This window comes from Pseudomonas sp. XK-1, from assembly GCF_038069885.1.
Taxonomy (GTDB): Bacteria; Pseudomonadota; Gammaproteobacteria; order Pseudomonadales; family Pseudomonadaceae; genus Aquipseudomonas.
On sequence record NZ_JBBPES010000008.1, the window covers coordinates 57,182 to 142,072 of the forward strand.

The following is an 84,891-nucleotide window of genomic DNA, read 5'->3' on the forward strand; positions in this document are numbered from 1 at the left end:
GTTGTCCGAGCATGGTGGCGTGGTGCATGTCGATATCAGCGATGGCGAGCTGACCTTCGACTTTGAAACCACGGCGGAAATGGCCTGATCCACAACGCCAAGCAACAAAAACGCCCGGCAATGCCGGGCGTTTTCATTTGCAGCCTGGGTTAACTTGCCGTCAACTGCCGTTTTGCCCCGATCGGGCTCCTGGCGGTTGACCTGCGTGATTAACGGGCGCGGTAGGTGATACGACCCTTGCTCAGGTCGTAAGGTGTCAGCTCAACGCGAACCTTGTCACCAGTCAGAATGCGGATGTAGTTCTTGCGCATCTTTCCGGAGATGTGCGCGGTAACGACGTGCCCATTTTCCAACTCCACACGGAACATGGTGTTGGGCAGGGTGTCGACGACAGTGCCTTCCATTTCGAAGCTGTCTTCTTTCGACATGCAGTAAAGCCCTCGGTATCCAATGAATGGCCCGGTGCAACTGGCGCCAGGCAAAAGCGGCGTGCATTGTGCCCGAAAATTGGGGTTTGCGCCAAGGGCTTCAGATAAGGCTGACCCAGCGTTGATTGACGAAGAGCTCAATCGGCCGATATTGGGTCTTGTAGTTCATCTTGCGGCAGTTCTTGATCCAGTAGCCGAGGTAGACGGCGTGCAGGCCCAGGCGGGTGGTTTCGGCGATTTGCCAGAGGATGGCGAAGCGGCCCAGGCTGCGTCGCTCCTCGTTGGGGTCGTAGAAGGTGTAAACCGCGGAAAGCCCATTGGGCAGCACGTCGGTGACGGCGATGGCGAGCAGGCGGCCTTGCTGGCGGAACTCGTAGAAGCGGGAAAATGCCAGATCACGGACGAGAAAGGTGGAGAATTGTTCGCGGCTGGGCGGGTACATGTCGCCATCGGCATGGCGCTGCTCGATATAGCGGACGTAGAGGCTGTAATACTCTTCGGTGAAGGTCGGACGCACCGGGCGTACCTGAAGGTCCTGGTTTCGCTTGAGAATGCGCCGTTGCTGGCGATTGGGGCTGAACTGCGCGGCAGGGATACGTGCCGGCATGCAGGCGGTACAGCGCTGGCAGTGCGGTCGATAGAGGTGCTCGCCGCTGCGCCGAAAGCCCATTTCCGAAAGCTCGGCGTAAACCTCCGCGTCCATGGGCTGGCTGGGGTCGAGGAACAGGGTGGTGGCTTGTTCATCGGGCAGGTAGCTGCATGGGTGCGGCTGAGTGGCATAAAACTTCAGGCGGGCCAGCTCGGTCATGATCGACTCTCGGGATCAGTCTTATTCAAGTGTATGCCAGGCAGGCAAACTCGCCTAGGCAACCCAGTCGGCTTGATTGACCTGGTCGAGATGGCGACTCAGATAAGCGGCAAACTGCTGGCGGGAGATGGCTCTGGCGCCGAAGTTGTGCAGGTGTTGTGTCGGCATCTGGCAGTCAATCAGTACGAAGCCCCAGGCTTTGAGGTGCTGCACCAGGGTGGCAAAGCCCACTTTGGAGGCATTGTCGGCGCGACTGAACATCGATTCGCCGAAAAACAGCTGGCCCATGGCCAGGCCGTAGAGGCCGCCGACCATTTCCTCGCCCTGCCAGACTTCGACCGAATGGGCGATGCCGCGCTTATGCAGCTCCAGGTAGGCGGCCTGCATAGGTGTGGTGATCCAAGTGTCCGCGGCGTAACTGCGCGGCGCGGCGCAGGCCTGGATGACCTCGGCGAAGGCCTGGTCGAAGGTGACCCGGTAGCGGCCCTGGCGCAATAGCTTGGCGAGGCTGCGGGAGACGTGCAGTTCCTCGGGGAATAATACGGTTCGCGGGTCGGGCGACCACCAGAGAATCGGCTGGCCGTCCTGAAACCAGGGAAAGCAGCCGTGGCGGTAAGCCTGGATCAGGCGTTCGGGGCTCAGGTCGCCGCCGGCAGCGAGCAATCCGTTGGGATCGCGCAGCGCCTTGTCGAGGGGCGGAAAATCCAGTGAATCGCGTTGTAGCCAGGTCAGCATGAGGCGCGGCCGGAGGAGGGCAGGGCGGTCGCTAAGGAACCGCCCTGAGGGCTATCAGTTGTCGTCGAGGAACTTCTCGACGTCGAGTGCGGCCATGCAGCCTGCGCCGGCCGAGGTGATGGCCTGGCGATAGACGTGGTCGGCCACATCGCCGGCGGCGAAGACGCCTTCGATGCTGGTGGCAGTGGCATTGCCTTCGCTGCCGCCCTTGATCAGCAGGTAGCCGTCACGCATTTCCAGCTGGCCCTGGAACAGCTCGGTATTGGGCTTGTGGCCGATGGCGATAAACACGCCGGCCAGTGGTAGATCCTTGGTCACACCGGTCTGGGTGTCTTTCAGGCGTGCACCGGTCACCCCTGTGTTGTCGCCCAGTACTTCTTCCAGTGCATGGTTCCAGTGCAGTACCACGTTGCCGTTGGCCGCCTTGTCGAACAGCTTGTCCTGAAGGATCTTCTCAGAACGCAGTTTGTCGCGACGGTGTACCAGATGCACTTCCTTGGCGATATTGGCCAGATACAGTGCCTCTTCAACAGCGGTGTTGCCGCCGCCGATCACGGCGACCACCTGGTTGCGATAGAAGAAGCCATCGCAGGTGGCACAAGCCGACACGCCCTTGCCGGAAAATGCTTCTTCCGACGGCAGGCCCAGGTACTGGGCGGATGCGCCAGTGGCAATAATCAGGGCATCGCAGGTATAGGTGCCGCTGTCGCCCTTGAGGGTAAAGGGGCGCGACTGCAACTCGGCGGTATGGATGTGGTCGTAGACGATCTCGGTTTCAAAGCGCTCGGCATGCTTCTGCATGCGCTCCATCAGGGCCGGACCGGTCAGACCTTCGACGTCGCCCGGCCAGTTGTCCACTTCGGTGGTGGTGGTGAGCTGACCGCCAGGCTGAATGCCGGTGATCACCACGGGCTTGAGATTGGCTCGGGCGGCATAGACGGCGGCGCTATAACCGGCGGGGCCAGAGCCCAGGATGATCAGGCGTGAATGCTTGACTTCGCTCATAAAAACACCTCATAAGCCTTTGTCACAAAAGAGAATGCATGCTCCAATTGAGCCGCACGGAAGATGTTGGCGGATATGCTACACCGAAGCAGGTGGCGAGCGGGAGTCGAGCGCCGTTGCCCGATGGCCGCGGGCGATTGCGTGGCACGGCGCGGCTAAACCCGTACAATCGGCGCTTGATCCGCCTTTAACCAATTATTCGGCGCCCCGGCGCAGGAACAGATGCGTTTTGAAGAACTCTAGCCCTACCGCACAAGCCCCCGTCTGGCGTCAGCAATTGCCTTACCGACTCAAGGAGGGGGCGCTGATCGGCCTGGGTGCACTCTGTCTTTATCTGTGGATGGCGCTGCTGACCTACGATGCGGCCGACCCGGGCTGGACCCATACCAGCAATGTCGAGCAGGTGCAAAATGCCGCCGGGCGTGCCGGTGCCTGGTTCGCCGATATCCTGTTTATGGCCCTGGGTTACTTCGCTTACCTGTTCCCGCTGCTGCTGGGGGTCAAGACCCTGCAGGTGTTCCGCGCCCGCCATCAACCCTGGCAGTGGAGTGGCTGGCTGTTTTCCTGGCGCCTGATCGGCCTGGTGTTTCTGGTGCTATCGGGCGCTGCGCTGGCCTATATCCATTTTGATGCAAACACCTCTATGCCGGCCTCTGCCGGTGGTGCCCTGGGGGAAAGCCTCGGTCAGCTGGCCGTCAATGCGCTGAACGTGCAGGGCAGTACCCTGCTGTTTATCGCCATGTTTCTCTTCGGTCTGACCGTGTTTACCGACCTGTCCTGGTTCAAGGTGATGGACCTGACCGGCAAGATCACCCTGGACTTGTTCGAGTTGATTCAGGGCCTGAGCAACCGCTGGTGGAATGCCCGGGTCGAGCGCAAGCAGCTGGTTGCCCAGCTGCGCGAGGTCGACGAGCGCGTCACCGAGGTGTCCGCCCCCATCGTTCTCGATCGCCGCGAGCAGGCCAGGGTCAAGGAACGCCTGATCGAGCGCGAAGAGTCGCTGAACAAGCATATGAGCGAGCGGGTCAATCGTCCGGCTCCGCAGATCACCCCGCCGGCCGCGCCCAAGGCGGCCGAGCCGAGCAAGCGGGTGCTGAAAGAGAAGCAGGTCAATCTGTTCGAGGACAGTGCCCTGGCCGGCAGTCTGCCGCCTATCTCGATCCTCGATGTGGCGGAAAAGATCCAGAAGAAGTATTCCCCCGAGTCCCTTGAGGCCATGTCGCGGCTGGTGGAGATCAAACTCAAGGAGTTTGGTGTCGAGGTCATAGTCGAATCAGTGCATCCGGGGCCGGTGATCACCCGCTTCGAGATTCAGCCGGCCGCCGGGGTCAAGGTCAGCCGTATTTCCAACCTGGCCAAGGATCTGGCACGCTCGCTGGCGGTGATCAGCGTGCGGGTGGTGGAAGTGATTCCGGGCAAGACCACCGTGGGTATCGAAATCCCCAACGAAGACCGCCAGATCGTGCGCTTCTCCGAGGTGCTGTCGTCGCCCGAGTATGATGATGCCAAGTCGCCGGTGACCCTGGCCCTCGGCCATGATATTGGCGGCAAGCCGGTGATTACCGACCTGGCGCGCATGCCGCACCTGCTGGTGGCTGGTACCACCGGTTCCGGTAAGTCGGTGGGGGTCAACGCGATGATCCTGTCGATCCTGTTCAAATCCACGCCGGAAGAGGCGCGCTTGATCATGATCGACCCGAAGATGCTCGAACTGTCGATCTACGAAGGCATTCCGCACCTGCTGTGCCCGGTGGTGACCGATATGAAGGAGGCCGCCAACGCCCTGCGCTGGTCGGTGGCCGAGATGGAGCGGCGCTACAAGCTGATGTCGAAGATGGGCGTGCGTAACCTGGCTGGCTTCAACCGCAAGGTCAAGGACGCCGAGGAAGCCGGCGAGCCGCTGTCCGACCCGCTGTACAAGCGCGAAAGCATGCACGACGAAGCGCCGCTGCTGAAAACCCTGCCGACCATCGTGGTGGTGGTCGACGAGTTCGCCGACATGATGATGATCGTCGGCAAGAAGGTCGAAGAGCTGATCGCGCGTATCGCGCAGAAGGCCCGCGCGGCGGGCATCCACCTGATCCTCGCCACACAGCGTCCTTCGGTGGATGTGATTACCGGCTTGATCAAGGCCAATATCCCGACCCGTATGGCGTTCCAGGTGTCGAGCAAGATCGACTCGCGCACCATTCTCGACCAGGGCGGTGCCGAACAACTGCTGGGCCACGGTGACATGCTCTATATGCCGCCTGGCACCGGCTTGCCGATTCGCGTACACGGTGCCTTCGTCTCCGACGAGGAAGTGCATCGCGTGGTCGAGGCCTGGAAACAGCGCGGCACGCCGGATTACATCGAAGATATCCTGGCCGGTGTCGAAGAAGCCGGCAGCGGCTTCGATGGCAGCAGCGGTGAGGGTGGCGGTGAAGGCAGCGAGGCTGATCCGCTCTACGACGAGGCGGTCAATTTCGTGCTGGAAAGCCGCCGCGCCTCGATTTCCTCGGTGCAGCGCAAGCTGAAAATCGGCTACAACCGCGCCGCGCGGATGATCGAGGCCATGGAGATGGCCGGTGTGGTGACCTCGATGAACACTAATGGCTCCCGTGAGGTCATAGCACCAGGCCCCAATCGCGATTAATGCTTCAGTCCCTGTTCATAAGGAGTCCCATGCGCCTGATTCGCATGTTGTTGCTGACCGTTTTGAGTTTTTCCAGTGTGGCCGCCGTGGCCGACGATTCGCTTGCCGTGCAGCGCCTGACCGAGCTGCTCAACCAGGCCCAGACCATCAGTGCGCGCTTTTCCCAACTGACCCTGGACGGCAGCGGTACCCAGCTGCAGGAAACTGCCGGCCAGCTGGCGCTCAAGCGCCCCGGGCTGTTCCGCTGGCACACCGATGCGCCGATGGAGCAGCTGCTGGTCTCCAATGGCGAGAAAGTCTGGCTGTATGACCCGGACCTTGAGCAGGTCACCATCCAGACCCTGGATCAGCGCCTGACCCACACCCCGGCTCTGCTGTTGTCCGGCGATGTGTCGAAGATCAGCGAGAACTTTGAGATCAGCCACAGCGAAAGCGGCAATGTGGTCGACTTTATTCTCAAGCCAAAATCCAAGGACAGCCTGTTCGACAGCCTGCGCCTGTCGTTTCGCAACAAGGTGCTCAATGATATGCAGCTGATCGACAGCATTGGTCAGCGCACCAATATCCTGTTCCTTGGGGTGAAGATGAATGAGGCGCTGGATGACGGCCTGTTCACCTTCGATATCCCCGAAGGTGCGGACGTGATTCAAGAGTAGAGCGCCCCACAGCAAGAGGCTTTAACCCCGTCATGGATCTGTTTCGCAAGGCTCCCGTTGCCCAGCCGCTGGCCGCCCGCCTGCGCGCTGCCAGCCTGGACGAGTATGTCGGTCAGGAGCACTTGCTGGCGCGCGGCAAGCCGTTGCGCGAAGCTCTGGAGCAGGGCGCGCTGCACTCGATGATCTTCTGGGGCCCGCCGGGGGTGGGCAAGACCACCCTGGCACGTTTGCTGGCGCAGGTCTCCGATGCCCACTTCGAGACCATTTCCGCGGTGCTCTCCGGGGTCAAGGAAATCCGCCAGGCGGTGGAAATCGCCCAGCAGCATGCCGCGCAGTATGGTCGCCAGACCATCCTGTTCGTCGACGAAGTGCACCGTTTCAACAAGTCGCAGCAGGACGCCTTCCTGCCCTATGTGGAAGACGGCACCCTGATCTTTATCGGGGCCACCACGGAAAATCCCTCCTTCGAGCTGAACAACGCGCTGTTGTCGCGGGCCCGGGTCTATGTGCTGAAAAGCCTGGACGAGGCCGCCCTGCGCAAGCTGGTCAAGCGCGCCCTCAGCGACCCCAAGGGCTTGGGTGAGCGCAAGCTGAGCCTGCCAGAGGAGAGTTTCAAGATCCTTCTGGGCGCGGCCGATGGCGATGGTCGACGCCTGCTCAATTTTCTCGAGAACGCCGCCGACCTGGCCGAGGATGGCGGTGCGATCAGCACCGAACTGCTGCTGGATCTGCTCGGCGACAGTCGCCGGCGCTTCGACAAGGGCGGCGAGGCCTTCTACGATCAGATTTCCGCGCTGCACAAGTCGGTACGCGGCTCCAGCCCGAATGGCGCGCTCTACTGGTTCGCCCGCATGCTCGATGGTGGCTGTGACCCTCTGTATATCGCGCGCCGTGTGGTGCGCATGGCCAGCGAGGATATCGGCAATGCCGACCCGCGGGCGCTGACCCTGTGCCTGAATGCCTGGGATGTGCAGGAGCGCCTGGGCAGTCCGGAGGGTGAGCTGGCGGTGGCGCAGGCCATCGTTTACCTGGCCTGCGCGCCCAAGAGCAATGCGGTCTATATGGCCTTCAAGGCGGCCATGCGCGATGCCGCCGAGCACGGTTCCCTGGAGGTGCCGCTGCACCTGCGCAACGCGCCGACCAAACTTATGAAAGAGTTGGGCTACGGCGACGAATACCGTTACGCCCACGATGAGCCCGAGGCCTATGCCGCCGGCGAGGATTACTTCCCGGAGGCGTTCGAGCCGCGCGAGTATTACCAGCCGGTACCTCGTGGCCTGGAATTGAAGATCGGCGACAAGCTGCAGCACCTGAAGAGTCAGGACCTGGCCAGCCCCAGGCAGCGGAGGAGGCCATGACCCGCGTGCTTCTGGCGGTGGCTGCCGGCGGGGCGATGGGCTGCGTATTGCGTTTTCTCGCGACCAGCTGGGTGGTGGCGAGCTGGCCGCGGCACTACTACCTGGCCACCTTGACGGTGAATATGCTCGGCTGTCTGTTGATCGGGCTGCTATCGGGGCTGTTTCTGCTGCGCAGCGACCTGCCGCTGGAGTTGCGCACCGGCCTGACGGTTGGGCTGCTCGGCGGCCTGACCACCTTTTCCTCCTTCAGCCTGGAGATGCTCAGTCTGCTTGAAGGCGGTCGTACAGCCGAGGCCATGGGGTACCTGTTGTGCAGCATGGTCGGCGGCTTGCTGGCCGCCTGGCTGGGCCTGACCCTGGCGCGATTGTGCCAGTGAGTGCGCGTCCGTTTGCGGCCGGCCGGCTTGCGGATTGGCGCTGTAGCGACCTAAAGCCTTAAACTGCGCGCCATCGCGCGACATGGCCCTGCCATGCAATCTTTTGTACCTGTATTGAGACCTGAACATGCTCGACTCCAAACTGGTTCGCAGCCAACTTCACGATGTGGCCCAGCGCCTTGCTAGCCGCGGTTTTCAGCTGGATGTAGTGCGCTTCGAGGCGCTCGAAACGCAACGCAAGGCGGTCCAGACCCGTACCGAACAACTGCAGGCCGAGCGCAACAGCCGCTCCAAGGCCATTGGTCAGGCCAAGGCGCGGGGTGAAGACATTGCCCCGCTGCTGGCAGAAGTGGACAAGATGGGCAGCGATCTGGAGGAGGGCAAGCGCGAGCTGGACGCCATTCAGAGCGAACTCGACAACCTGCTGCTGAATATCCCCAACCTGCCGCACGAGTCGGTGCCGGTTGGTAACGACGAAGAGGGCAACGTCGAGGTCTCGCGCTGGGGCACGCCCCGCAGCTTTGATTTCCCCATTCAGGATCATGTCGCCTTGGGCGAGCAGCACGGCTGGCTGGATTTCGAAACCGCCGCCAAGCTCTCCGGTGCGCGTTTCGCCCTGCTGCGTGGCCCCATTGCCCGCATGCATCGTGCCCTGGCGCAGTTCATGATCAATCTGCACACCAGCGAGCACGGTTACGAAGAGGCCTATACGCCCTATCTGGTGCAGGCTCCGGCGCTGCAAGGCACCGGTCAGCTGCCGAAATTCGAGGAAGACCTGTTCAAGATCAGCCGTGAAGGTGAAGCGGATCTGTACCTGATCCCGACCGCCGAGGTGTCGCTGACCAATATCGTCGCGGGCGAAATTCTCGATCCCAAGCAATTGCCGCTGAAACTCGTGGCCCACACCCCGTGTTTCCGCAGCGAAGCCGGCGCTTCCGGGCGCGACACCCGCGGCATGATCCGTCAGCACCAGTTCGACAAGGTCGAAATGGTCCAGATCGTCGAGCCGAGCAAGTCCTTCGAAGCTCTGGAAAGCCTGACCGCCAACGCCGAGCGCGTATTGCAGCTGCTCGAGCTGCCGTACCGCAAACTGGCACTGTGTACCGGCGATATGGGCTTCAGTGCAGTGAAAACCTATGACCTGGAAGTCTGGGTGCCGAGCCAGGACAAGTACCGCGAGATTTCTTCCTGCTCCAACTGCGGCGACTTCCAGGCACGCCGCATGCAGGCGCGCTATCGCAACCCGGAAACCGGCAAGCCCGAGCTGCTGCACACCCTCAACGGTTCCGGCCTGGCGGTGGGTCGCACCCTTGTGGCGGTGCTGGAGAACTACCAGCAGGCCGATGGCAGTATCCGCGTGCCGGACGTTCTGAAACCCTACATGGGCGGCATCGAAGTAATCGGTTAACAGGCAATTCGGCTGCACAATACGGGGTGGCGATGGCCGCCCCGTTTTTTTACCTCTGGCGAGATTGATCCATGGACTTCCTTCCCCTGTTCCACAAATTGCAGGATCGCCTGGTGCTGGTGGTCGGCGGTGGCGAAGTGGCGTTGCGCAAGGCGCGTCTGCTCGCCGATGCCGGCGCACGCCTGCGCGTGGTCGCTCCCGAGGTTCGCGCCGAGCTGCAAAGCCTGGCCGGCGACGGCGGGTTTTTCCTGCGTGGTTACCAGCCGGAGGACTTGCAGGGGGTGGCGCTGATCATCGCCGCCACCGACGACGAGCCGCTGAATGCCGAGATTTCTCGTCAGGCCCAGGCTCTGGGGCTGCCGGTCAATGTGGTGGATGCGCCGAAGCTGTGCAGTGTGATCTTCCCCGCCATCGTCGATCGCTCGCCGCTGATCATCGCCGTCACCAGTGGCGGGGATGCGCCGGTGCTGGCGCGGCTGATCCGGGCGAAGATCGAGACCTGGATTCCCGCCACCTACGGCCAGCTGGCCGGCCTGGCCAAGCGCTTTCGCGCTCAGGTCAAGGGCCTGTTTCCCGATGTGCAGCAGCGCCGGGTGTTCTGGGAGGACGTGTTCCAGGGGCAGATCGCCGAAAGCGTGTTCGCCGGCAAGCAGCAGGAGGGCGAGCGCCTGCTCGAGGAAAAGATCGCCGGCATTGCACCGCGCGCCCTGGGCGAGGTGTATCTGGTGGGGGCTGGCCCGGGCGATCCCGATCTACTGACCTTCCGCGCCCTGCGCCTGATGCAGCAGGCCGACGTGGTGCTCTATGACCGCCTAGTGGCTCCGGCCATTATCGAGCTGTGCCGTCGCGATGCCGAACGCATCTATGTCGGCAAGCAGCGCTCGGCGCATGCGCTGCCCCAGGAACAGATCAATCAGCGCCTGGTCAGCCTGGCCAAGGAAGGCAAGCGGGTGCTGCGCCTGAAGGGCGGCGACCCCTTTATCTTCGGCCGCGGCGGCGAGGAAATCGAAGAGCTGGCGGCTCACGGCATTCCCTTCCAGGTGGTGCCGGGCATCACCGCGGCCAGCGGCTGCGCGGCTTATGCAGGGATTCCGCTGACGCACCGTGACCATGCCCAGTCGGTGCGCTTCGTCACCGGTCACCTCAAGGACGGCAGCTGCGATTTACCCTGGGCGGAACTCACCGCCGCCAGCCAGACCCTGGTGTTCTACATGGGCCTGGTCGGCTTGCCGATGATTTGCCAGCAGCTGATTGCCCATGGTCGCGCCGCCGAGACCCCGGCCGCGCTGATCCAGCAGGGCACCACGCAGAACCAGCGGGTGTTTACCGGCACCCTGGCGAATCTGCCGCAACTGGTGGCCGAGCATGAGGTGCATGCGCCAACCCTGGTGATAGTCGGCGAGGTGGTGCAGTTGCGGGAAAAACTGGCCTGGTTCGAAGGTGCTCAAGCCGGCCTCTGATTCTGTCTATCTACCTAGTGCCGTTTAGCGTCGTGCAACGCCTTTGCCCGGCAGGCGGGCGCGATCATGCGGGCGGCCGAAGTCCAGGGCCGGGCCGCTTGGCACTATGCCGCTCGGGTTGAGGTTGCGGTGGCTGCCGTAGTAATGCTGCTTGATCTGTTGCAGGTTTACCGTCTGCGCCACGCCAGGCCATTGATACAGCTCGCGTAGCCAGTTGGAGAGCTGCGGGTAATCCTCAATGCGCCGCAGGTTGCACTTGAAGTGGCCGTAATACACGGCATCGAAGCGGATCAGGCTGGTAAACAGCCGCCAGTCAGCTTCGGTCAGGTATTCGCCGGTCAGATAGCGTTGTTCGCTGAGCCGTGTTTCCAGTGCATCCAATTCGGCGAACAGCTCGCTAAAGGCTTCCTCGTAGGCCGCCTGGGTGGTGGCGAAACCGGCGCGGTACACCCCGTTATTGATAGCGGGATAGATGCGCTGGTTGAGCGCTTCGATCTCGCCGCGCAGGGCGGGCGGGTAGAAGTCCAGGTTATTGCCGGTCAGGTCGTCGAAGGCCGAGTTGAACATGCGGATGATTTCCGCGGACTCATTATTGACGATGCGCTTATGCTGCTTGTCCCACAGCAGGGGTACGGTTACCCGCCCGCTGTACTGGGCGTCATCGGCGGTGTAGCGCTGATGCAGGTACTCGAAACCATCCAGGGCGTCGCCGGTGGAGCCGTGGTCTGGGTCGAATGTCCAGCCGTGCTCGCCCATTAGCCAGCTGACGGCCGATACATCGATCAATCTTTCCAGGCCTTTGAGTTGACGCAGAATCAGGGTGCGGTGGGCCCAGGGGCAGGCGAGGGAGACATACAGGTGGTAGCGCCCAGCCTCGGCCTTGAAGTTGCCTTCGCCGCTGGGGCCGGGGCTGCCATCGGTCGTGACCCAGTGACGGCGTTGGGCATTTTCGCGCTTGAAGCGGCCGTCTGCGGCGGTGTCGTACCACTGGTCATGCCAGCGTCCTTCGATCAACAAGCCCATAGTCGATTCCTCTGGCGTGTACTGAGGTAATCAGTCTAACCGGCTTGAATCGATAGAAAGGCGGAAAAAACTGCCCTTCTATATCCGCTAATTCGATATAAGGCGCGCATCCCAGCGCTGCTGCGCCTGTTGCAGGGCGTCCTCGCGAGTGAGCCCAAGGCCACGCAGGGCCAGGGCCATGGTGCTTAGCACGGCCAACTGACCGTAGTCATCGGCGACTTCGCCGCGCCAGAAGGCCGCCAGATGGGCGGGGTCCAGCGACTGCGGCTTGACGTGGCGCTGGGCAGCCAGTGCCGGCCAGTCTTCATCCCAGTTCTGGCCATTGGCCGTGCCATAGAGGTGGCTGATGGCATCCGGGTTGATTTCGATCTCACCGCCTTCGCCCTTGATCACTATGGCGCTATCGCCGAGCAACTGGCTGGCTTCGCGATGCACCGCCTGATAGCCGGGGTGGAAGATGCTCTGCAGGCCGCAGCGCGCGCTCAGCGGGTTGAGGATGCGGGTCAGCGAGTGAATCGGCGAACGCAGGCCGAGGATATTGCGCAGGTCGATCATCTTCTGCAGCTGTGGCATCCAGTCGCCCAGGGGGATAAAGGCCAGGCGCTGGGTGTTTATCGCCTGCTCCACGTCGTGCCAGTTGCGGCATAGCGGGATCTGCAGTGGTTCGAGCAGCTGTTCGCTGTACATGCGCCCAGCGGTATGGGCACCGCCGCCATGCAGAAGGATCTTGATCCCGCTATTGGCCAGGGCCTTGGCGGCGAGCAGAAACCAGGGCAGATGGCGCTTCTTGCCGGCATAGCTGGGCCAGTCCAGGTCGATCTGCAGGCGCGGTACCTGCAGGCGCTCGCGCACTGCTTCGGCAAAACCGGCCATTTCCTCGGCGCTTTCTTCCTTGTGCCGCAGCAGCATCAGAAAGGCTCCCAGCTGGCTGTCTTCGGCTTTGTCATCGAGCAGCATGCCCATGGCTTCGCGGGCTTCTTCGCGGGTCAGGTTGCGCGCGCCGCGCTTGCCCTTGCCGAGGATGCGCACGAACTGGGCGAAGGGGTGTTCTGCTGGAGTGCTGAGGTTCATAGGCAATTGGTCGGCTTGGGCAGGCCCGCCAGCTTGGCGGCAAGTTTGGCGGGAGTGCCTTTGAATAACTGATTGAGGTGCAGGCTGTTGCCCTTGCTCAGGCCGAGTTTGAGGGCGGCGTATTTGATCAGTGGGCGATTGGCCGGGGCCAGCTGGAACTCGGCGTAGAAGTCGCGCAGCAGGTGCAGTATTTCCCAGTGTTCGGCGCTCAGGCTGAGCTGTTCCTGGCGGGCCAGGGCTTCGGCCACCGCCGGCGACCAGTCGGCCAGGTCGAGCAGGTAGCCGTCCTTGTCCAGGGCGATGCTTCGGTTGTCGATCTCCAGGGTGCTCATAGCCAGCTATTGACCTTGTCGAAGCGACAGCTGAGTTCGACCATGCCTGGGTAGTCGACGGCCTGCAGGCGCTGCGGGCCTGCGATGGCGCGCGCGCTAAGGTCCTCGTCCAGGGCAAACAGACCGATGCTCTCGGGCATCAGTTCCAGGGCCTGGCACTGGGCGCTGCCGGGTTGCAGGGCGTACACGGCATCGCCACACAGCAGCAGGCCGTCGCCAGGGCCAAGCAGGCGCAGGCAGCTGCTCAGGCGGCTGTCGCTGAACGGCGAATGGGAAAGCATGTGCAGGGTCGTCATCAGAGGGTTATCACCTGGTCGTAGCGGGCGACAAGTGCAGTCAGGCCGGCGTCATCCAGCAGCTCGACGGCCAGATTCAGCTTCTGTCGCTCAAGGCCGCGTTCCTGGAGGCTGCGGGTCGAGGCGTAGAGCGCTTCCACGCCGAACATCGGCAGCGCCTGCAGATTGGCACCGAGATCCTTCTGTTGCAGGGTCGCGGGCTGCTGGGCCGTGCTCAGTTGAAACACCCCATCATCGAGAAACAGCATGCCGATGGGCAGGTCAAAGGCTCCGCCGGCCAGGGCGATATCCAAGGCTTCGCGGGCTGTCGGCCCGGACCAGGGCGGCTGGCGGCTGATGATCAGCAGGGATTTGCTCATTTCAAGAGCCTCCGAAGCACACCAGGCGGTCGGCCTGCTGCGTCGCCTCATGCAGTTGGCCAAGCCCCGACAGCTCCCAGGGGGCCTGCAGGTTGGCGCTGCCGGCTGCATAACGCTGGGCTTCCTGGGTGTCGAGAACGCCGCGGCGCAGGGCGGCGGCAATGCACACCACGCCGTCGAGTCGCTGGGTGCGGACGAAGTCGCGCCATTCGCCGGTCAAATCCAGCTCATCCTGGGGGCTGATCACGTTGCTCGAGGCGCTGTGCACGCCGTCCTGATAGAAGAACAGCCTGACGATCTCGTGCCCGCCAGCCAGTACCGCCTGGGCGAAGCGCAGGGCGCGGCGCGAGGAGGGCGCGTGGGGCGGGGCAAACAGGGCGATGGCAAATTTCATGGATAACCCGGCAAGGACGTCTGGCGAAATAATAAGGCCTGAGTAGGCAAGATGGGCAGCGACAGCTTAAAAAACGCCTGATATATGCCCGCAGGACAAAAACCAAACGCCCCGAGCGGGTCGGGGCGTTGGCGGATTGTTCTGCATGGCGCGTGTTTCGCCCCTGGCAAGGGTTACTTGTGCAGGTGTTCTGCCGCGTGTAGGGTGTTCTCCAGCAGGCCGGCGCGCGTCATCGGGCCAACACCGCCGGGTACCGGGGTGATCCAGCCCGCGCGGGGCAGGGCGGTTTCATACACCACGTCGCCGATCAGCTTGCCATCGGCCTGACGATTGATGCCCACGTCGATGACGATGGCCCCTTCCTTGATCCATTCGCCCTTGACCAGGCCAGGCTTGCCGGCGGCTACCACGACGATATCGGCCTGGCCGACGTGGGTTGGCAGGTCCTTGGTGAAGCGGTGCGTAACCGTGACGGTGCAGCCGGCCAGCAGCAGTTCCATGGCCATGGGGCGTCCAACGATATTGGATGCGCCTACCACCACGGCATGCATGCCATAAAGGTCGGCACCGGTGCTTTCGAGCAGGGTCATGATGCCCTTGGGGGTGCAGGGGCGCAGGAGTGGCATGCGCTGGGCCAGGCGGCCGATATTGTATGGGTGGAAACCGTCCACATCCTTGTCCGGGCGAATGCGCTCCAGTAATAAAGAGGAGTCGAGGTGCTCGGGCAGCGGCAGCTGAACCAGGATGCCGTCGATGCTCGGCTCATCGTTGAGGCGGTCGATCAGCGCCATCAGTTCGTCTTGGCTGGTGGTGGCCGGCAGGTCATAGGCCTGGGAAACAAAGCCGACTTCCTCGCAGTCCTTGCGCTTGTGCGAGACATAGACCTGGGAGGCCGGGTCGCTACCAACCAGAATCACAGCCAGACCCGGTGCGCGCAGGCCCTGCTGGCGTCGTTCGGCGACGCGTTGCGCGATCTGCTGGCGGAGGCTGGTGGCAATCGCTTTGCCGTCGATCAGTTTTGCGGTCATTGCGCTTGGTTAACCATAAAGAAAGGATGGAAAAAGGACGCGCATTCTCGCATGACCGTGCGGTGGGGCAAAGGCGCATGCCGTGGTTTTCGCGTAACTCCTTTATATAGCTGAATTTTTTTGATCTTCCCTGTTGACGACCGTTAATCACCTCTATAACATTCGCCCCGCTTGTCGAGCACAGCCAGTCGCTGGGTAAGACGGCAAAGGTAAGAATCGCAAGGTTTTTGCCGAAGCCGAAAGCTTTAAGTCTGCGCTGCAGATGGATAGGCGCCCGTAGCTCAGCTGGATAGAGCATCCGCCTTCTAAGCGGATGGTCGCAGGTTCGAGTCCTGCCGGGCGTGCCACTTGGCAGTCTTGGCGCAAGCAACATGCAATATGGTGGGCGTAGCTCAGTTGGTAGAGCGCAGGATTGTGACTCCTGTTGTCGTGGGTTCGATCCCCATCGTCCACCCCATATTCCAAAACGCCAGGTGAAAGCCTGGCGTTTTTGTATACAAGGTTTTACCTCTGCGGACGTGGTGGAATTGGTAGACACACTGGATTTAGGTTCCAGCGCCGCAAGGCGTGAGAGTTCGAGTCTCTCCGTCCGCACCATCTTTCTTTAGCTCCCTCCCGTTTGCCGCTTGCATCTAGGGTGACTTCTGCAAATTCAGCCTCTAGAATGCATGCCCTTGATTCGGGGCCGGTAAACGGCCGGCTTATGTCTGTGCAACGAGGAATATCCATGCAAGTTTCTGTTGAAAGCACTTCTGCTCTTGAGCGCCGTATGACCGTTGGCGTTCCCGTTGAGCGCATCGAGACTGAAGTCAACAAGCGTCTGCAGCAGACTGCCCGTCGCGCCAAGGTTCCCGGTTTCCGCCCCGGCAAAGTGCCGATGAGCGTGATCCGTCAGCGTTACGAAGATGCTGCGCGCCAGGAAGCCCTGGGCGACCTGATCCAGTCCACCTTCTATGAGGCCGTGGTCGAGCAGAAGCTCAACCCCGCCGGCGCTCCGGCCGTTGAGCCGAAGTCCTTCGAGAAGGGCAAGGATCTGGAGTACGTTGCCACCTTCGAAGTATTCCCGGAATTCACCGTTGCCGGTTTCGAGTCCATCGCCATCGAGCGCCTGCAGGCCGACGTGGCTGACAGCGATGTCGACAACATGCTGGAAATCCTGCGCAAGCAGAACACCCGTTTCGAAACCGTTGAGCGCGCCGCCGAAAATGGCGACCAGCTGAATATCGATTTCGTCGGCAAGGTCGACGGTGAGGCCTTTGCCGGCGGTTCGGCCAAGGGCACTCAGCTGGTTCTCGGCTCCGGCCGCATGATCCCGGGCTTCGAAGATGCTCTGGTCGGTGTCAAGGCTGGTGAAGAGCGGGTCATCACCCCGACTTTCCCCGAGGACTACCAGAATCTCGATCTGGCCGGCAAAACTGCCGAGTTCACCGTGACCGTCAACAGCATCAGCGCTCCGCAGCTGCCTGAGCTGAATGACGACTTCTTCGCCCTGTTTGGCGTGAAAGAAGGCGGTCTGGAAGGCTTCCGTGCCGAAGTACGCAAGAACATGGAGCGTGAGCTGCGCCAGGCCATCAAGTCCAAGGTCAAGAACCAGGTTATGGACGGCCTGCTGGCTGCCAACCCGATCGAAGTGCCGAAGGCCCTGATCGGCAACGAAGTAAACCGTCTGCGCGTGCAGGCCGTTCAGCAGTTCGGTGGCAACCTCAAGCCTGATCAACTGCCGGCCGAGCTGTTCGAAGAGCAAGCCAAGCGCCGTGTCGTGCTGGGCCTGGTCGTCGCTGAAGTGGTCAAGCAGACCGAGCTGAAGCCGGACGAAGCGCGCATCCGTGAAATGATCGAAGAAATGGCTTCGGCTTATCAGGAGCCTGAGCAGGTTGTGGCCTGGTACTACAAAAACGACCAGCAAATGAACGAAGTACGTTCTGTTGTGCTGGAAGAGCAAGTTGTAGATACTGTTTTGCAGAAGGCCAATGTGACCGATAAAGCGGTCTCTTACGAAGAAGCTGTCAAGCCGGTGGAAGCTCCGCAAGCCGCCTGATTTCTTTACCTCGTTCGAACACGCCATAAGCCAGCCTCCGTGCTGGCTTATGCGTATTTGTGACATGACTATTTAGGGAGCGAGTGCACGCATGTCCCGCAATCCTTTTATGCAGCAAATGCCTGATATCCAAGCCGCTGGTGGCCTGGTACCCATGGTTGTCGAGCAGACGGCTCGCGGTGAGCGCGCCTACGATATCTATTCGCGCCTGCTCAAGGAGCGAGTGATCTTTCTTGTCGGCCCTGTAGAGGACTACATGGCCAACCTGATCTGTGCGCAACTGTTATTCCTTGAAGCGGAAAATCCGGACAAGGACATTCATCTTTACATCAACTCTCCAGGTGGTTCGGTGACGGCGGGTATGTCGATCTACGACACCATGCAGTTCATCAAGCCTAACGTGTCCACCACCTGTATTGGTCAGGCGTGCAGCATGGGCGCTTTCCTGCTGACCGCTGGTGCCGAGGGCAAGCGTTACTGCCTGCCGAACTCGCGTGTGATGATTCACCAGCCACTGGGCGGTTTCCAAGGCCAGGCGTCGGACATCGAAATTCACGCCAAGGAAATCCTCTTCATCCGTGAGCGTCTCAACATACTGATGGCCAAGCACAGTGGACGCACCTTGGAAGAAATCGAGCGCGATACCAATCGTGATAATTTCATGAGCGCCGAAGCGGCTCGTGAATACGGGTTGATCGACGCAGTGATTGAGAAGCGCCCCGCTTAATATAAGCAGCTCAAAATAGGGCAGGTCGGCGTGTCCGGCCGCCGGCGGGCTTGAAAATGCCCGCATTTGCCCTCATCTTGTGTTTCAAGCCTACCGGATTGGATTGAACGAATGACTGACACCCGCAACGGCGAGGACAACGGCAAGCTGCTTTATTGCTCCTTCTGCGGCAAAAGCCAGCATGAAGTGCGCAAATTGATTGCCGGCCCCTCGGTCTTTATCTGCGACGAGTGCGTCGACCTGTGCAACGACATCATCCGCGAGGAGGTGCAGGAAGCCCAGGCCGAGAGCAGCGCGCATAAATTGCCTGCTCCCAAAGAAATCAGCACCATCCTCGATCAGTATGTGATCGGTCAGGAGCGTGCGAAGAAGGTTTTGGCGGTAGCGGTGTACAACCACTACAAGCGCCTCAATCAGCGCGACAAGAAAGATGATGTCGAGCTGGGCAAAAGCAACATCCTGCTGATTGGTCCGACTGGCTCGGGTAAAACCCTGCTGGCCGAAACCCTGGCACGTTTGCTTAATGTACCCTTCACCATCGCCGACGCCACCACCCTGACCGAAGCCGGTTATGTCGGTGAGGACGTCGAGAACATTATTCAGAAGCTGCTGCAGAAGTGCGATTACGATGTGGAAAAAGCCCAGATGGGCATCGTCTACATCGACGAAATCGACAAGATTTCGCGCAAATCGGATAACCCGTCGATCACCCGCGACGTATCGGGCGAGGGCGTGCAGCAGGCACTGCTCAAGTTGATCGAGGGCACGGTTGCCTCTGTACCACCGCAGGGTGGTCGCAAGCATCCGCAGCAGGAATTTCTGCAGGTTGATACGCGCAACATTCTGTTTATCTGCGGTGGTGCGTTCTCTGGCCTGGAAAAAGTCATCCAGGGCCGCTCGACCAAGGGTGGTATCGGCTTCAACGCAGAAGTGCGCAGCAAGGAAGAGGGCAAGAAAATTGGCGAGTCACTGCGCGCCGTTGAGCCTGATGATCTGGTCAAGTTTGGTCTGATTCCCGAGTTCGTGGGCCGCTTGCCGGTTATCGCCACGTTGGATGAGCTGGACGAAGCGGCTCTGGTGCAGATTCTGACTGAGCCGAAGAATGCTTTGACCAAGCAATACGGCAAGCTGTTTGAGATGGAAGGGGTAGAGCTGGAGTTCCGTCCGGATGCGCTGAAGTCAGTTGCCCAAAAGGCGCTTGAGCGTAAGACCGGTGCCCGCGGCCTGCGTTCGATTCTCGAAGGTGTCCTGCTCGATACCATGTACGAGATCCCGTCGCAGTCCGACGTCAGTAAGGTGGTTATCGATGAGAGCGTGATCGATGGCACCTCCAAGCCGCTGCTGATTTATGAAAACAGCGAGCTTCCAGCTAAGGCTGCGCCTGACGCGTAACAGGCTTGCAACATGTTGAAAGCAAGGGGCCTGCGGGCCCCTTTGCTTTTCCTATGGCAACGCTTGTTTTTTGTTGGGGCTGCCCCCATCTTAAGGCTAAGGGTCATCCCATCTGTTTACAGCCGTAAGGCCGACGTAGAGCCGAATATCATGAAGACAACCATCGAATTGCCTCTCCTGCCGCTGCGCGATGTTGTGGTCTATCCGCACATGGTCATCCCATTGTTCGTCGGGCGCGAAAAATCCATCGAAGCCCTCGAAGCGGCCATGACGGGCGAGAAGCAGATTCTGCTCCTCGCGCAGAAGAATCCCGCCGACGATGATCCGGATGAAGCCGGTCTCTATCGCGTTGGTACCGTAGCCACTGTGTTGCAGCTGCTGAAACTGCCGGATGGCACCGTCAAGGTGCTGGTCGAAGGTGAGCAGCGCGGCCAGGTCGAGCGCTTTATCGAGGTCGAAGGTCATTGCCGCGCCGAAGTGCAGCTGATCGATGAGGTTGAGGTTGCCGAGCGCGAGTCCGAGGTCTTTACCCGCAGCTTGCTCAGCCAGTTCGAACAGTACGTCCAGCTGGGCAAGAAAGTCCCGGCCGAGGTACTGGCCTCGCTCAACGGCATTGATGAGCCGGGGCGTCTTGTCGACACCATGGCTGCGCATATGGTGCTGAAGATCGAGCAGAAGCAGGAAATTCTGGAGATCACCGACCTGCAGGCGCGGGTCGAGCATGTGCTGGCGTTGCTGGATGCCGAAATCGACCTGCTGCAGGTGGAGAAACGCATCCGCGGCCGGGTCAAGAAGCAGATGGAGCGCAGCCAGCGCGAGTACTACCTGAATGAGCAGATGAAGGCCATTCAGAAGGAGCTCGGCGACAGCGAAGAAGGCCATAACGAACTCGATGAGCTGAAAAAGCGCATCGAGAATGCCGGGCTGACTGCCGAGGCCCACACCAAGGCCAATGCCGAGCTGAACAAGCTCAAGCAGATGTCGCCGATGTCGGCCGAAGCCACCGTGGTGCGCTCCTATATCGATTGGCTGGTCAATGTACCGTGGAAGGCCCAGAGCAAGGTGCGCCTGGATCTGGCGCGCGCCGAAGCGATTCTCGATGCCGACCATTACGGTCTTGACGAGGTCAAGGAGCGCATCCTTGAATACCTCGCCGTGCAAAAACGAGTGAAGAAAATCAAGGGCCCGGTGCTCTGTCTGGTTGGCCCGCCCGGCGTGGGCAAGACCTCGCTGGCCGAGTCGATTGCCAGCGCCACCAACCGCAAGTTCGTGCGCATGGCACTGGGCGGTGTGCGCGACGAAGCGGAAATTCGCGGCCACCGGCGTACCTATATCGGCTCCATGCCAGGTCGTCTGATTCAGAAGATGACCAAGGTTGGCGTGCGCAACCCGCTATTCCTGCTCGACGAAATCGACAAGATGGGCCAGGACATGCGTGGCGATCCTGCGTCGGCGCTGCTCGAGGTGCTCGATCCGGAGCAAAATCACAACTTCAACGATCACTATCTGGAGGTCGATTACGACCTGTCGGACGTGATGTTCCTCTGCACGGCCAACTCCATGAACATTCCGGCGGCGTTGCTGGACCGCATGGAGGTTATTCGCCTGCCGGGCTACACCGAAGCCGAAAAAATCAATATCGCCATCAAATACCTGGCACCCAAGCAGGTTCAGGCCAACGGCCTGAAGAAAACCGAGCTGGTTTTTGAAGAGGCAGCGATCCGCGACATCATTCGCTATTACACCCGCGAAGCCGGGGTGCGTGGCCTTGAGCGGCAGATTGCCAAGGTATGTCGCAAGGTGGTCAAGGAACACTCCACCGAGAAACGCTTCCAGGTCTGCGTGACGGCCGATTCGCTGGAGCATTTCCTCGGGGTGCGCAAGCATCGCTATGGTCTGGCCGAGCAGCAGGATCAGATCGGTCAGGTGACCGGCCTGGCCTGGACTCAGGTCGGTGGCGAGCTGCTGACCATCGAGGCGGCGGTAGTGCCAGGCAAGGGCCAGCTGATCAAGACCGGTTCGCTGGGTGATGTGATGCTCGAATCGATCACCGCTGCGCAAACCGTAGTCCGCAGTCGTGCCAAGAGTCTGGGCGTGCCTGTGGACTTCTATGAGAAGCAGGACATCCATATCCATATGCCGGAGGGGGCTACCCCCAAAGATGGCCCCAGCGCCGGCGTTGGCATGTGTACGGCGCTGGTTTCAGCCTTGACCCAGATTCCCGTGCGCGCCGATGTGGCAATGACTGGTGAAATCACCTTGCGCGGACAGGTTCTGGCAATTGGAGGGCTTAAGGAAAAGCTGCTGGCGGCGCACCGCGGCGGAATCAAAACCGTGATCATTCCCGAAGAGAATGTGCGCGATTTGAAGGAAATTCCCGAGAATATTAAGCAGGACTTGCAGATTAAACCGGTTAAATGGATTGACGAAGTCCTGCAAATTGCGCTGCAATACGCCCCGGAGCCCTTGCCTGATGCGGCTCCCGAGATAGTTGCAAAGGATGACAAGCGCGAGTCTGATTCCAAGGAGCGAATTAGCACGCATTAGCCGGAGGGCTTCCTTGACATAATTTTGAAGCCCTTGTTATAAAGCGGCTCTTATCGTGTCGGCAGGCCATCCAGCACCCGCTTTGCTTACACTTAAAAGCAAGAAACAAACTCAAATAGAAATTAAGGGGACTTAAGAGTGAACAAGTCGGAACTGATCGATGCCATCGCTGCATCTGCTGATATCCCAAAAGCTGTTGCTGGCCGTGCGCTGGACGCAGTAATTGAATCCGTTACTGGTGCTCTGAAAGCGGGTGACTCCGTAGTACTGGTTGGTTTCGGTACCTTCGCTGTCAAAGAGCGCGCTGCTCGTACCGGCCGCAATCCGCAAACTGGTAACCCGATCAGCATCGCTGCTGCCAAGATTCCAGGCTTCAAAGCCGGCAAAGCTCTGAAAGACGCTGTTAACTAAGCCGCTTTCGATTTTGCCCACCAGGTCAGTACGCCTGATCTGGCAGCGGAGCGGTAGCCCGGACGGACAGCATATTCGGGCCATCACGAATCGATACTGTCATTTCGTTCCGCTTCGTTAGTACGAGAAGGCGCATCCTCTGATGCGCCTTTCTTCTATCCGGATTTTACCCACACTGCGCGACTGCTAATTTTGTACAGTCGTTCTGGGGGACGCATGCTGCAGAACATCAGGGACAATTCACAGGGTTGGATTGCCAAAACCATTATCGGCATCATTGTCGCGCTGCTGGCGCTGACGGGTGTGGATGCCATTTTTACCAGCACCAGCAATAGCCAGAATGCCGCGGTGGTCAACGGCGAGAAAATCACTACGGTGGAGCTGAATCAAGCTGTCGAGATGCAGCGTCGTCAATTGCTGCAGCAGCTGGGCCGTGATTTCGATGCATCCTTGCTGGATGAGAAGCTGTTGCGCGAGTCGGCCCTGAATGGCCTGATTGAGCGCGCCGTGTTGCTGCAGGGAGCCAAGGACGCCAAGTTCGCATTTTCTCAGCAAGCCCTCGACCAGCTGATTCTGCAAACCCCCGAGTTTCTTGTGGATGGCCAGTTCAGTGCCGAGCGCTTCGATCAGGTGATTCGTCAGCTGGGCTACAACCGTTTGCAGTTCCGCCAGATGCTTGAGCAGGAAATGCTGATCGGTCAGCTGCGTGCGGGCCTAGCCAATAGCGGTTTTGTCACCGATAAGCAGGTGCAGGCGTTTGCCAGCCTGGAGAAGCAGACCCGCGATTTCGCCACCCTGACGCTGCAGGCGGATCTCGATGCCGTGGTGCTCAGCGACGATGACATCAAGGCCTATTACGAGGCCAAGGCCAGCGAGTTCATGACCCCGGAGCAGGTTGTCCTGGAGTATGTCGAGCTGAACAAGGCGGCCTTTTTCGACCAGGTAGAGGTCAGCGCCGAGGCGTTGCAAACTGCCTACGAAAATGAAATCGCCAACCTGGCCGAGCAGCGCCGCGCCGCGCATATCTTGCTGGAAGTGAATGACGCGCTGAATGACGAGCAAGCCCAGGCCAAACTGGTCGAAGTGCAGAAACGTCTGGAGCAGGGCGAGGATTTTGCGGCGCTGGCCAAAGAGCTCTCCGATGACTCCGGCTCGGCAGGCGACGGTGGTGATCTGGGCTTTGCCGGCCCGGGCGTGTATGACCCGGCGTTCGAAGAGGCGCTCTATGCGCTGGACAAGAATGCCGTGTCTGCACCGGTGCGCAGCGAGTTCGGCTGGCACCTGATCAAGCTGCTTGACGTGCAGGCACCCGAAGTGCCGAGCTTTGCCAGCCTCGAAGAAAAACTGAAGCGCGACCTCAAGGCGCGTCAGGTCGAGCAGCGCTTTGTCGAAGTTGCCAAGGAGCTTGAGGATTCGGCTTTCGAGGCTTCCGATCTGGCTCAGCCAGCCCAGGAGCTTGGCCTTGAGGTCAAGCTGACTGAAGCCTTCGGGCGGCAGGGCGGCAGCGAAGGCCTGAGCGCCAATCGGCAGGTGATCCAGGCCGCGTTCAGTGACGAGGTGTTGGAGGACGGTAGCAACAGCAGTGTGATCGAGCTCGATCCCGATACGGTGGTGGTTGTGCGGGTCAAGGAACACAGCAAGCCTGAGCAGTTGCCGCTTGAGCAGGTGCAGGACAGCATCCGTGAACAGCTGACCAAGGTGCGCGCCAGCGAAGCGGTCAAGGCCAAGGGCGAGGCGCTGCTGGCCGCGCTGCGCAGTGGCCAGACGCCAATAGAGCAGGCAGATGCTGCGCAGTCCTGGCAAGTGGTCGAAGCGGCTACCCGGAGCCATGAGGGTGTAGAGCCTGCAGTGTTGCAGACGCTGTTCCGCATGCCCAAGCCGGCCAACGCGGACACGCCGAGCTTTGCCACTGTCAGCCTGAACAATGGCGATCTGGTGGTGCTGCGTCTGAACGGCGTCAGTCAGCCCGAGCAGGTCCTGTCCGACGAGGACAAGGCGATGTACAGCCGCTTCCTGGCCTCGCGCGTTGGTCAGCAGGATTTCGCTGCCTTCCGCAAGCAGCTGGAAGCCAAGGCCGATATCGAACGCTTCTGATCGATAGCGTTAGTAAAGGAATGGCAGGTAGCCATTTTTAACGTCGCGCAGCGACGGCCCTAAGGGTAATTGCCACGGATGGCAAAGCATAAAAAATGGCCGGGAGCCATTTTTAACGTCGCGTAGCGACGGCCCGAAGGTTGAGTGCCATGGATGGCAACGCATAAAAAAGGCCGCTTAGTTAAGCGGCCTTTTTTATTGTTGCTGTCTAACGGCTTACTCGTCCATGGCACCCATGGCGGTGGTGTTGAAGCCGCCATCGACGTACATGATCTCGCCGCTGACGCCCGAGGCCAGGTCGGAGCAGAGGAAGGCACCGGCATTGCCGACTTCGTCGATGGTGACGTTACGGCGCAGCGGGGTCTGCTTCTCGTTGGCGGCGAGCATCTTGCGGAAGCTCTTGATCCCGGATGCCGCGAGGGTGCGGATAGGGCCGGCGGAGATGGCGTTGACGCGAGTACCTTCCGGGCCGAGGCTGCCGGCCAGGTAGCGTACGCCGGCTTCCAGGCTGGCCTTGGCCATGCCCATGACGTTGTAGTTGGGCATGGTGCGCTCGGCACCCAGGTAGGACAGGGTCAGCAGGCTGCCATTACGGCCCTTCATCATCTCGCGGCCGGCCTTGGCCAGGGCGACGAAGCTGTAGGCGCTGATGTCGTGAGCGATGCGGAAGCCTTCGCGGGTGGTGACGTCGGTGAAGTCGCCATCCAGCTGGTCGCCCGGGGCGAAACCAACAGAGTGAACGATGCAGTCCAGGCCGTCCCACTTCTTGCTCAGGGCTTCGAATACCGAAGCGATTTCCTCGTCGTTGGCCACGTCGCAAGGGAAGCACAGCTCAGGACCTGAGCCCCAGTCAGCGGCAAAGCCTTCGACGCGGCCTTTGAGCTTTTCGTTCTGGTAGGTGAAGGCCAGTTCGGCACCTTCACGGTGCATGGCTGCCGCGATGCCGGAGGCGATGGACAGTTTGCTGGCGACGCCAACGATCAGTACGCGCTTGCCGCTTAGAAAACCCATGGGTGTTGTTCCTCTTCCTGTCTACAAGGATTGGCAGGCAGTTGAAAAGCTACCTGCGTTGCCATCACTGCTTTTGCCTTGCGCTGGCTGCCTCGCCAACGCTTTTCAATAGCCTGTTAGTCAGCTGGGACCATAAAGGCCGCTTCCAGCAACTGCTGTGTATAGATGTCCTGTGGCGCGGCAAAGACACGTGCCGCCGGGCCTTGCTCCACCACTTTGCCCTGTTTGACCACCATCACCTGGTGACTCAAGGCTCTGACTACCGCCAGGTCGTGACTGATAAACAGGTAGGTCAGGTTGTATTTGGCCTGCAGCGAGCGCAGCAGTTCGACCACCTGGCGCTGCACTGTGCGGTCGAGGGCCGAGGTTGGCTCATCCAGCAGGATCAGTGCCGGTTTCAGCACCAGGGCGCGGGCGATGGCGATGCGTTGGCGCTGGCCGCCGGAGAACTCGTGGGGGTAGCGGTGGCGGGTGTCCGGGTCCAGGCCCACTTCCACCAGTGCGGCGACAATTGCCTGTTCCTGCTCTGCCGCATTACCCATATGGTGAATCTGCAGGCCCTCGCCGACGATCTGGCCCACCGACATGCGCGGGCTCAGGCTGCCGAAGGGGTCCTGAAACACCACCTGCATCTGCCTGCGTAGCGGGCGCACGTCATGCTGCGACAGGCCGTCCAGGGCTTGGCCCTGAAAACGTATGCCGCCCTGGCTGCCCAGTAGGCGCAGGATCGCCAGGCCGAGGGTGGATTTCCCCGAGCCGCTTTCGCCGACTATGCCCAGGGTCTGGCCCTGGGGCAGGCTGAAGTTGATCCCGTCCACGGCCTTGACGTGGTCGACCGTGCGGCGCAGCAGGCCTTTCTTTATCGGAAACCAGACGCGCAGGTTCTCGACTTCGAGCATGGTCTTGCCTGGGGGCAGATCAACGGGGCCGCCACTGGGTTCCGCACCCAGCAGTTCGCGGGTGTAGGGGTGTTGCGGGGAGTGGAACAGGGTCTGGCAGCTGGCCTGTTCGACGATATGCCCGCGCTGCATCACGCAAACGCTATGGGCAATGCGCCTGACCAGGTTGAGGTCATGGCTGATCAGCAGGATGGCCATTCCCAGTTTGCTCTGCAGGTCCTTGAGCAGTTCGAGGATCTTCAGCTGTACGGTCACGTCCAGAGCGGTGGTGGGCTCGTCGGCGATCAGCAGTTCCGGCTCGTTGGCCAGGGCCATGGCGATCACCACGCGTTGCCGTTGACCGCCGGAGAGCTCGTGGGGGTAGGCTTTCAGGCGCTTGTGCGGCTCGGGGATGCCGACCAGGTCGAGCAGCTCCAGGGTGCGGGCGGTGGCGGCCTTACCGCTCAGGCCCTTGTGCAGGGTCAGCACCTCGTTGATCTGCTTCTCGATGCTGTGCAGCGGGTTGAGCGAGGTCATGGGTTCCTGGAACACCATGGCGATGCGGTTACCCCGGATGCCGCGCAGTTTATTCTCGTTCAGCTTGAGCAGGTCTTGCCCTGCGTAATGAATACTGCCACTCGGGTGCTGGGCCAGCGGGTAGGGCAGCAGGCGCAGGATCGAGTGGGCGGTGACCGATTTTCCCGAGCCGCTTTCGCCCACCAGGGCCAGGGTCTCGCCGCGCTTGATGTCAAAGCTGACCGCCTCCACCACGCGCTGCTTGCTGTTGCCGGTGACGAACTCGACGGCCAGGTCGCGCACTTCGATGAGGTTGTTCGATTCGGTCATCTCATTTCCTCGGGTCGAAGGCGTCGCGCGCCGCTTCGCCGATAAACACCAGCAAACTCAGCATCAGAGCCAGCACCGCAAAGGCGCTGATCCCCAGCCAAGGGGCCTGCAGGTTGGATTTACCCTGGGCTACCAGCTCGCCCAGGGACGGTGCGCCCGGCGGCAGGCCAAAGCCGAGGAAGTCCAGGGCGGTCAGGGTGCCGATCGCGCCAGTGAGGATAAAGGGCATAAAGGTCATGGTTGAGACCATGGCGTTGGGCAGGATATGGCGGAACATGATCGCGCCGTTCTCCATGCCCAGGGCGCGGGCGGCGCGTACGTATTCCAGGTTGCGTCCACGCAGGAACTCGGCGCGCACCACATCCACCAGGCTCATCCAGGAGAACAGCAGCATGATGCCCAGCAGCCACCAGAAATTCGGCTGCACGAAGCTGGCCAGGATGATCAGCAGGTAGAGCACCGGCAGGCCGGACCAGATTTCCAGAAAGCGTTGTCCGGCCAGATCGACCCAGCCGCCATAGAAACCCTGCAGGGCACCGGCGAACACGCCGATCACCGAGCTCGCCAGGGTCAGGATCAGGGCAAACAGCACCGAGATGCGAAAGCCGTAGATTACCCGGGCCAATACGTCGCGGCCCTGGTCGTCGGTGCCCAGCCAGTTCTCCGCCGAGGGCGGCGCGGGGGCCGGCACCTGCAGGTCGTAATTGATGCTGGAGTAGCTGTAGGGAATCGGCGGCCAGAGCATCCAGCCGTCCTTGGCCGCGATCAGTTCGCGGATATAGGGGCTCTTGTAGTTGGCCTGCAGCGGGAACTCGCCGCCAAAGGTGGTTTCCGGGTAGCGCTTGAGCACCGGGAAATACAATTCGCCGTCGTACTGCACGACCAGCGGCTTGTCGTTGGCGATCAGTTCGGCACCCAGGGTGACGAAAAACAGCGCAAGAAAGATCCACAGCGACCACCAGCCGCGCTTGTGGGCCTTGAACAGCTGGAAGCGTCGCTGGTTGATAGGGGACAGTTTCATCTCAACTCTCCCGACTTTCGAAGTCGATACGCGGATCGACCAGGGTGTAGGTAATGTCGCCGATCAATTTCACTACCAGCCCGAGCAAGGTGAAGATAAACAGGGTGCCGAACACCACCGGATAATCGCGGTTGATCGCCGCCTCGAAGCTCATCAGGCCGAGGCCGTCGAGGGAGAAAATCACCTCGATCAGCAGGGAGCCGGTGAAGAAAATCCCGATAAAGGCCGAGGGGAAGCCGGCGATGATGATCAGCATGGCGTTGCGGAACACATGGCCGTAGAGCACGCCGTTGTTGGTCAGACCCTTGGCCCTGGCGGTGGTCACGTATTGTTTGTTGATCTCGTCGAGGAAGCTGTTCTTGGTCAGCAGGGTCAGGGTGGCGAAGTTGCCGATGACCAGGGCGGTGACGGGCAGCGCCAGGTGCCAGAAGTAGTCGAGCAGCTTGCCGCCAAAACTCAGCTCGTCGAAGTTGTTCGAGGTCAGCCCGCGCAGCGGGAACCAGTCGAAATAGCTGCCGCCGGCGAACAGCACGATCAGCAGGATGGCGAAGAGGAACGCCGGAATCGCATAGCCGACGATGATCGCCGAACTGGTCCAGACGTCGAAGGCGCTGCCATGCCGGGTGGCCTTGGCGATCCCCAGGGGGATCGACACCAGGTACATGATCAGGGTGCTCCATAGCCCCAGGGAGATCGACACTGGCATCTTCTCGATGATCAGGTCGATGACCTCTGCGTCGCGGAAGAAGCTCGAGCCGAAATCGAGCTGGGCATAGCTTTTCAGCATCAGCCAGAAGCGTTCCGGGGCCGGCTTGTCGAAGCCGTACATGCGCTCGATTTCCGCCACCAGTTCGGGGTCCAGGCCCTGGGCACCGCGGTAGTTGGAGCCGGCCACCGAGACCTCGGCACCGCCGCCGGCGATGCGACTGGTGGCACCCTCGAAGCCTTCCAGCTTGGCGATCATCTGCTCGACCGGGCCGCCGGGAGCGGCCTGGATGATGATGAAGTTGATCAGCAGAATGCCGAACAGGGTGGGGATGATCAGCAGCAGGCGACGGAAGATATACGCCAGCATCTTATTGCTCCGCCGTCGGCGAGGCGGCCGGTTCTGGCTGCGCCTCGGTGGCCTGCGGGCGGACCCACCAGGTGTTCAGACCGATATCGTATTGCGGGGTGACTTTCGGATGCTCGAAGCGGTTCCAGTAGGCCACGCGCCAGGTCTTGATATGCCAGTTGGGGATCACGTAATGGCCCCAGAGCAGGACGCGATCCAGGGCCCGGGTATGCTCGATCAGGCTTTGCCGTGAGCCGGCGTTGATCAGGCCTTCGACCAGCTGGTCCACGGCCGGGTCCTTCAGGCCGATAAAGTTGCGACTGCCGGGGTTGTCGGCGCTGCTGGAGTGCCAGTATTCGCGCTGCTCGTTACCGGGGGAGTTGGATTGGCCGAAGCCGCTGACAATCAGGTCGAAATCGCGCGAGCGCAGGCGGTTGATGTACTGGGAGACATCGACCCGGCGGATCACCAGGTCGATGCCGAGGTCTGACAGGTTGCGTTTGAACGGCAGCAACACACGCTCGAATTCGGTCTGGGCGAGGAGGAACTCGAAGCTGACGGCTTTGCCTTCCGCGTCGAGCATCTGGTCGCCTTCGATGCGCCAGCCGGCTTCCTGCAGCAGCTGATAGGCACGGCGCTGCTGTTCGCGAATGATGCCGCTGCCATCGGTAACCGGCGGCTGGTATTCGTCGCTGAATACCTGCGGCGGGATCTGTTCACGCAGTGGCTCCAGCAGTTTCAGCTCGCCTGGGCTGGGCAGGCCGACGGAGGCCAGTTCGGAATTGTCGAAATAGCTGCGGGTGCGGGTGTAGGCACCGTTGAACAGCTGGCGGTTGGCCCATTCGAAATCGAACAGCAGGCCTAGGGCCTCGCGTACGCGGCGATCCTGGAACAACGGGCGGCGGGTATTGTAGATAAAGCCCTGCATGCCCGCCGGGTTGTGGTTGGCGATTTCTTCCTTGATCAGCTGGCCGTTGGCGACCGCGTCGATGTTGTAGGCGGTGGCCCAGTTCTTTGCGCTGGTTTCCAGCCAATAGTCGAACTGGCCGGCCTTCAGGGCTTCCAGGGCCACGGTGTTATCGCGGTAGTAATCGATCCGGCGGGTGTCGAAGTTGTAGAAGCCGCGGTTGACCGGCAGGTCCTTGGCCCACCAATCCTTGACCCGCTCGTAGCGGATCGAACGGCCGGCCTGCACCTCGGCGACCCGGTAGGGGCCGCTGCCCAGAGGGATTTCCAGATTGCTCTTGCTGAAGTCGCGCTCGGCCCACCAGTGTTTGGGCAGCACCGGTAACTGACCGACAATCAGTGGCAGCTCGCGGTTGCCGGCGTGCTTGAACACAAAGCGCACCTTGAGTGGCCCCTCGATTTCGACCCGATCGACATCGGCATAGTAGCCGCGGTAGGTGGGGGCCCCTTTGCTCATCAGGGTTTCGAAGGTGAATTTGACGTCTTCGGCGGTGACTGGCTGGCCATCGTGGAAGTGTGCCTCAGGGCGCAGATAAAAACGCACCCAGGCGTTGTCCGGGGCCTTCTCGATCTTTTCCGCCACCAGGCCGTACTCGGTAAAGGGTTCATCCAGGCTGTGGTGGGTCAGGGTGTCGTAGATCAGGCCGAGATCGTCGGCGGCCACCCCCTTGTTGATAAAGGGGTTGAGGCTGTCGAAGCCGCCGAAGCCGGCCTGGCGCAAGCTGCCACCCTTGGGCGCGTCGGGGTTTACGTAATCGAAGTGCTGGAAATTGGCCGGGTATTTGGGGGGCTCGTCGTACAGGGTCTGGGCGTGTTTGGGGCCGGCCAGGGCCAGGCCGGCGAGGCTGAGCAGGGCAATGCCGCTGCCGTGGACGAGTAGGGCGCGCAACGCATGAGTCATTCAGCGTTCTCCATGGACTTCAGCCACCAGGTCCGTAGCCCCAGGGTGTAGGGCGGTGTGGCGACAAAGGCAAATCGGTTGCGATATGCCAGGCGGTGATAATCGATATACCAGTTCGGGATGCTGTAGTGCTGCCAGAGCAACACGCGGTCGAGGGCGCGGGTTGCGGCGACCTGCTCGTCGCGGGTCTGCGCCGAGAGCAGGCGGTCGATCAGGCTGTCCACCACCGGGTGGCTGACGCCCGCATAATTCTTGCCGCCCTTGAGATTGGCCTGGCTGGAGTGGAAGTACAGTGACTGTTCCAGGCCAGGGCTGAGGGTCTGCGGCAGGGTCAGGAGGATCATGTCAAAGTCGAATTGATCGAGGCGCTGTTTGTACTGGGCGCGGTCGACGGTGCGCAGGCTGGCCTGGATGCCGATGCTGGCAAGGTTTTCGGTAAAGGGCTGGAGAATGCGCTCGAGGTTGGGATTGACCAGCAGTATCTCGAAGCGCAGAGGCTCGCCCTGGCTATTGAGCAGGCGTTGCCCTGCGGGTTTCCAGCCGGCGTCGGCCAATAGACCCAGGGCCCGGCGCAAGGTTTCCCGGGGGATACCGCGGCCATCGGTCTGCGGCATCGTGAAGGGTTCGCTAAACAGGCGCGGCGGTAATTGCTTGCGGTGCGGCGAAAGCAGCAGCCATTCGGCCCCTTCCGGCTTGCCGCGGGCGGAGAACTCACTGTTGGGGTAGTAGCTCTTGGCACGGGTATAGGAGCTGTTGAACAGCGCGCGGTTGGCCCATTCGAAATCGAACATCAGGCCCATGGCCTCGCGCGCCCTGACGTCGCTGAACACGCTGCGCCGGGTGTTCATAAACAGTGCCTGGGTCTGGGTGGGGATCTGGTGCGGAATTTCTGCCTTGATCACTTCGCCGCGGGCCAGGGCCGGGAAGCGGTAGCCGCTGGCCCAGTTCTTCGCCTGCTGCTCGATATAGATGTCGAACTCGCCGGCCTTGAAGGCTTCGAAGGCGACATGGCTGTCGCGATAGAACTCCACTTCAACCCGGTCGAAGTTGTATTTGCCGCGGTTGACCGGCAGTTGGGTGCCCCACCAGTCCTTGACCCGCTCGAAGGTCAGGCTGCGCCCGGGGCTGACCTTGGTGATGCGGTAGGGGCCGCTGCCCAGCGGCGGTTCGTAGGTGGTGGCCTTGAAGTCGCGATCCTGCCAGTAATGTTGCGGCAGCACCGGCAGCTCGCCCAGGCGCAGGATCAGCAGTGGATTGCCGGCACGCTTGAAGACGAAGCGCACGCTGTGCCGATTGAGAATATCGACGCGCTGCACTTCCTGCAGGCTGGTGCGGTACTGCGGGTGGCCGTCCTTGAGCAGCAGCTTGTAGGAAAAGGCCACGTCATAGGCGGTGATGGGCTTGCCATCGTGGAAGCGGGCCTCGGGGCGCAGGTTGAATACCACCCAGCTGCGGTCCTCGCTGTACTCGACCGAGCGGGCAATCAGGCCATAACTGGAGGTGGGTTCATCGCCCGAGGGATCGTACGCGCCGGTTCCGACCATCAGCGGGGCGTTGAACTCATTGACCCCGTACTGCAGGAAGTTGGCGGTGGCGACCGGGCTGCTGCCCTTGAAGGTATAGGGGTTCAGGGTGTCGAAGCTGCCTGACGCCATGATCCGCAGGGTGCCGCCCTTGGGGGCTTCGGGGTTTACCCAGTCGAAGTGGGTAAAGCTGGCGGGGTACTTTAGCACCCCGAATTGGGCGTAGCCGTGACTTTCGCGAAGAGTCGACCAGGCCGGAAAGCTGATGGCCAGGCAGAGGAACAGCGAGAGGAGGGGACGTATCAAGTGAAATATCCGATCCGTGGCGTCTTATGGGCTGCTGGTCAGGTACAGTAACAGCTTGTATCCGCTGGAAAAAGAGCAGGTCAGCCAGTGAGTAACAGTTTGACTACACTATCTCCAACTACTGCGAGGCGATGATCTTGGGTATACGTAGCCATGGCATGCATTCATGGATTGAAAGATTTAACCAAGCTGAATTGCCCGCCCTCGCGGCGGTGGTGCAGGACTTGCACCGATTGACCCAGAACGGCAAGTCATCGGTCCAGCAACTGGCCGATGTGCTGTTGCGCGATGCTTCCTTGACCTCCAAGGTGCTGCGCATCGGCAACAGCGTCTACTACAACCCCTCCCAGGAAACCATTCGCACCATTTCCCGCGCGATTGTTCTGATCGGCTTCGATAATGTGCGTCAGATCGGCCTGTCGGTGAGCCTGATCGACGGGCTGTTGGGCAGCGCCTCGCGCGATCAGTTGCAGGAATTGCTGGCGCGCTCCTTTCATGCCGCGGTGCAGGCCCGCAACATCGCCGGTTACGTGCTGGCCAAGCATGAGGAGGAGGTCTTCGTCGCGGCCCTGCTGCATAACATCGGCGAGCTGGCCTTCTGGGGTTGTGGCGGCGATCAGGCCGACGAGTTGGCCAGCGCCCTGGCCCAGCCCGGCGTGGATGCCGACGAGGCGGTAATGGCGGTGCTCGGCACCAGCTTTCGCCAGCTGACCCAGGGCCTGGTGAAAAGCTGGAATCTGGGCGGCATTGTCGGCCTGGCGCAAAACAGTGCCAGCCATAACGACCCCGCCGTGCGCGCGGTCAGCCTGGGTGCGCGGATCAGCGAGGCTGCCTTGCAGGGCTGGGACTCGACGGCCATGGAAAAACTCCTCGGCGAGATGGCGAGCCTGACCGGGGTCAGCCCCGAGGAGGCCATGCAACAGGTGCTGGCCAGTGCCGACGAGGCGGTCAAGGTGGCCGCAACCTTCGGGGCCAGCGAACTCGGCAAGCTGATTCCCAATACCGACCCGGAGCAGATTCGTCTGCAGCAGGAGCAGCGCAAGGCCAGCCTGTTGCAGCCCAATCTGCTGGTGTTGCAGCAGGCCTTGCAGGACTTGGGGCAGATGGCGGTGCAGCGCGGCGAGGTGGGCCATATTCTCGACACCCTGCTCAGGGGCCTGCATCAGGGGGCCGGGCTGGAGCGGGTGATGCTGGTGGTGCTGGCCGACGGGCAGAGTTGTTTCCGAGCCAAGCGGGTGGTAGGCGAGGGCACGGAAAACGGCCTGAGCGATTTTGTTCTACCGGTCGAACAACCCGAGCAGCAGCATATCTTCAGCTATGTGCTGCGCAACAAGGAGGCTCTGTGGATGGGCGTGCCGGCCAGCTATAACCTCGCCGAACTGGTGACCCAGCCGATTCGCCAGCGACTGGGCCAGGGCATGTTCTTCATCGCCCCGCTGTTGGCCGGCAAGCGCGAGATCGGGGTGATATATGCCGATGGCCGGGTTTCCGGGCGAGCCCTGAAGCACGAGCAGTTTGTTGCCTTCCAGCGCTTTACCCAGCTGACCGGGCGCTGTCTGGAAGCGCTGACAAAGAAGGGCTGACAGGCTGCCTCGTGACAGCCAGCGGGCTGTCACGAGCACGGGTTAGCGCGGTACGTAGAGGGTCAGGGTTTGCCCTGGCTTGAGGTCTTTGCCGGCCCGCGGATTCCAGGTTTGCAGGTTCTTCATCGGTACCTTGAAACGCTTGGCGATCAGGTACAGGGAGTCGCCATGGCGCACTCGGTAGTAGGTCACGTCGCTCGTTGAGCCGCTTGCCCCGTGCAGGTTGAGGGTCTGGCCCACGCGCAGGGTGTTGCCCGAGAGCTTGTTCCAGCGCTGCACGTCCTTGACCGCAAGCTGGTGGTTCCTGGCGATCTGCCAGAGATTGTCGCCGCTTTTCACTCGATAGGTGCGGGGCTTCTGTGCGCTGCTGGGGCTGTGCTGCAGGCCCAGGTCGGCGCGCTGCGCACCGGGCTGGGCGGGGATGCTCAGTACCTGGCCGATCCGCAGCGTGTTGCTGCTGAGCTTGTTGATGTCCTTGAGCGTATTGACCGTCAGCTGATGGCGGCTTGCAATGCTGTGCAGGCTGTCGCCCGAGCGCACTCGGTACTGCTGCCAGTCCACCAGCTCCTGGGGCTTCATCAAGAGCAGGTTGGCGGTCAGCAGTTCGGCCTTGTCGGTTGGTACCAGCAGGTGCTGCGGACCGTCGAGGGTCACCCCTTTCTTGAAGGCGGGGTTGAGCAGATAGAGTTCATCCTCATCCAGACCGGCCATGGCGGCCACCCGCGACAGGTCCATGCGCTGCTTGAACTCGACCTTCTCGAAGTAGGGCTCATTGGCAATCGGGTTGAGGCTGACGCCATAGGCCTGGGGAGTCAGCACCACCTGGGACAGGGCCAGCAGCTTGGGCACGTAGTTCTGGGTTTCTTTGGGCAGATTGAGGTTCCAGTAATCGGTCGGCAGACCGAGTTTCTGGTTACGCTCGATCGCCCGGCTGACCCGACCTTCGCCGGCGTTGTAGGCGGCGAGGGCGAGCAGCCAGTCACCGTTGAACATTTCCTTGAGGCGGGACAGGTAGCTGATGGCGGCATCGGTCGAGGCCATTACATCGCGCCGGCCGTCGTACCAATTAGTCTGGCGCAGGTTGAAGTTACGCCCGGTGGAGGGAATGAATTGCCACAGGCCGACCGCGTGGGCGTGCGAATAGGCCAGGGGGTTGTAGGCGCTTTCGATCATTGGCAGCAGGGCCAGCTCCATCGGCATATTGCGCTGTTCCAGGCGCTCGACGATAAAGTGGATATAGGGGCTGCTGCGCTCGCCGACCTTTTCCACAAAGGAAGGGTTGCTGACAAACCACAGGCGCTGCTGCTCGATACGCGGGTTGAGGGTGATGCTGTCTTGCAGCTGATAGCCGGCGCGTACCCGTTCCCAGATGTCCTTGGGCTCTTCCGGTACCAGCGGCTGAAGGCTGTCGGTCAGCCACTCCGGCTCCTGCTCCAGGCCGACGGCGCGATCGGTGTCGCGGCTGTGGTCGTCGGCGGGCCTGTCGCCCATGCTCTGACAGCCAGCGAGGGTTATGCAAAACACCACCGCAAGCGCCCGGGAGCCTTGGGTCAATGCCTTTAAATTCAAGGTCTTGCGTGGTGATTGGGGCATTGGCTGAGGGGGGCGTCCGGGCTGAAAGATCGGGGGATTCTAGGAACGAGGCCGCTGCTGGTCAAGTTTTAACCAGTCTTTTGTGGGCTTATCGTGCTTTTAGAACTTATCTTTCCAGGCACGCAGAGCGGCAAAAACCTGCTCGTTCGTACGCGTCATGGGGCCATTGCGGTTATCGATCTGGCGTTGCACCTCCGTCTCGGCGCTGCGCAGAAAGGGGTTGGTGGCACGCTCCAGAGCCAGGGTCGAGGGCAGGCTGATCCGCCCGGCTTCACGCCAGGCCGTGACCTGTTCGAGGCGCTGCTGGATCTGCCGGTTTTGTGGTTCCACCGCGATGGCAAAGCGCAGGTTGCTCAGGGTGTACTCATGGGTGCAGAACACCTGGGTCTGGTCTGCCAGGGCGGCCAGGCGACTGAGGGAGTGGTGCATCTGCTCGGGGCTGCCTTCGAACAGGCGGCCGCAGCCTGCGGCAAACAGGGTGTCGCCACAGAACAGCCAGTGCTGCTGTGCCTGGTGGTAGGCAATATGCCCCAGGGTATGACCAGGCACCTCGATAACGCTGAACACCTGGCCCAGCACCTCGACCTGGTCACCTTCGCCGAGTGCCTGGTCGCGGCCGGGAATCTGTTCTTTGGCCGGCCCCAGCACCCGGGCCCCGCTCAGCGCCTTCAGACGCTCGATGCCGCCGACATGGTCGAAGTGGTGATGGGTGATCAGGATATCGCTCAGCTGCCAGTCGGGATGAGCCGCGAGCCAGGCTTCGACGGGGGCGGCATCACCGGGGTCGACCACGGCGCAGCGGCGCTGCTCGGGGTCCTGCAGCAGCCAGATATAGTTGTCGGAGAAAGCGGGCAGGGCGTCGATTTTTATCATGATGCGGGTCGCTACGCAGGCCATAAAGGTGCATCTTAGGTCTCATTGGCGGTGCTGGCTATGCAGGTAATCCTTATGTCTGACCATCCTTTTGCCCTGGCCGACAGCGATTGGCTCAGCCTGATCGGCAAGGCGCGCAACTGGTTCAACGGCCCCTACGGGCAATTGCTCCTGGAGCAGGAGCGTCGCCTGCTGGAAGACGAGCTGGCGCGCTTCTTTGGCGGCTACCTGGTGCACTACGGGCCCTCGGCCCAGCCCATTCCCGATGCTGCGCAGATCCAGCGCAGCGTGCGCCTGGGCGCGCCCTTCAGTGGCGTGGAGATCGTCTGCGAGGAGCAATCCTGGCCCCTTACCGAACATGCCGCCGATGTCGTGGTGCTGCAACACGGTCTGGATTTCAGCCTGTCGCCCCACGGTCTGCTGCGTGAGGCTGCGCGTAGCGTCAGGCCCGGTGGTCATTTACTGATCGTCGGGGTCAATCCGCGCAGCGCCTGGGGCTTGCGCCACTTCTTTACCCGGGATGCCCTGCATCAGGCGCGCTGCATTGCCCCCAACCGGGTCTGCGACTGGCTGCACCTGCTGGGCTTTGCGCTGGAGAAACGCCGCTTCGGGTGCTATCGTCCGCCGCTTTCTTCGAGCGCCTGGCAGGCGCGCCTGGCTCCGCTGGAGACCTGGGGCGCGGCCTGGCAGCCGCCCGGCGGCGGCTTTTATGTGCTGGTGGCGCGCAAGCTGGTGGTAGGTCTGCGCCCGCTGCGTCAGCCGAGCCGTCAGCCCATGGGCAAGCTGGTGCCGATGCCGGTTGCCAAGGTCAGCCGCCGCGAGCCGCCACAGAAGTAGAACCGACCGAATATATTGAGTGAGAGATTGCAGCTAGATGAGTGAACAGGTCGAGATCTATACCGACGGTGCCTGCAAGGGTAATCCTGGCATGGGTGGCTGGGGGGCACTGCTGATCTTCAAGGGGGTCGAGAAGGAGCTGTGGGGCGGCGAGGCCGAGACCACCAATAACCGCATGGAGCTGACCGCCGCCATTCGTGCCCTGGCCGAATTGAAGCGCGAGTGCGAGGTGCGCCTGGTTACCGACTCCCAGTATGTGATGCAGGGTATTCAGGAATGGATGCCCAACTGGAAGAAACGTGGCTGGAAAACCGCGGCCAAGCAGCCGGTGAAGAATGCCGACCTGTGGCGGCAGTTGGACGAGCAGGTAGGGCGGCACAAGGTCACCTGGCAATGGGTGCGCGGCCATACCGGCCACCCGGGCAACGAGCGGGCCGACCAACTGGCCAACCGCGGTGTAGACGATGTGAGGAGTGCGAAGCGTGCGTAGTGTTGTTCTCGATACCGAAACCACCGGTATGCCGGTGGGCGATGGCCACCGGATCATTGAAATCGGCTGCGTCGAACTGATCGGCCGGCGTCTGACCGGGCGGCACTACCATGTCTACCTGCAGCCGGATCGCGAGATCGACGAAGGTGCCATCGCGGTTCACGGCATCACCAACGAATTCGTTCAGGACAAGCCGCGCTTCCGGGAAATCGCCGACGAGTTCTTCGAATTCATCAAGGGCGCGCAGCTGATCATCCATAACGCCGCGTTCGACGTTGGCTTTATCAATAACGAGTTCGCCCTGATCAAGCAGGACGAGCGCGCCGACATCAGCGAGCACTGCTCGATTCTCGATACCCTGCTGATGGCTCGCGAGCGTCATCCGGGGCAGCGCAACAACCTCGACGCCCTGTGCAAGCGCTATGGCGTCGACAACTCCGGCCGTGACCTGCACGGCGCTTTGCTCGACGCCGAGATTCTCGCCGACGTCTACCTGACCATGACCGGTGGGCAGACCAATCTGTCCCTGGCCGGCGACGGGTCCGAGGGCGACAGCAACGGTCGCCAGCAGCCTAGTGCAATTCGTCGTCTGCCGGCCGAACGTGCGCTGACCCGGGTGATCCGCGCCAGCGCGGATGAGCTGGCCCTGCACCAGGCGCGCCTGGCGGCCATCGAGAAATCTGCCGGCGCTCCCGCGCTCTGGCAGCAGCTGGAGCAGGCGGGCAGCGAGGGTTGAGAAGGGCCGCGAGTTATCGACTCGCGACCTTTTCGTATAGCCTGACGCAGAGGGGGTTCCGCCTGGCGAGGCGAGCCTCTACCCTGAGGCGATAGGCAGGCTCGGGCCTGTCACATTCAGGGACGCCACAATGTATAAAGACTTAAAATTCCCCGTCCTGATCGTGCACCGTGACATCAAGGCCGATACCGTGGCCGGTGACCGGGTACGCGCCATCGCCCAGGAACTGGAGCAGGACGGCTTCAGCATTCTCTCCACCGCCAGCTCCGCCGAGGGGCGCATCGTTGCCTCCACCCACCACGGTCTGGCCTGCATTCTGGTCGCCGCCGAGGGGGCGGGTGAAGACAAGCGCCTGTTGCAGGACATGGTCGAGCTGATCCGGATCTCCCGGGTACGTGCGCCGCAGCTGCCGATTTTCGCCCTGGGCGAACAGGTGACCATCGAGAACGCCCCAGCCGAAGCCATGGCCGACCTCAATCAGCTGCGCGGCATCCTTTATCTGTTCGAAGACACCGTGCCCTTTCTCGCCCGCCAGGTGGCCCGCGCCGCGCGCAATTATCTGGATGGCCTGCTGCCGCCGTTCTTCAAGGCTCTGGTGCAGCACACCGCGCAGTCCAACTATTCCTGGCACACCCCTGGCCATGGTGGCGGTGTGGCTTATCGCAAGAGCCCGGTGGGCCAGGCGTTTCACCAGTTCTTCGGTGAAAACACCCTCCGTTCCGACCTCTCGGTGTCGGTGCCGGAGCTGGGTTCGCTGCTCGACCACACCGGTCCCCTGGCCGAGGCCGAAGCCCGCGCGGCGCGCAACTTCGGTGCGGACCATACCTATTTCGTGATCAACGGTACCTCGACGGCGAACAAGATCGTCTGGCACAGCATGGTCGGTCGCGACGATCTGGTGCTGGTGGATCGCAACTGCCACAAGTCGATTTTGCATTCGATCATCATGACCGGCGCGATCCCGCTGTACCTGTGCCCTGAGCGCAACGAGCTGGGTATTATCGGGCCGATTCCGCTGTCCGAATTCAGCCGTGAATCGATCCAGGCCAAGATCGATGCCAGCCCCCTGGCCCGTGGCCGCGTGCCGAGCAGCAGCGGGGCGATGGTCAAGCTGGTGGTGGTGACCAACTCCACCTACGACGGCCTCTGTTACAACGCCGAGCTGATCAAGCAGACCCTGGGCAATAGCGTCGAGGTGCTGCATTTCGACGAGGCCTGGTACGCCTATGCGGCCTTTCACGAGTTCTATGCCGGGCGTTACGGCATGGGCACCGCGCGTACCGAGAAGGCACCGCTGGTGTTCACCACTCATTCGACCCACAAGCTGCTGGCGGCCTTCAGCCAGGCTTCGATGATCCATGTACAGGATGGCGGTCAGCGCCAACTGGACCGGGACCGCTTCAACGAAGCCTTTATGATGCACATCTCCACCTCGCCGCAGTACGGCATCATTGCCTCCCTGGACGTGGCCTCGGCCATGATGGAAGGCCCGGCCGGGCGCTCGCTGATTCAGGAAACCTTCGACGAGGCCCTGAGCTTCCGTCGTGCCCTGGCCAACCTGCGACAGAACCTGAGCATCGACGACTGGTGGTTCAGCATCTGGCAACCGCCGCAGGCCGGAGGCGACAATGTAGCCACCGCCGACTGGCTGCTGCAGCCGCAGGCCGACTGGCATGGCTTCGGCGAGGTGGCCGAAGACTATGTGCTGCTCGACCCGATCAAGGTCACCCTGGTCACCCCCGGCCTGACCGCGGGCGGCACCCTGGACGCCCAAGGCATTCCTGCGGCCGTGGTCAGCAAGTTCCTCTGGGAACGCGGCCTGGTGGTGGAGAAGACCGGTCTGTATTCCTTCCTGGTGCTGTTCTCCATGGGCATCACCAAGGGCAAATGGAGCACCCTGCTGACCGAGCTGCTGGAGTTCAAGCGCAGTTACGACGCCAACCTGCCGTTGAGCGATGTGCTGCCGTCGATTGCCCAGGCCGGCAAGACCTTCTATCAGGGCATGGGCCTGCGCGACCTGTGCGATGCCCTGCATGCCTGCTACCGCGAAAACGCCACGGCCAAGGCGCTCAAGCGCATGTACACGGTGCTGCCGGAGGTGGCGATCAAGCCGGCCGATGCCTACAACCAGCTGGTGCGCGGTGAAGTCGAGGCGGTGCCGATCGAACAGCTGGAAGGCCGGATTGCCGCGGTAATGCTGGTGCCTTACCCGCCGGGCATTCCCCTGATCATGCCGGGCGAGCGCTTCACCGCGCAGACCCGCTCGATCATCGACTACCTGATATTCGCCCGCACCTTCGACCTGAGCTTTCCGGGCTTCGATGCCGATGTGCATGGTTTGCAGCGCGAGGAGGGGATCTATACGGTCGACTGCATAAAGGGCTGATCGCCCTCTGGTCCGGTGGCGAGCCTGCCGGACCAGGCTCGACTTTTATGAAGCTCAGCAGATCAAGCGGTTATCGTGGATAACTGAAAATTGAGCTTAACTTTGATGACGTGTCCTGCGTCACAGAGGACGGCATCGACATTTATGTCGTGGTTGTTATAGTTGCTCGATTTTTAGCATAAGAAGAATGCCATGCGCGCTTGCGCCCCAGCTGAGGATGACTGCCATGTCCGACTACAAAGCCTTTAATGTCGTGTTGGCAGATAAGGTCGCCCATGTGGTGATCAATCGCCCGGAAAAGATCAACGCCATGAGCGCCGACTTCTGGAGCGAAATCATCGACATCTTCCGCTGGGTGGACAACACCGATGAAGTGCGGGTAGTGGTGCTCTCCGGGGCGGGTAAGCATTTCTCTTCGGGTATCGACCTGATGATGCTGGCGCAACTGGGCAGCCAGATGGGCCCGGATGTGGGCCGCAATGCGGAAAAACTGCGGCGCAAGATCCTTGAGCTGCAGGCCTCCTTCAATGCCGTGGACAATTGCCGCAAGCCGGTGCTGGCGGCCATCCAGGGCTACTGCCTGGGCGGTGCCATCGACCTGATCTCGGCCTGCGACATGCGTTACTCGACGGTCGATGCGCAGTTCTCGATCAAGGAAATCGATATCGGCATGGCCGCCGATGTCGGCACCTTGCAGCGTCTGCCGCGGATCATCGGCGACGGCATGATGCGCGAGTTGGCCTTTACCGGCCGCACCATCGGGGGTGAAGAGGCGCGCAGCATCGGCCTGGTCAACCGCACCTATGCCGACACCGACGCCCTGCTTGACGGGGTGATGGTCATCGCCCGTGAAATCGCCAGCAAATCGCCGGTGGCGGTACGCGGTACCAAGGAAATGATTCGCTATATGCGCGATCACCGGGTCGACGATGGCCTGGAATATATCGCCACCTGGAATGCCGCCATGCTGCAGTCGGTCGATCTGCGCGTGGCCATGGCTGCCCATATGAGCAAGCAGAAGCCGGAGTTCGCCGACTGATGCCGTCCTTCCACCTGTTTTACTCACCGGCGCGGGAGGCGCAATAGCTCATGGTATCTGGAGCCACGTCACTCAATCTGGTGCGCGATGAACTGTTCACCACCATGGAGGAGGCCGAGTCGAGTCTCGAACAGTTTATCGCCGATCGGCACAACGGCAGCCTGTTGCAACAGGCGGTGGAAAACCTGCAGCAGGTACGCGGCACGCTCAATCTGATCGAGCTCGCTGGTGCCGAGTTGCTGGCCCAGGAAGTGCTCGACCAGGCCACCGATATTCCCGCTGGTGCTGGCGAAGAACGCGATGCGCAGCTTTCGGCCCTGAGCAATGCGCTGCATGTGCTGCGTCGTTATCTGGAAAACGTTGAAGCCAATCGCCAGGAAATGCCCGAGCTGCTGTTGCCGGCGATCAACGATCTGCGCCAGGCCGGCGGCCAGCAGGCCTTGCCGGAAAGCTTCTTTTTCAGCGTGCGCCTGGATCACGAGCGCCCGCGCAGCGCACCTGCGGCTCTCGATGCGGCCGCCAAGGCGGTGGAAGGGCGGCGCTTGCGTCATATGTATCAAGTCGGTCTGCTCGGTTTTATCCGCGAGCAGAATGCCCAGGCCAGCCTGAAGCTGATGGGGCGCGCCTTGAGTCGTCTCGACAACCTGTTTGCCAACGAGCCGCGGGGGCGCTTGTGCTGGATTGGCGCGGCCGCGCTGGAAGCCCAGGTGGATGGCCAGCTGCTGCCGCGCAAGTCGCGAAAACAGCTGTTTTCGCGGTTAGACCGCGAGCTCAAGCAGATGCTCGGCAACGGCCAGTACGAGGCTCCGCGCAGCCTGCTCAAGGAGCTGCTCTACCTAGTGGCGCTGGCCGACAGCCGTGGTCCGCAGGCTCTGGCGCTGAGCAAGGTCTTCGCCCTGACGCCGTTGCCGTTTACTGATCATATGCTGGAGGCCGAATATCAGCGCCTGGCAGGTCCCGGGCAGGCGGTCATGCGTTCGCTGAGCACGGCGATTCGCGAGGAGCTGACCAGCGTCAAGGATATGCTCGACCTGATCGAGCGCGGCACCGTGCAGGCGGAGAGCCTGAGCAACCTGCATGCCCTGCTCGGCAAGCTGAGCAAGACCCTGGGCATGGTCGGCCTGAGTTCGGCGGGCAACGCCCTGGCTGCACAATTGCAGACCGTCGCCAGTTGGAGCGAGGAACAGACTCCGGACTCCGTGCAGCTGAACAGCCTGGCGGATGCGGTGCTCTATGTAGAAGGCATGGTCGCCAGCCTGGAGAGTGGCGAGCGACGCGAGCCGCGGCCTGCCCAGGCGCAGCCGGTCAGCGAGGCGGAGTCCTTCGCCATGCACCAGCTCAATGAGGCGCGCATCGTGGTGGTCGACGAGGCCCAGGCCGGTCTGGCACTGGCCAAGCGTGCGATCACCGCCTATCTGGAGTCGGGCGGCGAGCGTATGCACCTGTCCAATGTGCCGTTCAGCCTGCAGGCGGTGCGTGGCGGCCTGTGGTTTCTTGAACAGGAACGTGCTGCGCTGCTGGTAGGTGCCTGCGCTGATTACATCCAGAAGCAGATGTTCGAAGCGCCGCAGATGCCTTCCGAACAGATGCTGGAAACCCTCGCCGATGCCCTCAGCAGCCTGGAGTATTACCTGGAAGCCGGCGCGGTGATGCGCCCGGAAACCAAGCCCAGCGTCCTCGATCTGGCGGCCGAGAGTGTCCGGGCTCTTGGTATGCCCCAGGTGGCCTGAATGAAACAGCGTTGGCAACCCGCCCATCTCGATAGCCAGCAACCGGGCGGTTGGGTGCTGGCACACTGCAAGCAGCACTTTCTGGCCGACAGCAATGGTGTGCTGTTTCCCCGCGAATGGCTGAAGAAGCAGGAGTTGCCGATTCTGGCCGAGCATGGTGTGGGGCATTTCGACGGCGACGCCGTCTACCTGCTCGAACTGGAGCAGCCGGCCGAGATGCCTGGGTGTTCCTGGCAGAGCCTGCGCCAATTTATGCTGCAGGGCGACGACGACACCTTCAGGCTGCTCAGCTATGCCACGCAGATCGGCACCTGGGCGCGCCAGCACCGTTTCTGTGGCAGCTGCGGTGGTGCCATGCAGCACATCGCTGGCGAGCGGGCGATGCATTGCCCGCGCTGCGAGCTGCAGCATTATCCGCGCCTGTCGCCGAGCATGATTGTGCTGGTGACCCGTGGCGACGAGGTGCTGCTGGCCCGTTCACCGCGCTTTGTCTCCGGGGTCTACAGCACACTGGCCGGGTTCGTCGAGGCCGGCGAGTCGGTCGAGCAGTGCGTGGTCCGCGAAGTGCGCGAAGAGGTGGGGGTCGAGGTCGGCAATCTGCGTTACCTGGGCAGCCAGGGCTGGCCATTTCCCCACTCCCTGATGCTCGGTTTTCACGCCGAGTATGTCAGCGGCGATATTGTCATGCAGGCCGATGAAATCGAGGATGCGCAGTGGTTCAGCGTGCACGATCTGCCGCCGCTTCCGGCGGCCCGTTCCATCGCCCGTTACCTGATCGATGTCTATGTCGCACGCCGGCTGGGGCTGCCTGAGCCGTTGCTGCCGGGTTAGGCGCGCGCTAGCTGTCCTAGGCGAGCCCGAACCAGTGCTGCCAGGCCAGGCGTACAGTCAGGCCTAGTACCATCAGGATAAATACCGGGCGGATAAACTTCGAGCCGCCCTTGATCGCCGTGCGTGCCCCGAGAAAGGCCCCTACCATCAGCGCCAGGCCCATGCTGATGCCAAGCAGCCAGGCCACCTGACCGCTGAAGATAAACACGCTGAGGGCGCAGGCATTGCTGACGAAGTTCATGCTGCGCGCCACGCCGCTGGCCCGCACCAGATCCAGCGGATAGAGCAGCAGGCTGCTGACCGTCCAGAACGCGCCGGTACCCGGCCCGGCCACCCCATCGTAGAAACCCAAACCAAGACCCTGCGGCCATTGCCGACCCTGGGCGATGGGGGCGTCGGCCAGCAGCGGTGCGGCGGGTGTCTTGCCGAACAGCAGGTACAGGCCGCAGGCGAAGACCACCACAGGGAGCATCTGGTTGAGCCAGGCCGACGGCACCCACTGCGCCAGCATCGCTCCCAGTACCGCGCCCACGGCCGTGCCGATCAGCGCATTGCGCCATTGCCGGGGAGCAAACAGCTTGCGCCGGTAGAAGGTGTAGCTGGCGGTGGCCGAGCCAAAGGTGGCGCAGAGCTTGTTGGTGCCCAGGGCCAGATGCGGCGGTAAACCGGCGGTAAGCAGCGCGGGAATGGTCAGCAGGCCGCCGCCGCCGGCAATGGCATCGATAAAGCCGGCCATAAAGGCGACCAGGGCCAGAATCGCCAGGGTCGATAGGTCGACGCTGAACTCGAAGGGGAAAGGCATGAAAAACACGTCCTGTGTCTGATTGTGTGGTTCTCTTGCTGTTCGCAAGTCAGGCAGCTGCGCATAATGCCGGCATTTTCCAGCATAAGGAATGGACCTCGATGCAATATGGCGGACTGGCGTGGGCTACGGCATTGCTGGCAGTGCTGGCGGCCTTGGTGGCGGCCCGGATCCTGTTTAACCAGCAGTGGTTTATGGGGTGGTTGCGCGGCACCTGCGGGCTGGCATTTCTCGGTTTGGCAGCGTTTATCGGGGTACTGACCTACGATCTCGGCAGTTATCGATCGATCCCCCAGGACAAGCCCCTGGCCACCCTGAGTTTCAAGGCCGACGGCCCCTACTATCGGGTCAGCCTACTGGAGGGCAATCGCGAGCGCAGTCTGACCCTGGAGGGCGATCTCTGGCAGCTGGATGCGCGGCTGCTGCAGTGGAAGGGCCTGGCGGCCCTGATCGGCCTGGAGCCGGGTTATCGTCTGGAGAAGCTCTCGGGACGCTTCCTTTCCATCGAGCAGCAGTCTCTGGCTCAGCACGCACGGGTTGCCCTGGCGCACAGTCCCTATGGCATTGACCTGTGGCGCTGGCTGCGCCTGGGCCAGCGCGACCTGTTCGTCTTCGATCCGCAGGGGTTGCGGGTGACCTATCTGCCGATTGCCGACGATGCCGTCTACAGCATCAGCCTGACCCCGGCCGGCTTGCTCGCCAAGCCGATGAATCAGGCCGCCAAGCAGGCCCTGCAGGACTGGCAATAACCGTCAGGCACAAATAGGGTGGCCGTCATGGATGGCAGGCACAAAAAAAGGGACCCGCAGGTCCCTTTCTCTTTATCCGCTTCAGCTCACTCAGGAGAGGAAGCCGCCGTCGACATTCAGCGATACACCGGTGGTGTAGCTGGAGGCATCGCTGGCCAGATAGAGCACCGCGCCGGCCATCTCGCTCGGGTCGGCCACGCGCTTGAGCGGGATGCGCTGCAGGGCCAGGTTGAGGATGGCGTCGTTCTTGGTCAGGGCCGAGGCGAACTTGGTATCGGTCAGGCCTGGCAGCAGGGCGTTGCAGCGGATGCCGAACTGCGCGCACTCCTTGGCGAAGACCTTGGTCATGCTGATCACGGCAGCCTTGGTCACCGAATAGATGCCCTGGAACTCGCCCGGCGAGACGCCGTTGATCGAGGCGACGTTGATGATGCTGCCACCACCATTGGCCTTCATCAGCTTGCCGCCTTCGATGGACATAAAGTAATAGCCGCGGATATTCACATCGACGGTCTTCTGAAACGCACCCAGATCGGTGTCCAGCACGTTGCAGAACTGCGGGTTGGTGGCGGCGTTGTTGACCAGGATATCCAGGCGGCCGAACTGCTCCTTGATCTGCGCGAAGACGTTGCTGATCTGCTCCATCTCGCCGATATGGCACGCCAAGGCGGTGGCCTGGCCGCCGTCGGCGATGATCGCGTCGGCAACTTTCTGGCAATCGTCGATCTTGCGGCTCGAGACGATCACGTGAGCGCCTTGCTGGGCCAGCAGTTTGGCGATGGCTTCACCGATGCCGCGGCTGGCACCGGAGACGAAAGCGATCTTGCCGTCGAGGTCGAACAGTTGGGTTTTGGACATGGGCTTTTCCTTTCCTGATTTGAGAGGCCTGTTCGGCCGTTTACAGCTGCGATTTATTGATGACCTGCAGGCTCATCTGCTCCAGCAGCTTGTTCATGTGAATGAACTGGGCGAAGCGTTTGTCCTGGGTCTGGCCATGGAAGTAGCGGTAGTAGATCTGCTGCACGATGCCAGCCAGACGGAACAGGCCGTAGGTGTAGTAGAAGTCGATGCTCTTGATTTCGATGCCCGAGCGTTCGGCGTAGTAGTCGGCGAACTGCTGGCGGGTGAGCATGCCCGGCGCATTGCTCGGCTGGCGGCGCATCAGCTGCACCGGGGCCGGATCAGCGGCTTCGATCCAGTAGGCGAGGGTATTGCCCAGGTCCATCAGCGGGTCGCCGATGGTGGTCAGCTCCCAGTCGAGCACGCCGATGATCTGGCTCGGGTTCTGTGGATTGAGAATCACGTTATCGAAGCGGTAATCGTTGTGGACGATGGCCGGCTTGTGGTGATCGGCGGGCATCTTGTCCCTGAGCCAGGCCTTGACTGGTTCCCACAGCGGCGCGTCGGGGGTCAGGGCTTTGTCGTAGCGATCACTCCAGCCGCCGATCTGCCGTTGCACATAGCCTTCGGGCTTGCCCAGATCACCCAGGCCGCAGGCCTGATAGTCGACGTTGTGCAGTTCGACCATCTTGTCGATAAAGCTCTTGCACAGCTCGCGGGTCTGCTCGGGGCTGAAGTTCAGTTCCGCCGGCATGTCCGAGCGCAGGATGATGCCGTTGACCCGTTCCATCACATAGAACTCGGCCCCGATCACCGACTCGTCGGTGCAGTGCACATAGGCCTTGGGGCAGTAGGGGAAGCCGGCGTTAAGCTGGTTGAGGATGCGGTACTCGCGGCCCATATCGTGGGCCGATTTGGCCTTGTGGCCAAAGGGCGGGCGACGCAGAACGAATTCCTGGTGCGGGTATTCGAGCAGGTAGGTCAGGTTCGAGGCACCACCGGGAAACTGGCTGATACGCGGTTCGCCAGTCAGGCCGGGGATATGTGCCTTGAGGTACTGGTCGATAACTGCGGCGTCGAGTTCTTCGCCTTCGCGGATACGGGTGGACTGGTCGGTAAGCGCCATGTTTATCCCTTCTACTTATGATGGGTGCCCAAGATTATTGGCTAATCTAATGCTGCTGCCTGTGGCTAACAAGCAATACGCGCCGTTATAGGCTGGCGTGTTGCCACACAATCAGGCTGCCTGATTGACCATTGAAGCCTAGTTTTCAGGCATAAAAAAATTGCCGGGAGCAACTTTTAACGTCGCGTAGCGACGGCCCGTAGGGTGGCCGCCATGGATGGCAGGGCACAAAAATGCCGGGAGCGGTTTTTGCGCTCAAGCCCCGAAGGGGTGAAGCACATGGATGTGCTGAACATAAAAAAACCGGAGTACGGGACCCCGGTTTTTTCTATTGTGCGTGTTGCCTTGCCGCTTAAACCGGGAACAGTTCGCCCAGTTTCATGGCCAGCATCATGTCGCCTTCGGCGCGCAGTTTGCCGGACATGAAGGCCTGCATGCCATCGGTCTCGCCGCTGGTGATGCCTTTCAGGGTTTCAGTGTCCATGATCAGGGTGACGCTGGCGTTGGGGTTGTCGCCTTGCTCAACGGCGCAGGTGCCATCCTTGACGATCAGGGCGTAGTTCTCGCCGTCTTCGATGTTGAACTGGAAGACCAGGTCCAGGCCTGCGGCGGCACCGGCGTTGAACTTGGACTGCATGGTGGTGACGATGTCTGCAACGCTCATGTTGTTTTCCTTTTCTCAGGTTTTTCTAGCGCCGCTATGGGCGCAGTGGGCCGGTACTCAACGGTAGGTGATGAGTTCCGGCGTCTTCAGCAGCTGTAAATGCACATGGCTGTTGAAGGAAGCCAGGCTCACCTGGCTGCCACGAAACTTCAGGCAGCTAAGTGAGGTGTTAACGATTTGCCAGTTCAGCTCGAAAGCCTGCGCCGGCGCAATACCGGTAATCAGATGGAGCAGGGCGGTGATGGTGCCGCCGGAGGTGAATACGGCAATGTTCTGCTTGCTGTCGGCCTGTTCGAGCAAACGCTCGAGGCCGCCGTTTACCTGCTCGACGAAACCTTGCCAGCTTTGCAGGCCGGGCTGGTCATGTTCGCCAGCGATCCAGCGGCCGATCAGCTTGGCGAACAGGCGCTGGAATTCGGCACGATTGCTTGGACCGTTGCGCAGGATATGTAGGGCTTCAGGTTCTTCGGCAAGCATGCCCGGTATCAGGGTGCGGACCACCGCGTCGGCATCGAATTCGTTGAAAGCTGCATCGACTTCCAGAGCGGGCGCGTCGATATTCGCTGCGCGCAGTTGCTCAAGGGTGGTATTGGCCGTGTGCTGCTGGCGGCGCAGGTTGCCGCTCAGGCTGCGATCGAGACGCGTGCCGAGTTGCGCAAGGTGTGCGCCCAGCACTTCGGCCTGGCGAATTCCGACGGGCGATAGCACATCGTAGTCGTCTGCACCGAAGGAGGCCTGGCCATGTCGAATCAGGTAGATGCTGCCCACGTCCGCTAAGATCCCGGTACGTTGAAGTTTTCGCGAGGTTATGGGGAAGCCGGAGAGCTGTCAACGTAAAAACATACGCTTGTTTGAATTGCATCATTGCAATCAATGTCTGCTCCTGGCTCGCTGGTCGCCGGCCAGTGGCCTCGGTATGCTTGGCCGACATCGGCGTGCTGGCGAGTCGGCGCTGCTATCTGGATTAGGGGGAATGCGTGGAGTTTATTGCGGAGTATGTGGGCTTTCTGGCCAAGACGGTGACCCTGGTGATGTCCATCCTGATCGTGCTGGTGGCGATTGCCGCGTTGCGCGGACGGGGGCGGCGCACTGCCGGGCAGTTGCAGGTCAATAAACTCAACGACTTCTACAAGCAGCTGCAGCAGCGTCTGGAGCAGGCAGTGCTGGACAAGGACCAGCTGAAAGCCGCGCACAAGGCCGAAGCCAAGGCGGCCAAGCAGGCGAAGAAAGCCGGCAGCCACAAGCCCCGGGTCTATGTGCTGGACTTCGATGGCGATATCAAGGCGTCGGCCACCGACAACCTGCGTCACGAGATCACGGCCTTGCTGAGTATGGCCACGCCCGAGGATGAAGTGGTGCTGCGCCTGGAAAGCGGCGGTGGCATGGTTCACAGCTACGGCCTGGCATCCTCGCAGCTGGCGCGTATCCGTCAGGCCGGCGTGCCCCTGACCATCTGCATCGACAAGGTCGCGGCCAGCGGCGGCTATATGATGGCCTGTATCGGCGAGAAGATCATATCCGCGCCGTTCGCCATTCTCGGCTCCATTGGCGTGGTGGCGCAGTTACCCAACGTGCATCGCCTGCTGAAGAAACACGACATCGACTTCGAGGTGCTTACCGCCGGCGAATACAAGCGCACCCTGACGGTATTTGGCGAGAACACCGAGAAGGGCCGGGAAAAATTCCAGGAAGACCTGGAAACCACCCATGCGCTGTTCAAGAATTTCGTGGCGCGCTATCGCCCGCAGCTGGACATCGACGATATCGCCACGGGCGAAGTCTGGCTGGGCCTCAGCGCCCTGGAAAAGCAGCTGGTCGATGAACTCAAGACCAGCGACGAGTACCTGGCAGAACGGGCGAAGAGCGCCGAGCTGTTTCATTTGCACTATGCCGAGAAGAAATCCTTGCAGGAGCGTGTGGGGCTGGCGGCCAGCGTGGCGCTGGATCGCTTTGCCCTGACCTGGCTGAGCCGTTTACAGCAGCGTTTCTGGTAATCCGTTTGCTACAGGGGAAGACGATGAGTGGGTTCAATGCATTGCAGGCTGTCGAGAACGCCGCCGGCCAGTTCGAGCAGGTGATGGTTCAGCGCGAGATCGATCAGTTGCCCGCTGGCGAGTTGCTGGTACGGGTCAAATATTCCTCGCTCAATTACAAGGATGCCCTGTCAGCCAGCGGCAACCGCGGCGTGACCAGAAGCTTCCCGCATACCCCGGGCATCGATGCTGCGGGAGTGGTGGAGGCGTCCTCAGTTGCCGAGTTTGGCGTGGGTGATGAGGTGATAGTCACCGGCTACGACCTGGGTATGAATACCTCCGGAGGCTTTGCCCAGTACATCCGCATTCCGGCGGCCTGGGCGCTGAAACGGCCCAAGGGCCTGTCCCTGCGCGAGGCCATGCTGCTGGGGACTGCGGGGCTGACCGCGGCGCTCTGTGTCGACAAGCTCGAGCAGGCAGGAATGACTCCGGATGCCGGCACCGTACTGGTGACGGGGGCCACGGGCGGCGTCGGCAGTATCGCCGTGGTGTTGCTCAATACCCTGGGTTATCGCGTGGCAGCCTCGACCGGCAAGGCCGAGCAGGCGGCTTATCTCAAGGGGCTGGGGGCGCAGGAGATCGTCTCCCGCGCTGAATTGCTGGAGGGCGTCGAACGGCCAATGCTCAAGGAGCGCTGGGGCGGCGCGGTGGATACGGTGGGCGGCGATATCCTGGTCAATGTGCTCAAGTCGTTGCGTTATGGCAGCAGCGCCGCCTGCTGCGGCCTGACTGCAGGCGTGGCTCTCAATGGCAGCGTGCTGCCGTTTATCCTGCGCGGAGTGAATCTGCTGGGCGTCGATTCGGTGGAGCTGCCGCTGGTGGTCAAGGCCTCGATGTGGGACCGGCTGTCGCTGCAGTGGAAGCTCGATCTGGAACCGCTGGTTACAGAGCTGGGCCTGGCCGAGTTGCCTCAGGCCATCGGCCGGATACTGGCGGGCCAGCAGGTTGGCCGCGTATTGGTCAACCTCGGCTGAGCCGTTTCGGCTTCGATACACGATTCAGCGCCAGGGAGTGTTATGGCTCGCAGTACCCGTAAAGACGAGATTCTCCAGGCCGCCCTGGCGTGCGTGACCGAAGTGGGGGTGGATGCCACCACCATCGAGATGATTCGCGATCGCTCAGGTGCCAGCATCGGCAGCCTGTATCACCATTTCGGCAACAAGGAACGCATCCTGGCGGCGCTCTATATGGCTGGCACCGCACAGTATGCCGAGCTGCTGGAGCAGGGCTTTGCCGGGGCCGATAGCGCCGAGGCCTGCGTCAAGCTGCTGGTCACCAGTTATATCGACTGGGTGGTGGCCAATCCGGATTGGGCGCGCTTTGTCCTGCACAGCCGGGGCCGGGTCGAGGCCAGTGAAATGGGTGAGCAACTGCGCGAAGCCAATCAGCAGCATTACGCGCGGATCCTCCAGGCCCTGGCGGCTTATCGGGAGCAGGGGTGTTTCAAGGCCATGCCGAGCGATTGTTTTGCCTCGGTGATCATCGGTCCGACCCATGACTTTGCCCGCAACTGGCTAGCCGGCCGGGTGCGCAGCGACCTGGCGCAATGCCGTGAGCTTTTTGCGCAAATCGCCTGGGACAGTGTGCGGGCTATCTGAGGCCGATAAAAAGCCCCTCCTATCCGACGAGGATAGGCGGGGCTTTTTGTTGCCCTTGATCAGGCGCGGCGGCGGAACAGCGGCAGCGGCTGGTCGCTGGAGGCCTGATAGACCTCGCTGAACTCCTCGAAGGCTTTCAAGGCGTCCAGCGGGTCCTTGTCCTCACGCAGGGCGAAGGCATCGAAACCGACGCGCAGGTAGGAGAACAGCTGGTCGCGCAGCACGTCGCCGATGGCGCGCACTTCGCCCTTGTAACCGTAGCGGGTGCGCAGCAGGTAGGCGGTGGAGCAGTGGCGGCCATCGGTAAAGGCCGGGAAGTTCAGCGCGATGACCTGGAAGTTGTCCAGCTGATCGGCGATTTCCTCGATTTCCTCACCCGCGTCCAGCCACACACCCAGGCCGCCATCGCGGGCCTTGAGCGCCGTGCTGTGCTCGACCCACAGGGCCAGCGGCACGATCAGGTCGTCGCAGTTGGAGATGCCGTCCAGCGTGGCGTCCTTGGGCAGCAGATGCCAGCTTTCATCGATCAGCTGGCCATTCTTAATGATTCGCTGCATATACGCGCTCCTTGAACGGGTCGACACCGATACGGCGGAAGGTGTCGAGGAAACTCTCTTCTTCATCGCGGCGCTCAACATAGACTTTGACGATCTTGTCGATCACATCGGCCATGTCCGCTTCGGCGAAGGAGGGGCCGAGGATCTGCGCCAGGCTGGCGTCACGGCCGGCGCTGCCGCCGAGGGACACCTGATAGAACTCCTGCCCCTTCTTGTCCACCCCGAGGATGCCGATATGGCCAACGTGGTGGTGACCACAAGCGTTCATGCAGCCGGAGATATTCAGGTCGATATTGCCGATGTCGAACAGATAATCCAGGTCGTCGAAACGGCGCTGGATGGCTTCGGCAATCGGGATCGACTTGGCGTTGGCCAGGGAGCAGAAGTCGCCGCCCGGGCAGCAGATGATATCGGTCAGCAGGCCGACGTTCGGCGTGGCAAAACCATTCTCGCGCAGCTCGCCCCAGAGGGTGAACAGCTGCGCCTGCTCGACGTCAGCCAGGATGATGTTCTGGTTGTGGCTGTTGCGCACTTCGCCAAAGCTGTAGCGGTCGGCCAGTTCGGCGATCACATCGAGCTGCTTGTCGGTGACATCGCCTGGTGCCACGCCGGTCGGCTTTAGCGACAGGGTGACGGCGACATAGCCCGGCTTCTTGTGGGCGAAGGTGTTGCGCTGACGCCAGCGGGCAAAGCCAGGGTGTTCGGCATCCAGGGCAGCCAGTGCGGCGTCCTGGTCGTCGAGGGCTTTGTAGCTTGGGTCGATAAAATGCGCGGCAACGCGCGCCACTTCAGCTTCGGTCAGGGTGGTGGGGCCGTCTTTGAGGTGGGCCCACTCGGCATTGACCCGCTCGGCGAACACCGCAGGGGTCAGTGCCTTGACCAGAATCTTGATTCGCGCCTTGTACTTGTTATCCCGACGGCCGTAGCGGTTGTACACACGCAGGATGGCGTCGAGGTAACTGATCAGGTGCTGCCACGGCAGGAATTCGTTGATAAAGCTGCCGACGATCGGGGTACGGCCCAGGCCGCCACCGACGGAGACACGGAAGCCCAGCTCGCCAGCGGCGTTCTGTACCGCTTCCAGGCCGATGTCGTGCACTTCGATCGCTGCACGGTCGCTGGCCGCACCGTTGACTGCAATCTTGAATTTGCGCGGCAGGTGGGTGAACTCGGGATGGAAAGTCGACCACTGGCGGATGATCTCGCACCACGGACGCGGGTCGACGATTTCATCCTTGGCCACACCGGCGAACTGGTCGGTGGTGGTGTTGCGGATGCAGTTGCCGCTGGTCTGGATGGCGTGCATCTGCACGGTGGCCAGCTCGGCGAGAATATCGGGAACATCTTCCAGGTCCGGCCAGTTGAACTGCACGTTCTGGCGGGTACTGATGTGCGCGTAACCCTTGTCGTAGTCACGGGCAATCTTGGCCATCATGCGCACCTGTGCGGACGACATCAGGCCGTAGGGCACGGCAATGCGCAGCATCGGCGCAAAGCGCTGGATATACAGGCCATTCTGCAGGCGCAGAGGGCGGAATTCTTCGCCACTCAGCTCGCCAGCCAGGTAACGGCGGGTTTGATCGCGGAACTGCTTGACGCGGTCCTCGACGATTTGTTGGTCGTACTGGTCGTATACGTACATGGGGTGTCCTGTTATCAGGCTTTTAGAACCCGTTTACGATCTGCTGCGCGTCGCCCCTGCTGCGTGAAAAACAGGTTCTAGCTCGCTCTATCGTAAACAGGTCCTCACAGCTAATCAGCGCGCACGGCCGCGCACTCCCTGCGGAGCCGAAGGAAGATACCAGCTCAGGGTTATGCGCAAAAGTGATGTTTGAGTATATGGAAAGAACTTAAAGGGATAAGTGAGGGGTGGAACATAACCTCGGAGCTTGAGTAAGCGCCTTGGCTGGTCTTAACTGCAGGGGCGATTCACCCATAATCACAACAAGAGGGGTAGCCATGAGCGAACATACCGAACCTGATAGCGGCGACAGCGCTGTAGATGCCAAGGCGATCTTTGCCCTGATCCTGATCTTTGTCGCCACCGCAGTGTTCTGGGTCAGCCAGCAATAAACCACGCCGTCTCCGGGCTCGGAGGCATAAGTACCGAGCGCGCCAGAGCGGCGGTACAGGACAACAAGCCGGTAGCAGTGTCACTGCTACCGGCTTTTTTTGCGTCGGGGTTTTATGCCGGGGGCCGCTGCGCCGCTCTCAGGGCTCTCAGGGCTCGCAGCTCAGGCTGTCGGCCTGGCGATAGAGTGCGAGGAGCTTGCGAGTGATGGTCTGCTGGATATCGTCGCGCTCGAAGGTGGAGAGGCGGGTCAGGCGGCTGACTTGCAGGCGATGCAGGTGGATATAGGGCATCTGCTGATTGAACTCGCGCAAGTCGCCTTTCATCATGATCGGCAGAAACACATCGCCTGCCTTTTTCTGATTGCTAATGATCTGTGCCAGGGCCTGCTTGAATGGCATGGTCTTGGGGGCCGGGCCACCTTCCTTGAACATGGTGGTGAGCAACAGGCCAGGTTTGCCCAACACCACGCCTGGCAGCACGCAGAGGCCGGTCGTGCGCACGGCCTGGGACTCGATGCCGTGCAGGGTATCGTGGAAGGCGTAGGGGTTGGGCAGCACCACCATCTTGCGGCCCTGATCGCTGGGGAAGTGCAGGTTGTAGTTGGTGTACAGCTGGTGCACCGACTCGGAGAACACGCACAGGCGGTTTTCGAACAGCTTGATAAAGCGCTCGGCCAGTTCGCGGCGAGCGATGCTGTTCAGGTCCCAGACCAGATCCTGATTCTGCGCGCGATTCAGGTCAACTTCCTGATGTTCCATGCTGCTCATTAAGTCCTCATACGCGAAACTGTCCGAGCAATCCGTTTAGCTGCTCAGCCAACTGCCCAAGATGGCGGCCCGCCTCGCTGGATTGTTCGGCGGCCAATGCATTGTTATGGGCCAGGCTGGCAGCCTGGGTGACATTCTGGTTGATATCTTCGACCACGTGGGATTGTTGTAGCGTAGCGCTGGCGATGGAAGCATTCAAGCCGGTCAGGTTGCGCAGGCCATTGGCGATCAGGGTCAGGCTGGCACCGGCCTGGCTGGCCTGCTCGATGGTCTGTTGCGAGGCGCGACTGCTCTCGTTGATGACCTTGACCGCCGCTTCCGAGTTGCCCTGCAGGCGCTCGATCATGCCCTGGATCTCGGCGGTGGACTTCTGCGTGCGTTGTGCCAGCAGGCGCACCTCGTCGGCGACCACGGCGAAGCCACGGCCCTGCTCACCGGCACGGGCGGCTTCGATCGCGGCGTTGAGGGCCAGCAGGTTGGTTTGTTCGGCAATTGAACGGATGACTTCCAGCACGCTGCCGATCTGGGTGCTTTCCTCGGCGAGGGTTTGGATGACTTCGACCGCCTGATTGATGGTGCCAGACAGCTGGTTGATCTGCCGCAGGCTCGCATCGATATTCTGCAGCCCTTGCTGGGCCTGCTCTTCGGCGGCATGTACTTCGGAGGAGGCGTGCTCGGCATTCTTTGCCACGTCCTGCACGCCATAGGTCACTTCATTGATCGCGGTGGCCACCAGTTCCATCTGCTGCGATTGTTGTTCGCTGTGCTGCTGCGCTGCCCCGGAAACCTGGTCAAGGGCATTGGCGGCCTTGTCGAGTTCGCCGGCGGAGTCGAGTGATTGCCTGATGACCTGGCGCAGCTTGTCGGTAAAGGCATTGAAGTGCCTGGCCAAGGCCGTCAGTTCGTCGCTACCGCTGGTGTCCAGGCTGCGGGTCAGGTCGCCGTCGCCGCTGGCGATATTGGCCATGGCGCTTACGGCCTGCTGCAGGGGGTGGGTGATGCTGCGCACGATCAGCAGCAGCAGTACAACCATCAGTATCGCGATGGCCGCACCGATGGCGATGGCCTTCAGCGCCTCGGCCTGGAACTCGGCCTGGACGTCATCCACATACACGCCTGAACCGATAATCCAGCCCCAGGGCTGGAACAGTTCGACATAGGAAACCTTGGGTACCGGCTCGCTGGAGCCAGGCTTTGGCCAGCGGTAGTTGACCTGGCCCGCACCCTGGCTCTTGCTGATGGCGACCATTTCATTGAACAGGGCCTTGCCGTCCGGGTCCTTGAACCCGGAGAGATTCTGCCCGTCCAGCTTGGGATTGGTGGGGTGCATGATCATGACCGGGGTCTGGTCATTGATCCAGAAATAGTCCTGGCCGTCATAGCGCAGCCCCTTGATGACTTCCATGGCCTGGGCCTGGGCCTCTTCACGGCTTATGCCGCCACTGCTTTCCAGGCTGTGATAATGCTTGAGGATGCCGGCGACGCTTTGCACCACATGCTGGGTTTTCTCGCCCTTGGCGGCATAGAGATCTGTATGTATCTGCCGTAATAGCAGCGCGCCTTGAAAAACCAGCATCACAATGGCCACTAACAGGATCAACCAGAGACGACGACTAATGGGCAGACTACGTAGGCTGTTCATGGTTTGGCTCTCTCACGGGGCGTCGGGGCGCCTCTTATAGGGTAAAGGCATAGCTTGATACGTTAGACCTTAGGCTAATTGCGCTTGGCTAGCCCTTTTTATTACGACCGATGGTTCTATTTGTGGGAAGCACTTTTTAGTGCTGCGCGCGAGGCTGATACGTGCCAGCTGTGGCATCATCTGCGCGCAAGACTGCACTTCGGTATAGCGATGCTGAACTTTTGGTCTTGCGCAGGTGTCTGATTTTTCTTGTATTTATTGCCCGGTTATTGTGATTCGGTTGTTCGCGTGCGCTGGCGTGCGCTTTAAAGGAGTTCGGATGGATCTGTGGGTGGCTTTTCAGGCGCTTGTTCTTGGGATAGTTGAGGGGGTTACCGAGTTTCTGCCGATCTCCAGCACGGGGCATCAGATCATCGTCGCCGACCTGATAGGTTTCGGCGGCGAGCGGGCGATGGCCTTCAATATCATTATCCAGCTGGGGGCGATTCTTGCGGTGGTGTGGGAATACCGGCGCAAGATCCTCGACATCGTGGTGGGGGTGCCTAAAGAGCCCCTGGCGCAACGCTTCACCGCCAATCTGCTGATCGCCTTTCTTCCGGCCGTGGTGTTGGGCGTATTGTTTGCCGACCTTATCCACCATTACCTGTTTAACCCGATCACCGTGGCGCTGGCGCTGGTGGTGGGCGGGGTAATCATGCTCTGGGCCGAGCGGCGCACGCACCGGGTGCACGCCGAGAGCGTGGATGACATGACCTGGAAGGATGCGCTGAAGATCGGTTTCGCCCAGTGCCTGGCAATGATTCCCGGTACTTCGCGCTCGGGTGCAACCATCATTGGCGGCCTGCTGTTCGGTTTGTCGCGCAAGGCGGCGACCGAGTTTTCCTTTTTCCTCGCCATGCCGACCATGGTCGGTGCCGCGGTGTATTCCGGCTACAAGTACCGCGATCTGTTCCAGTCTAGTGATCTGCCGGTGTTTGCTATCGGCTTTGTCACCTCGTTTATCTTCGCCATGATTGCGGTACGGGCGCTGCTCAGCTTTATCGGCAAGCACAGCTATGCGGCGTTCGCCTGGTATCGCATCGGTTTCGGCTTGCTGATTCTGGCGACCTGGCAGTTGCAGTGGATCGACTGGAGCACCGCGCAGCCGTGATTGCTTAGGCTGTATTCGGCAGATGGATTAAAGGCGCACCCGTGGGTGCGCCTTTGTCATAGTGGTGCTTGCTAAAGGAGGCGCGCATGCACCCGCTTGAACATCAGTTGCTCTCGGTCAACGGTATCCAACTCAGCCTCTACAGCGCCGGCCCCGCCGCGGGGCGGCCGGTCTGGTTGCTGCACGGTTTTCCCGAGTGCTGGCATTCCTGGCGACAGCAGATCGCGCCGCTGACCGCTGCCGGTTACCGTGTGCTGATTCCGGAAATGCGCGGTTATGGTCAGAGCAGTGCGCCGCGCGACCCTGCGGCCTATGACGTGTTGACCATCTGCGCCGATATCCAGGCCGCCATGGATCAGCTCGGCCAGCAGCAGGTGTGTGTGGTCGGCCACGACTGGGGCGCACCGATTGCCTGGCACCTGGCCCTGCTTGAGCCTGAGCGGGTGCAGGCGGTGGTTGGGATGGCGGTGCCGTTTGGCGGACGGCCCAGGCAGCCGGCCATCGAGATCATGCGCCAGCTGTATGCCGGGCGTTTCCATTACATCCTGCATTTTCAGCAGCCCGGCGTGGCCGAGGCGGAGATGGATGCCGACATCCCGCGCACCCTGCGCATGATGATGCACAACACCTCGGCGGCCGTGCCCAAGGATTACTTTCTCCAAGAGAAGTCGGCTGGGGCAGGGTTGTTCGATGGTGTGCAAGACCCAGGCACGCTGCCGGTCTGGTGCGACAGCGCAGCATTCGATCACTACCTGAAAACCTTCGAAGGTCGCGGCTTCTATGGTGCGCTGAACTGGTACCGCAATTTCGAGCGTAACTGGCAGCGCACCGAAGCCCTGGCCGACCGCCAGATCGAGCAGCCAGCGCTGTTTCTGCTCGGCGATATGGACCCGGTCGGCACCTTGGAGGCCTACACCCTCAAACAGATGCCCAAGCGCATCGCGCGGCTTGAGCAGCATGTGCTGAAAGACTGCGGGCACTGGATTCAGAACGAGCGGGCCGAGCAGGTCAACCAGTTGCTGCTGGCCTTTCTCGGTCGGCATTTTCCTGGATAAACCACCCTAAACCGGCTGATCCCAGCGACTAAAGGCATCACTCAGGTGTTCGATCCACGTCCTCACGGCCGGCAGCATGCCGCGCCTGTGGGTGTACACCGCCTGCAGGTTGCCGGTGGGCAGCGCCCAGTCAGGCAGCAGGCGGATCAGTCGGCCGTCGGCCAGCTCATCCAGGCACAGGGGCGCGGGCAGCATGGTGAAACCCAGGCCGGCCAGGGCTGCTTGCTTGCGTACACTGAAATCTTCGATGGCCAGGCGCGCTTCCAGCACAACCTCCTGCATGCGTCCGCGGTCATGCTGCAAACGCAGGTGAATTCTGCGATCTGCTTCCAATGCGCCCAGCGCCGGCAACCCTGAGAGATCGTCAGGTGTGTTGATCTTGGCGTGCTGCAGCAAGGCAGGTGCCGCCACCATAAAGGCCTGGGCCGGACGCAGGCGACGGGCGATCAGCGTTGGGTCTTCATCCTCGGCGCTGCGCACCCGTAAGGCGACATCTACGCCTTCGTTGAGCAGATCAATGCGCCGGTTGGTCTGAATCAGCTCCAGCTGCACCTTGGGGTAGGCCGCGAGAAAACTCACCACCAGCTCAGGCAGCAGGGCGATGCCGCCTGGCGCGCTGACCCGCAGGCGGCCGCGCGGCTCGCTGGTCAGGCTGGCCACGGTTTCCTCGGCCTGTTCGGCCTCCTGCAGCATGGCCTGGCAGTGACGCAGGTAGCGTTCACCGATGTCGGTCAGCGCCAGCTTGCGCGTGGTGCGTTGCAGCAGTCGCGCGCCGAGGCGGCTTTCCAGCTCGGCAATGCGCCGCGACAGGCGCGATTTGGGAATGCCGAGGGTGCGCCCGGCGGCGGCAAAGCCGCCGGCTTCCACAACCTTGGCGAAGTAGAACAGGTCGTTGAGATCATGCATGGCTTTATCGTCCTATCAGTGGGACGAACTATCGCATTTGTGCCGACTAATCGGCTATTGCTTTCATCGGTAGTATCTCCAGCATCTTGATCGCCGTGGGGCGATCTCAATTTGGAGATTGTCATGAAACTACTGCACCTCGATTCCAGCATCCTCGGCGACTCGTCCGCTTCCCGCCAACTCAGCCGCGCCGTGGTCGAGGCCTGGCTGGCCGCCGAGCCCGAGGCGCAGGTGAGCTATCGCGACCTGGCCAGCGACGCGCTGAGCCATCTGTCCGCTGCCAGCCTGGTGGCCGGCGGTACCCCGGCCGAACTGCGCGATGCGGCGCAAAAACATGAAATCGAGCTGGCTGAAAGCACCCTCAACGAGTTTCTCGCTGCCGATGCCATCGTGATTGGTGCGCCGATGTACAACTTCACCGTGCCGACCCAGCTCAAGGCCTGGATCGACCGGGTGGCGGTAGCCGGCAAGACCTTCGCCTACGACGAAAACGGCCCCAAGGGCCTGGCGGGCGGCAAGAAGGTGGTGATCGTTTCCACCGCTGGCGGCATTCACGCTGGCCAGCCAAGCGGCCAGGCCCATGAAGAGTATCTGCAGCTGGTGCTGCGCTTCCTCGGCATTACCGATATCGAGATCGTCCGCGCCGAAGGTCTGGCCTACGGCGATGAGCCGCGCGCCAATGCCTTCAAGGCAGCACAGACGAAAGTTGCGGAGTTGTTCGCCACTGCGTGATTGCACGGCATAAAGCAAAAAGCCCGCTCAACTGAGCGGGCTTTTTGTTGGAAGTCAGCGATTTCCGCTTAGACGATCACACCCTGGCTGCGCAGGTAGTCGTCGTAGGTGCCGCTGAAGTCGGTGATGCCGTTGGCCGACAGCTCGATGATGCGAGTGGCCAGGGAGCCGACGAACTCACGGTCATGGCTGACGAAGATCAGCGTGCCCGGGTAGTTCTCCAGCGCCAGGTTGAGCGACTCGATGGATTCCATGTCCAGGTGGTTGGTCGGTTCGTCCATCACCAGCACGTTGGGCTTCTGCACGATCAGCTTGCCGAACAGCATGCGGCCTTGCTCACCACCGGAGATGACCTTCACCGACTTGAGGATCTCGTCGTTGGAAAACAGCATGCGGCCGAGGGTGCCACGCACCATCTGCTCGCCCTGGGTCCACTGGCTCATCCAGTCGAACAGGGTCACGTCGTCTTCGAAGTCGTGGGCGTGGTCCTGGGCGTAGTAGCCCAGTTCGGCGCTGTCGGTCCACTTAACGCTACCGGCGTCCGGTGTCAGCTCGCCGACCAGGGTGCGCAGCAGGGTGGTCTTGCCGATACCGTTGGGGCCGATGATCGCTACGCGCTCGCCGGCTTCGACCTGAAAGCTGAAGTTCTTGAACAGCGGTTTGCCGTCGAAGCCCTTGGCCATTTTCTCGACCATCACGGCCTGGCGGTGCAGCTTCTTGTTCTGCTCGAAGCGGATAAAGGGGCTGACGCGGCTCGATGGCTTGACCTCGGCCAGCTGGATCTTGTCGATCTGCTTGGCGCGCGAAGTGGCCTGCTTGGCTTTCGAGGCGTTGGCCGAGAAGCGGCTGACGAAGCTCTGCAGCTCGGAAATCTGCGCCTTCTTCTTGGCGTTATCCGACAGCAGTTGCTCGCGCGACTGGGTCGCAGCGGTCATGTACTCGTCGTAGTTGCCCGGGAACAGGCGCAGCTCGCCGTAATCCAGGTCGGCCATATGGGTGCAGACCGAGTTGAGGAAGTGACGGTCGTGAGAAATGATGATCATGGTGCTGTTACGCACGGTCAGAATCGATTCCAGCCAGCGGATGGTGTTGATATCCAGGTGGTTGGTCGGTTCGTCCAGCAGCAGCACATCCGGATCGGAGAACAGCGCCTGGGCCAGCAGTACGCGTAGCTTCCAGCCAGGGGCGACTTCGCTCATCGGGCCGAAGTGCTGCTCCAGCGGAATACCCAGGCCGAGCAGCAACTCGCCAGCGCGGGATTCGGCGGTGTAGCCGTCCATCTCGGCAAACTCACCTTCCAGCTCGCCGACCTTCATGCCGTCTTCTTCGCTCATCTCCGCCAGGGAGTAGATACGGTCGCGCTCGGCCTTGACCTTCCACAGCTCTTCGTGACCCATGATCACGGTGTCGATCACGCTGAATTCTTCGTAGGCGAACTGATCCTGGCGCAGCTTACCCAGACGCACGTTCGGCTCCAGCATCACCTGGCCGCCGGAGGGCTCCAGATCACCACCGAGAATCTTCATAAAGGTCGACTTGCCGCAGCCATTGGCCCCGATCAAACCGTAACGGTTGCCGTTGTTGAACTTGACGGAAACGTTCTCGAACAGGGGTTTAGCCCCGAATTGCATGGTGATGTTGGCGGTGGAAATCACGAATCTTGGTCCAGATAAGCGGGCGCACGGGCGCGAAAGGGGCGCGATTGTAGCGGTTTACGGGCGCGAAGGGCAGCGGCGGAGACGAGTGGGGTGTTTCGGGCTGGCGGCTAGTTACAGTAATAGGCCCAATTTCAGGCGCTTGGGCAGCTTGCCGACGACCAATTGATGGGAGCGGATCAGCAGCTCTTTGAGTTCATCGTCGCTCAGGGGGTAGGGGTAGGCCATGCTGATCCAGCGGGCGCGCGCCAGGTATGGCGCGGGGCGGATGCCGGGACGGTCGCAATAACCGAGGAACAGGTCGGCATCGACCTTGAACGCCAGGCCATCGTGGCTGCCCAGGTGGAAGAGGGCGAACATTTTGCTCTCGGCCACTGAAAACACCCGTACACCGCCCCATTTGATGTCCTCGCGGGCACCGGGCAGGCTCAGGCAGAACTCGGCAACTTGCTGCGGGGTCATGGCGGCGTTTATTCGCGATAGAAGACTTGCACCAGATGATAGCCAAACTGGCTTTTCACCGGGCCGTGGACTTCACGCAGCGGTTTCTTGAAGATCACCTGGTCGATGGCGCGGACCATCTGTCCTGGACGCACCTCGCCCAGGTCACCGCCTTTTTTGCCAGAGGGGCAGGTGGAGTATTTGCGCGCCAGCACGTCGAAGGCCTCGCCGGCGGCAATACGTTTTTTCAAGGCCGCAGCTTCGGCCTCGGTCTTGACCAGAATATGGCGGCACATCGCCTTTGCCATTTGATCGACTCCTCAAAAATGGGCACCTGGAAAATAGTCGGGGGCCATAACGTTACCGAGTTGGTATTGTGCCAGTATTTGTTGCGCCATCAGAATGACGCCACTTAGCTGCCGCGCCATTGTGCGGCTCCGGGGTCGATCTTGGCCTAACGTATTAACTTTACTTCGACGGATCTGCTTGCCATGGACCTCTCCGCAATGTTGAAAATACTGTCCAGCCAGGACGGTTCCGACCTCTATCTGTCCACCGGTGCGCCCCCTTGCGCCAAGTTCAACGGCGTGCTCAAGGCCTTGAGTGCCGAGCCGCTGAAATCAGGAGAGGTGGCCGCGATCGCCGATTCGGTGATGGATGGCGCGCAGCGCGAAGAGTTCGAGCGCGAGCTGGAGATGAATCTGGCCATCTCCATCGCCGGCGTGGGGCGTTTCCGCATCAATATCTTCAAGCAGCGCAACGAGGTGTCCATTGTCGCGCGCAATATCAAGATGGAAATCCCCAAATTCGAGGACCTGAAACTGCCCGAGGTGCTGCTCAAGACCATCATGGAGAAACGCGGTCTGGTGCTGTTCGTCGGTGGTACCGGTTCGGGCAAGTCCACTTCCCTGGCGGCGCTGATCGATTATCGCAACCGCAACAGCGGCGGCCATATCATCACCATCGAAGACCCGGTGGAGTATGTGCACAAGCACAAGAAGTCGATCATCAACCAGCGCGAAGTCGGGGTGGACACTCGCAGCTTCCACGCCGCGTTGAAAAACACCCTGCGCCAGGCCCCGGACGTGATCCTGATCGGCGAGATTCGCGACCGCGAAACCATGGAGCATGCCCTGGCTTTCGCCGATACCGGCCACCTGGCCATCTCCACCCTGCACGCCAACAACGCCAACCAGGCGCTGGACCGCATCATCAACTTCTTCCCCGAAGAGCGGCGTCCGCAGCTGCTCAACGACCTGGGCAACAACCTCAAGGCCTTCGTCTCCCAGCGCCTGGTCAAGACTGTTGACGGCAAGCGCCGCGCCGCGGTGGAAGTATTGCTCGGCACGCCGACCATTCGCGATCTGATCAAGCGCAGCGATTTCGGCGATATCAAAGAGATCATGGAAAAGTCGAAGAACATCGGCATGCAGACCTTCGATCAGGCGCTGATCGACCTGGTGCATGCCGGGACTATTGATGAGGACGAAGCGGTGAAGAACGCCGATTCGGCCAACAATGTCCGCCTCAAGCTCAAACTGTATCGGGAGAACCCGGCCAATGCCGAGGCGCAGCCGGCCCCAGTGGCGGCACCCAGCCCGGCACCAGCGGCCAAGCCCGCCAGCAGCGGCGACTGGGCCCTGGAGTTGAAACTCGAAGAAATCGAAGCGGACCCCGCAGAGGATCCGGGCCGTCCGGGGGCCTGAACCGGCAGTTCGGCCGCAGCGTTCGGTGCTGTGCCAGGCGTTCGCCAATGGGCCGGTAGACGCTTCGGGATGGAGTCGGCTACCGGTTTATTGGCCTTCGACCTTGAACCAGAACTCGATTTCGTCGGTTTCCTCGGCAAACTCCGCCGCATGCAGCACGCCAGCCGGGACCTGATACCAGTCGCCGGTGCGATAGGTGGTGGTAACGCCATTTATGCTCAGTTGCAGGGCCCCCCGGGTGATCACCCCGTAGTTGTCGGTGTCATGTACATGGGGCGGGATCGATGTGCCGGCCGGGTAGGAGGCGAACAGCACGTCGCTGCCGGTGGCCGCCAGCTTGTAGGCGTCGAAACGGCCATCGTAGAGGGGCAGGGACTTGATCTTGTCGGGGTAATGGCCAGCCATGGGAAGTTCCTTTTCAGTGGCGAGGGGGCATTCTAGCTCGCCATGGGCGACCCTGTGCAAGCGCTGACGGCAACCTGGAAGGGCTGCCGTCCCGTGTTCAATCGCGCAGCTGCGGCAAATCGCGGTACAGCTCCAGGGCCTGGGGGTTGGCCAAAGCGTCGGTGTTTTTCACCGGTTTGCCATGCACCACGTTGCGCACCGCCAGTTCGACTATCTTGCCGCTGATGGTGCGCGGGATATCTGCCACGGCGATGATCTTGGCCGGCACATGGCGCGGCGTGGTGTTGGCGCGGATCATCTGGCGGATTTGAGCTTGCAACGCGTCGGTCAGCTCGACGCCCTCGCGCAGACGGACAAACAGCACCACCCGCACATCGTCGTCCCATTCCTGGCCGATGGCGATGGACTCCAGCACGGCTTCGACCTTTTCCACCTGGCGATAGATTTCGGCGGTGCCGATGCGTACGCCGCCGGGATTCAGCACCGCGTCACTGCGGCCATGAATCACCAGGCCATCGTGCTCGGTGATTTCCGCGTAGTCGCCATGGGCCCAGATGCCGGGGAAGGTCTCGAAGTAGGCGGCCTGGAACTTGCTGCCGTCGTCATCCTTCCAGAAGCCCACGGGCATGCTGGGGAAATGCTGGGCGCAGACCAGTTCGCCTTTCTCACCAGTTACCGGTTTGCCAGCGTCGTTCCACACCTGCACGTCCATCCCCAAGCCCTTGCACTGCAACTCACCGCGCCACACCGGCAGCAGCGGATTGCCGAGGGCGAAGCAGGAGACGATATCGGTGCCGCCGGAGATCGACGACAGGCACAGATCGGCTTTGATCTCGCGGTAGACGTACTCGAAGCTCTCGTGGGACAGCGGTGAGCCAGTCGACAGAATCGCCTTAAGGCGTTGCAGCCTGTGGGTTTGGTCCGGCTTGGCTCCCGCCTTCTCCAGGGCGGCCAGGTACTTGGCGCTGGTGCCGAAGATGCTGATGTTCTCCGCGTCGATCAGGTCGATCAGGCGCTCGGCACCGGGGTGGAAGGGCGAGCCGTCGAACAGCACCAGGGTCGCGCCCAAGGCCAGGCCCGAGACCAGCCAGTTCCACATCATCCAGCCGCAGGTGGTGTAGTAGAACAGGCAATCGTCGGCATGCAGGTCGGTGTGCAGGCCGAGTTCCTTGACGTGCTGCAGCAGGGTGCCGCCAGTGCCATGGATGATGCACTTGGGCACGCCGGTGGTACCGCTGGAATAGAGGATATACAGCGGATGATCGAACGGTACCTGGGTAAATTCGGGCTCGCCACCGGCCTGATAGAAGTCCTGCCACAGCGCGACCTTGGCCGCAGAGTGGAAGTCGGCGGCTTTGGCCTGGGCATTGGAGTAGGGCACCACAATCAGTTGTTCGAGCGAGGGCAGGCGCTCGAGGATTTCACCCAACTTGGCGGTCAGGTCGAGGTTCTTGCCGGCGTAGCGGTAACCAGCGGCGGCGATCAGCACCTTGGGTTCGATCTGGCCGAAACGGTCGATCACGCCCTGAGTACCGAAGTCTGGCGAGCAGCTCGACCAGGTCGCCCCCAGGCTGCTGGCAGCGAGCATGCCGACCAGGGTTTGCCAGGTGTTGGGCATAAAGGCCGCGACGCGGTCACCGCTGCCCACGCCGACTTTGCGCAGGCTCTTTTGCAGCCCGGCGACATGGGCGGCCAGCTCGGCATAGCTCAGTTGTTCGCGGCTACCGTCTTCGCCGATAGCCACCAGGGCAGGATGGTTATCGCGGCGGCGCAGCAGGTGTTCGGCAAAATTCAGGGTTGCGCCGGGAAACCAGTGGGCGCTGGGCATGGCGCTGCCTTCCTGCAGCACGGCCTCGGGCTTGGCGCTAAAGCGGATATCGAAGAACTCGACTATGGCCTGCCAGAAGGCTTCGCGCTGCGCCACGCTCCAGGCGTGCAGGGCTGGATAGTCAGTCAGCTGCAGGCTGTGGCGCTGATTGACGAAGCGGCGGAAGGCATCCATCCGGGTGGCGGCGATGCGTTTCTTGGAGGGTGTCCACAAGGGCTTTTGCATGTCGGATCCTATACCGGACGTTGGCCCGGTTAACTTCTGCAAGCTTAGCGCCTTGTCCACCACGGAATCCAAATGGTGGACAAACCTTTGGCATATGCACCCTAGGCGCTGGCCAGTCGTGCCCGCGCCACCCGCGAGCCGTTGGGCTTGTCCAGTACGGCGCAGATACGCTGGCCGGCGGCGATCAGTCTGTCCATATCGATACCGGTTGCGATGCCCAGGCCTTCAAGCAGATAGAGCACATCTTCGGTGGCGACATTGCCAGTGGCACCTTTGGCGTAAGGACAGCCGCCGAGGCCCGCAACCGAGCTGTCGAATACGCTGATGCCTTCCAAGAGGCTGGCGTAGATATTGGCCAGGGCCTGGCCGTAGGTGTCGTGAAAGTGCCCAGCCAGAATATGGCGCGGGATATCACGGGCTACCAGGTTGAACAGAAGACGAGTCTTGCCCGGGGTGCCGGTGCCGATGGTGTCGCCCAGAGACACTTCGTAACAGCCCATGGAATAGAGCGCCTTGGCCACGCTGGCCACTTGCGCCGGGGCTACCTCGCCTTCATAGGGGCAGCCAAGCACGCAGGACACATAGCCGCGCACGCGAATACCCTGCTGTTTGGCGGCGTCCATCAGTGGCACAAAGCGCTCGAGGCTCTCGCCGATCGAGCAGTTGATGTTTTTCTGCGAGAACGATTCGCTTGCTGCGGCAAATACCGCGACTTCCTTGACTCCGGCCGCCAGCGCGTCTTCGAAACCTTTCAGGTTGGGGGTCAGCGCCGCGTAAGTAATACCTGGCAGTTGCTGGATCTGCGCAAAAACCTCTCTGCTGCCGGCCATCTGCGGCACCCACTTGGGCGAGACAAAACTGCCCACCTCGATATAGCCGAGTCCTGCGGCAGACAGGTCGTCTACCAGGCGCACCTTGTCGGCCACGCTGATGGGCTGTTTCTCGTTCTGTAAACCGTCGCGGGGGCCGACTTCGACCAGGCGCACCTGTTTGGGCAAATTCATTTGGCGTCTCCTTTGGGCCAATGGTGCGCACGGCGCACCCTACGTAAACCCCTGATATCGCGTACATCGTAGGGTGCGCCGTGCGCACCGAATACCCTGCTTATACTTCTTCCAGCTCCACCAGCACCGCACCCTCGCTGACCATCTCGCCCTCACTGCAATACAGCGCCTTGACGGTGCCAGCATGGGGGGCGCGGATGCTGTGCTCCATTTTCATCGCCTCCAGCACTACCAGGGCGGTACCGGCTTCGACCTGCTGGCCTGCCTCGACCAGAACCCGCACGATACTGCCATTCATGGGGGCGGTCAGGCCGCCGTGATGTTGATGGCTGGCTTCCACTTCGGCAATCGGATCGACGCGCTGAATGCTGCGCAGCTCGCCGGCATAGTGCAGATAGAGGCTCTCACCACGACGAATGGCCAGATGCTGCTGGCGCAGGCCGTTGCGCTCCACCTGCAGGACCTCGCCTTGCAACTGTACGGTGCAAGCCGATGCATGGCGCAGACGCACCACCTGGCGCTCGTTCTGGCAGGCCAGGTGCAGATCGGTTTCCGCCGGTAGGCCCAGACGCAGGCCATTATTGCGCGACCAGGGAGAGTGATAGTCCTCGTGGCGTTGGTGCGGCGCTTCGCTCTGCACAAGGGCTTCGGCAGCCAGTTGCCAGAATTCAGTCGGCAGTTCGCTCACTGGCGGCAGCAGTTGCGCTTCATGACGTGGAATAAAGCCGGTATCCAGTTCCGCATTGGCGAAAGCCGGGTGGGCTAGCACGCGGGTGAGAAAGGCCAGGTTGGTTCTGACCCCGCCTACACAGGTTTCCTTGAGCATGGCCAGCAGGCGCAGGCGCGCCTCTTCGCGGTTTTCACCCCAGGCGATCAGCTTGCCGAGCATGGGGTCATAGAAGGGCGAGACTTCATCGCCTTCGCTGACTCCGCTGTCCACCCGACGGCCTGGGCCGGCATTGGCTTCGCGGTACAGCGCCAGGGTGCCGGTGGCGGGGAGGAAGTCGTTGTCCGGGTCCTCGGCGTACAGGCGCACCTCGATGGCGTGGCCAATCAGCGGCACCTGCTCCTGAGTGATCGGCAGCGCCTCGCCACGGGCCACGCGAATCTGCCAGGCGACCAGATCCAGGCCGGTGATCAGCTCGGTGACCGGGTGTTCGACCTGCAGGCGGGTGTTCATCTCCATAAAGAAGAAGTCGCCACGCTCATCCAGGAGAAACTCCACGGTGCCGGCCCCGACGTAACCGATGGCCTGGGCCGCCTTGACCGCAGCCTCACCCATGGCGCGGCGCAGTTCGGCTGAGAGGCCGGGGGCGGGTGCTTCTTCGACCACCTTCTGGTGGCGACGCTGGATCGAGCAGTCGCGCTCGTTCAGGTACAGGCAGTGGCCGTGCTGGTCGGCAAATACCTGGATCTCAACATGACGCGGCTTGAGGACGTATTTTTCCACCAGCATGCGCGAGTCGCCGAACGAGGACTGCGCCTCGCGCTGGGCGCTGGCCAGGGCCTCGGCCAGCTCGCTTTCGCGCTCGACCACCTTCATGCCCTTGCCACCGCCGCCGGCCGCCGCCTTGAGCAACACCGGGTAGCCGATTACCTCAGCGGCGGCGCGGAAGGTTTCGATATCCTGTGCTTCGCCGTGATAGCCCGGTACCAGCGGCACGCCGGCGGCCTCCATCAGCGCCTTGGCGGCCGACTTGCTGCCCATTGCGTCGATGGCCGAGGCGGGCGGGCCGAGAAACAGCAAGCCAGCGGCCTCGATGGCGCGGGCGAAACCGGCGTTCTCCGAAAGAAAGCCATAACCGGGGTGAATCGCCTGGGCACCGCTGGCCTTGGCTGCGGCGATCAGTGCGTCGATGCGCAGGTAGCTGTCGGCCGGTTTGGCACCACCCAGATTCACCGCCAGATCGGCTTCGCGCACATGACGGGCATTGGCGTCGATGGCGCTGTGCACCGCCACGGTCTGGATGCCCATGGCCTTGGCCGTGCGCATCACTCGGCAGGCAATCTCGCCACGGTTGGCCACCAGCAGGGTGTCGATAGGCTTAAGGCTCATGCTTGTGGCTCCTGCCATGCGGGTTTACGCTTATCCAGGAATGCCCGTAGACCTTCCTGACCTTCGGGGCTGACGCGGATACGGGCAATCGCGTTCTCGGTATAGCGGCGCAACGCCGGGGTCAGCACGCCGCTGCCGACTTCGCGCAGCAGATCCTTGCTCGCCAGCATCGCCTGCGGGCTATTGAGCAGCAGCGTGTCGACCCACTCGGCCACTGCCGGCTCCAGGGCATCGGCGGCATAGCATTCGGCAAACAGCCCCAGCTCCTGAGCCCGCTGCCCGCTGAAGCGTTCGGCAGTCAGGGCATAACGGCGCGCAGCACGTTCACCGATGGCCTGTACGACAAAGGGGCTGATCACCGCCGGAGCCAGGCCGATGCGCACCTCGGACAGGCACAGTTGGGCGTCATGGGTGCCGATGGCCATATCGCAGCAGCTGATTAGGCCCAGGGCTCCGCCGAAGGCCGCGCCCTGCACCACGGCCAGGGTGGGGATCTTCAGCTGATAGAGGTTGTGCATCAGCTCGGCCAGCTCGCGCGAGTCGGCGAGGTTGGCGTTGTAGTCCAGGGTTGCGGCGTGCTGCATCCAGGCCAGATCGGCTCCGGCAGAGAAGTGCTTGCCACGGCCGCGCAACAGCAGGAAGCGCAGGGTTTTGTCGGCCATTACCGCGTCGAGGGCGAGAATCAGCTCGCGGATCATCTCGGCGTTGAAGGCGTTGTTCTTGTCCGCACGGTTGAGCCAGAGGGTGGCAAAGCCGCGTGGGTCTTTTTGTAGTTCGATGGTGTTGAAGTCGGTCATGGTGTTCTGGCTCAAAATGGTTGCCCGGTACGCCGTGGGAGGGGCGCATCACATACGGAATACACCAAAGCTGGTCGGCTCGATCGGCGCGTTAAGGCTGGCGGACAGCGCCAGGCCCAGGATGTCGCGGGTCTGCGCCGGGTCGATCACACCGTCGTCCCACAGCCGGGCGCTGGAGTAGTAGGGATGCCCCTGGCGCTCGTACTGTTCGAGGATCGGCTGCTTGAGCTTGGCTTCATCTTCGGCGGAGAAACGCTGTCCGGCGCGTTCGGCCTGTTCGTGCTTGACCTGCACCAGCACGCCGGCGGCCTGTTCAGCACCCATCACGCCGATCCGCGCGTTCGGCCACATCCACAGAAAGCGTGGGTCGTAAGCGCGGCCGCACATGCCGTAGTTGCCGGCCCCGAAGCTGCCGCCGATGATCACGGTGAATTTCGGCACCTTGGCGCAGGCCACCGCGTTGACCAGCTTGGCCCCGTGCTTGGCGATGCCGCCGGCCTCATACTTCTGCCCGACCATAAAGCCGGTGATGTTCTGCAGGAACAGCAGGGGAATGCCGCGCTGGCAGGCCAGCTCGATAAAGTGCGCGCCTTTTTGTGCCGATTCGGCAAACAAGATCCCGTTATTGGCGAGGATGGCCACCGGATAGCCGTGGATATGCGCAAAGCCGCAGACCAGGGTTGCACCGAACAGCGCCTTGAATTCATCGAATACGCTGCCATCGACGGTGCGGGCAATCACCTCGCGCACATCGAAGGGCTGCTTGGCGTCAGCCGGAATCACCCCGTACAGCTCTATACCGCTGTACAGCGGGTTGATCGGTGCACGGGTGTTCAGCACGCCGAGTTTGCGCCAGTTCAAGTTGGCGATGCTGCGCCGGGCCAGGGCCAGGGCGTGTTCGTCGTTGTCGGCGTAATGGTCCGCTACACCGCTGGTCTTGCAGTGCACATCGGCACCGCCGAGGTCTTCGGCGCTGACCACCTCACCGGTGGCGGCTTTGACCAGCGGCGGGCCGGCAAGAAAGATGGTGGCCTGGTTGCGCACCATGATGGCTTCATCGGCCATGGCTGGCACATAGGCCCCGCCGGCGGTGCAGGAGCCCATGACCACGGCGATCTGCGGGATACCCATGGCCGACATATTGGCCTGGTTGAAGAAGATCCGGCCGAAGTGCTCGCGGTCCGGGAATACCTCGTCCTGACGCGGCAGGTTGGCACCGCCGGAGTCCACCAGGTAGATGCACGGCAGGCGGTTCTGCTGGGCGATGGTTTGGGCGCGTAGGTGCTTTTTCACCGTCAGCGGGTAGTAGCTGCCGCCTTTGACCGTGGCGTCGTTGGCCACGATCATGCATTCCACGCCCTCCACCCGGCCGATACCCGCGACCACGCCGGCCGCAGGGACTTCTTCGCCATACACCTCATGGGCGGCCAGCTGGCCGATCTCGAGAAAGGGCGAGCCGACATCCAGCAGGCGGTTGATCCGTTCACGCGGCAGCAGTTTGCCGCGCGAGGTGTGGCGGTGTTGGGCCTTCTCGCCACCGCCTTCGTGAACGCGGGCGAGCAGGGCGCGTAACTCGTTGACCTGGGCGAGCATCGCCGCGCTATTGGCGGCGAACTCCGGCGAGCGGGTGTTGATCTGGGTGTGCAGGATGGCCATCGTTTGGCTCCGTGGAAAACCGTAGGATGGGTTGAGCTTGCGATACCCATCGTAAACACCGGCATGGGTATCGCTTCGCTCAACCCATCCTACGGCTCTGGCTTATTTGGTTTCGTTAAACAGCTCGCGGCCGATCAGCATGCGGCGGATTTCGCTGGTGCCGGCACCGATCTCGTAGAGCTTGGCGTCGCGCAGCAGGCGGCCGGTGGGGTATTCGTTGATATAGCCGTTGCCGCCGAGGATCTGGATCGCATCCAGGGCCATCTGGGTGGCGCGCTCGGCGGTGTAGAGGATTACCCCGGCGGCGTCCTTGCGTGTGGTCTCGCCGCGGTCGCAGGCCTGGGCCACGGCATACAGGTACGCGCGGCTGGCGTTGAGCTGGGTGTACATGTCGGCGACCTTGCCCTGGATCAGTTGGAACTCGCCGATGCTCTGGCCGAACTGCTTGCGGTCGTGGATATAGGGCACGATCACGTCCATGGCCGCCTGCATGATGCCCACCGGGCCGCCGGAGAGTACTACGCGCTCGTAATCCAGGCCGCTCATCAGCACGCGCACGCCGCCATTGAGCTGACCCAGCACGTTCTCTTCCGGCACTTCGACGTTGTCGAAGAACAGCTCGCAGGTGTTGGAACCGCGCATGCCGAGCTTGTCGAACTTGCTGCCGCGGCTGAACCCCTTCCAGTCGCGCTCGACGATAAAGGCGCTGATGCCGTGCGCGCCTTTTTCCAGGTCGGTCTTGGCGTAGATCACGTAGGTGTTGGCATCCGGGCCGTTGGTGATCCAGGTCTTGCTGCCGTTGAGCACATAGCGGTCGCCTTGCTTGTCGGCGCGCAGCTTCATGCTGACCACGTCGGAACCGGCGTTGGGCTCGCTCATGGCCAGGGCACCGATGTGCTCGCCGGAGACCAGCTTGGGCAGGTACTTGGCCTTCTGCGCGGCGGTGCCGTTGCGCTTGATCTGGTTGACGCAGAGGTTGGAGTGCGCGCCGTAGGAAAGGGCGACCGAGGCCGAGCCGCGGCTGATCTCTTCCATGGCGATCACGTGGGCCAGGTAGCCCAGGCCGGAGCCGCCGTACTCTTCCTCGACGGTGATGCCGAGCAGGCCCATGTCACCAAACTTCTTCCACATATCGGCGGGGAACTGGTTTTCGCTGTCGATGGCGGCGGCGCGGGGGGCCAGCTCGGCGGCGACGAAGGACTGCACCTGGTCGCGCAGCATGTCGATGGTTTCGCCGAGGGCGAAGTTGAGGGACGGGTAGCTCATGGTTCCACCTGTAATTTTTAGAGTTAAGTTCAGGAGATAACGGATTGTTTTTTATCAGTTTCAGCCAGGGCTTCCAGGGCCGCCAGACAACGTTCTTCGGCGGTATCCAGCTCCAGCTGCATCTGTTCGATGTCCAGCAGTTGCTGCTGCAGCTGGGCGCGGCGTTCGGCGATCTTCGCCATAAAGGTATGCAGCTGCTTGTGGTTGCCGTGCACCGGGTCGTACAGCTCGATCAGTTCCTTGCATTCGGCCAGGGAGAAACCGATGCGCTTGCCGCGCAGGATCAGCTTGAGGGTGACCTTGTCTTTGGCGCTGTAGATGCGTTCCTGGCCCCGGCGCTCGGGGCTGAGCATCTGCTGTTCTTCATAGAAGCGAATGGCGCGGGTGGTGATATCCAGCTCGCGGGCCAGTTCGGAAATGGAGTAGGTGCTTGGGGGCATGGGTGAGCGCTCTTGTTTACCTTTACGTTAACGTAAAGCTGCGCCACGATTTAGTCAACAAGGCTGCTTGGCTTTCCATGCTTTGTAGCCAGGATCGGGCCTCTGCAAAGCTCAAGCGGCTTCTAGTTCGCTCTTACTAATTCATTAAAAACAATTAGTTGTTGCAGGATATTAATCCTAAGAATGAGGATTTGTGATGCAGGTAAGCCTACGACGCTTGCTAACTCGCTGAGTTGGCAGGCGATAGTGCTTCCGGCTAACCAAGGCCTGTAAGGCCAGGTCATGCCTGCTAGACAACAGCGAAATGTTTAATTAGTTTACGTTAACGTAAAGGTAAACAATTCGAGAAGGGGTACGGCATGATTAGGCAAACCGATCCGGTGGTAATCGTCAGTGCCGCGCGCACGCCGATGGGCGCGTTACTTGGCGACTTCAAGGCGCTCACGGCTGCCGAGCTGGGGGCGGCGGCGATCCGCGCGACCCTTGAGCGCGCCGGCCTGGCCGCCGATGCCGTGGACGAAGTGCTGATGGGTTGTGTGCTGCAGGCCGGCCAGGGCCAGGCTCCGGCACGCCAGGCGGCCCTGGGCGCGGGGTTGGCCCAGGCCACGGTGTGTTCGACGATCAACAAGATGTGTGGTTCGGGCATGAAGGCGACGATGCTCGCCCATGACCTGCTGCTGGCTGGCAGCGCCGAGGTGGTAATCGCCGGCGGCATGGAAAGCATGTCCAACGCGCCCTACCTGCTGGAGCGGGCGCGCAGTGGCTATCGCATGGGCCATGGCCGGGTGCTCGACCATATGTTCCTCGATGGTCTGGAGGACGCCTACGATAAGGGCCGCCTGATGGGCAGCTTCGCCGAGGAGTGCGCCCAGGCCTATGGCTTCAACCGCGAGCAGCAGGATGCCTTCGCCATCAGCTCCCTGAACCGCGCCCAACGCGCCATGGCCGAAGGGCGCTTTACCGCAGAAATCACCGCGGTGCAGGCCATGGTTGGCCGCGAGCTACGCAGTATCGACAGTGATGAGCAGCCGCCCAAGGCCCGTATCGAGAAGATCCCGACCCTCAAGCCGGCTTTCCGCGAGGGCGGAACGGTGACCGCGGCCAATGCCAGCTCGATTTCCGACGGTGCCGCGGCGTTACTGCTGATGCGCCTGTCCGAGGCCGAGCGGCGAGGCCTGACGCCATTGGCGGCGATCCGTGGCCACGCCAGCTTCGCCCATGCGCCCAGCCTGTTTGCCACCGCGCCGGTGGGCGCGCTGCAGGGCCTGATGCAGCGCACGGGCTGGACCCTGGGCGAGGTCGACCTGTTCGAAGTCAACGAGGCCTTCGCTGTGGTGCCGATGGCGGCCATGCGCGACCTGGATATTCCCCACGACAAGCTCAATGTGCACGGCGGAGCCTGCGCCCTGGGCCACCCGATCGGTGCGTCCGGCGCGCGGGTGCTGGTGACGCTGCTCAGCGCCCTGCAACAGTACGACCTCAAGCGCGGTGTGGCGTCCCTGTGCATTGGTGGCGGCGAGGCCACCGCCGTGGCCATCGAGCGCCTGTAACGCCGTGCAAACCCCGATCAGATTGTTTGCGAGAGAGCGAAGATGATCCCTTCAGAGCTAGATGTGCAGATCCGCGATATGGCCCGCCAGTTCGCCCAGGAACGGCTCAAGCCATACGCCGCCGAGTGGGACCGCGAGCACCGTTTCCCCAGCGATGCCATCGCCGAGATGGGCGCGCTGGGCTTTATGGGCATGCTGGTGCCGGAGCAATGGGGCGGGGCGCAGACCGGTCACCTGGCCTATGCCATGGCCCTGGAGGAAATCGCCGCCGGTGACGGAGCCTGCTCGACCATCATGAGCGTGCACAACTCGGTGGGTTGCATGCCGATCCTCAAGTACGGCAGCGAGGCGCAGAAGCAGCAGTTCCTCAAACCCCTGGCCGAAGGACGGATGCTCGGGGCCTTCGCCCTCACCGAACCGCAGGCCGGCTCCGATGCCAGCGACCTGCGCACCCGGGCCCGGCGCGACGGCGAGCACTATGTACTCAACGGCAGCAAGCAGTTCATCACCTCCGCCAGTCACGCCGGCATGGTGATCGTCTTCGCCGTCACCGATCCGCAAGCCGGCAAGAAGGGCATCAGCGCCTTTATCGTGCCCACCGACACGCCCGGTTATTCGGTGGTGCGGGTTGAGGACAAGCTCGGCCAGCACGCCTCGGACACCTGTCAGATCCAGCTCGATGAGCTGCGTGTCCCGGCCAGCCTGCGTCTGGGCGAGGAGGGCGAGGGTTACCGCATCGCCCTGGGCAATCTGGAGGGCGGGCGTATCGGCATTGCCGCTCAGGCGGTGGGCATGGCCCGCGCCGCATTCGAGGCGGCGCGCGACTACGCCCATGAGCGGGTGACCTTCGGCAAGCCGATCATCGAGCACCAGGCGGTAGCTTTCCGCCTGGCCGATATGGCCACCCAGATCGCCGTGGCGCGGCAGATGGTGCATCACGCCGCCAGCCTGCGCGAAGCCGGTATGGCCTGCTTGAGCGAGGCCTCGATGGCCAAACTGTTCGCCTCGGAGATGGCCGAGCGGGTCTGTTCCGCGGCGCTACAGACCCTGGGCGGTTACGGCTACCTCAAGGACTTCCCGCTGGAACGGATCTATCGCGACGTGCGCGTATGCCAGATCTACGAGGGCACCAGCGACGTGCAGCGTATGGTGATCGCACGCAATCTCTAAACTGCCGTGGGTGCGCCGTGTTTATCCGGATGTGATGGCCAGCGCGCGCGCGGCTGTCCCCGCACAACACCCTTCGTCGGTTCTTATATTCAAGAGAAATTTCCTGCTTGTCGGACACTTTTGTTAGCGCTACCATCCGGAAAAACAAAAACGACACCCCGCGAAGGTGTTTCGGAGATTTCATGAACACATGCCTTTCTGCCAATGGCCCTGCGCCGGCTGACCGCACCCTGGTGGTGATGGGGGTCAGTGGTTCGGGCAAGAGCGATATCAGCCAGGCCATCGCCGCCGAACTCGGTTGGCGACATATCGAGGCCGACCTGTTTCACCCCCGCGAAAACGTCGAACGCATGCGCGCCGGAATTCCGCTGAGCGACGCCGACCGGGTTCACTGGCTGGATGCGCTGATTGTCGAGATGCAGGCCGCCCAAGCCGCAGGGCAGGGCTTCGTGCTGGCCTGTTCGGCGCTCAAGCGCAGCTACCGCGACCAGTTGCGCCAGGCGGTGCCGGGTTTGCAGTTCGCCCATCTGGAGATCGATCACGCCACCGCCTTGCTGCGGGTGGGTGCCCGGCCGGGCCACTTTATGCCGACCTCGCTGGTCGACAGCCAGTTCGCCACCCTCGAAGACCCCCGCAATGAACCCCATGTGTGCACCGTCAGCGCCGCGCAGAGCCGCGAGGCAGTGGTGGCCGAGGTCTGCGCCTGGCTGCGCCGCGATCTTTCGGCTGCGGCTATCGGCGCGCAGTCGGCGCTTTCTGTGGCTGAATTTGATAGCGCTAACCATGCACCGGAACTGAGCGGCGAGCCTATCTACGGCGGTTGGCTGGCGCGGCTGTTCGACCGCCTGACCGATGGCCTGATGGCCGCGCTGATGGCCTTTATGGTCGCCGCGGTCTTCGGCAACGTGGTGCTGCGTTACGCCTTCGGCACCGGCTGGGCGGGGGCCGAGGAGCTGTCGCGCCTGGCGTTCGTCTGGCTGGTGTTCGTCGGCGTGGCCTCGAGCATGCGCCGTGGTGAGTTGATGCGCTTCAACATGATCCGCGATCGTTTCCCCCAGGTGGTCCGTCGCCTGGTCGATTCCGCCAGCTGGTTGCTGGTCGCCGGAGCCAGCGTGCTGGCGGCCCTGGGGGCCTGGCAGCAGGTGCAATACGGCTGGGGTAACCACAGCACGGTGGTCGGCTATCCCGTGGTGCTGGGCATGTTCCCGGTGCTGGCCTGCATGGCGGTTCTGGCCCTGCTGGCCTTGCTCCAGCTGGTCAACGTCTGGCGACGGCCCGAGCCGCTGCCGGTTGCCAACGCCAATATCACGGCCGACTGAGCCCTCTCTAATAAAATCGGGCACTGCCCACCGAGGACCCGCTGATGACCGTCGCTGTCTTCCTTGCTTCACTGCTGGGTTTCATGTCTTTCGGCATGCCTATCGCCTTCGCCCTGATTCTCACCGGCGCGGTGCTGATGTGGTACCTGGAATTCTGGGATGTGCAATTACTGGCACAGAACCTGCTCGCCGGTGCCGACAGCTTTCCGCTGCTGGCCGTGCCGTTCTTTATCCTGGCTGGCGAACTGATGAACGCCGGGGGCATTTCCCGGCGCATCATCGCCATGGCCCAGGCCTATTTCGGCCACCTGCGCGGCGGCCTTGGCTATGTGGCGATCGCCGCGGCGGTGCTGCTGGCCAGCATGTCCGGTTCGGCCCTGGCCGATACCGCGGCGCTGGCCACGCTGTTGCTGCCGATGATGCGCCAGCGTGGATATCCGCTGCATGCCTCGGCCGGCCTGGTGGCGGCCGGCGGCATCATCGCGCCGATCATCCCGCCGTCGATGCCCTTCGTGATCTACGGCGTGGTGACCAATACCTCGATCAGCCAGCTGTTTATGGCCGGGCTGGTGCCGGGTCTGATCATGGGTGTGGGCCTGATTTTCGCCTGGACCCTGATCGCCCGCGGTTTTACCGAGCCAACGCCGCCCAAGGCGAGCAAGGCCGAGCGCCGCGCGGTGTTGGTCGATGGTGCGGCGGCCCTGATGCTGCCGGTGATCATCGTCGGCGGCCTGCGCTTCGGCATCTTCACCCCGACCGAAGCCGCAGTGGTGGCGGCCGTGTATGCCCTGGCGGTCTCCACGCTGCTGTACCGCGAATTGAGCTGGGCGGCGCTGAACGAGACCCTGACCCGTGCCAGCCGCACCACCGCCTCGGTGATGTTCCTCTGCGCGGCGGCCACAGTGTCGGCCTATATGGTGACCCTGGCCCAGCTGCCCGAGGAAATCGGCATGATGCTCGGGCCGCTGCTCGACCACCCCTATCTGCTGATGATCGCGATCATGCTGCTGATGGTCGCGGTGGGCATGGTCCTCGACCTGACCCCGACCATTCTGATTCTCGCCCCGGTACTGGCCCCCATCGCGATCAAGGCCGGCATCGACCCGGTGTATTTCGGCGTGATGTTCGTCCTGATCGGCTCCATTGGCCTGATTACCCCGCCGGTGGGCACGGTGCTCAATGTGGTCGGCGGCATCGGCCGCCTGCGTATGGAGATCCTGGTGCGCGGGGTGATGCCGTTCTTCCTGATCTACCTGGGCATCGTCGCGCTGCTGATAGCCTTCCCGGCCATTATCACGGTGCCGCTGGCCTGGCTGCGCTGACCCGTCTTTTCACCGCCCGGCGCTGCGTGTCGGGCATCCTTGTCGTACTGCTGACAACAATAAAAGGTACTCACTGATGAAACGTCCACTGCTTACCCTCCTGGCTACGGCCATGCTGTTCAGCCCGCTTGCTGCGGTAACGGCCCAGGCCGACGATGTCCGCTCGCGGATGATTCGTTTCGGCTATGGCCTCAACGAAAGCAGTAACCAGGGCCGCGCTGCCAAGCTGTTCGCCGAAGAGGTGGCCAAGGCCTCCGAGGGCAAACTCAAGATGCGCACCTTCGCCGCCGCCAGCCTGGGTTCGGACGACCAGATGCAGAGCGCCCTGATGGGCGGTGCCCAGGAAATGATGGTCGGCTCCACCGCCACCCTGGTAGGCATTACCAAGGAGATGGCGGTGTGGGACACGCCGTTCCTGTTCAGCAACGAGCAGCAGGCCGACGCCGTGCTGGACGGCCCGGTCGGCCGCCAGGTGATGGACAAGCTGGAAGAGAAGGGCCTGGTCGGCCTGGTCTACTGGGAAAACGGCTTTCGCAACATGACCAACAATGCCCGGCCGATCAACAAACTGGAGGATTTCTCCGGGATCAAGCTGCGGGTGATGCCCAACCCGGTGTTCCTCGAAACCTTCAAGCTGATGGGGGCCAACGCCGTGCCGCTGCCGTTCTCCGAGCTGTTTACTGCGCTGGAAACCAAGGCGGTGGATGGCCAGGAAAATCCCTTCAACACCATTCTCTCCTCGAAATTCTACGAGGTGCAGAAGTACCTGACCGTGACCAACCACGTCTACAGCCCGTGGATCGTTACCGCCTCCAAGCGCTGGTGGGACGGTTTGTCGGCGACCGAGCAGGGCATCATCCTTGAAGCCGCGAAGAAGGCCCGCGACTTCGAGCGCCAGGATACCCGCGCCGAGGCGGCCAAGGCCCTGGCCCAGCTTGAGGAGAACGGCATGCAGGTCAATCAGATCAGCGCCGAGGAAATGCAGCGCATGCGCGAGCGGGCCCAGCCGGCGATCCAGCAGGTGGTCGATACCGTCGGCCAGCCGCTGTTCGACCAGGTCCAGGCCGAGCTGGCCAAGGCTGCGAACTGATCGACGCTCCGTAGTGCTGAGCGCACCGGACGATTTTAAGTCGGGTGCGCGCAGCCCCCTGCAGCTGCAGCCACTGCTAGAATCGCCTGCCTTTTCCAGGGAAATGCCCATGACCCAACGTCGTCGTCGCTCCGCCGAACGCGTCACCCTGTCCGATGTGGCCAAGGCTGCCGGTTGTTCGCTGATGTCCGCCTCACGCGCCCTGTCGCAGCCGGAACGGGTTTCCGATGCCCTGCGCGCCCAGGTCATGCAGGCAGCCAAGGCCCTGGGCTACGTGGCAAATCCGGCGGCGCGGGCCCTGGCCAGCTCGAAGTCGAATCTGGTCGCGGTAGTCATCCCGTCGCTGTCCAACTCGGTGTTCGTCGACACCGTCGAGGCGATCCAGCGGGTGCTGATGCCCGCCGGGTTCGAGATGATGATCGGGGTCAGTCACTACCGCCCCGAGGAAGACGAACGCCTGCTGCGCTCCTACCTGGCGCACCAGCCCGCTGGCCTGTTGCTTACCGGTTTCGAGCGCAGCGACACGGCGCGGGAGATACTCGGCGGTTGCCGCGGCCCCATTGTCACCATGATGGAGCTGAGTGATGCCGAAGACGAGTACTGCGTCGGCTTCTCGCAACTGGATGCCGGCGCGGCCATGGCCGAGGCGTTGATCGCCCGTGGCTATCGGCATATCGCCTTTGCCGCCGCCCAGCTCGACCCGCGTACCCTGCAGCGCGCCGAGGGCTATCGACATTGCATGCAGGCCCACGGCCGCTATGACCCGAACCTGGAACTGCTGACGCCGGAACTGTCCTCCATCGGCCTGGGGGCGAACCTGCTGGATCGGCTGCTGGCCCAGCAGCCACAGATCGATGCGGTGTTTTTCAACAACGACGACCTGGCTCTGGGGGCGCTGTTCCGTGCCCGTCAGCTCGACCTGGCGGTGCCGCAACGCCTGGCCATTGCCGGCTTCAACGACCTGCCTGCCGCCGCCTGGGTGCATCCGGCACTGACCACGGTACGCACCACCCGTGGGTGCATCGGCCAATTAGCGGGCGAGATGTTGTTGACCCTGATGCGTGGCGAACAGCCGGCCCAGCACTGCATCGATGTGGGCTTCGAACTGGTGCTGCGCGACAGCGCCTGAGCCTAAGGGGGACCGCCAGTTGCCCTACGGCTGCTGGTAGGTGGCCAGCAGACGCGGGATATCGCCATTGGCGTAACCGCGGCGGATATGCAGGTTGAATTCGTCGAGAAAGTCGCCCATTCCCAGGCGTTTGTGAAAGCCCAGGTAGTTGGCGTCGCGCTTGAGCGGCTGTGCCAGTACATGAAATTCCGCGGCGCGCCTCGATAGTTCTGGATCCAGGGCGATGGCCCGGCGCAACCCGGCGGTGCCGGGATTGATCAGGGCTACGTCGATGCGTCTGGCCAGAAGCTTCTTAAGCCGCGAGACCGGGCCATTGTCCTCGTCGACCTGGAACACCCCTTGCCGGCGCGCCTGCTCGAACTCATCGCCGAAGCTGCCGCCGGCCCCCAGGCCGATACGCCGACCCTTGAGATCTTCGATGCGGTTGAAGTTCAGCTTGTCGTCATGGCGTACCACGACCACCACCTCGTCATAGAACAGCGCTTCGGAATAGTCGAAGACTTGCTGGCGCTCCGTGGTCCAGCTCAGGCCGATAATGCCGGCCTGACCGCTTTCGGCCATCTTGTAGGCGCGCGCCCAGGGGTAGAGGTGCAGGCTGAACTGGTGCTCGGGCATGGCCGCATCGACGTAGCGCAGAATGTCCACCAGCATGCCCTGGGGTTGGTCGCCTTCGGCGTAGATCTTGGGTATCGAATAATTGTTGCCGACAATCAGAATCTCGTCGGCACAGGCAACGTTGCAAAGCAACACACAAGCCAGGAGCAGACAGCGCATGCAGCATTCCTTACACCGGGGCGGCCTCTATGGCTGAACAATAGGCCAGGCCGAAGTACTTGCCTAGCTGGCCAGCCGGGAGAAATCCGGGAATGACGAAAATAGCGAGGGAATCCAGAGTTTCCTCGCTATTTTACAGCGATATTCGCAGGTTTTGTGATCGCCCAGTGTGCCGGTGCGGACTAGGACTGGGGCTTGTCGAGCTTCTTTTCCTGGGCCGTCACATGCTGGCAGATCTCGATGATTTGCTCGCGCATCCAGCGGTTGGCAGGGTCCTGGTCGGTGCTTTCGTGCCAGTACAGGTGGGTTTCCAGCGGGGCCATGTCCTTGAGCGGCAGCTCCACATGGTGCAGGTCGTTGCGTCGGGCGAAGCGCTCGGGCACGGTCATGACCATATCGGTGTTCTGCAACACGGTGGTGGCCATCAGGTAGTGCTGGGAGCGCAGGGCAATCTTGCGCTGGATGCCCATGCGCCCCAGAGCCAGGTCGACATGGCCCAGGCCACTGCGACGGCTGGAAATATGTATATGGGTCATGCCCATATATTCGTCCAGGCTGATCTTGTCCTTGGCCTGCGGGTGGCCCTTGCGCATGGCGCAGACGTAGCGGTCTTCCATCAGCTTGACGTGGCGCACCTGGGGGTCGGTGTTGAGCGGCGCGTCCACGGCAAAGTCCAGGCGTCCGGCGGCCAGCTCCTTGGTGGTTTCGCGCCGGCGCGCCAGCATGCTCTCGATACTGACATTGGGGGCCATGCGCCGTAGGCGCTGGAACAGCGAAGGCAGCACCACCGCCTCGGTGAGGTCAGTCATGCTGATGCGGTAGGTCTTGTTGGCCTGGGCCGGGTTGAAGATGCGGCTTTCCTGCACCGAAATGCGCAGTTGCTGCAGGGCGCTGCGCACCGGGCCGATGATGTTCTGCGCCATGGGCGTGGGCACCATACCCTGGGCGGTACGCACGAACAGGGGGTCGTTGAAGGTCTCGCGCAGCCGCGCCAGGGCGTTGGACACCGCCGGCTGGGTGATGCCGACGATCTGCCCGGCGCGGGTCAGATTGGCCTCGGTGTAGATGGCATCGAAGACCACGAAGAGGTTCAGGTCGACCTTGTTCAGATTCATTACACGCTCACTCCGAGGGTTGTCGGTATTAGGGTCTGTTGCCATTTCGTTCGCTCGCGAAC

General features: G+C 61.9%; 77 protein-coding genes and 3 tRNA genes (1 of these 80 running past the window's edge). 38 read left to right on the forward strand and 42 right to left on the reverse strand.

Annotated elements, in window-relative coordinates; all coding sequences use genetic code 11:
• Nucleotides 1-88 carry the final stretch of an ATP-dependent Clp protease ATP-binding subunit ClpA gene (gene clpA / locus WMW70_RS19570; RefSeq protein ID WP_341439132.1) on the forward strand. Its footprint begins 2,183 nt before the window's first position, so the window shows 88 of its 2,271 coding nt (coding positions 2,184-2,271); its start codon lies beyond the left edge, outside the window; the stop codon is at nucleotides 86-88.
• A gap of 121 nt (nucleotides 89-209) precedes the next feature.
• Here the strand turns inward: clpA and infA are convergent, their stop codons facing one another.
• From infA to trxB, 4 genes are all read right to left on the reverse strand, one after another.
• Nucleotides 210-428: a translation initiation factor IF-1 gene (gene infA / locus WMW70_RS19575; protein ID WP_002553999.1), complete on the reverse strand. Its 219-nt coding sequence runs from the start codon at nucleotides 426-428 to the stop codon at nucleotides 210-212.
• Nucleotides 429-528: 100 nt separating this feature from the next.
• Nucleotides 529-1,236: an arginyltransferase gene (locus WMW70_RS19580; RefSeq protein WP_341439133.1), complete on the reverse strand. Its 708-nt coding sequence runs from the start codon at nucleotides 1,234-1,236 to the stop codon at nucleotides 529-531.
• Between the two features lie 54 nt (nucleotides 1,237-1,290).
• On the reverse strand, nucleotides 1,291-1,971 hold the full coding sequence (aat, locus tag WMW70_RS19585) for a leucyl/phenylalanyl-tRNA--protein transferase (RefSeq protein ID WP_341439134.1): 681 nt from the start codon (nucleotides 1,969-1,971) through the stop codon (nucleotides 1,291-1,293).
• Between the two features lie 54 nt (nucleotides 1,972-2,025).
• Nucleotides 2,026-2,976, reverse strand: coding sequence for a thioredoxin-disulfide reductase (gene trxB / locus WMW70_RS19590; RefSeq protein WP_341439135.1), 951 nt, complete (start codon nucleotides 2,974-2,976; stop codon nucleotides 2,026-2,028).
• Between the two features lie 229 nt (nucleotides 2,977-3,205).
• On the opposite strand from trxB, the gene ftsK reads away from it, so the two are divergent.
• The 6 genes from ftsK to cysG all read left to right on the forward strand — a co-directional run bounded on the left by ftsK (nucleotide 3,206) and on the right by cysG (nucleotide 10,870).
• Nucleotides 3,206-5,611, forward strand: coding sequence for a DNA translocase FtsK (gene ftsK, locus WMW70_RS19595; RefSeq protein WP_341439136.1), 2,406 nt, complete (start codon nucleotides 3,206-3,208; stop codon nucleotides 5,609-5,611).
• Between the two features lie 29 nt (nucleotides 5,612-5,640).
• Nucleotides 5,641-6,267 (forward strand): outer membrane lipoprotein chaperone LolA, encoded by a 627-nt coding sequence (gene lolA / locus WMW70_RS19600; RefSeq protein WP_341439137.1) that lies wholly within the window; start codon nucleotides 5,641-5,643, stop codon nucleotides 6,265-6,267.
• Between the two features lie 32 nt (nucleotides 6,268-6,299).
• Nucleotides 6,300-7,625, forward strand: coding sequence for a replication-associated recombination protein A (locus WMW70_RS19605; RefSeq protein WP_341439138.1), 1,326 nt, complete (start codon nucleotides 6,300-6,302; stop codon nucleotides 7,623-7,625).
• Nucleotides 7,622-8,002 carry a fluoride efflux transporter CrcB gene (crcB, locus tag WMW70_RS19610; RefSeq protein ID WP_341439139.1) on the forward strand — a complete coding sequence of 127 codons (381 nt, stop codon included), beginning with the start codon at nucleotides 7,622-7,624 and terminating at the stop codon, nucleotides 8,000-8,002. Before WMW70_RS19605 ends, crcB begins: the two co-directional genes overlap by 4 nt.
• A 127-nt stretch (nucleotides 8,003-8,129) precedes the next feature.
• Entirely contained in the window at nucleotides 8,130-9,410 is a 1,281-nt protein-coding gene (gene serS / locus WMW70_RS19615) for a serine--tRNA ligase (RefSeq protein WP_341439140.1), read from the forward strand.
• Nucleotides 9,411-9,481: 71 nt separating this feature from the next.
• Nucleotides 9,482-10,870, forward strand: a complete 1,389-nt coding sequence (cysG, locus tag WMW70_RS19620) for a siroheme synthase CysG (protein WP_341439141.1) — start codon at nucleotides 9,482-9,484, stop codon at nucleotides 10,868-10,870.
• A 24-nt stretch (nucleotides 10,871-10,894) separates the two neighbouring features.
• Here cysG and WMW70_RS19625 read toward each other — a convergent pair whose 3' ends face one another.
• The 7 genes from WMW70_RS19625 to folD form a co-directional block, all read right to left on the reverse strand.
• Nucleotides 10,895-11,893, reverse strand: coding sequence for a glutathione S-transferase family protein (locus WMW70_RS19625; protein ID WP_341439142.1), 999 nt, complete (start codon nucleotides 11,891-11,893; stop codon nucleotides 10,895-10,897).
• An 87-nt stretch (nucleotides 11,894-11,980) separates the two neighbouring features.
• Nucleotides 11,981-12,964 (reverse strand): glycosyl transferase family protein, encoded by a 984-nt coding sequence (locus WMW70_RS19630; protein ID WP_341439143.1) that lies wholly within the window; start codon nucleotides 12,962-12,964, stop codon nucleotides 11,981-11,983.
• Nucleotides 12,961-13,296, reverse strand: a complete 336-nt coding sequence (locus WMW70_RS19635) for a TusE/DsrC/DsvC family sulfur relay protein (protein WP_341439144.1) — start codon at nucleotides 13,294-13,296, stop codon at nucleotides 12,961-12,963. Before WMW70_RS19635 ends, WMW70_RS19630 begins: the two co-directional genes overlap by 4 nt.
• Nucleotides 13,293-13,592, reverse strand: a complete 300-nt coding sequence (tusB, locus tag WMW70_RS19640) for a sulfurtransferase complex subunit TusB (RefSeq protein WP_341439145.1) — start codon at nucleotides 13,590-13,592, stop codon at nucleotides 13,293-13,295. The genes WMW70_RS19635 and tusB overlap by 4 nt, the downstream gene beginning before the upstream one ends.
• Entirely contained in the window at nucleotides 13,592-13,951 is a 360-nt protein-coding gene (tusC, locus tag WMW70_RS19645) for a sulfurtransferase complex subunit TusC (RefSeq protein WP_341439146.1), read from the reverse strand. The genes tusB and tusC overlap by 1 nt, the downstream gene beginning before the upstream one ends.
• 1 nt (nucleotide 13,952) lies before the next feature.
• Nucleotides 13,953-14,345 carry a sulfurtransferase complex subunit TusD gene (gene tusD, locus WMW70_RS19650; RefSeq protein WP_341439147.1) on the reverse strand — a complete coding sequence of 131 codons (393 nt, stop codon included), beginning with the start codon at nucleotides 14,343-14,345 and terminating at the stop codon, nucleotides 13,953-13,955.
• 173 nt (nucleotides 14,346-14,518) lie between these two features.
• Nucleotides 14,519-15,373 (reverse strand): bifunctional methylenetetrahydrofolate dehydrogenase/methenyltetrahydrofolate cyclohydrolase FolD, encoded by an 855-nt coding sequence (folD, locus tag WMW70_RS19655; protein WP_341439148.1) that lies wholly within the window; start codon nucleotides 15,371-15,373, stop codon nucleotides 14,519-14,521.
• 270 nt (nucleotides 15,374-15,643) lie between these two features.
• On the opposite strand from folD, the gene WMW70_RS19660 reads away from it, so the two are divergent.
• The 9 genes from WMW70_RS19660 to WMW70_RS19700 all read left to right on the forward strand — a co-directional run bounded on the left by WMW70_RS19660 (nucleotide 15,644) and on the right by WMW70_RS19700 (nucleotide 24,582).
• Nucleotides 15,644-15,720: transfer RNA gene (locus tag WMW70_RS19660), tRNA-Arg, on the forward strand.
• A gap of 34 nt (nucleotides 15,721-15,754) precedes the next feature.
• A tRNA-His gene (locus WMW70_RS19665) sits at nucleotides 15,755-15,830 on the forward strand.
• Nucleotides 15,831-15,885: 55 nt separating this feature from the next.
• A tRNA-Leu gene (locus tag WMW70_RS19670) sits at nucleotides 15,886-15,970 on the forward strand.
• A gap of 130 nt (nucleotides 15,971-16,100) precedes the next feature.
• Nucleotides 16,101-17,411, forward strand: a complete 1,311-nt coding sequence (tig, locus tag WMW70_RS19675; protein ID WP_341439149.1) for a trigger factor — start codon at nucleotides 16,101-16,103, stop codon at nucleotides 17,409-17,411.
• Nucleotides 17,412-17,502: 91 nt separating this feature from the next.
• Nucleotides 17,503-18,138 carry an ATP-dependent Clp endopeptidase proteolytic subunit ClpP gene (gene clpP / locus WMW70_RS19680; RefSeq protein ID WP_341439150.1) on the forward strand — a complete coding sequence of 212 codons (636 nt, stop codon included), beginning with the start codon at nucleotides 17,503-17,505 and terminating at the stop codon, nucleotides 18,136-18,138.
• 111 nt (nucleotides 18,139-18,249) lie between these two features.
• Nucleotides 18,250-19,530: an ATP-dependent Clp protease ATP-binding subunit ClpX gene (gene clpX / locus WMW70_RS19685; protein WP_341439151.1), complete on the forward strand. Its 1,281-nt coding sequence runs from the start codon at nucleotides 18,250-18,252 to the stop codon at nucleotides 19,528-19,530.
• A 150-nt stretch (nucleotides 19,531-19,680) separates the two neighbouring features.
• Nucleotides 19,681-22,077, forward strand: a complete 2,397-nt coding sequence (gene lon, locus WMW70_RS19690) for an endopeptidase La (protein ID WP_341439152.1) — start codon at nucleotides 19,681-19,683, stop codon at nucleotides 22,075-22,077.
• 138 nt (nucleotides 22,078-22,215) lie between these two features.
• Nucleotides 22,216-22,488 carry a nucleoid-associated protein HU-beta gene (gene hupB / locus WMW70_RS19695; protein ID WP_010490206.1) on the forward strand — a complete coding sequence of 91 codons (273 nt, stop codon included), beginning with the start codon at nucleotides 22,216-22,218 and terminating at the stop codon, nucleotides 22,486-22,488.
• A gap of 216 nt (nucleotides 22,489-22,704) precedes the next feature.
• Nucleotides 22,705-24,582 (forward strand): SurA N-terminal domain-containing protein, encoded by a 1,878-nt coding sequence (locus WMW70_RS19700; RefSeq protein WP_341439153.1) that lies wholly within the window; start codon nucleotides 22,705-22,707, stop codon nucleotides 24,580-24,582.
• A gap of 216 nt (nucleotides 24,583-24,798) precedes the next feature.
• On the opposite strand, the gene fabI is transcribed toward WMW70_RS19700, so the two are convergent.
• The 6 genes from fabI to WMW70_RS19730 form a co-directional block, all read right to left on the reverse strand.
• The gene (fabI, locus tag WMW70_RS19705; RefSeq protein ID WP_341439154.1) at nucleotides 24,799-25,593 is read right to left on the reverse strand and encodes an enoyl-ACP reductase FabI; all 795 of its coding nucleotides are present in this window, start codon (nucleotides 25,591-25,593) and stop codon (nucleotides 24,799-24,801) included.
• A gap of 116 nt (nucleotides 25,594-25,709) precedes the next feature.
• Nucleotides 25,710-27,317, reverse strand: coding sequence for an ABC transporter ATP-binding protein (locus WMW70_RS19710; RefSeq protein ID WP_341439155.1), 1,608 nt, complete (start codon nucleotides 27,315-27,317; stop codon nucleotides 25,710-25,712).
• A gap of 1 nt (nucleotide 27,318) precedes the next feature.
• Nucleotides 27,319-28,338: an ABC transporter permease gene (locus WMW70_RS19715; RefSeq protein WP_341439156.1), complete on the reverse strand. Its 1,020-nt coding sequence runs from the start codon at nucleotides 28,336-28,338 to the stop codon at nucleotides 27,319-27,321.
• Between the two features lies 1 nt (nucleotide 28,339).
• Nucleotides 28,340-29,413, reverse strand: a complete 1,074-nt coding sequence (locus WMW70_RS19720) for a microcin C ABC transporter permease YejB (RefSeq protein WP_341439157.1) — start codon at nucleotides 29,411-29,413, stop codon at nucleotides 28,340-28,342.
• 1 nt (nucleotide 29,414) lies between these two features.
• On the reverse strand, nucleotides 29,415-31,259 hold the full coding sequence (locus WMW70_RS19725; protein WP_341439158.1) for an extracellular solute-binding protein: 1,845 nt from the start codon (nucleotides 31,257-31,259) through the stop codon (nucleotides 29,415-29,417).
• A complete protein-coding gene (locus WMW70_RS19730; protein WP_341439277.1) occupies nucleotides 31,256-33,085 on the reverse strand; it encodes an extracellular solute-binding protein in 1,830 nt (609 codons plus the stop codon). The genes WMW70_RS19725 and WMW70_RS19730 overlap by 4 nt, the downstream gene beginning before the upstream one ends.
• Before the next feature lie 161 nt (nucleotides 33,086-33,246).
• On the opposite strand from WMW70_RS19730, the gene WMW70_RS19735 reads away from it, so the two are divergent.
• On the forward strand, nucleotides 33,247-34,671 hold the full coding sequence (locus WMW70_RS19735; protein ID WP_341439159.1) for an HDOD domain-containing protein: 1,425 nt from the start codon (nucleotides 33,247-33,249) through the stop codon (nucleotides 34,669-34,671).
• Between the two features lie 42 nt (nucleotides 34,672-34,713).
• Here WMW70_RS19735 and WMW70_RS19740 read toward each other — a convergent pair whose 3' ends face one another.
• Both WMW70_RS19740 and gloB read right to left on the reverse strand, forming a co-directional pair.
• Nucleotides 34,714-36,264, reverse strand: coding sequence for a lytic transglycosylase domain-containing protein (locus WMW70_RS19740; RefSeq protein WP_341439160.1), 1,551 nt, complete (start codon nucleotides 36,262-36,264; stop codon nucleotides 34,714-34,716).
• 99 nt (nucleotides 36,265-36,363) lie between these two features.
• Complete coding sequence (gene gloB / locus WMW70_RS19745; protein WP_341439161.1) at nucleotides 36,364-37,137, reverse strand: hydroxyacylglutathione hydrolase; 774 nt, start codon at nucleotides 37,135-37,137, stop codon at nucleotides 36,364-36,366.
• A 75-nt stretch (nucleotides 37,138-37,212) separates the two neighbouring features.
• Here gloB and WMW70_RS19750 point away from each other — a divergent pair, with 75 nt between their 5' ends.
• From WMW70_RS19750 to nudC, 7 genes are all read left to right on the forward strand, one after another.
• Complete coding sequence (locus WMW70_RS19750) at nucleotides 37,213-37,974, forward strand: class I SAM-dependent methyltransferase (RefSeq protein ID WP_341439162.1); 762 nt, start codon at nucleotides 37,213-37,215, stop codon at nucleotides 37,972-37,974.
• 37 nt (nucleotides 37,975-38,011) lie between these two features.
• On the forward strand, nucleotides 38,012-38,464 hold the full coding sequence (gene rnhA / locus WMW70_RS19755; protein WP_341439163.1) for a ribonuclease HI: 453 nt from the start codon (nucleotides 38,012-38,014) through the stop codon (nucleotides 38,462-38,464).
• Nucleotides 38,457-39,200, forward strand: a complete 744-nt coding sequence (gene dnaQ, locus WMW70_RS19760) for a DNA polymerase III subunit epsilon (RefSeq protein ID WP_341439164.1) — start codon at nucleotides 38,457-38,459, stop codon at nucleotides 39,198-39,200. Before rnhA ends, dnaQ begins: the two co-directional genes overlap by 8 nt.
• Before the next feature lie 130 nt (nucleotides 39,201-39,330).
• On the forward strand, nucleotides 39,331-41,586 hold the full coding sequence (locus tag WMW70_RS19765; RefSeq protein ID WP_341439165.1) for an Orn/Lys/Arg family decarboxylase: 2,256 nt from the start codon (nucleotides 39,331-39,333) through the stop codon (nucleotides 41,584-41,586).
• Between the two features lie 226 nt (nucleotides 41,587-41,812).
• Nucleotides 41,813-42,625 (forward strand): crotonase/enoyl-CoA hydratase family protein, encoded by an 813-nt coding sequence (locus WMW70_RS19770; RefSeq protein WP_341439166.1) that lies wholly within the window; start codon nucleotides 41,813-41,815, stop codon nucleotides 42,623-42,625.
• Nucleotides 42,626-42,675: 50 nt separating this feature from the next.
• Nucleotides 42,676-44,355 carry a ferrous iron transporter B gene (locus WMW70_RS19775; RefSeq protein ID WP_341439167.1) on the forward strand — a complete coding sequence of 560 codons (1,680 nt, stop codon included), beginning with the start codon at nucleotides 42,676-42,678 and terminating at the stop codon, nucleotides 44,353-44,355.
• Nucleotides 44,356-45,186, forward strand: a complete 831-nt coding sequence (nudC, locus tag WMW70_RS19780; protein ID WP_341439168.1) for an NAD(+) diphosphatase — start codon at nucleotides 44,356-44,358, stop codon at nucleotides 45,184-45,186.
• Between the two features lie 16 nt (nucleotides 45,187-45,202).
• On the opposite strand, the gene WMW70_RS19785 is transcribed toward nudC, so the two are convergent.
• Nucleotides 45,203-45,988, reverse strand: a complete 786-nt coding sequence (locus WMW70_RS19785) for a TSUP family transporter (protein ID WP_341439169.1) — start codon at nucleotides 45,986-45,988, stop codon at nucleotides 45,203-45,205.
• A 101-nt stretch (nucleotides 45,989-46,089) separates the two neighbouring features.
• Between WMW70_RS19785 and WMW70_RS19790 the strand changes: the two genes are divergently transcribed.
• Complete coding sequence (locus WMW70_RS19790; protein WP_341439170.1) at nucleotides 46,090-46,737, forward strand: hypothetical protein; 648 nt, start codon at nucleotides 46,090-46,092, stop codon at nucleotides 46,735-46,737.
• Nucleotides 46,738-46,827: 90 nt separating this feature from the next.
• Here the strand turns inward: WMW70_RS19790 and WMW70_RS19795 are convergent, their stop codons facing one another.
• The 4 genes from WMW70_RS19795 to WMW70_RS19810 all read right to left on the reverse strand — a co-directional run bounded on the left by WMW70_RS19795 (nucleotide 46,828) and on the right by WMW70_RS19810 (nucleotide 50,135).
• Nucleotides 46,828-47,595 (reverse strand): SDR family oxidoreductase, encoded by a 768-nt coding sequence (locus WMW70_RS19795; protein WP_341439171.1) that lies wholly within the window; start codon nucleotides 47,593-47,595, stop codon nucleotides 46,828-46,830.
• 40 nt (nucleotides 47,596-47,635) lie between these two features.
• The gene (locus WMW70_RS19800) at nucleotides 47,636-48,703 is read right to left on the reverse strand and encodes a phosphotransferase family protein (RefSeq protein ID WP_341439172.1); all 1,068 of its coding nucleotides are present in this window, start codon (nucleotides 48,701-48,703) and stop codon (nucleotides 47,636-47,638) included.
• A 352-nt stretch (nucleotides 48,704-49,055) separates the two neighbouring features.
• Entirely contained in the window at nucleotides 49,056-49,367 is a 312-nt protein-coding gene (locus WMW70_RS19805) for an SCP2 sterol-binding domain-containing protein (RefSeq protein ID WP_341439173.1), read from the reverse strand.
• Between the two features lie 57 nt (nucleotides 49,368-49,424).
• Entirely contained in the window at nucleotides 49,425-50,135 is a 711-nt protein-coding gene (locus WMW70_RS19810; protein ID WP_341439174.1) for a histidine phosphatase family protein, read from the reverse strand.
• 209 nt (nucleotides 50,136-50,344) lie between these two features.
• Here WMW70_RS19810 and sohB point away from each other — a divergent pair, with 209 nt between their 5' ends.
• The 3 genes from sohB to WMW70_RS19825 are packed head-to-tail and all read left to right on the forward strand — an operon-like array spanning nucleotide 50,345 to nucleotide 52,998.
• A complete protein-coding gene (gene sohB, locus WMW70_RS19815) occupies nucleotides 50,345-51,361 on the forward strand; it encodes a protease SohB (RefSeq protein WP_341439175.1) in 1,017 nt (338 codons plus the stop codon).
• A gap of 23 nt (nucleotides 51,362-51,384) precedes the next feature.
• A complete protein-coding gene (locus tag WMW70_RS19820; protein ID WP_341439176.1) occupies nucleotides 51,385-52,374 on the forward strand; it encodes a YhdH/YhfP family quinone oxidoreductase in 990 nt (329 codons plus the stop codon).
• A 42-nt stretch (nucleotides 52,375-52,416) separates the two neighbouring features.
• The gene (locus WMW70_RS19825) at nucleotides 52,417-52,998 is read left to right on the forward strand and encodes a TetR/AcrR family transcriptional regulator (RefSeq protein ID WP_341439177.1); all 582 of its coding nucleotides are present in this window, start codon (nucleotides 52,417-52,419) and stop codon (nucleotides 52,996-52,998) included.
• Between the two features lie 59 nt (nucleotides 52,999-53,057).
• On the opposite strand, the gene WMW70_RS19830 is transcribed toward WMW70_RS19825, so the two are convergent.
• From WMW70_RS19830 to WMW70_RS19845, 4 genes are all read right to left on the reverse strand, one after another.
• Entirely contained in the window at nucleotides 53,058-53,555 is a 498-nt protein-coding gene (locus WMW70_RS19830) for a DUF934 domain-containing protein (protein ID WP_341439178.1), read from the reverse strand.
• On the reverse strand, nucleotides 53,539-55,197 hold the full coding sequence (locus WMW70_RS19835; protein ID WP_341439179.1) for a nitrite/sulfite reductase: 1,659 nt from the start codon (nucleotides 55,195-55,197) through the stop codon (nucleotides 53,539-53,541). Before WMW70_RS19835 ends, WMW70_RS19830 begins: the two co-directional genes overlap by 17 nt.
• A gap of 578 nt (nucleotides 55,198-55,775) precedes the next feature.
• Entirely contained in the window at nucleotides 55,776-56,396 is a 621-nt protein-coding gene (locus WMW70_RS19840) for a hypothetical protein (protein ID WP_341439180.1), read from the reverse strand.
• Nucleotides 56,397-56,403: 7 nt separating this feature from the next.
• Nucleotides 56,404-58,038: a methyl-accepting chemotaxis protein gene (locus WMW70_RS19845; protein WP_341439181.1), complete on the reverse strand. Its 1,635-nt coding sequence runs from the start codon at nucleotides 58,036-58,038 to the stop codon at nucleotides 56,404-56,406.
• Between the two features lie 319 nt (nucleotides 58,039-58,357).
• Here WMW70_RS19845 and WMW70_RS19850 point away from each other — a divergent pair, with 319 nt between their 5' ends.
• The gene (locus WMW70_RS19850; protein WP_341439182.1) at nucleotides 58,358-59,188 is read left to right on the forward strand and encodes an undecaprenyl-diphosphate phosphatase; all 831 of its coding nucleotides are present in this window, start codon (nucleotides 58,358-58,360) and stop codon (nucleotides 59,186-59,188) included.
• Between the two features lie 86 nt (nucleotides 59,189-59,274).
• Nucleotides 59,275-60,243: an alpha/beta fold hydrolase gene (locus tag WMW70_RS19855; RefSeq protein WP_341439183.1), complete on the forward strand. Its 969-nt coding sequence runs from the start codon at nucleotides 59,275-59,277 to the stop codon at nucleotides 60,241-60,243.
• Between the two features lie 6 nt (nucleotides 60,244-60,249).
• On the opposite strand, the gene WMW70_RS19860 is transcribed toward WMW70_RS19855, so the two are convergent.
• Nucleotides 60,250-61,149, reverse strand: a complete 900-nt coding sequence (locus tag WMW70_RS19860; protein ID WP_341439184.1) for a LysR substrate-binding domain-containing protein — start codon at nucleotides 61,147-61,149, stop codon at nucleotides 60,250-60,252.
• Between the two features lie 123 nt (nucleotides 61,150-61,272).
• Here WMW70_RS19860 and WMW70_RS19865 point away from each other — a divergent pair, with 123 nt between their 5' ends.
• Nucleotides 61,273-61,881 carry an FMN-dependent NADH-azoreductase gene (locus tag WMW70_RS19865; RefSeq protein ID WP_341439185.1) on the forward strand — a complete coding sequence of 203 codons (609 nt, stop codon included), beginning with the start codon at nucleotides 61,273-61,275 and terminating at the stop codon, nucleotides 61,879-61,881.
• Between the two features lie 68 nt (nucleotides 61,882-61,949).
• Here the strand turns inward: WMW70_RS19865 and WMW70_RS19870 are convergent, their stop codons facing one another.
• From WMW70_RS19870 to WMW70_RS19880, 3 genes are all read right to left on the reverse strand, one after another.
• On the reverse strand, nucleotides 61,950-63,536 hold the full coding sequence (locus tag WMW70_RS19870; protein ID WP_341439186.1) for an ABC-F family ATPase: 1,587 nt from the start codon (nucleotides 63,534-63,536) through the stop codon (nucleotides 61,950-61,952).
• A gap of 114 nt (nucleotides 63,537-63,650) precedes the next feature.
• Nucleotides 63,651-63,998, reverse strand: a complete 348-nt coding sequence (locus WMW70_RS19875) for an MmcQ/YjbR family DNA-binding protein (protein ID WP_341439187.1) — start codon at nucleotides 63,996-63,998, stop codon at nucleotides 63,651-63,653.
• A gap of 8 nt (nucleotides 63,999-64,006) precedes the next feature.
• The gene (locus tag WMW70_RS19880; RefSeq protein ID WP_341439188.1) at nucleotides 64,007-64,285 is read right to left on the reverse strand and encodes a peptidylprolyl isomerase; all 279 of its coding nucleotides are present in this window, start codon (nucleotides 64,283-64,285) and stop codon (nucleotides 64,007-64,009) included.
• 183 nt (nucleotides 64,286-64,468) lie between these two features.
• Here WMW70_RS19880 and WMW70_RS19885 point away from each other — a divergent pair, with 183 nt between their 5' ends.
• A complete protein-coding gene (locus WMW70_RS19885) occupies nucleotides 64,469-65,683 on the forward strand; it encodes a PilT/PilU family type 4a pilus ATPase (RefSeq protein ID WP_341439189.1) in 1,215 nt (404 codons plus the stop codon).
• An 87-nt stretch (nucleotides 65,684-65,770) separates the two neighbouring features.
• On the opposite strand, the gene WMW70_RS19890 is transcribed toward WMW70_RS19885, so the two are convergent.
• The 8 genes from WMW70_RS19890 to WMW70_RS19925 form a co-directional block, all read right to left on the reverse strand.
• A complete protein-coding gene (locus WMW70_RS19890) occupies nucleotides 65,771-66,088 on the reverse strand; it encodes a cupin domain-containing protein (RefSeq protein WP_341439190.1) in 318 nt (105 codons plus the stop codon).
• A 97-nt stretch (nucleotides 66,089-66,185) separates the two neighbouring features.
• On the reverse strand, nucleotides 66,186-68,141 hold the full coding sequence (locus WMW70_RS19895) for an acetoacetate--CoA ligase (protein WP_341439191.1): 1,956 nt from the start codon (nucleotides 68,139-68,141) through the stop codon (nucleotides 66,186-66,188).
• Between the two features lie 101 nt (nucleotides 68,142-68,242).
• Nucleotides 68,243-69,145: a hydroxymethylglutaryl-CoA lyase gene (locus WMW70_RS19900; protein WP_341439192.1), complete on the reverse strand. Its 903-nt coding sequence runs from the start codon at nucleotides 69,143-69,145 to the stop codon at nucleotides 68,243-68,245.
• 100 nt (nucleotides 69,146-69,245) lie between these two features.
• Nucleotides 69,246-71,201 carry an acetyl/propionyl/methylcrotonyl-CoA carboxylase subunit alpha gene (locus tag WMW70_RS19905; protein WP_341439193.1) on the reverse strand — a complete coding sequence of 652 codons (1,956 nt, stop codon included), beginning with the start codon at nucleotides 71,199-71,201 and terminating at the stop codon, nucleotides 69,246-69,248.
• Nucleotides 71,198-71,998 (reverse strand): gamma-carboxygeranoyl-CoA hydratase, encoded by an 801-nt coding sequence (locus WMW70_RS19910; protein ID WP_341439194.1) that lies wholly within the window; start codon nucleotides 71,996-71,998, stop codon nucleotides 71,198-71,200. Before WMW70_RS19910 ends, WMW70_RS19905 begins: the two co-directional genes overlap by 4 nt.
• A gap of 48 nt (nucleotides 71,999-72,046) precedes the next feature.
• On the reverse strand, nucleotides 72,047-73,654 hold the full coding sequence (locus tag WMW70_RS19915) for a carboxyl transferase domain-containing protein (protein ID WP_341439195.1): 1,608 nt from the start codon (nucleotides 73,652-73,654) through the stop codon (nucleotides 72,047-72,049).
• Between the two features lie 102 nt (nucleotides 73,655-73,756).
• Nucleotides 73,757-74,920, reverse strand: a complete 1,164-nt coding sequence (locus WMW70_RS19920; RefSeq protein ID WP_341439196.1) for an isovaleryl-CoA dehydrogenase — start codon at nucleotides 74,918-74,920, stop codon at nucleotides 73,757-73,759.
• A 29-nt stretch (nucleotides 74,921-74,949) separates the two neighbouring features.
• Nucleotides 74,950-75,360 carry a MerR family transcriptional regulator gene (locus WMW70_RS19925; RefSeq protein WP_341439197.1) on the reverse strand — a complete coding sequence of 137 codons (411 nt, stop codon included), beginning with the start codon at nucleotides 75,358-75,360 and terminating at the stop codon, nucleotides 74,950-74,952.
• 359 nt (nucleotides 75,361-75,719) lie between these two features.
• Between WMW70_RS19925 and WMW70_RS19930 the strand changes: the two genes are divergently transcribed.
• The 6 genes from WMW70_RS19930 (at nucleotide 75,720) to WMW70_RS19955 (ending at nucleotide 82,940) form a co-directional block, all read left to right on the forward strand.
• On the forward strand, nucleotides 75,720-76,910 hold the full coding sequence (locus WMW70_RS19930; RefSeq protein ID WP_445942171.1) for an acetyl-CoA C-acyltransferase: 1,191 nt from the start codon (nucleotides 75,720-75,722) through the stop codon (nucleotides 76,908-76,910).
• Between the two features lie 42 nt (nucleotides 76,911-76,952).
• A complete protein-coding gene (locus tag WMW70_RS19935) occupies nucleotides 76,953-78,080 on the forward strand; it encodes an acyl-CoA dehydrogenase family protein (protein ID WP_341439198.1) in 1,128 nt (375 codons plus the stop codon).
• A gap of 239 nt (nucleotides 78,081-78,319) precedes the next feature.
• Nucleotides 78,320-79,399: a gluconokinase, GntK/IdnK-type gene (locus WMW70_RS19940; RefSeq protein WP_445942175.1), complete on the forward strand. Its 1,080-nt coding sequence runs from the start codon at nucleotides 78,320-78,322 to the stop codon at nucleotides 79,397-79,399.
• Between the two features lie 44 nt (nucleotides 79,400-79,443).
• Nucleotides 79,444-80,721, forward strand: a complete 1,278-nt coding sequence (locus WMW70_RS19945) for a TRAP transporter large permease (protein WP_341439200.1) — start codon at nucleotides 79,444-79,446, stop codon at nucleotides 80,719-80,721.
• A gap of 76 nt (nucleotides 80,722-80,797) precedes the next feature.
• Entirely contained in the window at nucleotides 80,798-81,811 is a 1,014-nt protein-coding gene (locus WMW70_RS19950; protein ID WP_341439201.1) for a TRAP transporter substrate-binding protein, read from the forward strand.
• A 109-nt stretch (nucleotides 81,812-81,920) separates the two neighbouring features.
• A complete protein-coding gene (locus tag WMW70_RS19955) occupies nucleotides 81,921-82,940 on the forward strand; it encodes a LacI family DNA-binding transcriptional regulator (RefSeq protein ID WP_341439202.1) in 1,020 nt (339 codons plus the stop codon).
• A 24-nt stretch (nucleotides 82,941-82,964) separates the two neighbouring features.
• Here WMW70_RS19955 and WMW70_RS19960 read toward each other — a convergent pair whose 3' ends face one another.
• Together WMW70_RS19960 and WMW70_RS19965 are read right to left on the reverse strand one after the other, a co-directional pair.
• Entirely contained in the window at nucleotides 82,965-83,714 is a 750-nt protein-coding gene (locus tag WMW70_RS19960) for a substrate-binding periplasmic protein (protein ID WP_341439203.1), read from the reverse strand.
• A 182-nt stretch (nucleotides 83,715-83,896) separates the two neighbouring features.
• Nucleotides 83,897-84,829, reverse strand: coding sequence for a LysR family transcriptional regulator (locus tag WMW70_RS19965; RefSeq protein WP_341439204.1), 933 nt, complete (start codon nucleotides 84,827-84,829; stop codon nucleotides 83,897-83,899).
• Nucleotides 84,830-84,891 lie beyond the last annotated feature (62 nt).

Coding starts and splice junctions, on each gene's coding strand:
- WMW70_RS19840 (WP_341439180.1), bottom strand. CDS start 56,396: ATGAGCAGCATGGAACATCAGGAAGTTGACCTGAATCGCGCGCAGAAT.
- WMW70_RS19775 (WP_341439167.1), top strand. CDS start 42,676: ATGGTATCTGGAGCCACGTCACTCAATCTGGTGCGCGATGAACTGTTC.
- WMW70_RS19920 (WP_341439196.1), bottom strand. CDS start 74,920: ATGAGCTACCCGTCCCTCAACTTCGCCCTCGGCGAAACCATCGACATG.
- WMW70_RS19790 (WP_341439170.1), top strand. CDS start 46,090: ATGCAATATGGCGGACTGGCGTGGGCTACGGCATTGCTGGCAGTGCTG.
- lolA (WP_341439137.1), top strand. CDS start 5,641: ATGCGCCTGATTCGCATGTTGTTGCTGACCGTTTTGAGTTTTTCCAGT.
- WMW70_RS19770 (WP_341439166.1), top strand. CDS start 41,813: ATGTCCGACTACAAAGCCTTTAATGTCGTGTTGGCAGATAAGGTCGCC.
- WMW70_RS19785 (WP_341439169.1), bottom strand. CDS start 45,988: ATGCCTTTCCCCTTCGAGTTCAGCGTCGACCTATCGACCCTGGCGATT.
- tusD (WP_341439147.1), bottom strand. CDS start 14,345: ATGAAATTTGCCATCGCCCTGTTTGCCCCGCCCCACGCGCCCTCCTCG.
- WMW70_RS19885 (WP_341439189.1), top strand. CDS start 64,469: ATGGACCTCTCCGCAATGTTGAAAATACTGTCCAGCCAGGACGGTTCC.
- crcB (WP_341439139.1), top strand. CDS start 7,622: ATGACCCGCGTGCTTCTGGCGGTGGCTGCCGGCGGGGCGATGGGCTGC.
- WMW70_RS19845 (WP_341439181.1), bottom strand. CDS start 58,038: ATGAACAGCCTACGTAGTCTGCCCATTAGTCGTCGTCTCTGGTTGATC.
- WMW70_RS19905 (WP_341439193.1), bottom strand. CDS start 71,201: ATGAGCCTTAAGCCTATCGACACCCTGCTGGTGGCCAACCGTGGCGAG.
- WMW70_RS19805 (WP_341439173.1), bottom strand. CDS start 49,367: ATGAGCGTTGCAGACATCGTCACCACCATGCAGTCCAAGTTCAACGCC.
- lon (WP_341439152.1), top strand. CDS start 19,681: ATGAAGACAACCATCGAATTGCCTCTCCTGCCGCTGCGCGATGTTGTG.
- WMW70_RS19900 (WP_341439192.1), bottom strand. CDS start 69,145: ATGAATTTGCCCAAACAGGTGCGCCTGGTCGAAGTCGGCCCCCGCGAC.
- tusC (WP_341439146.1), bottom strand. CDS start 13,951: ATGAGCAAATCCCTGCTGATCATCAGCCGCCAGCCGCCCTGGTCCGGG.
- folD (WP_341439148.1), bottom strand. CDS start 15,373: ATGACCGCAAAACTGATCGACGGCAAAGCGATTGCCACCAGCCTCCGC.
- WMW70_RS19625 (WP_341439142.1), bottom strand. CDS start 11,893: ATGGGCTTGTTGATCGAAGGACGCTGGCATGACCAGTGGTACGACACC.
- infA (WP_002553999.1), bottom strand. CDS start 428: ATGTCGAAAGAAGACAGCTTCGAAATGGAAGGCACTGTCGTCGACACC.
- WMW70_RS19830 (WP_341439178.1), bottom strand. CDS start 53,555: ATGCAGCGAATCATTAAGAATGGCCAGCTGATCGATGAAAGCTGGCAT.
- WMW70_RS19955 (WP_341439202.1), top strand. CDS start 81,921: ATGACCCAACGTCGTCGTCGCTCCGCCGAACGCGTCACCCTGTCCGAT.
- WMW70_RS19945 (WP_341439200.1), top strand. CDS start 79,444: ATGACCGTCGCTGTCTTCCTTGCTTCACTGCTGGGTTTCATGTCTTTC.
- WMW70_RS19715 (WP_341439156.1), bottom strand. CDS start 28,338: ATGAAACTGTCCCCTATCAACCAGCGACGCTTCCAGCTGTTCAAGGCC.
- WMW70_RS19855 (WP_341439183.1), top strand. CDS start 59,275: ATGCACCCGCTTGAACATCAGTTGCTCTCGGTCAACGGTATCCAACTC.
- WMW70_RS19875 (WP_341439187.1), bottom strand. CDS start 63,998: ATGACCCCGCAGCAAGTTGCCGAGTTCTGCCTGAGCCTGCCCGGTGCC.
- WMW70_RS19795 (WP_341439171.1), bottom strand. CDS start 47,595: ATGTCCAAAACCCAACTGTTCGACCTCGACGGCAAGATCGCTTTCGTC.
- WMW70_RS19580 (WP_341439133.1), bottom strand. CDS start 1,236: ATGACCGAGCTGGCCCGCCTGAAGTTTTATGCCACTCAGCCGCACCCA.
- WMW70_RS19930 (WP_445942171.1), top strand. CDS start 75,720: ATGATTAGGCAAACCGATCCGGTGGTAATCGTCAGTGCCGCGCGCACG.
- serS (WP_341439140.1), top strand. CDS start 8,130: ATGCTCGACTCCAAACTGGTTCGCAGCCAACTTCACGATGTGGCCCAG.
- gloB (WP_341439161.1), bottom strand. CDS start 37,137: ATGATAAAAATCGACGCCCTGCCCGCTTTCTCCGACAACTATATCTGG.
- WMW70_RS19940 (WP_445942175.1), top strand. CDS start 78,320: ATGGGGGTCAGTGGTTCGGGCAAGAGCGATATCAGCCAGGCCATCGCC.
- WMW70_RS19935 (WP_341439198.1), top strand. CDS start 76,953: ATGATCCCTTCAGAGCTAGATGTGCAGATCCGCGATATGGCCCGCCAG.
- WMW70_RS19910 (WP_341439194.1), bottom strand. CDS start 71,998: ATGACCGACTTCAACACCATCGAACTACAAAAAGACCCACGCGGCTTT.
- rnhA (WP_341439163.1), top strand. CDS start 38,012: ATGAGTGAACAGGTCGAGATCTATACCGACGGTGCCTGCAAGGGTAAT.
- WMW70_RS19740 (WP_341439160.1), bottom strand. CDS start 36,264: ATGCCCCAATCACCACGCAAGACCTTGAATTTAAAGGCATTGACCCAA.
- WMW70_RS19710 (WP_341439155.1), bottom strand. CDS start 27,317: ATGACCGAATCGAACAACCTCATCGAAGTGCGCGACCTGGCCGTCGAG.
- aat (WP_341439134.1), bottom strand. CDS start 1,971: ATGCTGACCTGGCTACAACGCGATTCACTGGATTTTCCGCCCCTCGAC.
- WMW70_RS19725 (WP_341439158.1), bottom strand. CDS start 31,259: ATGACTCATGCGTTGCGCGCCCTACTCGTCCACGGCAGCGGCATTGCC.
- tusB (WP_341439145.1), bottom strand. CDS start 13,592: ATGACGACCCTGCACATGCTTTCCCATTCGCCGTTCAGCGACAGCCGC.
- WMW70_RS19630 (WP_341439143.1), bottom strand. CDS start 12,964: ATGAACCTCAGCACTCCAGCAGAACACCCCTTCGCCCAGTTCGTGCGC.
- WMW70_RS19865 (WP_341439185.1), top strand. CDS start 61,273: ATGAAACTACTGCACCTCGATTCCAGCATCCTCGGCGACTCGTCCGCT.
- WMW70_RS19720 (WP_341439157.1), bottom strand. CDS start 29,413: ATGCTGGCGTATATCTTCCGTCGCCTGCTGCTGATCATCCCCACCCTG.
- WMW70_RS19915 (WP_341439195.1), bottom strand. CDS start 73,654: ATGGCCATCCTGCACACCCAGATCAACACCCGCTCGCCGGAGTTCGCC.
- WMW70_RS19800 (WP_341439172.1), bottom strand. CDS start 48,703: ATGGCGCTTACCGACCAGTCCACCCGTATCCGCGAAGGCGAAGAACTC.
- WMW70_RS19820 (WP_341439176.1), top strand. CDS start 51,385: ATGAGTGGGTTCAATGCATTGCAGGCTGTCGAGAACGCCGCCGGCCAG.
- WMW70_RS19860 (WP_341439184.1), bottom strand. CDS start 61,149: ATGCATGATCTCAACGACCTGTTCTACTTCGCCAAGGTTGTGGAAGCC.
- WMW70_RS19950 (WP_341439201.1), top strand. CDS start 80,798: ATGAAACGTCCACTGCTTACCCTCCTGGCTACGGCCATGCTGTTCAGC.
- clpX (WP_341439151.1), top strand. CDS start 18,250: ATGACTGACACCCGCAACGGCGAGGACAACGGCAAGCTGCTTTATTGC.
- tig (WP_341439149.1), top strand. CDS start 16,101: ATGCAAGTTTCTGTTGAAAGCACTTCTGCTCTTGAGCGCCGTATGACC.
- WMW70_RS19925 (WP_341439197.1), bottom strand. CDS start 75,360: ATGCCCCCAAGCACCTACTCCATTTCCGAACTGGCCCGCGAGCTGGAT.
- WMW70_RS19605 (WP_341439138.1), top strand. CDS start 6,300: ATGGATCTGTTTCGCAAGGCTCCCGTTGCCCAGCCGCTGGCCGCCCGC.
- WMW70_RS19750 (WP_341439162.1), top strand. CDS start 37,213: ATGTCTGACCATCCTTTTGCCCTGGCCGACAGCGATTGGCTCAGCCTG.
- WMW70_RS19880 (WP_341439188.1), bottom strand. CDS start 64,285: ATGGCAAAGGCGATGTGCCGCCATATTCTGGTCAAGACCGAGGCCGAA.
- cysG (WP_341439141.1), top strand. CDS start 9,482: ATGGACTTCCTTCCCCTGTTCCACAAATTGCAGGATCGCCTGGTGCTG.
- WMW70_RS19835 (WP_341439179.1), bottom strand. CDS start 55,197: ATGTACGTATACGACCAGTACGACCAACAAATCGTCGAGGACCGCGTC.
- trxB (WP_341439135.1), bottom strand. CDS start 2,976: ATGAGCGAAGTCAAGCATTCACGCCTGATCATCCTGGGCTCTGGCCCC.
- nudC (WP_341439168.1), top strand. CDS start 44,356: ATGAAACAGCGTTGGCAACCCGCCCATCTCGATAGCCAGCAACCGGGC.
- WMW70_RS19960 (WP_341439203.1), bottom strand. CDS start 83,714: ATGCGCTGTCTGCTCCTGGCTTGTGTGTTGCTTTGCAACGTTGCCTGT.
- fabI (WP_341439154.1), bottom strand. CDS start 25,593: ATGGGTTTTCTAAGCGGCAAGCGCGTACTGATCGTTGGCGTCGCCAGC.
- WMW70_RS19965 (WP_341439204.1), bottom strand. CDS start 84,829: ATGAATCTGAACAAGGTCGACCTGAACCTCTTCGTGGTCTTCGATGCC.
- WMW70_RS19890 (WP_341439190.1), bottom strand. CDS start 66,088: ATGGCTGGCCATTACCCCGACAAGATCAAGTCCCTGCCCCTCTACGAT.
- WMW70_RS19825 (WP_341439177.1), top strand. CDS start 52,417: ATGGCTCGCAGTACCCGTAAAGACGAGATTCTCCAGGCCGCCCTGGCG.
- WMW70_RS19850 (WP_341439182.1), top strand. CDS start 58,358: ATGGATCTGTGGGTGGCTTTTCAGGCGCTTGTTCTTGGGATAGTTGAG.
- WMW70_RS19765 (WP_341439165.1), top strand. CDS start 39,331: ATGTATAAAGACTTAAAATTCCCCGTCCTGATCGTGCACCGTGACATC.
- WMW70_RS19700 (WP_341439153.1), top strand. CDS start 22,705: ATGCTGCAGAACATCAGGGACAATTCACAGGGTTGGATTGCCAAAACC.
- clpP (WP_341439150.1), top strand. CDS start 17,503: ATGTCCCGCAATCCTTTTATGCAGCAAATGCCTGATATCCAAGCCGCT.
- WMW70_RS19735 (WP_341439159.1), top strand. CDS start 33,247: ATGCATTCATGGATTGAAAGATTTAACCAAGCTGAATTGCCCGCCCTC.
- WMW70_RS19895 (WP_341439191.1), bottom strand. CDS start 68,141: ATGCAAAAGCCCTTGTGGACACCCTCCAAGAAACGCATCGCCGCCACC.
- WMW70_RS19635 (WP_341439144.1), bottom strand. CDS start 13,296: ATGAGCACCCTGGAGATCGACAACCGAAGCATCGCCCTGGACAAGGAC.